The sequence below is a fragment of the Rhodococcus sp. ACS1 genome (assembly GCF_002300155.1).
In the GTDB taxonomy this organism is placed as follows: domain Bacteria; phylum Actinomycetota; class Actinomycetes; order Mycobacteriales; family Mycobacteriaceae; genus Rhodococcus_F; species Rhodococcus_F koreensis.
This window is the reverse complement of record NZ_NSDZ01000002.1, coordinates 57672-171257: the sequence shown is the minus strand read 5'-3', so window position 1 is coordinate 171257 and position 113586 is coordinate 57672. Positions and strand designations below refer to the sequence as shown.

At 68.6% G+C, this 113586-nt stretch carries 106 protein-coding genes and 1 pseudogene (2 of these 107 running past the window's edge); 65 read left to right on the top strand and 42 right to left on the bottom strand.

Translation table 11 applies throughout. The features are described from left to right. Positions 1-330, bottom strand: partial view of a Rieske 2Fe-2S domain-containing protein gene (locus CJ179_RS08085; protein WP_095861416.1) — the start only. The gene continues 834 nt to the left of window position 1, outside the view; only the first 330 of its 1164 coding nucleotides appear in the window; its start codon is at positions 328-330; its stop codon lies beyond the left edge, outside the window. A 166-nt stretch (positions 331-496) separates the two neighbouring features. Between CJ179_RS08085 and hsaA the strand changes: the two genes are divergently transcribed. Beyond that, on the top strand, positions 497-1663 hold the full coding sequence (gene hsaA, locus CJ179_RS08080; protein WP_095861143.1) for a 3-hydroxy-9,10-secoandrosta-1,3,5(10)-triene-9,17-dione monooxygenase oxygenase subunit: 1167 nt from the start codon (positions 497-499) through the stop codon (positions 1661-1663). Here hsaA and CJ179_RS08075 read toward each other — a convergent pair whose 3' ends face one another. Further along, positions 1664-3202, bottom strand: a complete 1539-nt coding sequence (locus tag CJ179_RS08075) for an FAD-dependent oxidoreductase (protein ID WP_095861142.1) — start codon at positions 3200-3202, stop codon at positions 1664-1666. Positions 3203-3386: 184 nt separating this feature from the next. Between CJ179_RS08075 and CJ179_RS08070 the strand changes: the two genes are divergently transcribed. The 6 genes from CJ179_RS08070 (at position 3387) to CJ179_RS08045 (ending at position 9976) form a co-directional block, all read left to right on the top strand. Continuing rightward, positions 3387-3998 carry a TetR family transcriptional regulator gene (locus CJ179_RS08070; RefSeq protein ID WP_072940808.1) on the top strand — a complete coding sequence of 204 codons (612 nt, stop codon included), beginning with the start codon at positions 3387-3389 and terminating at the stop codon, positions 3996-3998. Positions 3999-4199: 201 nt separating this feature from the next. Beyond that, the gene (locus CJ179_RS08065; RefSeq protein WP_095861141.1) at positions 4200-5363 is read left to right on the top strand and encodes a steroid 3-ketoacyl-CoA thiolase; all 1164 of its coding nucleotides are present in this window, start codon (positions 4200-4202) and stop codon (positions 5361-5363) included. Between the two features lie 22 nt (positions 5364-5385). Further along, positions 5386-7620 (top strand): acyl-CoA dehydrogenase, encoded by a 2235-nt coding sequence (locus tag CJ179_RS08060; RefSeq protein ID WP_095861140.1) that lies wholly within the window; start codon positions 5386-5388, stop codon positions 7618-7620. 1 nt (position 7621) lies between these two features. Next, positions 7622-8494 (top strand): MaoC/PaaZ C-terminal domain-containing protein, encoded by an 873-nt coding sequence (locus tag CJ179_RS08055; protein WP_095861139.1) that lies wholly within the window; start codon positions 7622-7624, stop codon positions 8492-8494. Further along, entirely contained in the window at positions 8491-9141 is a 651-nt protein-coding gene (locus tag CJ179_RS08050; protein ID WP_095861138.1) for a PaaI family thioesterase, read from the top strand. Before CJ179_RS08055 ends, CJ179_RS08050 begins: the two co-directional genes overlap by 4 nt. A 22-nt stretch (positions 9142-9163) precedes the next feature. After that, positions 9164-9976 (top strand): mycofactocin-coupled SDR family oxidoreductase, encoded by an 813-nt coding sequence (locus CJ179_RS08045; protein WP_179377555.1) that lies wholly within the window; start codon positions 9164-9166, stop codon positions 9974-9976. Between the two features lie 73 nt (positions 9977-10049). Here the strand turns inward: CJ179_RS08045 and CJ179_RS08040 are convergent, their stop codons facing one another. Further along, positions 10050-11711, bottom strand: coding sequence for a class I adenylate-forming enzyme family protein (locus CJ179_RS08040; protein WP_095861136.1), 1662 nt, complete (start codon positions 11709-11711; stop codon positions 10050-10052). 154 nt (positions 11712-11865) lie between these two features. On the opposite strand from CJ179_RS08040, the gene CJ179_RS08035 reads away from it, so the two are divergent. The 3 genes from CJ179_RS08035 to CJ179_RS08025 are packed head-to-tail and all read left to right on the top strand — an operon-like array spanning position 11866 to position 15654. Then, positions 11866-13059, top strand: coding sequence for an NADH:flavin oxidoreductase (locus tag CJ179_RS08035; RefSeq protein WP_072940787.1), 1194 nt, complete (start codon positions 11866-11868; stop codon positions 13057-13059). Positions 13060-13085: 26 nt separating this feature from the next. Then, positions 13086-14753: an AMP-binding protein gene (locus CJ179_RS08030; RefSeq protein WP_095861415.1), complete on the top strand. Its 1668-nt coding sequence runs from the start codon at positions 13086-13088 to the stop codon at positions 14751-14753. A 13-nt stretch (positions 14754-14766) separates the two neighbouring features. Continuing rightward, positions 14767-15654, top strand: coding sequence for an LLM class F420-dependent oxidoreductase (locus tag CJ179_RS08025; RefSeq protein WP_095861135.1), 888 nt, complete (start codon positions 14767-14769; stop codon positions 15652-15654). Here CJ179_RS08025 and CJ179_RS08020 read toward each other — a convergent pair. Next, positions 15638-16078, bottom strand: a complete 441-nt coding sequence (locus CJ179_RS08020) for a nuclear transport factor 2 family protein (protein WP_095861134.1) — start codon at positions 16076-16078, stop codon at positions 15638-15640. The genes CJ179_RS08025 and CJ179_RS08020 overlap by 17 nt on opposite strands. A 139-nt stretch (positions 16079-16217) precedes the next feature. Here CJ179_RS08020 and CJ179_RS08015 point away from each other — a divergent pair, with 139 nt between their 5' ends. Genes CJ179_RS08015 through CJ179_RS07990 form a run of 6 tightly spaced genes read left to right on the top strand, consistent with a single transcriptional unit; the run spans position 16218 to position 21849 of the window. Beyond that, complete coding sequence (locus CJ179_RS08015; RefSeq protein WP_095861133.1) at positions 16218-17384, top strand: acyl-CoA dehydrogenase family protein; 1167 nt, start codon at positions 16218-16220, stop codon at positions 17382-17384. Further along, positions 17381-18319, top strand: a complete 939-nt coding sequence (locus CJ179_RS08010) for a bifunctional MaoC family dehydratase N-terminal/OB-fold nucleic acid binding domain-containing protein (RefSeq protein WP_095861132.1) — start codon at positions 17381-17383, stop codon at positions 18317-18319. The genes CJ179_RS08015 and CJ179_RS08010 overlap by 4 nt, the downstream gene beginning before the upstream one ends. Beyond that, a complete protein-coding gene (locus CJ179_RS08005) occupies positions 18319-19431 on the top strand; it encodes an acyl-CoA dehydrogenase family protein (protein ID WP_072940772.1) in 1113 nt (370 codons plus the stop codon). The genes CJ179_RS08010 and CJ179_RS08005 overlap by 1 nt, the downstream gene beginning before the upstream one ends. Next, entirely contained in the window at positions 19428-19859 is a 432-nt protein-coding gene (locus CJ179_RS08000) for a MaoC family dehydratase (protein WP_072940769.1), read from the top strand. Before CJ179_RS08005 ends, CJ179_RS08000 begins: the two co-directional genes overlap by 4 nt. Continuing rightward, a complete protein-coding gene (locus CJ179_RS07995; RefSeq protein WP_095861131.1) occupies positions 19856-21034 on the top strand; it encodes a lipid-transfer protein in 1179 nt (392 codons plus the stop codon). The genes CJ179_RS08000 and CJ179_RS07995 overlap by 4 nt, the downstream gene beginning before the upstream one ends. A 2-nt stretch (positions 21035-21036) precedes the next feature. Beyond that, a complete protein-coding gene (locus CJ179_RS07990; protein ID WP_095861130.1) occupies positions 21037-21849 on the top strand; it encodes a MaoC/PaaZ C-terminal domain-containing protein in 813 nt (270 codons plus the stop codon). A gap of 76 nt (positions 21850-21925) precedes the next feature. Here the strand turns inward: CJ179_RS07990 and CJ179_RS07985 are convergent, their stop codons facing one another. After that, complete coding sequence (locus CJ179_RS07985; protein WP_072940761.1) at positions 21926-22699, bottom strand: SDR family oxidoreductase; 774 nt, start codon at positions 22697-22699, stop codon at positions 21926-21928. Positions 22700-22812: 113 nt separating this feature from the next. On the opposite strand from CJ179_RS07985, the gene CJ179_RS07980 reads away from it, so the two are divergent. Both CJ179_RS07980 and CJ179_RS07975 read left to right on the top strand, forming a co-directional pair. Next, entirely contained in the window at positions 22813-23574 is a 762-nt protein-coding gene (locus tag CJ179_RS07980) for an SDR family NAD(P)-dependent oxidoreductase (RefSeq protein WP_072940758.1), read from the top strand. Between the two features lie 207 nt (positions 23575-23781). Further along, positions 23782-24837, top strand: coding sequence for a ferredoxin--NADP reductase (locus tag CJ179_RS07975; protein ID WP_072940755.1), 1056 nt, complete (start codon positions 23782-23784; stop codon positions 24835-24837). A gap of 8 nt (positions 24838-24845) precedes the next feature. Here CJ179_RS07975 and CJ179_RS07970 read toward each other — a convergent pair whose 3' ends face one another. The 3 genes from CJ179_RS07970 to CJ179_RS07960 are packed head-to-tail and all read right to left on the bottom strand — an operon-like array spanning position 24846 to position 30015. Continuing rightward, complete coding sequence (locus CJ179_RS07970; RefSeq protein WP_072940752.1) at positions 24846-25715, bottom strand: class II glutamine amidotransferase; 870 nt, start codon at positions 25713-25715, stop codon at positions 24846-24848. A 24-nt stretch (positions 25716-25739) separates the two neighbouring features. Next, the gene (locus CJ179_RS07965; RefSeq protein WP_072940749.1) at positions 25740-26468 is read right to left on the bottom strand and encodes a flavodoxin family protein; all 729 of its coding nucleotides are present in this window, start codon (positions 26466-26468) and stop codon (positions 25740-25742) included. A gap of 58 nt (positions 26469-26526) precedes the next feature. Beyond that, entirely contained in the window at positions 26527-30015 is a 3489-nt protein-coding gene (locus CJ179_RS07960) for a serine/threonine-protein kinase (protein ID WP_095861414.1), read from the bottom strand. 103 nt (positions 30016-30118) lie between these two features. On the opposite strand from CJ179_RS07960, the gene CJ179_RS07955 reads away from it, so the two are divergent. The 3 genes from CJ179_RS07955 (at position 30119) to CJ179_RS07945 (ending at position 32988) form a co-directional block, all read left to right on the top strand. Next, positions 30119-30826: a nitroreductase gene (locus tag CJ179_RS07955; protein ID WP_095861129.1), complete on the top strand. Its 708-nt coding sequence runs from the start codon at positions 30119-30121 to the stop codon at positions 30824-30826. Between the two features lies 1 nt (position 30827). Beyond that, complete coding sequence (locus CJ179_RS07950; RefSeq protein WP_072940723.1) at positions 30828-31970, top strand: class I SAM-dependent methyltransferase; 1143 nt, start codon at positions 30828-30830, stop codon at positions 31968-31970. Positions 31971-32133: 163 nt separating this feature from the next. Further along, a complete protein-coding gene (locus CJ179_RS07945) occupies positions 32134-32988 on the top strand; it encodes a Bax inhibitor-1/YccA family protein (RefSeq protein ID WP_174705482.1) in 855 nt (284 codons plus the stop codon). Between the two features lie 118 nt (positions 32989-33106). Here the strand turns inward: CJ179_RS07945 and CJ179_RS07940 are convergent, their stop codons facing one another. Together CJ179_RS07940 and CJ179_RS07935 are read right to left on the bottom strand one after the other, a co-directional pair. After that, complete coding sequence (locus tag CJ179_RS07940) at positions 33107-34324, bottom strand: acetyl-CoA C-acetyltransferase (RefSeq protein WP_095861128.1); 1218 nt, start codon at positions 34322-34324, stop codon at positions 33107-33109. A 107-nt stretch (positions 34325-34431) separates the two neighbouring features. Further along, positions 34432-35454 carry an SGNH/GDSL hydrolase family protein gene (locus CJ179_RS07935; RefSeq protein WP_095861127.1) on the bottom strand — a complete coding sequence of 341 codons (1023 nt, stop codon included), beginning with the start codon at positions 35452-35454 and terminating at the stop codon, positions 34432-34434. Between the two features lie 135 nt (positions 35455-35589). On the opposite strand from CJ179_RS07935, the gene CJ179_RS07930 reads away from it, so the two are divergent. The 4 genes from CJ179_RS07930 to ilvA all read left to right on the top strand — a co-directional run bounded on the left by CJ179_RS07930 (position 35590) and on the right by ilvA (position 40112). After that, a complete protein-coding gene (locus CJ179_RS07930) occupies positions 35590-36975 on the top strand; it encodes a cystathionine beta-synthase (RefSeq protein ID WP_072940714.1) in 1386 nt (461 codons plus the stop codon). Between the two features lie 104 nt (positions 36976-37079). Further along, on the top strand, positions 37080-37613 hold the full coding sequence (locus CJ179_RS07925; RefSeq protein WP_072940711.1) for a hypothetical protein: 534 nt from the start codon (positions 37080-37082) through the stop codon (positions 37611-37613). A gap of 21 nt (positions 37614-37634) precedes the next feature. Further along, entirely contained in the window at positions 37635-38807 is a 1173-nt protein-coding gene (locus CJ179_RS07920) for a cystathionine gamma-synthase (protein WP_072940709.1), read from the top strand. A 72-nt stretch (positions 38808-38879) separates the two neighbouring features. Next, a complete protein-coding gene (gene ilvA / locus CJ179_RS07915) occupies positions 38880-40112 on the top strand; it encodes a threonine ammonia-lyase (RefSeq protein ID WP_072940706.1) in 1233 nt (410 codons plus the stop codon). 8 nt (positions 40113-40120) lie between these two features. On the opposite strand, the gene CJ179_RS07910 is transcribed toward ilvA, so the two are convergent. Continuing rightward, a complete protein-coding gene (locus CJ179_RS07910) occupies positions 40121-40891 on the bottom strand; it encodes an FAD:protein FMN transferase (RefSeq protein WP_095861126.1) in 771 nt (256 codons plus the stop codon). A gap of 25 nt (positions 40892-40916) precedes the next feature. Then, positions 40917-41108, bottom strand: a complete 192-nt coding sequence (locus tag CJ179_RS07905) for a hypothetical protein (RefSeq protein WP_009479096.1) — start codon at positions 41106-41108, stop codon at positions 40917-40919. A 120-nt stretch (positions 41109-41228) separates the two neighbouring features. On the opposite strand from CJ179_RS07905, the gene CJ179_RS07900 reads away from it, so the two are divergent. Continuing rightward, positions 41229-43121 carry a YecA family protein gene (locus CJ179_RS07900; protein WP_072940700.1) on the top strand — a complete coding sequence of 631 codons (1893 nt, stop codon included), beginning with the start codon at positions 41229-41231 and terminating at the stop codon, positions 43119-43121. 146 nt (positions 43122-43267) lie between these two features. Beyond that, positions 43268-44617, top strand: a complete 1350-nt coding sequence (locus CJ179_RS07895) for a bifunctional lytic transglycosylase/C40 family peptidase (RefSeq protein WP_072940698.1) — start codon at positions 43268-43270, stop codon at positions 44615-44617. An 80-nt stretch (positions 44618-44697) separates the two neighbouring features. Here the strand turns inward: CJ179_RS07895 and greA are convergent, their stop codons facing one another. After that, positions 44698-45192 (bottom strand): transcription elongation factor GreA, encoded by a 495-nt coding sequence (gene greA / locus CJ179_RS07890; RefSeq protein ID WP_005238978.1) that lies wholly within the window; start codon positions 45190-45192, stop codon positions 44698-44700. Between the two features lie 225 nt (positions 45193-45417). After that, positions 45418-45843: a DUF4307 domain-containing protein gene (locus tag CJ179_RS07885; RefSeq protein ID WP_072940696.1), complete on the bottom strand. Its 426-nt coding sequence runs from the start codon at positions 45841-45843 to the stop codon at positions 45418-45420. Positions 45844-46033: 190 nt separating this feature from the next. Here CJ179_RS07885 and mca point away from each other — a divergent pair, with 190 nt between their 5' ends. From mca to CJ179_RS07870, 3 genes are read left to right on the top strand one after another with little or no spacing between them, the layout of a single operon-like run. After that, complete coding sequence (mca, locus tag CJ179_RS07880) at positions 46034-46912, top strand: mycothiol conjugate amidase Mca (RefSeq protein ID WP_087555983.1); 879 nt, start codon at positions 46034-46036, stop codon at positions 46910-46912. Continuing rightward, positions 46909-47229 (top strand): hypothetical protein, encoded by a 321-nt coding sequence (locus CJ179_RS07875; protein WP_072940693.1) that lies wholly within the window; start codon positions 46909-46911, stop codon positions 47227-47229. Before mca ends, CJ179_RS07875 begins: the two co-directional genes overlap by 4 nt. 17 nt (positions 47230-47246) lie before the next feature. Continuing rightward, a complete protein-coding gene (locus CJ179_RS07870) occupies positions 47247-49262 on the top strand; it encodes a thioredoxin domain-containing protein (protein ID WP_095861125.1) in 2016 nt (671 codons plus the stop codon). A 6-nt stretch (positions 49263-49268) separates the two neighbouring features. Here the strand turns inward: CJ179_RS07870 and CJ179_RS07865 are convergent, their stop codons facing one another. Further along, the gene (locus CJ179_RS07865) at positions 49269-49937 is read right to left on the bottom strand and encodes a hemolysin III family protein (RefSeq protein WP_072940688.1); all 669 of its coding nucleotides are present in this window, start codon (positions 49935-49937) and stop codon (positions 49269-49271) included. A gap of 161 nt (positions 49938-50098) precedes the next feature. Between CJ179_RS07865 and CJ179_RS07860 the strand changes: the two genes are divergently transcribed. After that, positions 50099-50866, top strand: coding sequence for an isoprenyl transferase (locus CJ179_RS07860; RefSeq protein WP_072940685.1), 768 nt, complete (start codon positions 50099-50101; stop codon positions 50864-50866). A gap of 41 nt (positions 50867-50907) precedes the next feature. Here the strand turns inward: CJ179_RS07860 and coaA are convergent, their stop codons facing one another. Then, a complete protein-coding gene (gene coaA / locus CJ179_RS07855; protein ID WP_072940683.1) occupies positions 50908-51840 on the bottom strand; it encodes a type I pantothenate kinase in 933 nt (310 codons plus the stop codon). A 169-nt stretch (positions 51841-52009) separates the two neighbouring features. On the opposite strand from coaA, the gene CJ179_RS07850 reads away from it, so the two are divergent. The 3 genes from CJ179_RS07850 to CJ179_RS07840 all read left to right on the top strand — a co-directional run bounded on the left by CJ179_RS07850 (position 52010) and on the right by CJ179_RS07840 (position 56269). Next, positions 52010-53230, top strand: a complete 1221-nt coding sequence (locus CJ179_RS07850) for a DUF885 domain-containing protein (protein ID WP_072940680.1) — start codon at positions 52010-52012, stop codon at positions 53228-53230. 66 nt (positions 53231-53296) lie between these two features. After that, on the top strand, positions 53297-54592 hold the full coding sequence (gene glyA / locus CJ179_RS07845; RefSeq protein WP_095861124.1) for a serine hydroxymethyltransferase: 1296 nt from the start codon (positions 53297-53299) through the stop codon (positions 54590-54592). A 309-nt stretch (positions 54593-54901) separates the two neighbouring features. Next, positions 54902-56269, top strand: coding sequence for a PhoH family protein (locus CJ179_RS07840; protein WP_072940675.1), 1368 nt, complete (start codon positions 54902-54904; stop codon positions 56267-56269). A gap of 75 nt (positions 56270-56344) precedes the next feature. Here CJ179_RS07840 and CJ179_RS07835 read toward each other — a convergent pair whose 3' ends face one another. Next, on the bottom strand, positions 56345-56776 hold the full coding sequence (locus tag CJ179_RS07835) for a limonene-1,2-epoxide hydrolase family protein (RefSeq protein WP_095861123.1): 432 nt from the start codon (positions 56774-56776) through the stop codon (positions 56345-56347). Positions 56777-56803: 27 nt separating this feature from the next. Continuing rightward, on the bottom strand, positions 56804-58414 hold the full coding sequence (locus tag CJ179_RS07830; RefSeq protein ID WP_095861122.1) for a serine hydrolase: 1611 nt from the start codon (positions 58412-58414) through the stop codon (positions 56804-56806). Between the two features lie 156 nt (positions 58415-58570). Between CJ179_RS07830 and CJ179_RS07825 the strand changes: the two genes are divergently transcribed. After that, complete coding sequence (locus CJ179_RS07825; RefSeq protein WP_095861413.1) at positions 58571-59428, top strand: acyl-ACP desaturase; 858 nt, start codon at positions 58571-58573, stop codon at positions 59426-59428. 61 nt (positions 59429-59489) lie between these two features. On the opposite strand, the gene CJ179_RS07820 is transcribed toward CJ179_RS07825, so the two are convergent. Together CJ179_RS07820 and glpX are read right to left on the bottom strand one after the other, a co-directional pair. Continuing rightward, complete coding sequence (locus tag CJ179_RS07820; protein ID WP_072940668.1) at positions 59490-60893, bottom strand: class II fumarate hydratase; 1404 nt, start codon at positions 60891-60893, stop codon at positions 59490-59492. A gap of 97 nt (positions 60894-60990) precedes the next feature. Then, positions 60991-62031 carry a class II fructose-bisphosphatase gene (glpX, locus tag CJ179_RS07815; RefSeq protein ID WP_072940665.1) on the bottom strand — a complete coding sequence of 347 codons (1041 nt, stop codon included), beginning with the start codon at positions 62029-62031 and terminating at the stop codon, positions 60991-60993. Positions 62032-62220: 189 nt separating this feature from the next. On the opposite strand from glpX, the gene CJ179_RS07810 reads away from it, so the two are divergent. Continuing rightward, the gene (locus CJ179_RS07810; RefSeq protein WP_009479114.1) at positions 62221-62790 is read left to right on the top strand and encodes a DUF4245 domain-containing protein; all 570 of its coding nucleotides are present in this window, start codon (positions 62221-62223) and stop codon (positions 62788-62790) included. A 9-nt stretch (positions 62791-62799) separates the two neighbouring features. Here CJ179_RS07810 and CJ179_RS07805 read toward each other — a convergent pair whose 3' ends face one another. The 3 genes from CJ179_RS07805 to CJ179_RS07795 are packed head-to-tail and all read right to left on the bottom strand — an operon-like array spanning position 62800 to position 64920. Continuing rightward, positions 62800-63030 carry an exodeoxyribonuclease VII small subunit gene (locus CJ179_RS07805; protein WP_015889667.1) on the bottom strand — a complete coding sequence of 77 codons (231 nt, stop codon included), beginning with the start codon at positions 63028-63030 and terminating at the stop codon, positions 62800-62802. A gap of 4 nt (positions 63031-63034) precedes the next feature. Beyond that, the gene (xseA, locus tag CJ179_RS07800) at positions 63035-64291 is read right to left on the bottom strand and encodes an exodeoxyribonuclease VII large subunit (protein ID WP_095861121.1); all 1257 of its coding nucleotides are present in this window, start codon (positions 64289-64291) and stop codon (positions 63035-63037) included. Further along, the gene (locus CJ179_RS07795; RefSeq protein ID WP_072940660.1) at positions 64288-64920 is read right to left on the bottom strand and encodes a lipid droplet-associated protein; all 633 of its coding nucleotides are present in this window, start codon (positions 64918-64920) and stop codon (positions 64288-64290) included. Before CJ179_RS07795 ends, xseA begins: the two co-directional genes overlap by 4 nt. Before the next feature lie 142 nt (positions 64921-65062). Between CJ179_RS07795 and CJ179_RS07790 the strand changes: the two genes are divergently transcribed. Further along, a complete protein-coding gene (locus CJ179_RS07790; protein WP_072940657.1) occupies positions 65063-66073 on the top strand; it encodes a 4-hydroxy-3-methylbut-2-enyl diphosphate reductase in 1011 nt (336 codons plus the stop codon). Positions 66074-66092: 19 nt separating this feature from the next. On the opposite strand, the gene CJ179_RS07785 is transcribed toward CJ179_RS07790, so the two are convergent. Next, positions 66093-66953, bottom strand: coding sequence for a DUF6542 domain-containing protein (locus tag CJ179_RS07785; protein WP_179377542.1), 861 nt, complete (start codon positions 66951-66953; stop codon positions 66093-66095). 26 nt (positions 66954-66979) lie between these two features. Further along, a pseudogene (locus CJ179_RS53760) lies at positions 66980-67138 on the bottom strand (DNA recombination protein RmuC); the annotation flags it as partial. Between the two features lie 167 nt (positions 67139-67305). On the opposite strand from CJ179_RS53760, the gene CJ179_RS07775 reads away from it, so the two are divergent. Then, positions 67306-68490 carry an exonuclease SbcCD subunit D gene (locus CJ179_RS07775; RefSeq protein WP_095861119.1) on the top strand — a complete coding sequence of 395 codons (1185 nt, stop codon included), beginning with the start codon at positions 67306-67308 and terminating at the stop codon, positions 68488-68490. After that, entirely contained in the window at positions 68487-71468 is a 2982-nt protein-coding gene (locus CJ179_RS07770) for an AAA family ATPase (RefSeq protein WP_095861118.1), read from the top strand. Before CJ179_RS07775 ends, CJ179_RS07770 begins: the two co-directional genes overlap by 4 nt. A 7-nt stretch (positions 71469-71475) precedes the next feature. On the opposite strand, the gene CJ179_RS07765 is transcribed toward CJ179_RS07770, so the two are convergent. From CJ179_RS07765 to CJ179_RS07750, 4 genes are all read right to left on the bottom strand, one after another. Then, the gene (locus CJ179_RS07765) at positions 71476-72687 is read right to left on the bottom strand and encodes an AI-2E family transporter (RefSeq protein WP_072940647.1); all 1212 of its coding nucleotides are present in this window, start codon (positions 72685-72687) and stop codon (positions 71476-71478) included. Between the two features lie 77 nt (positions 72688-72764). After that, on the bottom strand, positions 72765-72956 hold the full coding sequence (locus CJ179_RS07760) for a YbdD/YjiX family protein (RefSeq protein WP_043826878.1): 192 nt from the start codon (positions 72954-72956) through the stop codon (positions 72765-72767). Continuing rightward, positions 72949-75252: a carbon starvation CstA family protein gene (locus CJ179_RS07755; protein ID WP_095861412.1), complete on the bottom strand. Its 2304-nt coding sequence runs from the start codon at positions 75250-75252 to the stop codon at positions 72949-72951. The genes CJ179_RS07760 and CJ179_RS07755 overlap by 8 nt, the downstream gene beginning before the upstream one ends. Positions 75253-75378: 126 nt before the next feature. Continuing rightward, entirely contained in the window at positions 75379-76956 is a 1578-nt protein-coding gene (locus CJ179_RS07750; RefSeq protein ID WP_095861117.1) for an FMN-binding glutamate synthase family protein, read from the bottom strand. A 118-nt stretch (positions 76957-77074) separates the two neighbouring features. Between CJ179_RS07750 and CJ179_RS07745 the strand changes: the two genes are divergently transcribed. Beyond that, entirely contained in the window at positions 77075-77485 is a 411-nt protein-coding gene (locus tag CJ179_RS07745) for a CD225/dispanin family protein (RefSeq protein WP_095861116.1), read from the top strand. A 46-nt stretch (positions 77486-77531) separates the two neighbouring features. Next, a complete protein-coding gene (gene ychF / locus CJ179_RS07740; RefSeq protein WP_072940641.1) occupies positions 77532-78611 on the top strand; it encodes a redox-regulated ATPase YchF in 1080 nt (359 codons plus the stop codon). Here ychF and CJ179_RS07735 read toward each other — a convergent pair. Further along, complete coding sequence (locus tag CJ179_RS07735; RefSeq protein WP_072940639.1) at positions 78601-80001, bottom strand: MFS transporter; 1401 nt, start codon at positions 79999-80001, stop codon at positions 78601-78603. The two genes, ychF and CJ179_RS07735, sit on opposite strands and share 11 nt — an antisense overlap. A 61-nt stretch (positions 80002-80062) precedes the next feature. Between CJ179_RS07735 and CJ179_RS07730 the strand changes: the two genes are divergently transcribed. Further along, positions 80063-80593, top strand: coding sequence for a helix-turn-helix domain-containing protein (locus CJ179_RS07730; protein ID WP_072940637.1), 531 nt, complete (start codon positions 80063-80065; stop codon positions 80591-80593). Positions 80594-80596: 3 nt separating this feature from the next. On the opposite strand, the gene CJ179_RS07725 is transcribed toward CJ179_RS07730, so the two are convergent. The 3 genes from CJ179_RS07725 to CJ179_RS07715 form a co-directional block, all read right to left on the bottom strand. Continuing rightward, complete coding sequence (locus CJ179_RS07725) at positions 80597-81466, bottom strand: PE-PPE domain-containing protein (protein ID WP_083395577.1); 870 nt, start codon at positions 81464-81466, stop codon at positions 80597-80599. A 68-nt stretch (positions 81467-81534) separates the two neighbouring features. Continuing rightward, entirely contained in the window at positions 81535-81939 is a 405-nt protein-coding gene (locus CJ179_RS07720) for a DUF1304 domain-containing protein (protein WP_072940634.1), read from the bottom strand. Then, positions 81936-82403, bottom strand: coding sequence for a hypothetical protein (locus CJ179_RS07715; RefSeq protein ID WP_072940632.1), 468 nt, complete (start codon positions 82401-82403; stop codon positions 81936-81938). Before CJ179_RS07715 ends, CJ179_RS07720 begins: the two co-directional genes overlap by 4 nt. An 86-nt stretch (positions 82404-82489) precedes the next feature. Between CJ179_RS07715 and CJ179_RS07710 the strand changes: the two genes are divergently transcribed. After that, positions 82490-83533 carry a LuxR C-terminal-related transcriptional regulator gene (locus CJ179_RS07710; RefSeq protein WP_072940735.1) on the top strand — a complete coding sequence of 348 codons (1044 nt, stop codon included), beginning with the start codon at positions 82490-82492 and terminating at the stop codon, positions 83531-83533. Positions 83534-83540: 7 nt separating this feature from the next. On the opposite strand, the gene CJ179_RS07705 is transcribed toward CJ179_RS07710, so the two are convergent. Together CJ179_RS07705 and fusA are read right to left on the bottom strand one after the other, a co-directional pair. Then, a complete protein-coding gene (locus tag CJ179_RS07705; RefSeq protein ID WP_257015381.1) occupies positions 83541-83972 on the bottom strand; it encodes a hypothetical protein in 432 nt (143 codons plus the stop codon). An 84-nt stretch (positions 83973-84056) separates the two neighbouring features. Then, positions 84057-86090 (bottom strand): elongation factor G, encoded by a 2034-nt coding sequence (fusA, locus tag CJ179_RS07700; RefSeq protein ID WP_179377541.1) that lies wholly within the window; start codon positions 86088-86090, stop codon positions 84057-84059. A gap of 132 nt (positions 86091-86222) precedes the next feature. Here fusA and CJ179_RS07695 point away from each other — a divergent pair, with 132 nt between their 5' ends. Beyond that, entirely contained in the window at positions 86223-86693 is a 471-nt protein-coding gene (locus tag CJ179_RS07695; RefSeq protein ID WP_072940624.1) for an SRPBCC family protein, read from the top strand. Here CJ179_RS07695 and CJ179_RS07690 read toward each other — a convergent pair. After that, the gene (locus CJ179_RS07690; RefSeq protein ID WP_072940621.1) at positions 86687-88342 is read right to left on the bottom strand and encodes an alkaline phosphatase D family protein; all 1656 of its coding nucleotides are present in this window, start codon (positions 88340-88342) and stop codon (positions 86687-86689) included. The two genes, CJ179_RS07695 and CJ179_RS07690, sit on opposite strands and share 7 nt — an antisense overlap. 119 nt (positions 88343-88461) lie before the next feature. After that, positions 88462-89112 (bottom strand): hypothetical protein, encoded by a 651-nt coding sequence (locus CJ179_RS50535; RefSeq protein WP_143051392.1) that lies wholly within the window; start codon positions 89110-89112, stop codon positions 88462-88464. Between the two features lie 177 nt (positions 89113-89289). On the opposite strand from CJ179_RS50535, the gene CJ179_RS07685 reads away from it, so the two are divergent. From CJ179_RS07685 to CJ179_RS07655, 7 genes are all read left to right on the top strand, one after another. Continuing rightward, positions 89290-89493, top strand: coding sequence for a CopG family transcriptional regulator (locus CJ179_RS07685; RefSeq protein WP_072940618.1), 204 nt, complete (start codon positions 89290-89292; stop codon positions 89491-89493). Further along, entirely contained in the window at positions 89490-89864 is a 375-nt protein-coding gene (locus CJ179_RS07680; RefSeq protein ID WP_072940616.1) for a type II toxin-antitoxin system death-on-curing family toxin, read from the top strand. The genes CJ179_RS07685 and CJ179_RS07680 overlap by 4 nt, the downstream gene beginning before the upstream one ends. A gap of 64 nt (positions 89865-89928) precedes the next feature. Further along, complete coding sequence (locus tag CJ179_RS07675) at positions 89929-90141, top strand: DUF4287 domain-containing protein (protein ID WP_072940613.1); 213 nt, start codon at positions 89929-89931, stop codon at positions 90139-90141. 103 nt (positions 90142-90244) lie between these two features. Continuing rightward, positions 90245-92173, top strand: coding sequence for a molecular chaperone HtpG (gene htpG / locus CJ179_RS07670; RefSeq protein WP_095861411.1), 1929 nt, complete (start codon positions 90245-90247; stop codon positions 92171-92173). Between the two features lie 6 nt (positions 92174-92179). Beyond that, a complete protein-coding gene (locus CJ179_RS07665; RefSeq protein ID WP_095861114.1) occupies positions 92180-93169 on the top strand; it encodes an SDR family NAD(P)-dependent oxidoreductase in 990 nt (329 codons plus the stop codon). Positions 93170-93234: 65 nt separating this feature from the next. Then, a complete protein-coding gene (locus CJ179_RS07660; protein WP_095861113.1) occupies positions 93235-93804 on the top strand; it encodes a mismatch-specific DNA-glycosylase in 570 nt (189 codons plus the stop codon). Between the two features lie 25 nt (positions 93805-93829). Then, positions 93830-94180 (top strand): hypothetical protein, encoded by a 351-nt coding sequence (locus tag CJ179_RS07655; protein WP_072940606.1) that lies wholly within the window; start codon positions 93830-93832, stop codon positions 94178-94180. Between the two features lie 12 nt (positions 94181-94192). Here CJ179_RS07655 and CJ179_RS07650 read toward each other — a convergent pair whose 3' ends face one another. Then, the gene (locus CJ179_RS07650) at positions 94193-95587 is read right to left on the bottom strand and encodes an acyl-CoA dehydrogenase family protein (RefSeq protein WP_095861112.1); all 1395 of its coding nucleotides are present in this window, start codon (positions 95585-95587) and stop codon (positions 94193-94195) included. A 130-nt stretch (positions 95588-95717) separates the two neighbouring features. Here CJ179_RS07650 and CJ179_RS07645 point away from each other — a divergent pair, with 130 nt between their 5' ends. After that, positions 95718-96527: a class I SAM-dependent methyltransferase gene (locus CJ179_RS07645; protein ID WP_095861111.1), complete on the top strand. Its 810-nt coding sequence runs from the start codon at positions 95718-95720 to the stop codon at positions 96525-96527. A 55-nt stretch (positions 96528-96582) separates the two neighbouring features. Continuing rightward, positions 96583-97260: a L,D-transpeptidase gene (locus tag CJ179_RS07640; protein ID WP_095861110.1), complete on the top strand. Its 678-nt coding sequence runs from the start codon at positions 96583-96585 to the stop codon at positions 97258-97260. 51 nt (positions 97261-97311) lie between these two features. Here CJ179_RS07640 and CJ179_RS07635 read toward each other — a convergent pair whose 3' ends face one another. Next, positions 97312-99009, bottom strand: coding sequence for a fumarate hydratase (locus CJ179_RS07635; protein ID WP_072940593.1), 1698 nt, complete (start codon positions 99007-99009; stop codon positions 97312-97314). 178 nt (positions 99010-99187) lie between these two features. Between CJ179_RS07635 and CJ179_RS07630 the strand changes: the two genes are divergently transcribed. Continuing rightward, positions 99188-99958, top strand: a complete 771-nt coding sequence (locus CJ179_RS07630; protein WP_095861109.1) for a CPBP family intramembrane glutamic endopeptidase — start codon at positions 99188-99190, stop codon at positions 99956-99958. A gap of 6 nt (positions 99959-99964) precedes the next feature. On the opposite strand, the gene CJ179_RS07625 is transcribed toward CJ179_RS07630, so the two are convergent. After that, a complete protein-coding gene (locus CJ179_RS07625; RefSeq protein ID WP_095861108.1) occupies positions 99965-101206 on the bottom strand; it encodes a triacylglycerol lipase in 1242 nt (413 codons plus the stop codon). Positions 101207-101531: 325 nt separating this feature from the next. Then, complete coding sequence (locus CJ179_RS51305; RefSeq protein WP_167372164.1) at positions 101532-101669, bottom strand: hypothetical protein; 138 nt, start codon at positions 101667-101669, stop codon at positions 101532-101534. A gap of 302 nt (positions 101670-101971) precedes the next feature. Between CJ179_RS51305 and CJ179_RS07620 the strand changes: the two genes are divergently transcribed. After that, positions 101972-102490: an OmpA family protein gene (locus tag CJ179_RS07620; protein ID WP_072940585.1), complete on the top strand. Its 519-nt coding sequence runs from the start codon at positions 101972-101974 to the stop codon at positions 102488-102490. Between the two features lie 9 nt (positions 102491-102499). On the opposite strand, the gene CJ179_RS07615 is transcribed toward CJ179_RS07620, so the two are convergent. After that, positions 102500-103630: an NADH:flavin oxidoreductase gene (locus tag CJ179_RS07615; RefSeq protein ID WP_072940583.1), complete on the bottom strand. Its 1131-nt coding sequence runs from the start codon at positions 103628-103630 to the stop codon at positions 102500-102502. A 138-nt stretch (positions 103631-103768) separates the two neighbouring features. On the opposite strand from CJ179_RS07615, the gene CJ179_RS07610 reads away from it, so the two are divergent. The 10 genes from CJ179_RS07610 to nuoE form a co-directional block, all read left to right on the top strand. Continuing rightward, positions 103769-105400, top strand: a complete 1632-nt coding sequence (locus CJ179_RS07610) for an amidohydrolase (RefSeq protein WP_072940580.1) — start codon at positions 103769-103771, stop codon at positions 105398-105400. After that, a complete protein-coding gene (locus CJ179_RS07605; protein WP_072940578.1) occupies positions 105397-106809 on the top strand; it encodes a chloride channel protein in 1413 nt (470 codons plus the stop codon). Before CJ179_RS07610 ends, CJ179_RS07605 begins: the two co-directional genes overlap by 4 nt. 72 nt (positions 106810-106881) lie before the next feature. Then, positions 106882-107781, top strand: a complete 900-nt coding sequence (locus CJ179_RS07600; protein ID WP_005253670.1) for a restriction endonuclease — start codon at positions 106882-106884, stop codon at positions 107779-107781. A 190-nt stretch (positions 107782-107971) separates the two neighbouring features. Beyond that, entirely contained in the window at positions 107972-109180 is a 1209-nt protein-coding gene (locus CJ179_RS07595; RefSeq protein WP_072940575.1) for a serine hydrolase domain-containing protein, read from the top strand. Positions 109181-109286: 106 nt separating this feature from the next. Further along, positions 109287-109709 (top strand): response regulator transcription factor, encoded by a 423-nt coding sequence (locus CJ179_RS07590; protein WP_072940574.1) that lies wholly within the window; start codon positions 109287-109289, stop codon positions 109707-109709. 218 nt (positions 109710-109927) lie between these two features. Then, positions 109928-110287, top strand: coding sequence for an NADH-quinone oxidoreductase subunit A (locus CJ179_RS07585; RefSeq protein ID WP_015889709.1), 360 nt, complete (start codon positions 109928-109930; stop codon positions 110285-110287). Positions 110288-110336: 49 nt separating this feature from the next. Next, entirely contained in the window at positions 110337-110891 is a 555-nt protein-coding gene (locus CJ179_RS07580; protein ID WP_005574811.1) for an NADH-quinone oxidoreductase subunit B family protein, read from the top strand. Between the two features lie 84 nt (positions 110892-110975). Next, entirely contained in the window at positions 110976-111698 is a 723-nt protein-coding gene (locus tag CJ179_RS07575) for an NADH-quinone oxidoreductase subunit C (protein ID WP_095861107.1), read from the top strand. After that, complete coding sequence (gene nuoD, locus CJ179_RS07570) at positions 111698-113014, top strand: NADH dehydrogenase (quinone) subunit D (RefSeq protein ID WP_072940570.1); 1317 nt, start codon at positions 111698-111700, stop codon at positions 113012-113014. Before CJ179_RS07575 ends, nuoD begins: the two co-directional genes overlap by 1 nt. Further along, positions 113011-113586: the 5' portion of an NADH-quinone oxidoreductase subunit NuoE gene (gene nuoE, locus CJ179_RS07565; RefSeq protein WP_072940567.1), read on the top strand. Its footprint extends 348 nt past the window's final position; the window shows 576 of its 924 coding nt (coding positions 1-576); it begins with the start codon at positions 113011-113013; its stop codon lies beyond the right edge, outside the window. Before nuoD ends, nuoE begins: the two co-directional genes overlap by 4 nt.

Genomic DNA, 113586 nt, shown 5'->3' with positions numbered 1-113586 from the left:
CGGCACCCGGCGCGCGTACGGAATCTTCTTGCACCGGCCGTTGCTTCCCCACCGCCAGTCGTGGAACGGGCACGCCACCTCGTCGCCCTTGACGGTGCCCTGGCTCAGATCGCCGCCCATGTGCCGGCAGTAGCCGTCGAGCACGGCGAGGTCGCCGGCACTGTCGGCGAAGACGACGAGTGTGGTGCCGAACGCCTCGACGGAGTGCGGCTTGCCGTCCCGGAATGCCTCGGACAATCCGATGCAGTGCCATCCACGGGCGAATCGGGTGGGCGCTGCGCCGGCGTCGATCTCGCGTACCTCGACTGTCTCGGACTGTTGGGTGGTCACGATGCGTCCCGTCCTCTCCTGGGCTTGTGCGGTGCCCTGCACGCTAAGTGAGCGTCGACGGCCCGCATCGCGTGGTCCCACTGGACGGGACCGCGCGGACGGCGGCGTTTCCCGTTGAGCGAGACGCATATCCACGCGCGGGTGCGATCGCCCTACCCTCCGACAGATGACGAACGAGGTCCTCAGATCGGTCCGCGGGCTGCTGCCGACGATCGCGGAGTACGCGGACAAGGTCGACGAGTCGCGGCGGGTGTCCGAGCAGGTGATCCGTGAACTCGGCGACACCGGATTGTTCAAGATGCTGCAGCCCCGGCGGTACGGCGGCACCGAGAGCGATCCGGTGCATTTCTACGAGGTGGTGCGCGCCGTGTCGGGGGTGTGCGGCTCGACGGGCTGGCTGGCGTCCGTGCTCGGTGTGCACCCGTGGCACCTGGCCCTGTTCGACGACCGGGCACAACGCGACGTGTGGGGCCACGACGATTCGGTGCTCGTGTCGTCCGCCTACGCGCCCGTGGGGCGGCTCGTCCCGGTCGAGGGCGGATACCGGTTGACGGGGGACTGGGGCTTCTCCTCGGGCTGCGAGCACGCGTCGTGGGCGCTGCTCGGCGCGATGCTCGTCGGAACCGAGGGTCGCCCGGTCGATTTCATGACCGCACTGGTGCCGCGGTCGGACTACCGCATCCACGACGTGTGGGACGTGGTGGGGATGCGGGGCACCGCAAGCAACGAGATCACCGCCCGGGACGTGTTCGTTCCCGACTACCGGATCAAGAGGAACTACGAGACGGCGCAACTGCGCGGTCCCGGGCAGAAGGTGAACCGGGGACCCCTGTACCGGCTGCCGTTCGCCACGCTCTTCACCACCGCCGTCGCGGCGCCCGGGGTCGGCATCGTCGCGGGATGTTACGAGCGCTATCTGACGGTCATGCGGGAACGGGTGCGACTCAGCCTCGGTGGCGGCAGATTCGTCGACGACCAGTTCGCCCAGGTCGCGGTCGCCCGGGCGGCGTCCGAGATCGATGCCGCAATCCTGCAGATGGATCGCAACGTGCGGGAACTGTGGGAGTTGGCCGAGGCCGGTGAGGAACTCCCCATGGGTCTGCGCCTGCGGGTGCGCCGCGATCAGGTCCGCGCCACCGAGCGGGCTCTCGAGGCGATCGACCTGCTGTTCAAGACCGCCGGCGGGAGTTCGCTGTTCCGCGGCAACGCGATCGAACGGTCGTGGCGCGACGCCCACGCGGGCAGTGCGCACGTGGCCAACGAGCCCGAACGCGCCCTCGCCTTGTTCGGCAGGGGTGCGTTCGGGCTCCCGGTGGAGGACAACCTCGTGTAATCAGCTCCGCATGTGCTGAACTGCCCGGTAGGAGAACACCATTGCGGTGCCGAGCGGCACGCCGGGGCCCGGGTAGAACCGGCCGCTGAGCGATGCGCTGGTGTTGCCCGCCGCATACAGTCCGTCGATGGGGGAGCCGTCGGCGCGCAGGACGCGGGCGTCGGCGTCGGTCCGGACGCCGCCCTTGGTGCCGAGGTCGCTGAGCACGATGCGGGCCGCATGGAACGGGCCCTGCGACACCGGGCTCAGCGCCGGGTTGGGCGGGGCGTCCGCACCCGTGCCGGGCGGGCAGAAGAAGTTGTCGTACGGATCCTCTCCCCGGTGGAACGCCTCGTCGACGCCGTGCTTGGCGAAGTCGTTGAACTGTTCGACGGTGCGGCGCAGAGCGTCCGCGGGGACGCCGATCTTCTCCGCGAGTTCCTCGATCGTGTCGGCCGACACCCAGGTGCCCGCCGCGTGGTGCTTCTCGGCGGAGATCTGCGGAATGGAGATGGCAGGCAACACGGGCCCGCCCTCCTTCGAGTCGAAGACGAGGTAGGACCCGGCGCCGCCGTGTTCGATCATCGCGCGGCCGAACTGGTCGTACGGCAGCGACTCGTTGAGGTACCGCTCTCCGGACGTGTCGACCAGAATCCCGCCGCGCACACCCACCATGAAAGCGCCGGAGCCGTCCGGAAGTTCGACGCCGGGGCACCACCACGCCTCGTCGAGCAGCGCGGTGTCCGCGCCGACCTCCACCGCCGCCTGCAGGAGGTCACCGGTGTTGGCGCCGCGCGGTCCCATGCTCCACTCGGCCCGGCCGGGCGTTCCGTTCTCGGTGCGCAGGGCCGCGCTGCCCTCGATGCCGCCCGCCGCGAGCAGCACGCCGCGGGTCGCCCGGATGCGGATCGTCTCACCGGCCGCATCCGTCGCCAGGGCGCCGACCACCCGGCCGTCCTCGACGATCAGCGCGCGGGCCGCGGTCCCGGTGCGCAGTTCCGCGTGCCCGGTGCCGTACAGGGCCATGAGGAGACGGCCGATCAGGGCACGGCCCCCGTTCAGCGTTCCCTCGGGATGCGGTTCGCCGGCCCGATCGACGTCGGCCTCCGGCCGGATGACCTCACGAAGTTCCCCGACCTCGTCGCCCGGCAGATCGAGCGGGTTGATCGCGCGACCGTAGTCCATGCGGCCGGGTGCCTTGTAGTAGTCGGGGAATGCGCGCCACTCGAACTCGATGTGGGGATCGCGTTCGAGAAGTTCGACGACCTCGGGGGCGGTGGTGACGTACGCCTCCTGGCGGTCGATCTCCTCGTCTCCCACCACCGCGCGCAGGTACGTGCGCGCCTTGTCCGTGGAGTCGCCGATCCCGGCACGCTCCTGCACGGCGGTGCCCGGCAGCCACACCGCGGCGCCCGAGTACGCGGACGTGCCGCCGAACAGTGGGGTCTTCTCGAGGACGAGGGTGCGCAAACCCTGCGAAGCGGCCGTGTACGCGCCGGTCAGGGCGCCGCCCCCCGAACCGACCACCAGCACGTCGCACTCGGTTGTCCAGTCCTGCATCGTCGTTTCCTCCGTTGATGGTCTGTGGTGACTGACGGTCCAGTCGTGGGGTTCACGCAATCGCATCCGGGCGGCGTGCGGCACGTGCGGTCCCACTCACCGGACGAAATTCGAAGCTTTGCCGATCCAGTGCGAGAATCGACACCGGATCCGGGGCTGTGTGCGGAGTGAAGGGGGATCGAGGGTGCCGAGAATCGCCGAAGTGCGGGACGCTGCCGAACCGAGTTCGGAGGAACAGCGGGCCCGCCACGTCCGCATGCTCGAGGCCGCCGTCGAACTGGCGACCGAGAAGGAACTCGCCCGCGTCCAGATGCACGAGGTGGCCAAACGCGCCGGTGTCGCGATCGGGACGCTGTACCGGTACTTTCCGTCGAAGACGCACCTGTTCGTCGCGGTGATGGTCGACCAGATCGACCGGATGGGTGCCGGTTTCAAGAAGAGTGCGCCGCCCGGGGAATCGCCGCAGGACGCGGTGTACAACGTGCTCGTACGGGCCACCCGCGGTCTGCTGCGCAGACCCGCGCTCTCCACGGCGATGATCCAGTCCACGAGCACCGCCAACGTGGCGTCCGTGCCGGACGCGGGGAAGGTCGACCGAGCGTTCCGGCAGATCATGCTGGACGCCGCCGGGATCGAACACCCGACGGAGGAAGACCTGACCGCGTTGCGCCTGCTGGTGCAGTTGTGGTTCGGCGTGATCCAGTCCTGCCTCAACGGCCGGGTCACCATTCCCGACGCCGAATCAGACATCCGCAAGGCGTGCGACCTGCTGCTGGTCGGTCTGTCGCACCGCTGACAGCTTGCCCGGCGGGGGCCGCCTCCCCGGCGCGCCCGAAATGAAATTCATTCCTGACTGCTGAGCCGGGTCGGAAACTGTCCTTCGCAAGACGAAGGGCATTGCTGTCTTCCAAGAAATAGAATAAATTCCAAAAATGAGCCGCGGACGTGTCCGCGAGCCAGAAGAACCCGAGCCAGAAGAACCCCAAGGGAGCGGAACATGGGCAACGCCGTCATCGTCGACGCGGCACGGACACCGATCGGGCGCCGGCGCGGAGTGCTGTCCGGACTGCACCCGGCCGAACTGCTCGGCGCCGCGCAGCGGGGCGTCCTCGAACGGGCCGGTGTCGCCCCGGAGGACGTCGGGCAGATCGTCGGCGGATGCGTCACCCAGGCCGGTGAGCAGTCCAACAACGTGACCCGGCAGGCGTGGCTGCACGCCGGCTTGCCGTACACGACGGCGGCCACGTCGATCGACTGCGCCTGCGGATCGTCCCAGCAGGCCGTGCACGTCGTGGCAGGTCTGATCGCGTCCGGCCAGATCTCCGCCGGAATCGGGTGCGGTGTCGAGGCGATGAGCCGGGTGTTCCTCGGCCAGGCCGCCACGCCGGAAACGGGCAACCCGTACCCCGGCGACTGGTCGATCGACATGGGCGACCAGTTCACGTCCGCCCAGCGGATCGCCGACCTGCGCGGGATCGAGCGTGGCGACGTCGACGCCCTCGGCCTCGAATCGCAACGACGCGCCGCACAGGGATGGGCGGAAGGACGATTCGACCGCGAGATCGTGCCGGTCACCGCCCCCATCGTGGACAAGGCGGGCACACCCACCGGCGAATCCGCGGTCGTCACCCGGGACGGCGGACTGCGGGAGACGACGGCCGACGCCCTGGCCGCACTGAAGCCGGTGATCGACGGCCACATCCACACCGCGGGCAATTCGTCCCAGATCAGCGACGGCGCCGCCGCCGTTCTGCTCATGGACGAGGACCGTGCCCGCGAACTCGGATTGCGGCCGCGCGCGCGGATCGTCGCGTCCGGCATGGTCGGCTCCGACCCCTACTACCACCTCGACGGACCGATCGATTCCACGCGGATGGTCCTCGATCGCGCCGGAATGTCGCTGGACGACATCGATCTCGTCGAGATCAACGAGGCGTTCGCGTCCGTTGTGCTGTCGTGGGCGCAGGTGCACGGCGCCGACCTGTCGAAGGTCAACGTCAACGGCGGCGCCATCGCCCTCGGACATCCGGTGGGCTCCACCGGGGCCCGGCTGATCACCACCGCCCTGCACGAACTGGAACGCTCCGACACCGCCACCGCACTCGTCACGATGTGCGCCGGTGGCGCGCTGTCCACCGCAACCATCATCGAACGCATCTGAACCCCGAACGATCGAGGCCGACATGACAATGGGATTGACCGAAGAAGAGCGCGACCTCCGCGACTCGGTGCGAGGCTGGGCCACGCGAACCGTGACCCCGGCCGTGTTCCGGGAGGCCGTCGAGGCCAAGACCGAGCAGCGACCGCTGTTCTGGAAGTCGTTGGCGGAACTGGGCGTACTGGGACTGCACCTGCCGGAGGACGCGGGCGGTGCGGGCTGCGGACTGGTGGAACTGGCCGTGGTCACCGAGGAACTCGGCCGGGTCCTGCTGCCCGGGCCGTTCCTGCCGACCGTGCTGCTCGGCGCCGTCCTGCACGAGTCCGGCCGCACGGGCGAACTGTCCGGACTGGCCGACGGTGCGACCCTCGGCGCCGTGGCGCTGCAGCCGGGTTCGCTGCGCCTCGTCCGGGACGGCGGAGCGGTGACGCTGGACGGCGAGTCCGGGTACGTCCTCGGCGGGCAGGTGGGCGACCTGTTCCTGCTCGCGGCCGCGGACGGCGACGACACCGTGTTCGTGGCGCTCGCCCGCGACCGGCTCGACGTGACCGACCTGCCCAGCCACGACGTGGTGCGCCGCAACGCGACCGCGACGGTGAACGGCCTCGAGATCGCCGAAGCCGATGTCCTGCAGATCGATGCGCAGCGCGTTCGTGATCTGGCCGCGACGTTGTTCGCCGCCGAGGCGTCGGGCGTCGCCGACTGGGCCGTGACCACCGCCGCCGACTACGCCAGGGTGCGTCGGCAGTTCGGTCGTCCCATCGGCCAGTTCCAGGGCGTGAAGCACCGGGTGGCGCGGATGCTCGGCCTCGCGGAGCAGGCCCGCGTCTGCGCGTGGGACGCCGCCCGCGCGATGAATTCCGGAAGCAGTGCCAGGGCCGCGACGGCTGCGCCGCGCTGCAGTACTGCGGAGGCGTCACTCGCCGCCGCGGTCGCCGGCGCCACCGCACCCGACGCGGCGTTCTCCGTCACCAAGGACTGCATCCAGGTGCTCGGCGGCATCGGCTACACCTGGGAACACGAGGCGCACCTGTACCTGCGCCGGGCGCAGTCGCTGCGGATCCTGCTGGGGTCCACCGCGTTCTGGCGGCGGCGCGTTGCCCGCGCGACGCTGGGCGGTGCCCGCCGGGTGCTCGGCATCGATCTGCCGCCGGAGGCCGCGGGCACCCGGGCCTGCGTCCGCGCGGAACTCGCGTCCGCCGCGTCGCTGGGCGAGACGGAACGCAGAACGTACCTCGCCGAAAAGGGGTACACCGCACCGCACCTGCCCGCACCGTGGGGCAGGGGAGCGGGTGCCGTGGAACAACTCGTGATCGCCGAGGAACTGCGCGCGGCCGCGCTGAAGCCGCACGACATGATCATCGGCAACTGGGTGGTGCCCACGCTCATCGCGCACGGCAGCGAAAACCAATTGCAGCGCTTCGTGCCGCCGTCGCTGCGCGGCGACCTCGTCTGGTGTCAGCTGTTCTCCGAACCCGGCGCCGGATCGGACCTCGCAGGCCTGACCACCAGGGCCACGAAGGTGGACGGCGGCTGGATGCTGCAGGGGCAGAAAGTGTGGACGTCGATGGCCCGGGAGGCGGACTGGGGGATCTGCCTCGCCCGCACCGACGCCTCGGTTCCCAAACACAAGGGATTGTCGTACTTCCTGATCGACATGAAGGCGGGCGAGGGCCTGGACGTCCGGCCGCTGCGCGAGATCACCGGCGAGGCCCTGTTCAACGAGGTGTTCCTCGACGACGTCTTCGTCCCCGACGAACTCCTCGTGGGCGAACCGGGCGACGGCTGGAAGCTGGCCCGCACCACCCTCGCCAACGAACGCGTGTCGCTGTCGCACGACTCCTCGCTGGGTTCCGGTGGTGAGGCGCTGCTGACCCTGGCCGGTGAACTGCCCGGCGGCCTCGACGACGAGCAGTTGACCGTGCTCGGCAAGGTCCTCTGCGACGCGCAGTCCGGCGGGCTGATGGCACTGCGCACCACCCTGCGCTCGATCGCGGGCGGGCAACCGGGAGCCGAGTCGTCGATCGCGAAACTGCTCGGCGTCGAACACATCCAGCAGGTGTGGGAGGTGGCGATGGACTGGGCGGGACCGCGGGCCCTGCTCGGCGACCGGCCCCGCACGTCGGACGCGCAGATGTTCCTGAACTCGCAGTGCATGTCGATCGCGGGTGGCACCACCAACGTCCAGCTCAACATCATCGGCGAACGGCTGCTGGGGTTGCCCCGCGACCCCGAGCCCGGACAGGGAGCGGTGGCCTGACATGGCGATCGACGTGAAGGCGGCGCTGGCCGCGGACCCGGCCGTCCGCGAACTGTCGTGGACCGAACGCGACGTGATGCTCTACCACCTCGGACTCGGCGTCGGCGAGAACACCCGGGACCCGGCGGAACTGCGCTGGGTGTACGAGAAGAACCTGCGCGTGCTGCCGACGTTCGCGCTCGTCGCGGGGCAGGGCATCTCGGCGGGCGACGTACCGCAGGCCGGGCTGAGCCTGCCCGGCATCGACATCGACCTGCGCACGATCCTGCACGGCGGCCAGTCGCTCACCGTGCACGCGCCGATCCCCGCCTCGGGTTGGGCCCGGGTGTCCTCGCGGGTGGCCGACGTGTGGGACAAGGGCAAGGCCGCCGTCATCGTGCTCGAACAGACGGCCACCGACTCGGGCGGGAACCCGTTGTGGACCACGGGGATGCAGATCTGGGCCCGTGATGAGGGCGGGTTCGGCGGCTCCCCGGGACCCGAGTCGGTGGCCACGATGCCGGACCGGGAGCCCGACAAGGTGCTCGTGTCCCGCACCGGGACTGCGCAGGCGCTGCTCTACCGGCTCAGCGGCGACCTCAACCCACTGCACGCGGACCCCGAGTTCGCCGCCGCGGCCGGGTTCGAAAGGCCGATCCTGCACGGGCTCGCGTCGTACGGTGTGGTGTGCAAGGCCGTCGTCGACGGAATGCTGGACGGCGATCCCACGCGACTGCGCCACTACGCGGTGCGGTTCGCGGGCTCGCTGTATCCCGGCGACACCGTCGAAACTGCGGTCTGGCAGGAGGGCGACCGGCTCACCCTCCGCGCGACGTGCCCCGACCGGGCCGGGCAACCGGTGCTGACCCAGGCGACGATGGAGGTGACCGGATGAGCGTCGGAACGCATCCCACGTTCGAGAACAGCCCGCCGGGAACGGTGCTGACGTCGCCACCCGACGGTTCCGCCGTCGACCGGGCGACCGGGGCCGCCCGGCGTGTGGTCGACGCGTTGCTGCGCACCGACCGCGGCAACGCCAACCTCGAGCGCGTCGCGGAGGAGTTGAACAGCATCGCCGAACACCTCGAGGAACACGCCCCCGCCGTCGCGGAGCGGCTGATCGACATGTGGAACGGCGAGGGCGTCACCCGGCACGATCCCGTCACCGGACCCGAGAACGCGCTCGCGCCGCCGCTGGTCCTCGAGGGCCTGCCGGACGGATCGGTCCGAGGCACCGTCACCCTGACCATCCCGTACCAGGGGCCGCCCGGGCACGTCCACGGCGGCGTGTCCGCGCTCCTGCTCGACCACGTCCTCGGCGTCGCCAACGCGTGGGGTGGAAAGGCGGGCATGACAGCGCAGTTGAGCACCCGCTACCACCGCCCGACGCCGCTGTTCGAACCGCTCACCCTGACCGGGAAGCTGATGTCGGTCGACGGCCGCAAGATCACCACCGCCGGCGACATCCGGACCGCGGACGGTCAGGTGTGCGTCTCCGTCGAGGGACTGTTCGTCGACAAGACCGTGCCCCGCCCACGATGACCCGGATCAGGAGCAGAACGTGATGTCACCGCAGCGTTTCGAGAACAAGGTCGTCTTCGTCACCGGCGCCGCCCGCGGGCAGGGCCGCGCCGAGGCCGTCCGGTTCGCGTCCGAGGGCGCCGACGTCATCGCGATCGACGTCTGCACCGAATTCGCGTCCACGCCCTATCCCGGCGCCACCCGGGACGACCTGGCAGAGACGGTCCGGCTGGTCGAGTCGACGGGGCGGAGGATCGTCGCGGCCACCGCCGACGTGCGCGACTTCGACGGCCTCTCGCGGGCACTGGCCGACGGCATCGACCGGCTGGGCCGCCTCGACGTCGTGATCGCGAACGCGGGCATCTGCTCGGGGGCGCTGTCGTGGGAGATCACCGCCGAGCAGTGGAAGGAGACGGTCGACGTCAACCTCACGGGAACATTCCACACCGCGAAGGCGGCGATTCCGTACCTGATCGAACAGGGTGAGGGCGGCGCCGTCGTCTTCACCAGTTCGGTGTCCGGGTTGAAGGGCACCCCGTTCACCGGGCACTACGTCGCCACCAAGCACGGCATCACCGGGCTGGCCAAGACGATGGCGAACGAACTCGGTGAGCACCGCATCCGCGTCAACACCGTGCACCCGGCGGGGGTCGATACCGGCATGAAGATGCGCGACCTGCACCCGCTCATCACGAAGTACGCGTCGACTCTCGGCTCGATCTACCAGAACACGCTGCCCTACACCATCACCCAGCCGGAAGACGTCGCCGCCGTCGTCGCGTGGGTGTGTTCCGACGAAGCGAAGTACATCACCGGGGCGCAGATCCCCGTCGATCTCGGCAACCTCATCCGCTGACGTTCGCCCGGTCTTCCCTCACCTGAATGCCTCGGGGGTGCAGTTCGACTGCACCCCCGCGGCATTCGGTGCGTCAGACGGTGATGTCGCGGCGGACCATCTTGCCGGTCGCGTTGCGGGGCAGCAGGTCCGTGGTGATCCGCCAGCGGGTCGGGACCTTGAAATACGACAGGCGATCGGCGGCGTAGTCCCGCAGTTCCGCTTCGGTGGTCGCGGCACCCGGTCGCAACACCACCACGGCGGCCACCTCCTGCCCCAGATCCTCGTGGGGCGTCCCGATCACGGCGCACTCGAGCACGTCGGGGTGCTCGTCGAGGCACTGCTCGATCTCGGTGGGGTACACGTTTTCGCCGCCGCGCAGGATCAGATCCGAGCGGCGTCCGGTCAGCCGGAGGCGGCCGTTCTCGACGATCCCGAAGTCGCCGGTCCGGAGCCACCGGCCCGGGGCGATCGCGGCGGCGGTGGCGGCCTCGTCCTCCCAGTAGCCGAGCATCACGAACGGGCTGCGCACACACACCTCACCCTCGACGCCGTCGGGCAGCCACTCCCCGAACGGGTCGCGGATCTCCATGCTCACCGTGATGATCGGCCGCCCCAGAGTGCCCGGGAACTGCTCGAGTTCGGGGGCGGTGGCCACGGCGATCGCGGTACTGCATTCGGTGAGCCCGTAGCTGTCGACGAGTGCGTTTCGCGCGAACGGCACTCTCTCGCGCAGACGTTCCTTGAACGCGACCGACGACGGCGCGGAGGCCAGCGAGAACGACGTGAGCGACGACAGGTCGTACCTGTCGAGGTTCTCGTGCTCCACCAGTCGGGACGCCATGGTGGGCACCGCACCCCAGTTGGTGACGCGTTCCCGCTCGACGAGACGGAGTACGGCGTCGACGTCGAATCCACCCTGGTGCATGACGACCGCCCCGCCCGTCGCCAGCCGCGGAATCACCAGATTGTGCAGGCTCGCGATGTGGAACAGGGGAGACGTCAGAAGGTAGCGGAGCGGACTCGGCGCGGCCGGATCGACGGGCCGTCCACTGAATTCGCCGACCACGGCGTCGCTGAAGCGGTGGTAGTCGACGACGGCCAGGATGTTGCGCTGCGAGTGCAGCGCTCCCTTGGGCCTGCCGCTCGTGCCGCTGGTGTAGAGGATGGCGGCGGGGTCGTCCTCGTCGACGTCGGTGTGCGGCAGGGGGGCGCCCGCGTAGCGCGCGAAGATTCCGGGCAGATCCTCCTCCATCGTGAGGACCGGGACCGCGGTGCCGACCGCGGCGAGCGTCTCGGCGCGCTTCGCGTCGGCGATCACCACGGTGGGACGGCTGTGCGTCAGCCCGTACTCGACCTCCCGCGGAACCCACCAGCCGTTCAATCCGACGCTGATGGCGCCGAGCACCTGCGCGGCCCAGAACGCGACCACCCACTCGGGGGTGTTCGCGGCCAGGATCGCCACCCGGTCACCTTTCCGGACGCCGTGGTCCTCGCGCAGCGCCGTCGCCAGGGCGGCGACCGCGGCGGCGTGCTCGGTGTAGGACATCCGGCGGTCGGCGGTCACCAGGTAGTCGCGGTCGCCCCACCTCAGTGACGTGGTGAGAAGTTCGCCGACCGAGCGTCCACGGTTCTTCATCACGGGCATCCGGGTGCCGAGCACCGGTTCCTCGACGAGTTCGAACCGGCCACCGGGTCCGGTGAGGCGGGACATCACCTGACCCAGGAGCAACTGTGGATCTGTAGGGGCAGTCATCGGGGCGACCTTTCGTCCTCGGGCACTCGTACCGACACAAGATGGCACGCCGTGACGGGCGCCCGGACGTGGTTACCACTCAGCGAGACTGCCACGATCCGTGACATCCCGGCGCCGTTACGTTCGACAGCGAATCGCAGCTGGAGGAACTCATATGACGATAGATCTCGACCCGCCCGCAGTGAAGGTCGATCCGCTCGCCCCGGCCCGGCTCGGGCCGATCACTTTGCGTAATCGCGTGATCAAGGCGGCGACGTACGAGGGGCTGACCCCGAAGGGTCTGGTCACCGACGAGCTCATCGAATTCCATCGGCAGCCCGCCGCCGGAGGCGTGGGCATGACGACGGTCGCGTACTGCGCGGTCGCCGCCGACGGCCGGACCTCGCCCGGCCAGATCCAATGGACCGACGAGACGATGCCGGGCCTGCGGAAGCTGACCGACGCCATCCACGGCGAGGGCGCGGCGGTGTCTGCGCAGATCGGTCACGCGGGACCGGTCGCGGCCGCGAAGTACATCGGGTACCCCGCGTTGGGCCCGTCCCGTGCCTTCCGGATGACCACGCAGAACTTTTCCAAGCCGGCTTCGACGGCCGATATCGCCCGGATCGTCGAGGCGCACGCGAACGCGGCCCGCCGCGCGGTGGAGGCGGGATTTGACGCCGTGGAGATCCATTTCGGCCACAACTACCTGATCAGCTCCTTCCTGAGCCCGAAGGTCAACAAGCGCACCGACGAGTACGGCGGATCCCTGGCGAACCGCGCCCGGTTCGCGCTCGAGACCGCCCGGGCCGTGCGGGACGCGGTGGGAGACCGGATCGCGATCCTCGCGAAGCTGAACATGGACGACGGTGTGCCCGGCGGCTTCTGGGTGGACGAGGCCATCCAGGTGGCGCAGTGGCTCGAACGGGACGGTTCACTCGACGCGCTCGAGCTCACCGCGGGCAGTTCGCTGCTGAATCCGATGTACCTGTTCAAGGGCGACGCGCCGCTCCGTGAGTTCGCCGCCGTCATGCCGCAGCCGACGAAACTGGGAATCCGGTTGGTCGGCAAGCATTTCCTGAAGGAATACCCCTACCGCGACGCCTACCTCCTCGAGGACGCCCGGCAGATCAGGGCCGCCGTGACGATGCCGCTCGTGCTGCTCGGCGGCATCACCGGCAAGGCGACCATGGACCTGGCGATGGAGGAGGGCTTCCAGTTCGTGGCGGTCGCACGGGCACTGCTGCGGGAACCCGACCTCGTCAACCGCATCACGGACGAGAACCACAACCCCGGATTGTGCATTCACTGCAACAAGTGCATGACGGCGATCTACGGTGGCACCCACTGCGTGCTCCGAGCGCAGTGAGCGTGCAGGCCGTGTCGACAGGAGAGATGGAGTTGGAACGCACCACGATCGCCCGGATGCTGCTCGACCGCCTGGGTGACGACAGGATGGGAGTCCGCACCCGGGAACAGGATTGGACCTGGGACGAGGTCGTGCACGAGAGTGCCGCGCGCGGGAGCGTCGCGTCCTCGCTGCGCCGCGACGGCCCGTTCCACGTGGGCGTCCTGCTGGAGAACACCCCCGAGTTCCTGTTCTGGCTGGGCGGCGCGGCCCTCGCCGGCGCCACCGTCGTCGGCATCAACCCGACCCGCCGCGGGGCGGAACTCGAGGCCGAGATCCGGTACGTCGACTGTCAGCTGATCGTGACGGACACCGCGGGGAAGGCGCAGCTCGCGGGTCTCGACCTCGGGCTGTCCGAGGACCGGTTCCTGCTGGTCGACGAACCGGCCTACACCGACCTCGTCGCGGCCCACGCCGTGGAGCACCCGGTCGAGGACCCCGCGCTCGACCCGTCGACGCTGTTCCTGCTGCTCTTCACGTCCGGCACCACCGGCACGTCGAAGGCGGTGCGGTGCAGTCAGGGCCGCCTCGCCCGGCTGGCGTACGCGAACATCGCCAAGTACGGGCACGTGCGCGAGGACGTCGACTACTGCTGCATGCCGCTGTTCCACGGCAACGCGCTGATGGCGCTGTGGGCGCCCGCCCTCGCCATCGGCGCCACCGTCTGCCTGCCGCGCAAGTTCTCCGCGTCCGGTTTCCTGCCCGACGTCCGGTTCTTCGGTGCCACGTTCTTCACCTACGTCGGCAAGGCGCTGGCGTACCTGATGGCCACCCCGGAACAACCCGACGACCGGGACAACACGCTGGTCCGCGGTTTCGGGACCGAGGCGTCCCCGGAGGACAAGGCCGAATTCGTCCGCCGGTTCGGCGCCGAACTGTACGAGGGATACGGCTCGAGTGAGGGCGCCGGCTCGGTGACGCTCGACCCCCACGCCCCCGAGGGCGCGCTCGGCAGGCCCGCGAACGAGAACATCGTCATCGTCGACCCCGACACGCTCGCGGAGAAGACCCGGGCTCGGATCGGAGAGCACGGCCGGGTGCTCAACCCGGACGAGGCGATCGGCGAGATGATCGACAGGGCGGGCGCGGCACGGTTCGAGGGCTACTACAAGAACGAGGACGCGATCGCCGACCGGATCAGGCACGGGTGGTACTGGACGGGCGACCTCGGGTACGTCGACGAGGCCGGCTTCATCTACTTCGCAGGCAGGAAGGGCGACTGGATCCGGGTGGACGGCGAGAACACCTCGGCGTTGATGGTGGAGCGGATTCTGCGCCGCCACCCGAAAGTGATCGCCACCGGCGTGTACGCCGTGCCCGACCCGAGGTCGGGTGATCAGGTGATGGCGGCCGTCGAGGTGTCGGACCCGACCGATTTCGATCCGGTCGAGTTCGCCGCGTTCCTCGCCGGCCAGGACGACCTGGGCACGAAGGCGGCCCCGCGATTCGTCCGGGTGTCGACGGACCTGCCGGTGACGGGATCGAACAAGGTGCTCAAACGGACCCTGCAGGAACAGCGCTGGCGGTGCGACGATCCGGTCTTCCGGTGGGTGGGACGCGGTGTTCCCGAGTACCACGCGATGACCGACAGTGAGAAGGCCGCGCTGGAGCAGGAGTTCCACACGCACGGCCGGCAACGATTCCTGCACGTGTGACGGTGAGGGTGACATGAAACTGGGTGTGGTGATTCCCGTCGAGCTGGGACGGGCCGGTGAGCCCGAGTGGATACTCGAATTCGCCAGGGCTGCCGAATCACTCGGATTCGACGAGATCTCCGCCGTCGAACACTCGGTCGTCATCGCGGACACGGCGAGCGAATACCCGTACTCGCCCACCGGCAAGTCACACTTGCCCGACGACTGCAGCCTCCCGGACCCCCTGGAACTGCTGTCGTTCGTCGCCGGCGCCACGACGACCCTGGGTCTCGCGACGGGAGTGCTGGTACTGCCCAACCATCACCCGGTGGTGCTGGCGAAACGCCTCGCCACCCTGGACCGGCTGTCGGCGGGACGCCTCCGCGTCTGCCTCGGTCTCGGCTGGATGCGGGAGGAGATCGAGGCGTGCGGCGGCGACTTCGACCGACGCGGCGCGGTGGCCGACGAGGCGATCGCGGTGATGCGGGCCCTGTGGTCGGGCACCGCCGCGGTCGACTTCGAGGGCGAATACTTCTCCTTCCGCGGCGCGCAGAGTTGGCCCAAACCGCAGCGGGATTCGGGCGTGCCGCTCTTCATCGGCGGTCACAGCCCGGCCGCCGCACGCCGCGCCGGGAGGCTCGGCGACGGGTTCCAGCCCCTCGGCCTCGCCGGCGACGACCTGAATCGGGCGATCGCCCGGATGCGGGCCGCCGCGGCAGGCGCGGGCCGCGACCCTGCCGACGTCGAACTCGTGCTGGGTGCCACGCTGCCCCGGCTGGACGAGGCGAAACTCGACCGGTCCCGGGACCTGGGCGCGAACCGGCTCGTCCTGTCGGCGTCCCGGCACGCGCAGTCCCTGGACCAGGTCGTCGACGAGATGGCCGCCTGCTCGGCCCGCCTGGGACTCAGTCCGGCACGGTGACCGGCACGTCCTCGCTGAAGTCGACGATCAGTTCGCGCCGGGCGAACCGCCAGCCGGAGTCGCCGAGCACGTAGCGGTCGTGGTAGCGCAGTGCGATCCGGTTGTCACGGAATCCGTTTCGGCCGGAGTAGACGTGATGGGCGGTGCAGTACGTCTCACCCGACGCCGTCGACCCGTCCACGTCGAGCACCTGCTGGTGGACGACGTGCCGCGTGGAATGCAGATGCGTGACGGCGTCCACGACGGCGGACGCGAGTGCGTCACTGCCGTGCAGTTCCGTCGCCGCGCCGGTGCCCGTCAACGCGGGCGGAAGGACGAACGTCGCGTCGGGGTCGAACAGCGTCGCGAGCGTCGCCGCCTCGCGCCGGTCGACGGCCCGCGCGTAGCGGGCGGTGAGTTCGGTGAGAGCGAATTCGGTGGCCATTCCACCATTCCAGCGGACGCCCGGCATCGGCGACAGCCGCCTCCCGGTGACCGAGACACCGGCACCGGGGCGGGGGAGTGCTGGTTAGCGTCCAGAACACACGTGGCGACAGCCACGCACAGGCATGAGGAGATCGCCGATGGATCTGAGGGAATCGCCCGCGCAGCGGGAACTCCGGCGGGAATTGCGCGCCTACTTCGCGGCATTGCTGCCGGAGGAGAAGCGGCGCGTCGCAGGTGAGGAGGGTGTCGGCGGCGAACACTTCCGCGACATCGTGCGCCTGCTGGGCAAGGACGGCTGGCTCGGTGTCGGCTGGCCGGTCGAGTACGGCGGCCAGGGTCGGTCGATCGAAGACCAGTTCGTGTTCTTCGACGAGGTGCAGCGGGCCGGGTTGCCGTTCCCGTTCGTCACCGTCAACACCGTCGGGCCCACGCTGATGAAGTACGGCACCGAGGAGCAGAAGGCGCGGTTCCTGCCCGGCATCCTCGCCGGCGACATCGTGTTCGCCATCGGCTACACCGAACCCGAGGCAGGCACCGACCTCGCCGCGCTGCAGACCCGGGCCGTGCGCGACGGGGACTCGTGGATCGTGGACGGCAACAAGATCTTCACCAGCGGCGCCAACACCGCCGACTACGTGTGGCTGGCGTGCCGCACCGATGCGGACGCGCCCAAACACAAGGGAATCTCGATCCTCATCGTGCCCACCGACGACCCCGGGTTCAGCTGGTCGCCCATCCACACCGTGGGAGGACTGACAGTCACGTCGACGTACTACAGCGGGATCCGGGTCGGCGATCAGGACGTCGTGGGCGACGTCCACGGCGGGTGGCAGTTGATTACCGCGCAACTCAACCACGAACGGATCGGGCTCGCGGCGCTCGGCGGCCGCACACTCGGCTTGTGGCACCAGGTTCTCGACTGGGCCCGGGAGAACGGCGCACTCGACATCCCCTGGGTACAGATGGACTTCGCCCGCACCCACGCCAAGCTCGAGGCGATGCGACTGCTGAACTGGAAGATGACCGCCGCGGTCGCGCGGGACGCGTTGTCGGGCGCCGACGCCGGCGCCACCAAGACGTACGGCACCGAAACCCACGTCGACGTCTACCGCACGCTGCTCGGGATCCTCGGCGCCGCGGGCCGGCTGCGCCCCGGCTCACCGGGAGCGGTCCTCGCCGGCCAGATCGAACAGATCTCACGGCAGAGCGTGGTGAACACGTTCGGCGGCGGCGTCAACGAGGTGCTCCGCGACATGGTCGGCACCCTTGGCCTCGGACTGGTGCGCGAGAAGAGGGTGAAATGAGCGAACTCCTCACCCGGCTTCGGGCGTTCGAGGGTCGGACGATCGTCCCTGCCACCTGGGGTCCCGACCCCGTGAACACACCCATGATCCGGCACTGGGCCGAGGCGATGGGTGACACGAACCCCGTCTACCTCGACGACGACGCCGCACGCGCCACCGGCCGTCCCGGTGCCGTCGCGCCGGCCCAGATGCTGCAGGTGTGGACGATGCGCACGTACGCAGACAAGATGTCCGGCGCCGACCCGTCACCCGTCTGGACGGAACTGGTCGACACCCTCGACGAGGCGGGATTCACGTCCGTCGTCGCCACGGATTCCGACCAGGAATTCTTCGCCGAACTGTGCCCCGGCGACCGGGTCAGCATGACCGAGGTGGTCGAGTCCGTGTCCGCGGAGAAGCTGACCGGGCTCGGCGCCGGACATTTCGTCACCACGCTCAAGACGTACCGCAACGGCGACGGTGAGATCGTCGGCACCCAGCGGTGGCGGACACTCCGCTTCCGGCCTGCCGAACGCCCGGTCCCGCGCGCCCTGCGCCCGCGTCCTGCCCTCAACGAGGACAACGCCTTCTGGTTCGCGGCCGCCCGCGAGCACCGCCTCGTCATCCAGCGGTGCACGGGTTGCGGTGTGCTTCGGCACCCGACCGGACCGATGTGTGGGGAGTGCCGCTCCACCGAGTGGGACACCGTCGACGCGTCGGGGCGGGGCACCGTCTACACGTTCGTCGTCAACCACCACCCGAAGATCGACGCCTTCGACTACCCCCTGATCGTCGCGGTGATCGAACTCGAGGAGGGCACCCGGCTGATCGCCAACATGACGGGCGTCGAACCGGGGGACGTGCACATCGGAATGCCGGTGGAACTGGACTGGATCGACGCCGACCCGGAACTCACGCTCCCCGCGTTCCGGCCCGCCACATGGGAGGAGAACTGATGGACTTCACATTCGGCGAGGAGCAGGAAGCGGTGCGCGGACTGGCCGCGGACGTATTCGCCGCCAAGTCGCGACCCGAACGGATCAAGGAAATCGAGTCGACCGCCGACCGCATCGACCGGGAACTGTGGCGCGAACTCGCCACCACCGGTCTGCTCGGCATCGCCCTGCCCGAGAACCTCGGGGGCGGCGGCGCGGGACTCGCGGAACTGTTCGTCCTGCTCGAGGAACAGGGCCGGACCGTGGCGCCGGTTCCGTTGTGGCCGCACGTGCTCGGCGCGCTCGCGATCACCGAGTTCGGGGCGCCCACCCAACGCGACGCCCTGGTCCCCGCGGCGGCGGACGGCAGCCTGATCCTCACCGTCGCACTCGAGGAGTTCGGACCCTATGTGGACGGTGAACCGGCGACGACTGCCCGCGAGGTGGACGGCCGGTGGCACGTGCACGGCGCCAAGGCCGCGGTGCCGGTGGCGCATGTCGCCGAACGCCTCGTCGTCTCCGCGGCGACAGTGAGCGGTCCGGCGCTGTTCCTGGTGCACCCGGAATCCGCGGGAGTGACCGCGCAGCAGGCGGAGTCGACCACCCGCGAGATCTGCGCGAACGTCACGTTCGACGGGGCGCCGGCAGAGCCACTCGGCCCCGCGGACGGTACCGCGGTGCGGTGGCTGCTCGACCGGGCGGAGCTCGCGGTCGCTGCCCTGCAGCTGGGCGTGGGCGAAGGTGCGGTCCGTCAGGCCGTCACCTATCTCAATGGACGCACCCAGTTCGGCCGCCCGCTCGCGACATTCCAGGCCGTCACCCACCAGCTCGCGGACTGCTACATCGACCTCGAGGCCATGCGTGTGACGCTCTGGCAGGCCGTCTGGCTCCTCGGGAGCGGGGAGGATCCGGGAACCGCCGTGCCGGTGGCGAAATGGTGGGCCACCGACGGCGGCCAGCGGGTCGTCCACCGCACGCAGCACGTGCACGGCGGGATCGGCGTCGACACCGACTACCCGGTGCACCGGCACCTGCTGTGGGGCAAACAGCTCGCCGCCACACTCGGCGGCGCCTCTTCCGACCTGGCGCGTCTGGGTGCGCAACTGGCGGCCGGCGTCGAGGTGGTCGCATGACCGCGACCGTCGGCGCCCCGGCCTACGAGACCGTGCAGATCGGCGACCGGCTGCCGGAGCTGGTGATTCCGCTGACCCGCACCCTGATCGTCGCCACCGCCCTCGCCACCCGCGACTTCCAGGACGTCCACCACGACCCGGCCCTCGCGGTGGAGCGGGGATCGAAGGACGTGTTCATGAACATCCTCACCACCAATGGACTGGTGGGGCGGTTCGTCACCGACTGGGCGGGCCCACACGCGTCGCTGCGCCGCATCGCGGTGCGGCTCGGCGTCCCCAACCACCCCGGCGACGAGATGACCCTGACCGGTGAGGTGGTCGCGAAGGACGACGGCCTCGCGACCGTGAAGATCCGCGGCACGAACAGCCTCGGCGACCACGCCACCGGCACCGTCGTCGTCGCCTTGCCTGCACGAGGAGACCTGTGACCAGCCCCCTGTCGGGCGCCGCCGCCATCGTCGGCATCGGCGCCACCGAATTCTCCAAGCACTCGGGACGCAGCGAACTGCAACTGGCGTGCGAGGCGATCGTCGCCGCGCTCGCCGATGCGGGCATCGACCCGTCCGAGGTGGACGGACTGTCCACGTACACCGCCGAAACCAACGGTGAGTTACTCGTCGCCCGCAACACGGGCATCGGTGAGCTGAAGTTCTTCTCCCGCATCGGCTACGGCGGCGGCGCCGCGTGCGCCACCGTCCAGCAGGCGGCCATGGCCGTGGCGACGGGCATCGCGGACGTCGTCGTCTGCTACCGCGCGTTCAACGAACGGTCCGGTGTGCGTTACGGACTCGGGCAGCACGACCGCCCGATGGACAGCACCGCGGACCGGGCCGCCTACGCCTGGCTGACCCCACAGGGACTGTCGACGCCCGCCCAGTGGGTGGCGATGTTCGCCCGCCGGTACATGCATCGGTACGGTGCCACGAGCGAGGACTTCGGCCGGGTCGCGGTCGTCGCCCGCAAGCACGCCGCCGTCAACCCCGCCGCCTGGTTCCACGGGAGGCCCATCACCCTCGACGACCATCAGCAGTCGCGGTGGATCGCCGAACCGCTGCGTCTACTGGACTGCTGCCAGGAAACCGACGGCGGCCAGGCGCTCGTCGTCGTCTCCGCCGAACGCGCCAAGGACCTCCGCAACACCCCGGCGATGATCAAGGCCGCCGCGCAGGGGTCCGGCAAGGACCAGCACATGATGGCAAGCTACTACCGGCCCGACATCACCGGAATACCCGAAATGGGCCTCGTCGGCAGGCAACTCTACGGGCAGAGCGGTCTCGCGCCGGACGACATCGCGGCGGCGATCCTCTACGACCACTTCACCCCGCTCGTCCTGCCGCAACTCGAGGAACTCGGGTTCTGCGACCCCGGCGAGGCGAAGGACTTCATCCGGGACGGCAACCTCGAGATCGGCGGCCGCCTCCCATCCAACACGCACGGCGGCCAGATCGGCGAGGCCTATCTGCACGGGGTCAACGGCATCGCCGAGGCGGTACGCCTGATCCGCGGAACGTCGACCACACAACCGGACGGCATCGGCAACGTGCTGGTGACCGCGGGCACCGCCGTGCCCACCAGCGGCCTGATCCTGGGCAGAGAGGACTGATCATGACGACAACCGAGCGCACGACGGCAGGAGCGTGGCGGGGTGAGGACCTCGGCACCCGGACCGTGAGGTACGACGAGCGCGATGCCATCCTGTACGCACTGTCGGTGGGTGCGAGGGCCACCGAACTGGACCTCGTCTTCGAGGAGCGTCTGCGGGTGCTGCCCACGTTCGCTCTGACGCTCGCCCAGTGGGCGCCCGACGAACTGGGGTCGCGGGGCGCTTTCGACACGAAGACGGCGCTGCACGGATCGCAGGAACTGACGGTGCTCGCGCCACTTCCGCGTCGCGGCGAGATCGCGTTGTCGGCGTCCGTCGGCGAGGTGTGGGACAAGGGTTCGGCGGCAGTGTTCGACGTGCGCGTCGAATCAGAGTTCTTCGTCGCCACCTGGTCGCTGTTCGCGCCGGGCGCGGGCGGGTTCGGCGGCGATCGCGGTCCCGCGAAACCGTCTCGGCCCGAGGGCGAACCGGTCGTGCAGCGCGTCCTGCACACCGCGGAGAACCAGGCGGCGCTGTACCGGCTGACCGGCGACCGGCACCACATCCACATCGATCCGGCGTCGGCGGAGCGGATCGGGCAGCCCCGGCCGATCATGCACGGCCTGTGCACCCTCGCCGCGAGCGCGCTGGAACTCGCGCGGGCGCTCGACGTGCACCCCGCCGACCTCGCCCGACTCGAGGGACGGTTCGCCGCACCGGTGTACCCGGGCGACGCGCCGTCGTTGCGGGCGTGGGGCGACGCGCACGATGCGTCGTTCGAACTCGTCCAGGGCGACCGGCCGGTGATCGCCGGCGCCCGCGCCGCGTTCGGCTGACCGCACGGTCGCCTTCCGTCGCCGAATGCCCCACCGGTGCAGGTGAACTGAACCGGTGCGGCGTTCGGTGTCGAGGTCAGGAGTGGGCCGCGAGGTACCGCGCCGGGTATTCGCCGCCGCCGTGGACGGCGAGATCGGCGCCGTTGACGTACGACGCCTGCGCGCTCGCCAGGAACAGGCAGGCGTCCGCGATGTCGGACGGCACCGCCATCCGCCCCATCGGAAGGGTCCGGGTGACGGCGGCGCCGCCGTCATCGCCGTAGACGGACGCCGCGCTCTCGGTGCGGATGAGGCCTGTGGTGATGTGGTTGATGCGGACCTTCGGAGCCCATTCGAGCGCAAGCGCTTTCGTCAGCACGAGCAGGCCCGCCTTCGCGGCGCTGTAGGCGGCGGTGCCCGGTTGCGGATCGTGGGCCGAGACGCTGCCGATGTTGACGATCGCGCCGCCGTCGGACTGCTGCTGCATCACCGCATTCGCGGCCTGGGCGACGGTGAAGGGTGCCAGCAGATTCAGCGCGACGATCTTCTCGACGAAGCGCGGCGAGACGGTGGCGGCGTCGGCGTCGGGCGACCCACCCGCGTTGTTGACGAGGACGTCGAGGCGGCCGAATCGGGCGACGGCATCGTCGATCAGTCCAGCGGCGTCGGCGTGGTCGCGAACGTCGGTGGCGCGGAACGCGGCGGTGCGATCACCGTGGGCGGGCAGGGTGTCCGGCGCGGACCGGCCGCACACGAGCACGTTCGCACCCGCGGCGAGAAACGCCTCGGCGACGACGAAACCGATGCCCTTGGTACCGCCGGTCACGACGACGGAGCGGCCACTGAAATCGAGAGGACGGGGATGTGTCACGGGGAGACCTTCGGAGTGGGGAGCGCGGGGGAGACCCGGCGCTCGGCGGTGATCAGTGAATATGTACGACCAAGCAATTGCTTGGTCTCGATAGTAGGGGAACGGGAGCGGACATGAACACACTCGACGGCAAGGTCGCACTGATCACGGGTGCCGGCCAGGGGATCGGGCAGGGAATCGCCCTCGCCCTCGCACGGGAAGGGGCGGCGATCGCGGTCGCCGGACGCACGGAATCGAAACTGCACGACACGTGCGAGCGACTGTCCACGATCGGCGCCCGTAGCGCACCCGTGGTGTGCGACGTCAGCAGGCGCAAGGACATCGCGTCCGCCGTCGAGCGGACCGTGGATGTGTTCGGCGGCGTCGACATCCTGGTCAACAACGCCAACGACTGCTCACCGGGACCGATCCTGTCGGTGATCGACGAGGAGTACGAGCGGTCGTTCGCGACGGGACCGCTCGCGACGCTGCGGATGATGCAGTCGTGCCACCCGCACATGGTCTCGCGCGGCGGCGGCGTGATCGTCAACCTCGTCACGTCGGCGGCCGTCCGCTGGGACGCGAGCAACTACGGCGCCTACGGTTCGATCAAGGAGGGCATGCGTTCGCTGACCAGGTCGGCGGCGTGCGAGTGGGGCCGGGACGGCATCCGGGTGCTGTCCGTCGCCCCGCACGCGAAGAGTCCGGCGCTCGCGCGGTGGATGGACCGGAACCCGGACGAGGCGGCGGAGTTCGTGGCGGGCATCCCCCTCGGACGGGTCGGTGACGCCGAGACCGACATCGGGCGCGCCGTCGTCTTCCTCGTGAGCGAGGACGCCGGCTACCTCACCGGGGCGACCATCCCCCTGGACGGCGGGCAGTCCCGTTGGGGCTGACGGCGGGCAGTCCCGTTGGGGCTGACGGCGGGCAGTCCCGTTGGGGCTGACGGCGGGCAGTCCCGTTGGGGCTGACGGCGGGCAGTCCCGTTGGGGCTGACGGCGAAAATCCGGGGTCCCGCCCAGCGGGAAAGGCTGAGGCCACCACTGTCGAACTGCACTAGTTTCGGCAGGATCGAATTACCGTAGCGAGAGGGCACCGTCGCGATGACGACCGTTGAAACACCACGCAGTTCGCGATCAGTAGTGGTCACCGTGGCCGCCGTCGTGGAGGAGACGTCCGACGCCCGGTCGCTGGTGTTCGACGTCCCCGACGAGCGCAGGCACGAATTCGCCTACAAGCCCGGGCAGTTCCTGACTCTGCGCATCCCGAGCGACCGGACGGGATCCGTCGCGCGGTGCTACTCGCTGGCCAGTTCGCCGTTCACCGACGACCTGCCGAAGGTGACGATCAAGCGCACCGCGGGCGGCTACGGTTCGCACTGGTTGTGCGACAACGTCGGCGTCGGTGACCGCATCGAGGTGCTGCCACCCGCCGGAGTGTTCACCCCGGCGAGCCTGGACGAAGACCTGATCTTGTTCGCCGCGGGCAGCGGAATCACCCCGGTGATGTCGATCCTCAAATCGGCGCTGAGCGAAGGGAACGGGAAAGTCGTTCTCGTGTATGCGAACCGGGACGAGAAGTCGGTGATCTTCGCCGACGAGTTGCGGGACCTCGCCGCCCGCCACGAACACCGGCTGACCGTCGTGCACTGGCTCGAGAGCGTGCAGGGCCTGCCGACACCACGCCAGCTTGCCAACCTGTCGGACCGGTTCCGGGACCACCGCGCCTACCTGTGCGGACCCCGCCCCTTCATGGACGCGATCCACGAGTCGCTCGCACTCGCCGGCGTCCCGCGCGACCGGGTGCACGCCGAAGTGTTCACCTCACTGTCCGGTGATCCGTTCGCGGACGTCGTGGTCGAGGACCTGCCGGACACGGAAGCGGGAGCGGCGTCGACGGTCGAGGTGCAACTCGACGGCGAGGCGCACAACCTCAGCTGGCCGCGCCGGGCGACGCTCGTCGACGTCATGCTCTCCACGGGACTCGACGTCCCCTACTCCTGCCGCGAAGGCGAATGCGGTTCCTGCGCATGCACGGTCGTCGAGGGTGAGGTGGACATGGACAACGCATCGATCCTCGACCCCGAGGACATCGCGAGCGGCTACATCCTCGCGTGCCAGGCCCGTCCCGTCAGCGAGCACGTGCGGGTCGAGTTCTGACCGGGTAGCTATTTCTCGGTCTGCGCCGCCGCCGCGCGGGCGTTCAGGTCGGCGAGGCGGATCGGGTACCGCGGCGGGCGATCGACGATCACCTCGCGGGTGACGCCGAGGTCGGCGCCGACGTGCAGCAGTTCGCCCGGCTGCAGCGGCGTCCAGCCGGGATCCTCGTCCATCTGCTCGCTGGCGACGACCACCGCGGGACGCTCGGCGAGATGTTCGGACCTGGCCCGGATCCGGCCGGGGGTACTCGCGTGCTGGAGGTGGCGTCCGCCGCTCGGACCGCCTGCCCGCCGTTCGAGGAAGAGCAGGTCGTGGGTGTCCGGATAGCGCAGCGCCCACAACTCGCCGGGGGTGGTCAGCAGGATGTTGAGCGCGTAGATCGGCACGTTGTCGGCCAGCCACCGCGCGGCCGACGTGATCCCTGCCGTGACGTCGCCGCCGTTCCTGCCGATGTGACTGGTCACGAGGGCGAAGACGCGTTCCGAATCGGTGTCGCCGTGAACGAGTGCGAGATCGGAGCCCAGTTCCGCCTCGAGCTTCGGCAGGTCCTCGACCACGCCGTTGTGAGCGAACACGCGACCGTCCTGGGCGAACGGATGAGTGTTCTGCGGAAGCAGTTCGCCCGTGGTCGCGAAACGGATGTGCGCGACGAACGTGGCCGAGTACCGGTGCTTCGCCTCCTGCGCGAACTCCGCGTCCTCGTAGGCGGCGAGTGGTTGCTTCTCCACCACCGGAGTTCCGTCCTCCGCGAACGTGCCGAGGCCGGTGCCGTCCGGCTCGCGGTGACTCTGCTGCGCCAGGCTGTCCGGGGCGTCCAGCAGCCAGAACGACGCGCGGACACGGTGCGGGGCGGCGGACAGCCCGAACAATCGGCACATGACTTCCCTCTCGGGTGGGACGGCTCAGCGGTAGTCCGGGTTGGCGAAGTCGGGGCGGCAACCGGCGTCCCACTCCGACCGTTGATTGCCGTACACGGGGAACCCGCCTGCCTTCTTCAGCATCGCGGCGACGTGCATCAGGTTGTACGTCATGAACGTGGTGTTGCGGTTGGTGAAATCGTTCTCCGGGCCGCCCGACCCCTCGTCGAGATACGACGGTCCGGGCCCGGCTTCACCGATCCATCCGGCGTCGGCCTGCGGCGGGATCACGTATCCGAGATGCTGGAGGCTGTAGAGGATGTTCATCGCGCAATGCTTGACCCCGTCCTCGTTGCCCGTGATCAGACACCCACCGGCCCGCCCGTAGTACGCGTACTGGCCGTGGTCGTTGAGCAGCGACGAGCATCCGTACAGCCGCTCGATCACCTGCTTCGTGACGGAACCGTTGTCGCCGAGCCAGATCGGGCCCGCCAGCACCAGGATGTCGGCGTCCAGCACACGCCGGAACAGTTGTGGCCACTCGTCGCTCGGCCACCCGTGCTCGGTCATGTCCGGGTAGACGCCGGTCGCGATGTCGTGGTCCACCGCCCGGAACTGGTCGACCGACACTCCTTCCTTCTCCATCAGGCCGACACTGCGGTCGATCAACCCCTGGGTGTTGCTCACATCGGGCGACCGCTTGAGGGTGCAGTTGACGAACAAGGCACGCAGACCACTGAACCGTGGCCCGTCCTGCGGCGATGGATCGGTCATCAGTCCACGATATGCCGCGGCGGTTCCTCTTCGTGGCGGAAGTGGCGAGAGGTCGCGGCTAGCTCTCGATCGGCGTCGCCGTCTCCAGTGTCGCGGCCAGGAACTCCGCCGGAACATCCGGCCAGTCGGACGGCCACCGGCCCGCTCGCCGGTCCTCGAGGAGCGCCGTCAGGGCGGGCACCATGCGCGGACCGCCGTCGATCAGGTAGCGCACGAAGCCGATTCGCACACACGTCGCGGCGATGGACGCAAGCACCGGCTTCGCCTCGTCGACCCGTCCCGCGGCGACCAGGCACGCGACGAGCAGTCGATTGGCCTGCATCGCTGCCCTCGGCCTGCGCTCCTGCTCGACCCGGCGCACCCACTCCTGCGCCCGGCGGCACGCGACGTCGGGCTCGACCGCCGACTGCTTCCGGATCTCGGTGGCGTCGTCGAGCTGCGCGATGATCTCGGCGAAACCGAAATCGGGTTCCCGGCTGGGTTTCCCGGCAGTGGGCGGCGGCTGCGGCGAGGCGGGCAGGCCGAGCCGGACCCGTTCGTTCTCGACCCGGGCCCGCAGCCGGGGCAGGCCCAGCGAGGCCGCCGCGGACGCCCCCTCGTCGAGGTGCCGGGCCGCGGACACGACGTCGCCGCGTGCCGCCTTCAGCCGGGCGCCCGTCACGAACCGGGCGATCATGAAATCGACTATGCCCGCCTCCGGTCCGAGTTCGTAGCTCTCGTCGAGAAGTCGCTCGGCCTCGTCGAGACGACCCAGCTCGTACATCAGCTCGCCCAGGAGCGCCCCCGCGAGACGTGCGGCGTGCGAGTGCGAGCCGATCGATTTCGTCGCGGTCTGCACGGCCAGCCGGAAGTTGTCCTCGGCTGCGGTGATGTCGAGTTGTTCCATCGCGGCGATACCGGCGAAGCAGTAGCCGTACATCTTGCTGAACGGTCCGATGGTCCGCTGGTGGTAGCCGGTGGCCCACTCCTGCAGGCGGCGCGCCTCCACGAAATCGAACTGGGCGATCGCGACCGCGGAGGCGAGATTGGACCCAGCCGAGACCACCCACGCGCGTAGGGTTTCCGGCCGGGCCAGACATTCCGCGATGAGGTCGGGCACTCCGGCGATGCGATCGGACGACACCGCGATCACGGCGCGGACGATGTCGGCCTCCACCCGGATGTCCGCCTGCTCGGATTCGCTCAGCGCCGACGACTCGAGACTCGACGCGACCAGCGACAGCGCCTTCAGCGCCGGCGACACCCGCTGCAGCAGGATGTTCGCCCACGCCACCGCGATCTGGATGCGCGGACTGGACTCGACCAGCGTCTGCGGCAGCTTGTCGACCAGGCCGAGCAGCGCGACCATCCGCGAATGCTCCACCAGGTACATGCCCTGTTCCTCGACCACCGCGACGGCCACGTCGCGATCGCCCGCCGCCAGTGCGTGATCCACTGCGTCGCTGACGTAGTGGTGATCGGCGAACCAGTGCGCGGCCGCACGGTGCAGATCCGCGACGCGCGACGGATGATCGCGCTCGAGCCGTCGGCGCAGGTATTCGGCGAACAGGTGGTGGTACTCGAACCACTCCCGGTCCTCGTCGAGGCTGCGCAGGAACAGGTCGCGCGATTCGACCTGCTCGAGCCGGGCCTGACCGCGGGTCACGTTCGCCAGCACGCCCGCGAGTTCGCCGCACACCCGCTCGGTGATCGACGTGGCCAGCATGAAGTCGAGCAGCGCAGGCTCGAGCGTGCTGAGCACGTTCTCCGCCAGGTACTCGCCGATCGCGTGGTGGCGGCCCGACATGTGCCGGATGAGGTCGCCGGGATCGGCGCGATCGCGCAGCGAGAGCGACGCCAGTTGCAGCGCCGCCACCCACCCGTCCGTGGTCTCCTCCAGCGCTTCCACGTCGGAGTCGTCGAGGTGCAGTCCGCCGAGGTCGACCAGGAACCGCTGCGACTCTGTGAGGTCGAAACGCAAAGCCACGGAGTCGATTTCGACGAGCTCGTCACGCACCCGCATCTTGGCGAGCGGAAGTCCCGCCTGGCTTCGGCTGCTCACCACCATCTGCAGGTGGTGGCAGCCGTTCTCCAGGATGAAGTCCATCGCCGCGATCGTGTCCGATGACGTGACACGGTGCCAGTCGTCGATCATCACCACCACGTGCCGCCTGCTGTCGTGGACCTGATTCACCAGCGACGTGAGCACGAACCGTTCCGCCTCGGCGCCGTTCTCGTCGAGCGCCTGGCCCAGTTCGTCGGCCAGCGTCGGCTCGGCCCGGCGGATCGCCTCGACGAGATGGGACAGGAACCACACGACGTTGTTGTCGTCGTTGTCCACCGTCAACCAGGCGACGGCGGCGCCGTCCTCGATGAGGACGTCGCGCCACTGGGCTGCAACGGTGCTCTTCCCGAAACCGGCGGGGGCGTGGATGAGCGTCAACCGCCGCCGCTGGCCCAGCCGGAGCAGATCCAGGAGGCGGGTGCGCTCCACCAGGGAACGCATCGGGGTCGGCGGCCGGAACCGGGCGGCGGCGCTCGGCGGGGTGGCACCGGACCGCCGCCGGTAGCTGCGACTGCGCCCGGACTGCGTGGTCGGCGTCGAACTGTGCTCGGTGCGCGGGAACTCGTCCGCCGCGGCGGGGAGCGCCATCTCGTCGACGTCGAGTCCGTGCCTGCGTTCGATGTCGCGGAGTTCCTGCCCGAATTCCGCTGCAGATTCCGGTCGGTCGGTCGGTTCCTCGGACATGGCCCGCTCGATGGCAGTGCACACGTCGTCGGGAATGTCCTCGCCCCGCAGATCCGGAACGGGTTGCGTGGCGATGCGGAGGAACTGCGCGACGAGCCGCTCGCCGCTCCGCCGCTCGAACGCGGCATGTCCGGTCAGAAGACAGAACAGTGCGGCGCCCAGGCTGTACACGTCGGAGGACGCGGACGGCGCGTCACCGCGCAGGACCTCCGGGGCCGTGAACGCCGGCGAACCGGTGATCATGCTCGACGTCGTCTCGAAACCCCCCGAGACGCGCGCGATGCCGAAGTCGGTGAGCTGTGGTTCCCCGTATCCGGTGAGCAGGATGTTCGCGGGCTTCACGTCGCGGTGCAGGGTGCCGAGGCGGTGCGCCGTTTCCAGAGCGCCCGCCAGTTTCACGCCGATGCGCAGCGTTTCACTCCACGGCAGCGGCCCTTCGCGGCGAATCCAGGCGTCCAGCGAGTTGCGCTGGTGGTACGGCATCACGATGTACGGCCTGCCGCTGCGTGTCACCCCGGACTGCAGGATGTCGACCACGTGCGGATGCCCCGACAATTTTCCCATCGCGCGCTGCTCGCGCAGGAAGCGTTCCCGGTCCTCGCCGTCCAGATCGGAGGACAGCACCTTGATCGCGACCGTGCGGTCGAGGGCCGTCTGCAGGCAGCGGTACACGACCCCGAACCCTCCCCGGCCGATCTCGCGGGCGTCGTCGAATCCTTCCGAAGACAGCTCCGCGACGATGTCGGTCACGACGATCCGCTTGGTAGCCTGCGGATCCGAGTCGGTCGGCCCGGAACTGCTTTCCGGGTGTCGTGGCACACTCAATGAAATCACCTTCTCGGTGCACTGACGCCAGCATATCGCGGTCGTGCGACACGGAGAGCGGTGTTCGAGAACGAGTAGACCCGAGGAGAATTCGACGGTGACGGATACCGGCATTGCGACAGCGCGCACGACCCCGGCCGAGCGCACCCTGGCCCAGCTCCTCGACGCGCGAATCAGTTGCAGGGCATACCTGCCGGAGCAGGTGCCGCGCGACGTGATCGAGAGGATCCTCGAGCTCGCGCAGCAGACGCCGTCGTGGTGCAACACGCAGCCGTGGCAGGTCGCGATCACCGAGGGGGAGGGCACCGAGCGGTTCCGCGCCGGGCTGGCGGAGTACGTCCGCACTCACCCGCAGGAGTCCGACTTCGACTGGCCACGCGAATACGTGGGCGAACACAAACTGCGCCGCCGCGAGTGCGCCATGCAGCTGTACGCCAGCGTCGGGATCGCCCCCGGCGACCGGGCCGCGTCCGCCGAGCAGACGATGAAGAATTTCGACCTGTTCGGGGCGCCGCACGTCGCGATCGTGACCACTCACGAAGCACTCGGCACCTACGGCGCCGTGGACTGCGGCCTGTACGTCGAGACGTTCCTGCTCGCCGCGCAGAGCCTCGGAGTGGCGACCATCCCGCAGGCCGCCGTCGCGGGAAGCTCGCGGTTCATCCACGACTTCTTCGCGCTCGAGGAGGACCGCAGGGTGGTCTGCGCGATCTCGTTCGGGTACCCCGACACCGAGAACCCCGTCAACGGATTCCGCACCCACCGGGAACCCGTCGCCCACGTCGCGCAGTGGGTGTCCCGGTAACGTGCTCGACTCCGAAGTGTTCGACCGGGACGACCTGTTCTCCCGGCTGCGTCGACGCCCCGACGTCGAGGCCCCCAACCTGACGGCCGTCGACGCCGCCGACCGGCTGATCCTCGACGAGGGCGCGGCCGCCCTGTCCGCCGCGTCTCCCGGGACGCTCACCGTGATCGGCGACCACTACGGTGCCCTCACCCTCGGCGCCGCGGTGACGCACGGTGCCACCGGAATCCGCGTGCACCAGGACCCGCTGACCGGCGAACTGGCGCTGGCCGCCAACGCCGCGACCGTCGGGCTCGCCGACCGGTACCGGGCTTGCGCGCTCGGCGAGGAACTGCTCGCGGGGGCGACGGTCGTGCTGATGCAGCTGCCGCGGAGCCTCGGCGAGCTCACCGAGGTCGCCGAGACGATCGCCCGCCACGCCGACCCGTCCGTCGTCGTCTACGCGGGCGGACGCAACAAGCACATCTCCACCGCCATGAACGACGTGCTCGGGCGGTCGTTCTCCGACGTCCGCGCCACCCTCGGCAGACAGAAGTCGCGGGTGCTGATCGCGCGCGGACCGCGGGACTCGGCGCAGCAGACGTACCCCGTCACCGATCACCTCGCCGAGATCGGGCTGGACGTCGTCTCCTACGGGGCGGCGTTCGCCGGCCCCAAACTGGACATCGGGACCCGGTACCTCCTCGACTTCCTGCCCCGGGTGAACCCCCGGGCCCGTGCGGCCGTGGACCTCGGCTGCGGAACCGGCATCCTCGCCGTCAGCCTGGCCCGCCTCCTCCCGGAGGTGTCGGTGATCGCGACGGACCAGTCGTCGGCGGCGGTGGCGTCTGCTGCCGCGACCGCCCGCGCCAACGGGCTCGACGGGCGGGTGTCCACCCTGCGCGACGACGCCATGTCCAGCCTCGCGACCGACAGTCAGGATGTCGTCCTGTGCAACCCGCCGTTCCACGTGGGCGCGGCCGTCCACACCGGTGGGGCGTCGAAGATGTTCGCCGAGGCCGGCCGCGTGCTCCGGCCCGGCGGCGAGTTGTGGACCGTGTACAACTCCCACCTCGGATACCGGGGCCGGTTGCAGCGGCTCGTCGGCAGAACCGACGTGGTCGGGCGGAATCCCAAGTTCACGGTCACCCGGTCGGTGGCCTGACCGCCACGCCGACCGGCCTCGTCTGGCGAGTGTCCCCGCGGCACCGGTAGAGTCCGAATTGTCCGACCCGAAAGCGACGAACGGGAACTTGCGGTGGGTGCGGGACGTTCAACGTACAAGACACCCGGATCCACCCGGCGAGCCACGAGAAGGGATGTGCACGGTGCGCACCACCAGTAACCCGGTGTTCCGCAACCTGCCCAAACAAGAGGGCAGCGGCGGATACGCCTCGTTCGGATCTACGACGGCCGGCGCCGCGCAGGTCACGCAGCAGTTCGGTCAGCCGCAGTACACGCAGGCCGAGCCCTACCGGACGGGTCCCGACCACCGTTCGATGACCATCGACGACGTCGTCACCAAGACGGGCGTCACGCTCGGCGTGCTCACGGTGTCGGCGATCATCTCCTACTTCCTGGTGAGCAACGACGCGAACCTGGCGACCCCGCTCGTCATCGGCGGCGGCCTCGTCGGTCTCGTACTGGTCCTCGTGGCCACGTTCGGCCGCAAGATGGACAACCCGGGCATCGTCCTCGCCTACGCGGTCGCGGAGGGCCTGTTCCTCGGCGCGCTGTCGTTCATGTTCACCGACGTCACGTTCGGTGGAGTCGGCGGTGCGGCGCTTATCGGGCAGGCCGTGCTCGGCACGTTCGGCGTGTTCTTCGGCATGCTCGTCGTCTACAAGACCGGCGCCATCCGGGTCACACCCCGCCTGACGCGGATGATCATCGGCGCCCTCATCGGTGTCGTCGTCCTCGCCCTCGGCAACCTGATCGCCAGCTTCTTCACCGAAGGCGGCCTCGGCCTCCGCGACGGCGGTCCCGTGGCGATCATCTTCAGCCTCGTCTGCATCGGCATCGCCGCGTTCAGCTTCCTGCTGGACTTCGACGCCGCCGACCAGCTGATCCGCGCCCAGGCGCCGGAGAAGGCAGCGTGGGGCGTCGCCTTCGGACTCACCGTCACCCTGGTGTGGCTGTACGTCGAGATCCTGCGACTGCTGAGCTACTTCAACAGCGACTAGGCGCGAAAGCGCGAAAAAGGCCCCGAGAGCAGAAGCTCTCGGGGCCTTTCGCGCTTCGCGCCCGTGAGTGGTTAGCGAGTCTCTGCACTCGTCAACCACGCACGGGCGGCGGAGCCGCCTAGCTCAGGCGCTCGAGGACCATCGCCATGCCCTGCCCGCCGCCGACGCACATCGTTTCGACGCCGAACGTCTTGTCCTGCTCGCGGAGGTTGTTCAGCAGGGTGTTGGTGATGCGGGCGCCGGTCATGCCGAACGGGTGGCCGAGGGCGATGGCGCCGCCGGAGATGTTCAGCTTGTCCTCGTCGATGTTCAGTTCGCGGGCGGAACCGAGAACTTGGACCGCGAACGCCTCGTTGATCTCGAACAGGTCGATGTCGGAGATGGACTTGCCCGCGATGGCGAGTGCCTTCTTGACGGCCTCGATCGGGCCGAGACCCATGATCTCGGGCGACAGGCCGGACACCCCGGTGGACACGATACGGGCCAGCGGGGTCAGGCCGAGGGCCTTCGCCTTCGTGTCGGACATGATCACGAGCGCTGCGGCACCGTCGTTGAGCGGGCACGCGTTACCGGCGGTGACGGTGCCGTCCGGCCGGAACACCGGCTTCAGCTGGCTGATGCCCTCATACGTGGTGCCGGCGCGGGGGCCGTCGTCGGTGCTGACGACGGTGCCGTCGGGGAGGGTGACCGGGGTGATCTCCCGCTCGAAGAAGCCGTTCTTGATCGCTTCCTCCGCGCGGTTCTGCGAGCGGACGCCCCAGCGGTCCTGCTCCTCGCGGGTGATGCCGGTGGCCGAAGCGACGTTCTCGGCGGTCTGGCCCATGGCGATGTAGACGTCGGGGATCTGGTCGTTCTCGCGGGGGTCGGTCCAGGCGACACCGCCCTCGGCGAGCTTCGCGGTGCGCGCCTCGGCGTCGGCGAACCTCGCGTTCTTGGTGTTCGGCAGGCCGTCGGCGTTGCCGGTGACAAAGCTGGACACCGACTCGACACCGGCGGAGATGAAGACGTCGCCCTCGCAGGCCTTGATCGCGTGCAGCGCCATCCGGGTGGTCTGCAGCGAGGACGAACAGTAGCGGTTGACGGTGACGCCGGGCAGGAAGTCGTAACCCAGTTCCACTGCGACGACGCGGGCGATGTTGAAGCCCGACTGTCCGGCGGGCTGGCCGCAGCCGAGGAGCAGGTCGTCGATCTCGGTGGGGTCGAGTTCGGGGATCTTCGCCAGCGCCGCGGCCACCATCTGCGTCGTCAGATCATCCGGGCGGATGGTCTTGAGCGAGCCCTTCATGGCTCGGCCGATCGGTGAGCGTACTGCGGAGACGATGACTGCCTCGGGCATGAAAACTCCTTTGTCAACTGCGGGGGTCTGCACTGTGTTTCGGACCACCCGTTCTGTGGCCTTCCCGACAACTTACGTTGCCGGAGCCCGCCGGGGTCGCCGCCATCTCACTCAGCGACCCGTCGCGTCCCGGGCGCGGACGCCTCCTCGATCGCGAGGAGTTCGTCGAGGCGGGCGGGTGCGCGTCGCCGGACGTCGCGTCGCCACAGAAAACGGTTGAGCGAGGCCGTCATCCGGGTCGACAGCTTGCGTGATTCCGCGGCCTCCGACACCTCCGGCAGATCGGGCAGAGGTCCGCCGTGCCACATGCCCAGCGCCGTCGCGAGAACGGGCACGATCTGAATGGCCGCCAATTCGTAGCCGGCCGCCGACGGGTGGAAGTGGTCGGAGGAGAACATCCGGTCGGGCGCCGCCAGGAACTCGGGGGCCAGCAGGTCGGCGAGCGCCACCGGGTGGCCGCCCGCCGCGCTGGTCGCGGCCGCCTGCGCCCGGGCCAGTCGTAGTCCCCAGGTCCGGACGACGGTCCGCAGGGGCTGCGGAATCGCCGTCACCACCCCCAGGTCGGGGCAGGTTCCGACGACGACGGCGCAGTCGTGGGCGCGGAGCCGTTCGACGGCCTCCCCGAGCCTGCGCGCCGACGCCCGGATGGAGTTCTTGCTCGTGACGTCGTTGGCGCCGACGAGGATCACCGCGGCGTCCGGCGGTGGCCCGGCGACGAACATCGCGTCCACCTGACCGCTGAGCCCGCGGGACGTGGCACCGCCGATGGCCTTGGTGCTCAGCCGGATCCGCTTCCCCGTCTCGTCGGCGAGGCGCCGCGCGATCTGCACGCCGGGCACCTCCTCCGCCGACAAGCAGCCCACCCCGGCGGCGGTGGAGTCGCCGAAGATCATCAGGTGGACGTCGTAGGGGGTGGTCCGCAGCCAGCGTTCGGGCACCGCCGCGCCGGGTGAGTAGACGCCGTCGGCCTCCGGCGGCTTGGCGACGTTGTGGCCGATCACCCCGCGGGCCGCCGTCGCCTGCGACATCAGATACGAGTACGCCGCCCACGACAGCGTGCCTGCGCTCGAACCTGCCACGACAGCCGCGGCGCCGGCCTTCACTCCGGACTGCCAGGTCCTCTTGGGCACTGGTCTCACCTTTCCGCTACCTGGTGCTCATCTCACGGGTTCCAGCGGACTGCGTCGGCACCAATCTAGTCGGATCGGGGCCCCCGTGCCGGACGTCTGTGAGCATCGGATCAGGGCATCTGGGAGCATGGAGCCATGCGCATCGCGGAACACGTCGTCGACCTGATCGGCAACACCCCTCTCGTCAAGCTCTCTTCCGTCATCGGTGAGAACCACGGGACCGTTGCAGCCAAGATCGAATACCTCAACCCGGGGGGAAGCTCGAAGGACCGCATCGCGGTCAAGATGATCGACGCCGCGGAGGCGTCGGGCGAGCTGAAGCCGGGTGGGACCATCGTCGAGCCCACGTCCGGCAACACCGGCATCGGCCTCGCGCTGGTCGCCCAGAAGCGCGGATACAAGTGCGTGTTCGTGTGCCCCGACAAGGTCAGCGAAGACAAGCGGAACGTCCTCAAGGCGTACGGCGCCGAGGTCGTGGTGTGCCCCACCGCGGTCGCGCCCGAGCACCCGGACAGCTACTACACCGTCTCCGACCGGCTCGCCCGCGAACTCCCCGGCGGCTGGAAGCCGAACCAGTACTCCAACCCGGGCGGCCCGCAGAGCCACTACGAGACCACCGGCCCCGAGATCTGGGCCGACACCGACGGCAAGATCACCCACTTCGTCGCGGGCGTCGGCACCGGCGGCACCATCACCGGCACCGGTCGCTACCTCAAGGAGGTGTCCGGCGGCAAGGTCAAGGTCATCGGCGCCGACCCCGAGGGTTCCGTGTACTCGGGTGGCACCGGCCGTCCGTACCTGGTCGAGGGAGTGGGCGAGGACTTCTGGCCCAGCGCCTACGACCCGTCCATCCCCGACGAGATCATCGCTGTGTCCGACGCAGACTCCTTCGAGATGACCCGTCGTCTCGCCCGCGAGGAGGGCCTGCTGGTCGGTGGTTCCTGCGGCATGGCCGTCGTCGCCGCGCTCGAGGTCGCCAAGCGTGAGGGCCCCGACGCCGTCATCGTCGTCCTGCTGCCCGACGGCGGCCGCGGATACCTGTCGAAGATCTTCAACGACAAGTGGATGGCGTCCTACGGATTCCTCCGCACCCCGCTCGACGGCAAGCCCGACGAGAAGACCGTCGGCGACGTGCTGCGCGGCAAGTCCGGCGAACTCCCGGACCTCGTCCACACCCACCCGTCCGAGACGCTGCGCGACGCCATCGAGATCCTCCGCGAGTACGGGGTTTCCCAGATGCCGGTCGTCGGCGCCGAGCCGCCCGTCATGGCCGGTGAGGTGGCGGGCAGCGTCACCGAGCGCGACCTGCTCAGCGCCGTGTTCGAGGGACGCGCACACCTGGCCGACCCGGTCGAGAAGCACATGAGTAAGCCGTTCCCGCTCATCGGTTCGGGCGAACCGGTGTCGGCCGCCACCAAGGCGCTCGGCGACACCGACGCGCTGATGGTCGTCGACGACGGAAAGCCCGCGGGCGTCATCACCCGTCACGACCTTCTCGGTTTCCTCAGCGCCGGCTCCTAGACGACACGTCGAGGGCAAGACGAGAGAAGGCCAGTCCCCGCTGCGCACGGAACGTACGGTGCACAGTGGGGTGCCGGTCCGCTGTTCGTGAGGGGGAGTTCACAGTGAGTGCTCGTCTGCGTCGTGTCCTGGTGGTTCCGGTCGCCCTGCTCGGGTTCGCCGCCGCCGGATGCGGGAACAGCATCGAGGGTGCCGCCGTCGCACAGCCGGGATCGTCCGACGTCGGATCGGTGTCTTCGGGCACGTCGCCGTCGGGAGCGTCCGCCGACTGCGTCGCGCTGACGAAGGCGCTCGGCCGGCTCGTCTCGGACCGGCCGCATCTCACCGAGGCCGTCCTCCCCGGGTCGACCGATCCGACCTGCTCGTGGTCCAAGGGACCGACCAACGTGATGAGTACCATCACCGCATCGGTCAGGCCGCAGGTCACCGATCCTGCCGTCATCGTCGAGATGCGGAACGGGACGAACGTCGTCGCAGACCCCCGGTCCGCCGAGTTCGGCGGGGTGGTCCTCGACGTCGTGGCCATGGCACTGCTCACACCCGAGCACAGCATCATCGTCAACGCGCTCGACCCGTCCGTCAGCGACGCGACCAAGCTCGACGTCGCCTTCGCCATCGCGGAGTATCTGGAGAATTAGGTCCCCACTAGGCTGGGGGCCATGAGTGAGCAGCGCAGCAAAGCGGACAACATCAGCTGGCAGGGGTTCTCCACCAAGGCCGTGCACGCAGGATTCGACCCCGACCCGCAGACGGGCGCCGTCAACGTCCCCATCTACGCGAGTTCGACGTTCGCACAGGACGGCGTCGGCGGCATGCGGAACGGATTCGAGTACGCCCGCACCGGCAACCCCACCCGACGACCGCTCGAGGCCAACCTCGCCGCCCTGGAGTCGGGCACGTACGGTCGCGCCTTCGGCTCGGGCATGGCCGCCACCGACTGCCTGCTCCGCGCCGCGCTCCGCCCCGGCGACCACCTCGTCATTCCCAACGACGCCTACGGCGGAACGTTCCGCCTGATCGACAAGGTCTTCACCCAGTGGGGCATCGAGTACACGCCCGCCGCGGTGTCCGACGTGGACGCGGTCCGGGCGGCCATCCGGCCCAACACCAAGCTCGTGTGGGTCGAGACCCCCACCAACCCGCTCCTCAACATCGGTGACATCGAGGCACTGTCCGACATCGCACACGAGGCCGGCGCGAAGATCGTCGTCGACAACACGTTCGCCTCGCCGTACCTGCAGCAGCCGCTGCAACTCGGCGCCGACGTCGCGCTGCACTCGACCACCAAGTACATCGGCGGGCACTCCGACGTCGTCGGCGGCGCACTCGTCACCAACGACGAAGAACTCGACACGGCGTTCGCGTTCCTGCAGAACGGTGCCGGCGCGGTCCCCGGACCGTTCGACGCGTTCCTCACGCTCCGCGGCATCAAGACCCTCTCGCTGCGCATGGAGCGGCACAGCGACAACGCCGAGAAGGTCGTCGAACTGCTCAGCGGGCACCCCGCGGTGTCGCAGGTGATCTACCCCGGGCTCGAGTCGCACCCCGGCCACAAGGTCGCGGAGAAGCAGATGCGCCGCTTCGGCGGCATGATCTCGGTCCGCCTCGCCGGCGGAAAGCAGGCTGCGCTGGACTTCTGCTCGCGCACCGAGATCTTCACGCTGGCCGAGTCGCTCGGCGGCGTCGAATCGCTGATCGAGCACCCGGGCGCCATGACCCACGCCTCGACCGCCGGTTCGCTCCTCGAGGTGCCGGACGACCTGGTGCGCCTGTCCGTCGGCATCGAGGACGCCGCCGATCTGGTGGGCGACATCGAGCAGGCTCTGAAGTAGGCGCCTTCGCCGCCCGTGCGCCTTTTTGGTAGCCCCCACTACCAAAAAGGCGCACGGGGCGCGGAGCGCCTTATGCTGGCCCGCGTGGAGCCTGTCACGCTGGATCAGATCAGAACAGCCCGTAAGCTGCTGGACCCCGTCATGCGCCGGACGCCGGTGATCGCGTCCCGGGCGCTGTCGGAACGATGTGGGCACGTCGTGTCGCTGAAGTGCGAAAATCTGCAGCGCACAGGATCTTTCAAACCTCGTGGTGCGTACAACCGGATCGCGAATCTCTCGGTCGCGGAACGGGCCTGCGGGGTCGTGGCGGCCAGTGCGGGCAATCACGCGCAGGGTGTGGCCTGGGCGGCCACCGAACTGGGCATCCCGTCCACCGTCTTCATGCCCACCGGCGCACCCCTGCCGAAACTCGTTGCCACCAAGGCGTACGGCGCGACCGTCCACCTCACCGGCGACACGGTGGACGACGCGCTCGTCGCCGCGAAGGCGTACGCGGACGAGACCGGCGCCGTCCTCATCCATCCCTTCGACCACGTCGACATCGTCGCCGGGCAGGGGACCGTCGGGCTCGAGATCCTCGAGCAGGAACCCGACGTCGGCACGATCGTCGTCCCGACCGGCGGGGGCGGCCTGATCGCGGGTATCGCCGCCGCGGTGAAGGCCACGCGGCCCGACGTACGGATCGTCGGCGTCCAGGCCGAGCAGGCGGCGGCCTGGCCGCGTTCGCTGGCCGAGGGTCGCCCGATACCGCTGGAGACCATGTCGACCATGGCCGACGGCATCGCGGTCGGCCGCCCCGGAGACGTGCCGTTCGCCCACGTCGGCTCCCAGGTCGACGCGATCGTCACGGTCAGCGAGGACGCCCTGTCCCGGGCGCTGCTCCTGTGCCTCGAACGCGCGAAGCTCATCGTGGAGCCCGCGGGCGCGGCGGCGGTGGCCGCGTTGATCAGCTGCTCCACGGAAGAGCTGGGACTCACCGGGAAGGTGTGCGCGGTGCTGTCCGGCGGCAACATCGACCCGTTGCTGCTCACCCACGTCGTCAATCACGGTCTCCGGGCCGCGGGACGGTATCTCGGTGTGCACGTGACCATTCCGGACCGACCGGGTGGTCTGGTCAGCCTGCTCGGCGTGGTCAGCGGCAACGGTGCGAGCGTGGTCGACGTCGTCCACTCCCGCACCGGCGGCGCACTCGCACTCGACGAGGTGGAGGTGTTCCTCACCGTCGAGACCCGCGGTCCCGGACACCGGCAGGATCTCCTCGAGGCCCTGCGCGACGCCCGGTACGCCGTCCGCCTGCAGGAGTAGGCCGGTACCTAGCTCGGCCAGCCGCCCAGGGTGATCACCCGGAACTCCTGATCGACCAGCCGGGCCGGCAACTCCAGGTTGGTGAGCCAGTCGATCGCGCCGCCGCCCATCCCGACCGCCGCCGTGCTCGACGCGTGCGCGGTGGTACAGGACGCGGCGACCACCGACACGGTCCGCCACAACGAGATGGAGTCGGGGTGCAGGGGCTTGACGGTGCTGGCGGTCGCGACGGCCGCACCGGACGGGATCGACACCTGGCAGGTGGGATCGCCCGGCAGATCCTGGACCTGGACCTGCCAGCCGCCCGGCGGTGTGTTCCCGGCTGTGGCGATGTCGCCGCCGAGCGCGACCAGGACGGCGCACCCGAGCAACTCCGCCGTCGTCGACGCACAGTGGTCGGCGGAACTCGCCCGCGCGGTGGCCGTGAGGTCGAGTTCCACCCCGGCGGGGAGCGTGACCTCGGTGCCGTCGACGGTGATCGACCGCCACGAGTGGGGTGCGGGCGCCGACACCGTGGGGTCGAGGGCTCCGTCCGTGGTGCGCGCTGCGGCGAGGGCGTCGGTGAGGAACCGCGCGAACATCGGGGTCACCGTGTTCGGGCCCTCGTCGAGCGCGCGGATCTCGGCGTCGGCGCGGTCCCGGTTGACGGCGGCATCGGCGGCCGCGAGGTAACCGCGGATCAGGTTCGACGCCGAGCTCAGGGCGTCGGGGTCGGTGACGACGATCCGTGCGTGCACACCCCAGGTGGACCATTCGGTTGCGCTGCGGGCGCTGGTCATGTGGTGGTTCTCCGGTGGCGGGATCTCAGGAACCGCTGGACACGGCGTCCGGTGCGCCGAATCCGGCCGAGACGAGGGGCGCTGCCACCGTCGAATCGGGGGTCGCGGGATCAGCGGCCGCCGCCATACCGCCACCGGCGACCAGTCCGGCGATTCCGGCTGCCGCCAACACGCGGCGAACGGGAAGCAGGCGGGAAATCCGTCGGTCTTCACTCATGCCGACCAGCTTCCCCGACGAACCTTAGAACAACCTGGGAAGAATCTGACTCTCCGCGCCGTGTGCGCAGTCGTGCCCGTCAGCCACCGCTGTGACGGAGTCGTCACTACGATCGGATCCGTGATCGCGGACCATGACGAACTGCTCGATGCCGCTCTGGCTGTGCTGCGGGAGCGCGGCCCCCTGTCCGACCGGGAGCTGACAGTCGCGCTTGCGGATTCGGGTTGGGGAGGTGTCGACGACCTGATCGAATACGTGGAGGAGTTCGACGCGCCGCTTCTCGGAACTCTCCCGGACGACCGATGGGTGGCGCTCGACGTTCTGCTCGCGGGACGTGTCCTCACCCACCGCCTCACCGCGGAGGAGATCTCGGCCGATGTCGTGGCGCCAGACGATTTCGGCTCACTTCTGCGCCTCGCATCCGGGGACCCCGGCGTCGACGGCTTCGAGGTCGTGTTCTTCGAGGACGAGGCCGACGAACTCGCCGCGAGAGGGGGCCTCGGCGCGAACTGGTCGGACGAGGAAGTGCTCATGCTTCCCCGGGGCGCACTCACGCAGTGTTCTCCCGGGGATCTTCTGGCGGTGATCGCCACGGACGGCGGAGTGCGCCTCGACTTCGTCGGCGAGCCGGTCGCGGACGCACCCGAGCTTGCGCTGCGGCTCACTCGGCGGCTGAGCGAGAGTTCGGTGATCGATCTCGAGGAGGAGGTCTGGCACCTTCTGGTCGACGATCCGGCGGCGTTCACCGTGCCGGCGCTGCCGTTGGCGGAAATAGTCGAGGGCGCCGACCTCGACAGGTCCGGGCAACTCGTCGCCCGTCGCGGATTCGATTTCGAGTCGTACGGCCGAGACCTGATGATCGGCGTGTACGCCGACGAGCTCGGGGTGCCCATGGACGGGGCGGTGGCCGTCGCCACGCTGGTATCGCTGGTCACAGCTCTCGAGGAAGACGAGGACCAGGACATCCAGGCGAGGTTCTTCGAAAGGCCGGAGCTCTACGCGGCCCTCGCCGATCCGGCTGTCATGGAAGTCGCCGCTCAGGAGTTGTTCGACGTGGACGTCGACCCCGAGGTGCTCCTGATCGCAGCGCAGCGGCTGCTCCTGTCGGGACCGCGCGAAGTGAAAGCCGCAGCGTCGTGGATCGCCGGCCGGGCCACCGAGATGCAGGGCTTCCCGAAGCAGGCCGAAGACCACTACGAACACGCGCTCGTCCTGGATGGAGCATTCGATCTCGCTCTCTTCGACCTTGCCCGTTTCGCCTCGGACCGCGGCGATGCCGTCCGCGGGCTGTCGTTACTGAACCGGATGGCCGCCGGGGATGCGGAGCCGCTGCACGCGGTGCTCGAATACTTTCAGCCGACGCCGCGGCCGGGGCTGGGCCGCAACCATCCCTGCTGGTGCGGGTCGGGAAGGAAGTACAAGACGTGCCACCTCGGCAAGGGCGACCACGCCTTGTCCGAGCGGGCCGGGTGGCTGTACCAGAAGGCGAAGTTGCACGCGCAGGAACTCGGCTGGCGCGATCAGATCGTCGAGTACGCCGAAATCCGTTCCGAGAACTGGCCCGGCGACGCGGCGCTGTTCCAGGCGCTGGAGGACCCTCTGGTCACCGACGTCGCACTTTTCGAGGGCGGTGCGTTCGCCGACTTCGTCGAGTGTCGCGGCGACTTGCTGCCCCCGGACGAGTTCGCACTCGCACGACAGTGGCAGGAAGTCGAACGATCCCTGCACGAGGTGGAGGAGGTCCGGCCGGGTGCGGGTCTGACACTGCGGGACCTGCGCACCGGCGACCGGCGCGACATCAGGGAAGTCACCGCAAGCCACCAGATGCATCTCGGGAGTCTGATCTGTGCCCGCGTCGTCCCGGCGGGGGACACGTGGCAGATCTTCGGGGGAATCGAACCGATCTCGCAGGATCGGCGCGCGTCACTCCTCGCGGCGTTGGACGACGAGACCACGGATCCGGCCGACCTGGTCGAGATCCTCAGCGAACGATTCGTGCCGGTGAGCGGGTGATCGGGGCGGCGGGATTCGCCGGGTGCCGCTCTCCCGCAGGTCACGGTAGGAAACGGATCAATCCCGCAGAATCGCCTCGCATCTGCTGTGCCCCGTCGTAACGTGAACTCACTCGGTTAGGTGCACCGAGGAGGAGGAGCGCACGTATGTCAGTTGATGCAGCGGCGATCATCGTGGCGATCACCACCGCAGCGGGGGCCATCGTTCAGGGAGCGGACATACCGCAGCCGGTCAAAGATCAAGCAGCAGAAGCAATTCAGGTGGTCGAGCAGGCCTCACCCGACGTTCAGAAACAGGTAAACGACGCAATATCGACCCTCCCGGAACCGGCCCGCGTGCAGGCCGAGCAGATGGTGGCCCAGGCCTCGGATGTCGTGAAGCAGGCAACCGACCCCTACATTCCGCCGCCGCCCGCCGTCGAGGCGGCGCCGCCGCCTGCCCCGATACCGCCACTGGCCCTGCCGGACACCCCGCTCGACCAGCCCCCCGTGATGAGTGCCCCCGACGTCGGAACCGCGATCGGGGGCCTCGCCGCTCTGCCGGGGGTACCAGCCCTCATCAGCGGACTCGGATCGCTGATCCCGTCCGTGCCCGCAGGGTTTCCCGGTGTCTCGCTCGCGCCCGTCGGCGCCATCGCCGTCTTCGCGCCGTGGATCCGCAAGGCCGGATCGCTGTGCGAGGGCATCAAGCCGCCGACACTGGCGGCCCTGTACTCGGTCGAGAACGGGTTCCGCTACGGCGCGACGTCACCGGTGTCCCGGGCGGGTGCCCGCGGCCCCGGCCAGTTCATGCCCGAAGCCTGGGCCAGGTACGGCAAGGACGCGGACGGCGACGGCAAGGTCGACATCAACGGCGTCGCCGACCCGATGATGGCGTCCGGTCAGATGCTGTGCGACCTGTTCGGTCAGATCGACGGGTGGAAGAAGGAGGGCGTGGTCAAGGGCGACACCCTCGACCTCACGATCGCCGCCTACAACGCCGGTGCGGGTGCGGTCCGGACCGCCGGGGGCATGCCCGCCGGCAAGTTCGACTACGAGCACGAAACGCAGCCGTACGTCGCACGCATCCGATCGCTCGAGGAGTCGTTCGCGCGGATGCTGTCGCCGTTCTTCTACGGTGCGGCCGCCGGTGACACGAGCCGCGTCGTGGAGGCGGCCATGCGGTTCATCGGCCTGCCGTACGTGTGGGGCGGCGGCAACATCAACGGACCGTCCGGCGGCGGGTTCGACTGCTCGGGGCTGACCTCGTTCGCCGTGTACGCCGCCACCGGCATCAGACTGCCCCGCACGTCGGAAACGCAGTGGAATGTCGGTGTGGAGGTGCCGCTGTCGGAGGCCAGGCCCGGAGACCTGCTGTTCGGCAACTGGCAGTCGGGTGGGCCGGGTCACGTGGCGATCTACGTCGGAAACGGCCAGATGCTGCACGCCCCGACGACGGGCGACGTGGTGCGCATCGGACCGGTGTTCGCCGACATGAAGGCCCGCCGGGTCTTCTGATCACATCCGCAGGGCTCGACGCAGAAAACTCCGGCCCGGGCACTGGGCCCGGACCGGAGTTTTCGGCGGTTGATCCGAGATCAGCTGTGGTAAGGCTCCGCGCTGACGAGCGTCACCTTCATGCTGCTGCCGTTGGGCAGCGTGTATTCGCGGGTCTCGCCGACCTTCGCCTCGAGCAGTGCGCCACCCAGCGGAGAGTTGGGCGAGTACACCTCGAGCTTGTTGTCGCGTGCACCCTCTTCGCGGGTCGCGATCAGGAACGTCTCGGTGTCCTTCTCGTCGCCGTCGTAGTAGACCTTCACCACGGAACCGGGCAGTGCGACACCGGACTGGGTGGGGGCCTCGCCGACCTTCGCGCTGTTCAGCAGCTCCTGGAGCTGACGGATGCGCGCCTCCTGCTGACCCTGCTCTTCGCGGGCCGCGTGATAGCCACCGTTCTCCTTCAGATCGCCCTCTTCGCGACGCTCGTTGATCTCGGCGGCGATGACCGGACGATTGGCAATGAGCTGGTCGAGTTCGCTCTTGAGCCTGTCATGTGACTCCTGGGTCAGCCAGGTCACCTGGGTCTCGGTCATCTCGATCACTCCCTCGTAGTTGGAGCCGCCGGGCTCCCTCGACAGACCACTGCAACAGCAGTGATCAACGGCTCGGCGGAATCGACGGCCGGGGCCGTTCATCTTCCGCCTTGCCGCCAATGCAGCAATACACGGTTCCAAACGGAACCGTGTACCAGGCGATTCTAGCACGATCGGGGAGCGCAAACCCCGAATAACCCGAACGGTCGCTCGGCTGCGCGGGTGTCAGCCGCCGGTCAGATAGGCAGGAACGTCCAGGCTGCAGCCGTAGATGTCGCCCATCGCAGGGGGGCGCGACGTGTAGACGGGAGCGGTGACTTTCACCGTCTGGCTGTCGCCGCCGGCGATGTACACCTCGCGCCTGCCGGTCTCGGAACCGTCCTTGGAGCGGGAGCGGACGATGCACACCGCGGCCCGGGACGGATCCTCCCGTGTGACGGTGAACGTGATGTCGAGCTGCGAATCACTCACCAGATCGAACGACGTGGCTTCACTGTCGATCTCGGAGACGGCGAACTTGTCGTATGCGACGAGTGCCACAACCACGCCGACGACGACTACCGCCGCGGAGAGTGCCCACACGAGCCAGCGCTTCGGGCGCGCAGGCTTTGCCGCGGCTGTGTATCGGCCCGGGGGAAGCGTTCTCGTCATCTCTCAACTCTCGTACCGCTCCGGTTCCACGTAACTCACAGCACTCGAGCGGGGGCACGGCTGCAAGCGGAACTCTCGGGTGGAACTATAGAGGACGTGCGTCGGTGCGCCGTCAGCGATGGCGGAGGCGAGAGCGCGCGACACGGACAAGCCGGCAACGGCTACTGGCGAAGTTGAGGTGAACGAATACGTGAGCGGATTCCGGCTCATGGCCGTCCATGCGCATCCCGACGACGAGTCGAGCAAGGGTGCCGCGACAACGGCCCGTTACGCCGCAGAGGGCAACGAAGTGAAGGTCGTGACGTTGACCGGTGGTGAACGTGGCGACATCCTCAACCCCGCGATGGACGTGCCCGGGGTGCGTGACCGCATCCACGAGGTGCGCATCGAGGAAATGGCCGAGGCCGCGCGGATCCTGGGAGTCCAGCACCAGTGGCTGGGATTCGTGGACTCCGGCCTGCCGGAGGGAGACCCGAAGCCGCCACTGCCGGAGGGCTGCTTCGCGCTCGTTCCGCTCGAGGAATCGACCGAGGCGCTGGTGCGCGTCATCCGCGAGTTCCGTCCGCACGTCATGACCACGTACGACGAGAACGGCGGGTACCCGCACCCCGATCACATTCGCTGCCACGAGGTGTCGATGGCCGCCTACGAGGCCGCCGCCGATCCGGAGCAGTTCCCCGACGCCGGGGAGCCGTGGAAGGTGCAGAAGGTCTACTACTCGCACGGCTTCATCCGGAAGCGCCTCCTGCAGTTCCAGGAGGAGTACGACCGCCGCGGCGAAGAATTCCCGATGGCCGAGTGGCTCAAGAAGTGGAAGACCGAGCAGGGTGACCTGATGGCGCGCGTCACCACCCAGATCACGTGTGGCGACTATTTCCCGCAGCGTGACGACGCGTTGCGCGCCCACGCGACGCAGATCGACCCGAACGGCTCGTTCTTCGCGGTTCCGCTCGAGATCCAGCAGAAGATCTGGCCGACCGAGGAATTCGAGCTCGCCAAGACGCGGGTCACCACCTCCATCCCGGAGAGCGATCTGTTCGCGGGCATCCACGAGGACGGACAGCAGTGAATGCGTTGACGGTGAACATCGTGGCCGGCGCTGCGGACATCCTGGCGCAGACGCCGAGCACCCCGTCCGGTCCCGAATTCGGCAAGGCGTCGCCCATCGGCCTCGTCGTCATTCTTGCGCTGCTCGCGGGCGTGGTGCTGCTGGTGCGTTCGATGAACAAGAAGCTCAAGAACCTGCCCGAGACGTTCGAGCCGGAGCACCCCGAACCGGACCAGGAAGTGGACGAGGGCACCGACCGCGGCGCGATCCACGGCGGCGGCGCGGGCAAGACCGAACCGCCGAAGCCCACGGACACCCCGCCGAACCTGCAGAAGTAGTCGAACAGGAGCTGGACATGGACCCACGCGAACACAACACGCTCGCTGGGTCCACCAGCCCCTATCTGCGACAGCACGCCGACAACCCCGTGCACTGGCAGCAATGGGGTCCCGAGGCGACGGAGTGGGCGCGGGAACGGGACGTCCCGATCCTGCTGTCGATCGGATACTCGGCGTGCCACTGGTGCCATGTGATGGCCCACGAGTCCTTCGAGGACGAGGCGGTGGCGTCGCTGATGAACGAGCATTTCGTGTGCGTCAAGGTCGACCGCGAGGAGCGTCCCGACCTCGATGCCGTGTACATGAACGCCACGGTCGCGATGACCGGCCAGGGCGGATGGCCGATGACGTGTTTCCTCACCCCGGACGGGGCCCCGTTCTACTGCGGCACCTACTACCCGGCCGAGCCGCGTGGCGGGATGCCGTCGTTCACCCAGGTGCTGGGGGCCATCGCCGACACGTGGCGGGACCGCCGCGGCGACGTCGACGACGCGGCCGCCTCGGTGGTCGCGGAACTGCGGCGCGGGGCCGGCGGCATCCCCGAGGGTGATGTCCGGGTGACCGCCGACCTGCTGGACGCGGCCGCCGGGACCGTGCTGCGGGACGAGGACGCCGAACGCGGCGGGTTCGGGGGAGCCCCCAAGTTCCCGCCGTCCGCGCTGATGGAAGGCCTGCTGCGCACGTACGAGCGGTCCGGTGACGCGGACGTGCTCGGCGTCGTGACTCGGACGGCGTCGGCGATGGCGCGGGGCGGCATCTACGACCAGCTCGGCGGCGGCTTCGCCCGCTATTCGGTCGACGCCGCCTGGGTGGTGCCGCACTTCGAGAAGATGCTCTACGACAACGCCCAGCTGCTGCGCGCCTACGCGCACCTGGGCAGGCGGACGGGTTCGGACCTGGCCGTCCGCGTCACCGAGGAGACGGTCGGGTTCCTGCTGCGCGATCTGCGCACCGGGAACGGATCGTTCGCGTCCGCCCTCGACGCCGACACCGAGGGCGTCGAGGGACTCACGTACGTATGGACCCCGGAGCAGCTCGTCGAGGTGCTCGGACCGGACGACGGGGAGTGGGCGGCCCGGGTGTTCGCGGTGACCGCGGACGGGACGTTCGAGGCGGGCGCGTCGGTGCTGCAGCTCCCGCGCGACCCGGACGACTGGGACCGTTGGCGCCGGATCCGGGACACCCTGCTCGCCCGTCGTGCGATGCGGCCGCAGCCGGGCCGCGACGACAAGGTGGTCACCGCCTGGAACGGCCTCGCGATCACCGCACTGGCCGAGGCGGGCGCTGGACTCGGTAGATCGGAATGGGTGGACGCCGCCGCCGAGTGCGCGCGTGTGGTGCTGGACTTGCACGTCGTGGACGGTCGGCTGCGGCGGGCGTCCCTGGGAACGTCGGTGGGCGAGCCGGCCGGGGTGCTCGAGGACTACGCATGCCTGGCGACGGGGCTGCTCGCCTTGTATCAGGCGACCGGCGGCACCGAATGGCTGGCGCACGCGCAGTCGTTGCTCGATCGCGCTCTGATCCATTTCGCCGACGACGAGCGGCCGGGCAGCTGGTTCGACACCGCGGACGACGCCGAAACCCTCGTGACCCGTCCCCGCGACCCGGTCGACGGAGCGACGCCGTCCGGGGCGTCGTGCCTGGCCGAGGCGCTGCTCACCGCGGCCGCGGTGGCCGACGCGGACGCCTCGGGCCGGTACGCGACCGCGGCCGCCGCATCGCTCGACCGCGTCGCGCTGCTCCTGGAGCGCGCACCGCGATCGGCCGGGCACTGGCTCGCGGTGGCCGAGGCCTCGGTGCGCGGCCCGATCCAGGTGGCGGTGGCCACCGACGGCGATTCCGCGCTGCTGCGGGAGGCGCGCAGGCTCGCACCCGGCGGTGCCGTCGTGGTCGGCGGCGAACCGGATTCGTCCCCGCTGCTCGCCGACAGGCCGCTGGTCGGCGGCACGTCGGCGGCGTACGTGTGCCGCGGGTTCGTGTGCGACCGCCCGGTGTCGACGGCCGAGGACCTCGCCGCCGCGTTGAGCCGGTAGTCCGGCCTACCGGAACACCACCAGCCACACGGCGATGTAGTGGCACAGCGCCGCGATGACGGTGGCGGCGTGGAAGAACTCGTGATGCCCGAACGTGGTGGGCCACGGGTTGGGCCACTTGGTGGCGTAGAGGATCGCCCCGACCGAGTACAGGATGCCGCCGATCAGCAGCAGCAGCATCGGGAGGACGCCGACCTCGTGCGTCAGTTCGGGTGCCACCGGGACGATGGCCCAGCCGAGCAGCAGGTACAGCGGCACCCCGACCCAACGCGGTGCCGTCGGCCACAGCATCTTCAGCGCGACCCCCGCGAGTGCCCCCGCCCACACGACGATCAGCAGCGTCCGGCCCGTGTCGGGCGGCAGACCCAGCACCGCGAACGGGGTGTAGCTGCCTGCGATGAACAGGAAGATCATCGAATGGTCCGCGCGCTTCATCCACGTGCGGGCCGCGACCGTGTTCCAGTGGATGCGGTGGTAGGTGGCGCTGACCCCGAACACGCCGCACACCGTGAGGCTGTAGACCGCGGTGGCGAGCGCTGCTTCCGCGGACACCTGCGTGCCCGACAGCGTGACGAGGACGAGGCCGGCGATCACGGAGACGCCGAACGCCCACAGGTGGATCCACCCTCGCAGTCGGGGCTTGACGGGCAATTCGTCGAGGCCGAAAGCGGTCACCGAACACCTCTTCTCGCTGTGCGTGGCGCTAACCTACGCAACCGTAGGTTAGCTTGTGGTGAGAGCGTACCCGTCGGTAGCAGGATGTCGTGCGCTGTGTGACGGCCGTCGCGGATCGCCTACGGCTGCGGCGTAGTCTTGCGTGTCATGGTGATCTCCAGGTGAGTGCGCGAGGACTGCTGTACAGCATCTACGAGCGTCGGCTACTGAAGCGGCTCGACGGTCTACAGCACCCCCGGCACATAGCCGTGATGTGCGACGGCAACCGGCGGTGGGCCCGGGAGAACGGCTTCGAGGACGTCAGCCACGGCCACCGCATGGGCGCCCTGAAGATCTCCGAGATGCTCGGCTGGTGCGACGCCGCGGGCATCGAGATGGCCACCATCTACCTGCTGTCCACCGAGAACCTGCGCCGCGACCCCGAGGAACTCGACACCCTGCTCGAGATCATCACCGACGTCGTCGAAGAGATCTCCGGACCGGACAAGAACTGGAGCGTCAAGATCGTCGGCGCCCTCGACCTCCTGCCCGCCGAACAGTCCCGCCGCCTGCGGGACGCGGCCGCCGGAACCGAGGGTCGCACCGGCACCCACGTCAACGTCGCGATCGGCTACGGCGGGCGCCAGGAGATCGCCGACGCCGTGCAGTCGCTGCTCAGCGAGAAACTCCTCGCCGGACTGTCGGGCGACGAACTCGTGAAATCGATCACCATCGACGGCATCGACGGCCACCTCTACACCTCCGGCCAGCCCGACCCCGACCTCGTGATCCGCACGTCGGGGGAACAGCGGCTGTCGGGGTTCCTGCTGTGGCAGAGCGCGTACTCCGAGATCTGGTTCACGGAGGCGTACTGGCCGGAGTTCCGCCGCGTCGACTTCCTCCGGGCGCTGCGTGACTACGCCGCCCGGCACCGTCGCTTCGGCGTCTGACGTGAGCGGCGAAGCGTGCCGGAACACACTTCGCCACTCACCTACAGCTTGCGCAGGCGCAGCCGGTTGATCGAATGATTGGCATCCTTGCGGAGCACGAGCGTCGCGCGCGGACGCGTCGGCAGGATGTTCTCCACCAGATTCGGCCGGTTGATGTTGTGCCAGATCTCCTGCGCGGCAGACGTCGCGTCCCGGTCGGACAGTCCGGCGTAGTGGTGGAAATGCGCGTCGGGGTCGGAGAACGACGTCTTCCGCAGCGCGAGAAATCGCTGGATGTACCAGTTCTCGATGTCCTCGATCCGGGCGTCGACGTAGATCGAGAAGTCGAACAGGTCCGACACCATCAGCCGCGGACCGGTCTGCAGCACGTTGAGACCCTCGATGATGAGGATGTCCGGCTGCCGGATCAGGTGGTACTGGCCGGGGATGATGTCGTACGAGATGTGCGAATAGACCGGTGCGGCCACTTCTTCGGCCCCCGACTTCACCTCGGTGACGAACCGCAGCAGCTTGCGGCGGTCGTAACTCTCGGGAAAGCCCTTGCGGTGCATGATCCCGCGGCGGTTCAATTCGGCCGTCTGGTACAGGAAGCCGTCCGTCGTCACCAGGTCGACACGGGGATGGTGCTCCCAGCGCGCGAGGAGCGCCTGCAGGACACGCGCCGTGGTGGACTTGCCGACCGCCACGCTGCCCGCGACGCCGATCACGAACGGCACCTGCTGGTCGGGATGCTTTTCGCCGAGGAACGTCGCGGTCGCGGCGAACAGTCGCTGCCGGGCCGCCACCTGTAGGTGGATGAGACGCGACAGCGGCAGGTAGACCTCCGCGACCTCCTCGAGGTCGATCTGCTCGCCGAGGCCCCGCAGTCCGTACAGCTCTTCCTCGGTGAGGACGAGCGGCGTCGACTTACGCAGTGTGCGCCACTGCTTCCGGTCGAATTCGACGTACGGACTGGACTCGCTCGTCCGCGCCATCAGTTCCGCTCACACTCGGGTACACGGGGGAGTGAGCGGTCCATGCCCAGAATCTCTGCCGTCGTCGTCGCGCTGGCGAGTAGCGGTTGCATAGTCGGATTGTGCTTGGTGCCACAGGCTGCGCTGTCGGCGGGTCAGGCAGACGCGTCTGCGACTAAGGTCGGACGGCATGGAATCCGATTCGTTCGTTCGCGAATACTTGCTGCTCGGGCTGGGTTTCGACCGGCTGGAGGAAGGATTCGTCGACGCGTACACCGGCGATCCCGCGCTGCGCAGGCAGGTAGAGAACGCGCCGAAGCCCGATCCGAGGGACCTCGCCCGGACGGCGGCGAACCTCCGCGCGGAGTTGCCCTCGGCGGGACTGTCCGAGGAGCGGACCCGGTTCCTCGACGTCCACCTGCGCGCGCTCGAATGCTCGGGGCGCAAATTCGCGGGTGACGACGTCGGCTTCGTCGACGAGGTCGACGCGTACTTCGACGTCCGCATCGAACGCGGCGACGAGGAGCAGTACCGGGAGGCACACCGGAAGATGGACGCCGTGCTGCCCGGACCGGGACCGCTGGCCGAACGCATCCGGGTGCACCGGGCGAAGGACGCGATTCCCGCCGACCGGTTGCAGGAATGCGTCGACGCCTTCTCGAGCGCCCTTCGCGACCTCGTGCGGCAGCACTACGCGCTGCCCGACTCGGAGGTGGTGGAGTACGAGGTCGTGGGCGACAAGCCGTGGTCCGGGTTCAACTACTACCTCGGCGACTACCGCTCGAAGGTCGCGATCAACTCCGACCTCGAACAGCACATGGCGAACCTGCCGCGGCTGATCGCGCACGAGTCGTACCCCGGCCACCACACCGAGCACTGCCGGAAGGAAGCCGGGCTCGTCGGCGCCGGACAACTCGAGCAGACGTTGTTCGTCGTCAACACCCCGCAGTGCCTGATGGCCGAGGGCCTCGCCGACCTCGCGCTCGAATCGATCGTCGGGTCCGACTGGGGGCTGTGGGCGCAGGAAATCTACGCCGACCTCGGTCTGCGATTCGACGGTGAGCAGGCGCAACGCCTGTCCGGTGCGTCCGGACAGCTGCTCGGGGTGCGGCAGGACGCGGCGATGATGCTGCACGACGAAGGCCGCAGCCACGACGACGTCGCGGCGTTCCTGCAGCGGTGGAGCCTGTCGACCCCCGAGCGGGCCCGGCAGTCGCTGCGCTTCCTGTCCTCGCCGCTGTGGCGGGCATACACCAGCACGTACGTGGAGGGATACCGCCTGCTCGGGGGCTGGCTGGCCGAGGTGCCGGTCGGCGCGGAACGGTCGGAACGGTTCCGCCGACTGCTCGACGAGCCGCTCGTTCCCAGCGTCCTGCGTGCCGGTGAGGGGTACCTCACCGCGGGCGGTTAGGAAGTCCTCACGGATAGTTCGTAGACTGGGAGCATTCGTTTCCGCATCCAGCTTGGAGATTCCTCGATGACCGCTGTGCCCGGTACCGACGTCAACACGGCCCCCCTCGCCGAACTCGACCCCGAAGTCGCCCAGGCCATGGCAGGTGAGCTGGCCCGTCAGCGCGACACGCTGGAGATGATCGCCTCGGAGAACTTCGTTCCCCGTGCCGTCCTCCAGGCGCAGGGCAGCGTCCTCACCAACAAGTACGCCGAAGGGTACCCGGGACGCCGCTACTACGGCGGCTGCGAGCACGTCGACGTCGTCGAGGACCTCGCCCGCACCCGGGCGAAGGAGCTGTTCGGCGCCGACTTCGCGAACGTCCAGCCGCACTCCGGCGCGCAGGCCAACGCGGCGGTCCTGATGGCCCTGATGAACCCGGGCGAGAAGCTCCTCGGCCTCGACCTGGCGCACGGCGGCCACCTCACGCACGGCATGAAGCTGAACTTCTCCGGCAAGCTCTACGACGTCGAGTCGTACGGTGTCAGCAAGGAAGACCACCGCATCGACATGGACGAGGTCCGCAAGATCGCCGTCGCCGCGCAGCCGAAGGTCATCGTCGCCGGCTGGTCCGCGTACCCGCGGCACGAGGACTTCGCCGCGTTCCGGTCGATCGCCGACGAGGTCGGCGCGTACCTGTGGGTCGACATGGCGCACTTCGCGGGCCTGGTCGCGGCCGGGCTGCACCCGTCGCCCGTGCCCTACGCCGACGTCGTGTCCAGCACCGTCCACAAGACGCTCGGCGGGCCCCGCTCCGGTCTGATCCTGGCCAAGCAGGAGTGGGCGAAGAAGCTCAACTCCGCCGTGTTCCCCGGTCAGCAGGGTGGGCCGCTGATGCACGCCATCGCCGCCAAGGCCGTCTCCCTGAAGATCGCAGGCACCGACGAGTTCAAGGACCGTCAGCAGCGCACCCTCACCGGTGCGAAGATCCTCGCCGAGCGCCTGACCGGCTCGGATGTCGTGGACAAGGGCGTCAGCGTCCTCACCGGCGGTACCGACGTGCACCTCGTGCTCGTCGACCTGCGCAACTCGCAGCTCGACGGCCAGCAGGGTGAGGACCTCCTCCACGAGGTCGGCATCACCGTCAACCGCAACGCCGTGCCGTTCGACCCGCGCCCGCCGATGGTCACGTCCGGTCTCCGGATCGGCACCGCCGCGCTCGCGTCCCGCGGATTCGGCGACGAGCAGTTCACCGAGGTCGCCGACATCATCGGCACCGCGCTCGCCGGTGCGTCCGACGTCGAGACGCTGAAGGCCCGCGTGTCGAAGCTCGCCGCCGACTTCCCGCTGTACGAGGGTCTCGAGGACTGGCGCCTGATCTAGGCGGCTCCGCCGCCCGTGCGCCTTTTTGGTAGCTGGAGCAACCAGAAAGGCGCACGGGCGCGAAGCGCCTTCTCCGTGTAACCAGTTGTTCACCGACACGCCCGCCGCTCGGTCAGCCGATCGGCGTGTTTGGCAGTACCGTCGGGGGTAACAGGCAGCGGGGAAGTTGCTTGTACGGGAGGTCCTGATCGTGGCTGACACACTCAGTGCGAGGGGGCCGGCGCCCGGCCCTCGTGTGGTGACACACCAGGGACGGACCGGTCCAGCGAACCGAGTTTGCGCGGGTGCCGCGCAGACCTAGGAGCCAACGTGACTGCTTCACGCTCCGTCTCAGCCCGCGCCGGACAGTCGTCCGTCGCCCCCAGGAAATCTTCGGATTCTGCAGTGCGTACGTTCGTACTCGACACCTCCGTACTGCTGTCCGACCCCTGGGCCGTCACCAGGTTCGCCGAGCACCGCGTGGTGCTTCCCCTCGTCGTGATCAGCGAGCTCGAAGGGAAGCGGCATCACCACGAGTTGGGATGGTTCGCAAGAGAATCGCTGCGCATGCTCGACGACCTCCGTCTCGAGTACGGTCGACTCGACCAGCCCGTGCCGATCGGCACGGACGGCGGCACCCTGCAGGTCGAGCTGAATCACACCGACCCGTCGGTTCTGCCGGTCGGATTCCGCACGGACAGCAACGATTCGAGGATCCTGGCCTGCGCATTGAACCTCGAGGCCGAGGGCGGTGACGTCGTCCTGGTCAGCAAGGACATCCCGCTGCGGGTGAAGGCCGGTGCGGTGGGCCTCCCGGCCGACGAGTACCACGCCCACGACGTCGTTCCGTCGGGTTGGACGGGGATGACCGAGTTGGATGTGGCGTCGTCATCGATCGACGAGCTGTTCTCCGAAGGCGTCGTCGATCTGGAGGAGGCCCGGGAGCTTCCGTGCCACACGGGTATTCGGCTGCTGGGTGGTTCGTCGAGTGCACTGGGCCGCGTGAACGCCGACAAGCGGGTGCAGCTGGTGCGGGGGGAGCGGGAGGCGTTCGGCCTGCACGGACGTTCGGCCGAGCAGCGGATCGCCCTCGACATCCTGCTGGACGACAGTGTGGGCATCGTGTCGCTCGGCGGCAAGGCGGGCACCGGAAAGTCGGCGCTGGCGTTGACGGCGGGACTAGAGGCGGTGCTCGAGCGTCGCACTCAGCGGAAAGTCGTTGTCTTCCGGCCGCTCTACGCGGTGGGCGGCCAGGAACTCGGCTATCTGCCGGGCAGTGAGAGCGAGAAGATGGGTCCCTGGGCCCAGGCGGTCTTCGACACTCTCGACGGCCTGGCCAGCACCGAGGTGATGGACGAGGTGATCAGCCGCGGCATGCTGGAAGTGCTGCCGCTCACGCACATTCGCGGACGGTCGCTGCACGATTCGTTCGTGATCGTGGACGAGGCGCAGTCGCTCGAACGCAACGTGCTGCTCACGGTGCTGTCCCGGCTGGGTACCGGGTCCCGGGTGATCCTCACCCACGACGTCGCCCAGCGCGACAACCTGAGGGTCGGACGTCACGACGGTGTGGCCGCGGTGATCGAGAAGCTCAAGGGGCATCCGCTGTTCGCGCACATCACGTTGACCCGCAGTGAGCGTTCGCCGATCGCGGCGCTCGTGACGGAGATGCTGGAGGAGTTCGGGCCGACGCCGTAGGCGACTGCCCTGCAGCGTGATCCGCCCGATGTCGCCACGGTCCGAAACGAACCGAGGTGACATCGGGCGGATATGTCAGAACGCGCGCACGATGCCTTTGAGGGTGCCCCAGAGGACATCCCGGTTGCTGAAGTAGTCGCGCCAGACGGCGATCTTGCCATCCCTCATCTCGAACGTGCCGCACACCCAGAATTCGCTGCGCAGCCGCTTGTAGATGAGGACGTCGGTGCGTTCGGTCAGCACGGCCGTTCCGTCGCCGGCGATGTGGTGCAGGCGCACGTCGAATCCGAAACCGGGACGGCTCATTCCGCGGAAGATCCGCATGACGGCGCCGATGCCGCGGATCTTCGGCAGCGACACGTTGTGCCAGATGATGTCGTCGTGGAGATACTGCTGCGCGGTGTCCGGATCGCCGGCGACGAGGGCGTCCAGGAATGCCCGGACCACTTGGATATCCGCCGTCTCCGTGCGATCGGTTCCCGTCGGTGCATGCGAGTTCGTGTTCATGATCTTCTCCCCGTCGGTTGTGTCGGCTCAGCGGACGAACATCCCCGTGCCTTCGGTGTCGTAGTACTCGAGTGTGACGTCGTTGCCGGCGAACGTGGCCTTCGAGATGGTTCCGGGCGGGGCGTTCTCCCCGCTGAGCGTGAAGGTGAAGGTGTCGCCTTCCCAGTGGGTCAGGGGGTACGTCTGCCCGGCGGGCCCGAGCCCGAGCGTCAGCGCGCCGTTGCTCTCGGTGACGACCGCGGGCCCCCAGTACGGGTTGTTGTACGTGCCCGCGTAGGTCGGCAGCGGCTGCGGTGGCGCCGGATTCGCGGGGGCCGTCTGGCCGACGAGACTGCCCTCGGGCTCGGACATCGGCGAGATGGCCTGCCGATACAACGATCTCCAGTCCTCGCGGATCTCCCCGAACTGGACGAGGTCGGCGAACTCGGCGGTGAGGGTCTCGGGAATTCCGATGGGCGACCCGTTGGTCAGCGCGACGATCGCGACGTCGGCGGACGGTATCGCGACGAAGTTCGTCGCCACCCCGAGCTGGAACCCGCCGGAGTGGCTCAGGGAGACCCGGCCGGCCGGGGTGGTCGAGACGTTGAACCCGTAACCGTACGATCCCGGACGGCTGTCCATCGAACGCGGTGGGCTGGACACGATCTGAGGACTGACCGCCGGTTGCAGCGCCTCGGGGGAGACGATCTCCTTGCCCTCGAACGTTCCGTCGGCCAGCAGCATTGCCAGCCATTTGCCCATGTCGTTGACGGACGAGCTCACCCCGCCTGCGGGGGACTGCGCGTCGGGGTTGCGTACCGCATCGGCGACGTACTTGCCGTCGACGAGTTGGTGCGCGACGGCGCGGTCGCTGCGGGCCTCGTAGTCGGCGAACCGCGAACTCGTGGACGACATTCCCAGCGGCCCGTAGATCGCCTGTTCGGAGAGCGTCGCCCAATCCGTCCCCGATGCCGCCGCGACGGCCTCGGCCGCCGCAGTGAGACCGAAGTTGGTGTACTCGTAAGTGATCCGAAACGGGTTCAGCGGGTCGAGCCGGAGTTTGTCGAGCACCTGCTGCTGGTCGTACCCCAGGTCCTCGAGGTGGTCGCCGGCATGATCGGGCAAGCCCGACCGGTGTGAGTACAGATCGCCCACCGTGACGTGCTCGGTGACCCACGGGTCGGCGAGGGCGAAACCGGGCAGCTTGGACACCACGGGAGTGTCCCAGCCGATGACGCCGGCATCGACCTGATGGGCCACCACCGTCGACCCCACCGACTTCGACATCGACGCCAGTTGGAACACGGTGTCCGCGTCCACCTTCTGATCGGTACCCGCCTCGCGCACCCCGAATCCCTTCGCGTAGACGGTCTGCCCGCCGTGGACGACGGCGACCGCCATGCCCGGCAGTCCGGAGCTCTCCATCAACTCGTTCGCCAGGTCGTCGAGGCGGCCCACGGCATCGTCGATCTGGCCGTCGGGAATGTCGACGCCCGCGACGGCGGCCGGGTTGGGCGGGCCGGAGGACTCCGAGGTTGGATTGGCGCCGGACGCGTCGGCGGATCCTGCGTCGTCCGCGTCGGAGCCGCATCCGGTCACGAGTGACCCGCCGAGAGCGACAGCCGAGAGAAGTATCGTCAGGTTCCGAAGTCTGCGCATTGGTGATCCTCCGCTCGGGCCCGGGGAAGCCGTCAGCTGTCAGCCTAACGATCGCAGGACCATGACCTGGATGTTTTCGTCACAACGCCGGCGTTGTTCACGTCGAATCCACCGGTGGTCGACCCGGCTCCGGGCCGCGGACGCTACGGTGTGCGGATGCCGATTGAAAAAAACGACTCGCAGCTGCTCAGTGAGCTGGCCCCGGTGGTGGACGAAAACCTCACACGTCACATCGCCGAGGCGGACGGCTGGCAGCCGCACGATCTGGTTCCGTGGGACCAGGGCAAGAACTTCGCGTTCATGGGTGGAACGGATTGGTCGGCAGATCAGTCGACCCTGAGCGACGTCGAGGCACTCGCGCTGACGGTGGGCGTGCTGGTGGCCGACAACGTGCCCGCATACCACCGTGAGATCGCCAAGCACCTGGCCCTGGTGGGCCCGTGGTGGCGCTGGGTCGGCCGCTGGACCGCGGAGGAGAACCGGCACTCCATCGTGCTCCGGAACTACCTGATGGTGACGCGCGCCGTCGATCCCGTCGCCCTCGAGCGCGCCCGGATGGACGAGATGGTCCGCGGTTACGCGATGCCGCCGATGCATCTGATCGAGATGCTCGCGAACTCTGCATTCGAGGAGAAGGCCGCGGCCGTGCGTCATCACAACACGGCCGCGCTCGGTGAGGACCCGCTGGTAGCCGTGATTGCCGAGCGGCTGGCCTCGGACGACGAACTGCAGTCGCTGTTCTACCGGAACGTCGTCGAGGCGGCGTTCGAGCTGGTGCCCGACCAGACGATGCGCGCCATCGCCTCGCGGATCGTCGCGTTCGACGTGCCGAGCGTGGCATTGCCCGGCGGAACCGACAGCACCGCGGTGCTCGCGGAGGCCGGCATCTACGACCCCGCCCAGCAGGGGGAGAAGGTGTTCGCCCCGCTGCTCCGCTCGTGGAACATCGCCGGACGCACCGACCTCGGCACCGAGGGCGAGAAGGCCCGCGACGAGCTGTCCGCGCTGCTGTAGGACTTCGACGCGAGAGGGCCCGCACTCGGTTCGAGTGCGGGCCCTCTCGCGTCGGCCGGGGTCAGTCCTTCACCTTTGCCATCGCCAGCACGTCGAGACGCTTGTCGAGTTCTTCCTCGGTCAGCTTGTCGCCGATCAGACCGCGGTCGACGACGGTCTCGCGGATGGTCTTCTTCTCCTTCAGCGCCTGTTTGGCGACGGCCGCGGCCTCCTCGTACCCGATCGCGGAATTCAGCGGCGTCACGATGGACGGCGACGACTCCGCGAGGGTCTTGAGGTGCTCGGTGTTCGCGACGAGCCCCACGACGCACCGGTCGGCGAACAGTCGCGACACGTTGGACAGCAACGTCAGCGATTCGAGCAGGTTCCGCGCCATCATCGGGATGTACACGTTGAGTTCGAAGGCGCCCGCCGCACCGCCCCAGGCGACCGCGGCGTCGTTGCCGACCACCTGTGCGGCAACCTGGGTGGCGGCCTCCGGGAGAACCGGGTTGACCTTGCCGGGCATGATCGAACTGCCGGGCTGCAGGTCGGGGAGACGGATCTCGCCGAGACCGGTGAGCGGACCCGACCCCATCCAGCGGATGTCGTTGGCGATCTTGGTCAGGGACACCGCGATCGTGCGCAGCGCGCCGGAAGCCTCCACCAGTCCGTCACGCGCGGCCTGCGCCTCGAAGCTGTTCTTCGCCGGGGTGAGGGCGTCGACGCCCGTCGCCTTGACCAGTTCGGCGACGACCTTCGGTCCGAATCCGTCGGGGGCGTTGAGTCCCGTCCCGACTGCGGTGCCGCCGATGGGCAGCTCACCGAGCCGCGGAAGGCAGGCCACCACCCGCTCCATCCCGGCCTCCATCTGACGGGCGTACCCGCCGAACTCCTGACCGAGGGTCACCGGGACGGCGTCCATGAGGTGGGTGCGGCCCGACTTCACGACGGTCTTCCACTCGGTGGACTTGTCAAGCAGGGCGAGGCGCAGGTGGTCGAGGGCGGGCAGCAGGTCCTTCACCGCCGACTCGGTTGCCGCGACGTGCGTCGCGGTGGGGAAGGTGTCGTTGGACGACTGCGACATGTTGACGTCGTCGTTGGGGTGGACGACCACACCGTTCGCCGCGGCGATCGACGCGATCACCTCGTTGGCGTTCATGTTGGAACTGGTGCCCGAACCGGTCTGGAAGACGTCGATGGGGAACTGGTCGTCGTGCTTGCCCTCGGCGATCTCGCCTGCCGCGGCGATGATGGCATCCGCCTTCTCGGCGTCGAGGAGCCCGAGATCCTTGTTGACCTGCGCACAGGCTGCCTTCAGCAGACCCATCGCGCGTATCTGGGTGCGCTCGAGACCTCGACCGCTGATCGGGAAGTTCTCGACGGCGCGCTGAGTTTGCGCGCGCCACAGCGCATCCACGGGCACCCGCACCTCGCCCATGGTGTCGTGTTCGATCCGGTACTGCTGCTCGTTGCTCTCGGTCATGCGTCAAACATGCCACTTTCGAGCGCGTCGTGGGGGTGCTCCCCGTGCGCCTTTCCGGTTGCTGCTGCTACCGGAAAGGCGCACGAGGCCGAAGGTCCTAGAACGTCGGCGGGATGGCGCCGTCCTCGCCCGTGAAGTCCACGGACGAGTACTCGCGCAGCTTCTCCAGACGGTGGTACGCGTCGATCATGCGGACGGTGCCCGACTTCGACCGCATCACGATCGACTGCGTCGAAGCGCCGCCACCGTAGTAGCGGACACCGCGGAGAAGGTCGCCGTCCGTGACGCCGGTGGCGCAGAAGAAGACGTTCTCACCGGACACGAGATCTTCGGTGGTCAGCACGCGATCCAGGTCGTGGCCTGCGTCGATGGCCTTCTGCCGCTCGGCGTCGTCCGTCGGGGCCAGCCGGCCCTGCAGCGAACCACCCATACAGCGCATGGCGGCGGCGGCGATGATGCCCTCCGGGGTTCCACCGGTGCCGATCAGGATGTCGGTGCCCGAGTCCGGACGCGCGGCGGCGATCGCACCCGCGACGTCACCGTCGGAGATGAGGCGAATGCGGGCGCCGGTGTCCCGGACCTCCTGGATGAGTCCGGCGTGCCGGGGACGGTCGAGGATGCAGACCGTCACGTCGGAGGTGGACGCCTTGCGGACCTTCGCGACACGCTTGATGTTCTCGGCGACGGGCGCAGTGATGTCGATGACATCGGCGGCGTCGGGACCGACGGCGATCTTCTCCATGTAGAACACCGCGGACGGGTCGAACATCGCGCCGCGCTCGGCGACCGCGAGGACGGCGATCGCGTTGGGCATGCCCTTCGCCATCAGGGTGGTGCCGTCGACCGGGTCGACGGCGAAGTCGCACTCGGGTCCGTCGCCGTTGCCGACTTCCTCGCCGTTGAACAGCATCGGGGCTTCGTCCTTCTCGCCCTCGCCGATGACGACGACGCCGCGCATCGAGACCGAGCTCACGAGCTGGCGCATGGCGTCGACGGCGGCGCCGTCGCCACCCTCCTTGTCGCCACGGCCGACCCAGCGACCGGCAGCCATCGCACCAGCCTCGGTGACTCGGACCAATTCCAGAGCAAGATTTCGGTCCGGGGCCTCGCGGCGACTCGAAGTGGTGCTAGCCGTCATGGGCAGTGCCTCCTGGTGCAGTCACGGTCGACGTTGTACGTCGACGCTGTGTCGGTGGCCGTCGGCCGCCGAGTGTCGGGTGGATCTCGCTGCTGATTCTCCCAGAAAGATGTGTGACGTGCGCTGCTGGGGCGCGAATCAGGGGACCGAGAATCGTTGTTCCGGGACCGACCCTGGATACTGGTGGGCGTGGCATCTGATAAACCCCGCATCCTGCACAACAACCGCGACATGGTGTGGTCGCTCGTACCCCTTGTCCTGTTCTGTGTGCTGATCGCGGGTATCGCCAGCCAGTGCACGTTCAGCCCGGGCGGACCCACGAGCGGCCCGATTCCCAGCTTCGACGTGGACGCGGCGCTGAAGTACGACGCGCAGGACCTGCCGTTCCCGGTCCGCAAGCCGGAGACGCCGGAGGGCTGGACGCCCAACTCGGGCAGCCGCAGCATCGTCAGCGGTGACGGCGGCGGCGATTCGAGCACCGTCGGATTCATCACCGAGGCCGGCCGCTACATCCAGCTGACGCAGAGCAACGCCGTCGAGACGGTGCTCGTGCCGTTCGTCGCGGGTGGTCCGCGGACGGCGACGGGCACCGAGGACGTCGCCGGTCACAGCTGGATCGTGTACGGCGGGGAGGGTGTCGAACCGATCTGGGTGTCCGATTTCGGCGACGTCCGGCTCCTCGTCACGGGCAGTGCGTCACCCGAGGCGTTCGAGCAGCTCACCACCGCGGCGGCCGACGCCCCGATCCTCGCCGCCTGACGACGAGTGTCAGCCCTCGTCCTCGGCGTGGGCGAGGGCAGTCTCGACGCGCTTGCGGGCGCCCGCGAGGTGCTCCTCGCAGCGTTTGGCCAGCGCCTCGCCGCGCTCCCACAGCGCGAGTGACGCGTCGAGGTCGAGGCCGCCCTGTTCGAGCACCTTGACCACGTCGACGAGCTCGTCGCGCGCCGCCTCGTAACCGAGCTCCGCGATGTCGGTGTCGTTTCCGGTGGGGTTGCTCATGTTCCTACTTGTCCTTTCCCATCACCGCGGCGCGGACTGCGCCGTCGGCGACTCGAACGCGAATCTGGGTTCCCGGCGGGGCGTCGTCGACCGAACGCAGGACCTCCGGGTCGCCGTCCGGCACGATCCGCTGGACCACGGAGTAGCCGCGGGCCAGGGTCGCGGCGGGCCCGAGGGTCGTCAGCCTTGCCCGGAGGTGCTCGATCGTGGTGCTCTCCGCGGCGATCGCCCGGCTGATGTCGCGTCGCCCGGCCTCCCGCAGCCGCTCGACCTCGTCCGACCGGTGGTCGAGTGCGCGCAACGGGTCCGCGAGGACCGGCCTGCTGCGCAGCTGGGAGATCAGATGCGACTCGCGCTGCACCCAGTTGCGCAGGGCGGCCGCGCTCCGCGACCGCAGTTCGCCGACGAGTGCCTGCTCGGCGACGGCGTCCGGCACCACCCGCTTGGCGGCGTCCGTCGGTGTCGCGGCCCGCAGGTCGGCGACGTGGTCGCTGAGCGGACTGTCCGGTTCGTGGCCGATGGCACTGACCACCGGGGTGCGGCACGCGACGATCGCCCGGCACAGCGTCTCGTCGGAGAACGGCAGCAGATCCTCCACGCTGCCGCCGCCGCGCGCGAGGATGATGACGTCGACGTGCGGGTCGGCGTCCAATTCCTTCAACGCGTCGAGGATCTGCGGCACCGCGGTCGCGCCCTGCACCGGAGTGTTGCGCACCTCGAAGCGCACGGCGGGCCAGCGGCGTTCCGCCACGCTGAGGACGTCGTGCTCGGCGGCGCTCGCACGACCGGTGATCAACCCGATGGTGCCGGGCAGGAACGGCAGCGGACGCTTCAGCCGAGGGTCGAACAGGCCCTCGGCGGCCAGCAGCGCGCGCAACCGCTCGATCCGGGCCAGGAGTTCACCGATCCCGATCGCGCGGATCTCCGTGACCCGCAACGAGACCGATCCGCGGCCCGTGTAGAACGACAACTTGCCGAACATCACCACCCGGCTGCCCTCGGTGAGCGGGACGGGGGAGTTCTGCAGCAACTGCGGGGAGCAGGTCACCGACAGCGACATGTCGACGGACGGGTCGCGCAGCACCAGAAACGCCGTCCGGGTGCCCGGACGGGCGTTGATCTGGGTGATCTGTCCCTCAACCCAGACACTCCCGAGCCGGTCGATCCACTGTGCGACCTTGGCCGACACGGTGCGGACCGGCCACGGCTGTTCGGCGGTACTCGGTCCGGTACTGGTTGCGCGGGGCTGTGCGGAGGTCACTTGGCCTTGGCGGTGGTGATGCGGTTGGTCAGCATGGTCTGGAACGGCGCGCGGGCCAGGGTCGCGTTCTCGTAGTCCAGCAGCGCGGTGAGGTCCTCGACGGACAGGTTGCGCAGACGTGCCCGCAACTGGGCCAGGGTCAGGGTGCCGTAGTCGAGGACCACGGCGATCTCGGGTTCGGCCACGGCAGGCCGGGCGGCGGCGGGCTTCTTGCTCGCCGTCTTCGTGGTGGCGGCGCCGTTGGTGGCGGCGGGTGCCGCCCTCGGGGCCGAGACCTTCTCGGGTGCGCTCTCGTCCTGCGGGCTCAGCGAGTACAGCGCGAACCGGCCCGGTCCGGCAGACCGCTCCTCGGCGGCGCCGTCGACGCCGGGCGCCGGATCGGTGTCCTCGTCGAAGACGGCCCAGGCGGGCTGCTCGTCGTCGTGGGTCCAGTTGATGAGTGCGAAGGCCTGGTCGCCCTTGATGGCCAGTGCCGTCATGGACTGCTGAACGCGCATCGTGGTCTGCAGCACCTGACTGACCGCGGTCATGGGCAGGGTCGCCGCGGTGGTCGGCAGTTTCCTGGCCTCTTCGACGGCCGTCACGGCGATTCCGGCGGCGACACGCGCCACGAACGGGGGACGAATCATTCCCACAGCCTGCCTGACAACGGCACGTTTGGGTAGCCGACGTGCCCACAGCGTCGACGACTTCGGTGCGACGATGCGCACACTACCCCGCCGAGGCCCCGCGAAAGTGTCGTCCGTCCGGGGTGACCCGTAGTCTGGAACCATGTCTTCGGCTGTTCCACTCAATGTGGGTATCACACGTTCGGCAGATTCGGGAGCGTCGCGTGCCGACGGCGGGAAGCGCGTACTGCTCGCGGAGCCCCGCGGCTACTGCGCCGGCGTGGACCGCGCCGTCGAAACGGTGGAGAAGGCGCTCGAGAAGCACGGCGCCCCCATCTACGTGCGCAAGGAGATCGTCCACAACCGCCACGTCGTCGAGACGCTGAGCGACCAGGGGGTGGTCTTCGTCGACGAGACCGACGAGGTTCCCGAAGGTGCGCTGCTCGTGTTCTCCGCGCACGGCGTGTCTCCCGCGGTCCACGAATCGGCCGCCGCACGCAATCTGCGCACCATCGACGCCACGTGCCCGCTGGTCACGAAGGTCCACCAGGAAGCCAAGCGTTTCGCCCGCGACGACTTCGACATCCTCCTCATCGGCCACGAGGGCCACGAGGAAGTGGAGGGCACGGCCGGCGAGGCCCCCGATCACGTGCAACTCGTGGACGGCCCCGATTCCGTCGACGCCGTGACGGTCCGCGACGAATCGAAGGTCATCTGGTTGTCGCAGACCACGTTGAGCGTCGACGAGACGATGCAGACGGTCGCCCGACTGCGGGAGCGTTTCCCGAGTCTGCAGGACCCGCCGAGCGACGACATCTGCTACGCCACCCAGAACCGTCAGGTGGCGGTCAAGGCGATGGCCCCCGAATGTGATCTCGTCATCGTCGTCGGATCCCGCAACTCCTCCAACTCGGTTCGCCTCGTCGAGGTCGCGCTGGGTGCGGGCGCGAAGGCGTCGTACCTGGTCGACTACGCCCGCGAAGTGGATCCGGCCTGGCTCGACGGTGTCCGGACGGTGGGGATCACGTCGGGCGCGTCCGTGCCGGAAATCCTGGTGCGGGGTGTGATCGATCTGCTCGACGAGCACGGATTCCACGACGTCCAGCCGGTCACCACGGCCAACGAGACGCTGGTCTTCGCACTGCCGCGCGAGCTTCGCGCCGCGCGGACCTGATCGGCCCGCTGTCGCCGCTCTAGCGGGGCTGCTCCGACTCGAACGGCGGCTCGTACCGGTCGCGGTAGCGCACCTGCGGAATGGGGTGGGCAGGCACGTCATTGTCGGGCCGCGGCCGCGGTGTGGTCCGCGGCGGGACCGATCGCGGTGCCTGCGTGGTCCGCGGCGGTGCCGACCGGGGCGCCTGCGCTGCCCGGTCGACCATCGGTGGTGGAGGCGCTGTGCGCCCGCCCGACGAGGACGAGCGGCGGGGCGGCGGTGTGGCTGCCCGTCGCGACGACCGTGGGTGCTCCCGTGCGGCGTCCCTCGAGGTGTCCCTGTCCCTGTCCCGCGCCCGACGCGGCGGCGGGGACTGCTCCGACCCTTCGGCTGCGCGCCGGGGACGGGCGGTGCGGGGCGCCCGCTGCGCACGGCGCCGCTCCGAGGTCCGCGCAGGACCGGTCGTGCGCTGCTGCAGCAGGAAGAGGCGGAGCCCACCGATCAGCAGCGTCACCACGGTGGCGGCGAGCATCACCGGAAATCGGTTGACCAACGGATACGCGACGTTGATCGCCAGGTCTTTCAGTGCGGTGCTGTTCTCCTCCGCGATCAGGCTCTGCCCGAGCGGCACCGCGACGAACAGGATCAGCGGCGGCTGGACGATCGCGGTGAACAGGGCCCGGTTGCCGGCAGCCGCCACGGCGAGGACACAGCCGAGGAAGTAGAAGGTGGAGAACGCCGCCGTGAGTTCGGTGCCACGAGCCGCATCGACAGCGAATCCGACAAAGCTGACTCCGACGGCCAGGAGAATGACACCCCACCAGGGGAGACCGGGGACCGTAGGGACAATCGACCGCCTGTCGAGCGGCACCCCAGAGCGAGCACGTTGGGTTGCAGACACACAACGACAGTAGCGGCAACTTGTTGACTAGCTCCGTTGGCGTGACCGGTGGAGCCCGAGAGATCCCCGAGATTTGTGCGTCGCGGCCACGAATCGACGGCGCTGACCTCGGTGACGTCGCCGTCGAACACGTCGAGGTCGTGGAGCTTGCGGGCGGTGACTGTGACCCGGGACTCCATCCACGCCCGGGCGGCGGCGCGCCGAACCGCGGCCGGCGCCGGCAGCATTCCGAGTGCAGCGAGTGCATTCGTGTGGCTCATGGTGCACCCGCCCACCGACACGTCGAATCGCTCGGACGCCACGCGGCCGAGGTGTTCGAGGTTGTCGGCACCGTGCTCTACGGTCTCGGGACATGAGGATCCTGCACACTTCGGACTGGCACATCGGACGCACGTTCCACGGGGTGGACCTGCTCACCGACCAGGCCCGTGTGCTCGACGCGATCGCCGCTCTCGTCGCCGAGCACGGTGTGGACGTCGTCGTCGTTCCCGGAGACGTGTACGACCGGTCGATCCCCAGCGCGGACGCCGTCACCGTGTGCAATCGCGGATTCGAAGCCATCCGGGACGCGGGCGCGGTCATCGTCGCCACGTCCGGCAACCACGATTCCGCAGCACGGCTCGGCGCGGGTGCCGCGTTCTCCCGGGCGGGCGGGCTGCACCTCATGACGACGGTCGCCGGGATCGGCGCGCCCGTCGTGCTCGAGGACGCGCACGGACCCGTCGCGTTCTACGGCATTCCCTATCTCGAGCCCGAGATCACCCGCGCCCAACTCGACGTGCCGTCCGCCCGGTCACACGCCGAGATCCTCGACGCCGCGATGGGCCGTGTCCACACCGACCTCGATGCGCGCCGCGAGAACGCACCGCGTACCCGATCGGTGGTGCTGGCCCACGCGTTCGTGGTGGGGGCGGAGGCCACCGGGTCGGAACGGTCCATTTCCGTCGGCGGCGTCGAAACGGTGTCGGCTTCGGCTTTCGGCGGGGTCGACTACGTCGCGCTCGGCCACCTCCACTCGCCGCAGACCCTCACCGAGAACATCCGCTACTCGGGTTCGCCGCTGCCGTACTCGTTCGGTGAACGCACCCACGGCAAGGCCGTCTTCCTGGTGGACCTCGACGCCGACGGACTGCACTCCGTCGAGCGGGTCGATCTGCCGGTGGTCCGCGGTCTGAAGCAGCTGACCGGGACGGTGCAGCAGTTGCTCGAGGACGACGCGTTCCGCGACGCCGAGGACTGCTACGTGTCGGCGGTGCTCACCGACCCGGAACGTCCGGTCGACGCCATGCGCTCACTCCAGACCCGGTTCCCGTTCGCCGTCCACCTCGAGTGGCAACGCCCGGACGGCGCCGACGATCTGCGGTACCGCGACAAGGTGCACGGGCGCAGTGATCTGCAGATCACCCGCAGCTTCCTCACCGATTTGCGCAGCGAACCGACGACGGGCGAGATCCGGCTCGTGGAGGCCGCTCTCGGTTACGCCGACCGGACCGGCGAGGACACCGCCGAGGTCGTCGCGCTGGAACAGACGGCATGAGGCTGCATCGACTCGAGGTCGAAGCCTTCGGGCCGTTCGCCGGATCTGTGGAAGTCGACTTCGATCGGCTCGGTGCGGACGGGCTGTTTCTGCTGCACGGTCATACCGGGGCCGGCAAGACGACGGTCCTCGACGCGGTGGCGTTCGCGCTCTACGGCACCGTGCCCGGGGCGCGGAAGGACGGCAAGCGCCTCCTGTCCGACCACGCGCCCGCCGGATCCGTTCCGACGGTGACGCTCGAGGCGACGATCGCCGGCCGGCATCTGCGGCTCGTCCGCAGCCCGGAGTTCGAGCGGCCCAAGCGTCGCGGGTCGGGGACGATCAAGGAAAACGCGAAGGCCACGCTGACGTGGCTCGACGGTCACGGCGAGAACCTGTCCCGGATCCCCGACATCGCCGACGAGGTCGGGCGGCTGATGGGGATGAGCGCCGACCAGTTCTTCCAGGTGGTGCTGCTGCCGCAGGGCGAGTTCGCGAAGTTCCTGCGCGCCGACACCGAGGAGCGCGGTCAGCTGCTGGAGCGGCTGTTCGACACCACCCGATTCGAGACGGTGGAGGAGTGGTTCCTCGACCGCAGGCGCACCAGCGCCCACGAACTCGACGAGCACCAGCGGGCCGTCGACGTGCTGCTCGCGAGGGTCGCGACCGCTGCCGGGATCGAGGGCGGCGCCGACGCCGATCCGGTGACCTGGGCCCACAAGCTCGAGGACGAGGCGCGCGAAACCCGCGACCTGGCAGCGGACGACCTGCAGAAGGCCAAGAGCCGGGCGAAGGTTGCCCGTGACGCGCTCACCGAGGCGCGCCGTGTCCTCGAACTGCAGAACCGCCGGCGGCGAGCCGAGACGGAACTCGACACCCACGCAGCGGGTGCCGACCAGCGGGCCGAACTCGTCGCCGAACTGGCGGATGCGCGCCGGGCAGAACCGGTCGCGACGGTGGCGCGAGACGCCGACGCCGCCCGGGCCAAGGCCGCGGCCGCAGCGCGGAACGTCGGGGCGATCACCGACGGACTGCGCGCGACGGTGGGCGGCGCCGACCTCGTTGCGGAGTTGTCCTGGCCGCCGACCGCAGACGAACGCGAACACATCCGGGCCGGTATCCGCACCTGGCGTGACGAGATCGTGCGCCTCGACGGGGCACTCGCCGAATCCGTTGCCGCCGAACGCCTCGCCGTCGAGGTGGAGCAATTGCGCGCCCGGCAGGCCGAACTCACCGAGACCGGTGCCGCGCTGTCGCGGGAGCGGGACCAACTGCCACTCGCCCTGCGGGAAGCAGAGAAGGCTCTCGACTCGGCGGAGAAGGCCCGCGCCGCGCTGCCCGGCCTGGTCGACACCCGGGACCGGGCAGCCGACGCAGCCTCCGCGGCGGCGGATCTCCGCACCCGCCGCGTCGAGCGGGATCGCCTCGAGGGCGCGGCGCTCGAGGCCCGGGAGCAGCACCAGGACGCGCGCGAACACTGGCTCGACCTGCTGCAACGCCGGATCGCGGGCATGGCCGCCGAACTGGCGGGCACGCTCGAAGACGGTGTCGCGTGCCAGGTGTGCGGTTCACCCGAGCATCCGCAGCCCGCCGAACCGTCCGAGCTGTCGGTCACGAAGGCCGACGAGGACAAGGCACGCGCGGCGGAGCAGAAGGCCGCGGCGGCGTTGACGACCGCGACCGAGAAACTGGGCGCCGCCGAACGCGCGATCGACGTGCTCGTGCAGCGCGGCGGCGACGGCGACGCGGACGAACTCGCGCAAGCACTCTCGGCCGCGGAGACGGCGGTGGGGGAGGCGACTGCGCTCGGCAACCAGGTGGCGCACCGGTCCGCGTCTCTCGCCGAACTGCGGGACCGCGAGAGCCGGCTGCAGGAACGGTCGCGGGACGTCGGAGCCGACGCCGCCACGGTGGCCGAGCGGATCGCCGCGAGCAGGACCCAGCTCGGGGAGATCCGGGCCCGGGTGAGTCAGGCGGCGGGCGACGACCCGAGCGTCGAGGACCGGCGCGCCCGACTCGACGCCCTCGCCGATGCGGCATCGGAACTGCTGGACGCGCGGGACGCCGGCGCCGGAGCAGAGTCCGCGGCCCGTGAACTCGCGGCCAAGGCCGGCGCGTTCGCCGGGGACGCCGGTTTCGGCAGTATCGACGACGCCGTGGCCGCGGTCCGGCCGGCCGCCCGCTGGGGTGAGATCGAGGCCGCCCTGACGGCGGCGCGGGATGCCGAGGTCGGGGCGCGCCGCGTCCTCGACGACCCCGAGGTCGCCGCTGTCGCCGACGCGGAACCCGTGGAATTGGCGGCCGTCCAGCAGGCTCACGACGCGGCGGCGGAGGTCGTGGACGTCGCCGTCGCTGCGGCGTCCGACGCCGAGCGCCGACTGCTCGATCTGGAACGGTACGTCGCTCAGCTCGACAAGACCGCCGAGACGATTGCCCCGATGCAGGCCGCGCACGAGGAACTCGCCGCGCTCGCCGAGGTGATCGCGGGCCGTGGCCAGAACGCCAGGAAGATGTCGCTGCGGTCGTATGTGCTGGCGGCCCGGCTGGAAGAGGTCGCGGTGTCGGCGTCCGCGCGACTCGGCCGGATGTCGGCCGGGCGCTACGAATTCGTCCACAGCGACGAGGCCGGTCCGCGAGGCCGTCGCGGCGGCCTGGGACTGGACATCCGCGACGACTACACCGGGGTGGTGCGGTCGGCCAAGACCCTGTCCGGCGGTGAGTCGTTCCTGGCGTCGCTGTCGCTGGCGCTCGGTCTCGCCGATGTGGTGGCGGCCGAGTCGGGTGGCGTCGTGCTCGACACGATGTTCATCGACGAGGGATTCGGCACCCTCGACGCTGACACCCTCGACTCGGTGATGGGCGTCCTCGACGAGCTGCGTGACGGCGGCCGGGTGGTGGGCATCGTCAGTCACGTCGACGAGCTGCGTCAGCGAATCCCGAGCAGGCTGCACGTGATCCGCGGACGCACCGGCTCCGCCGTGGAGATGGTGGCTGGCTAACCGCCGGTCAGTCCGGCTTGGACGCGACGGCGGTCTCGTCGACGGTGACGCCCTCCCGTTCGGCGTCGTCGAGGTCTTCGTTCGCGGCGACGGCGTCGGGGATGTTGCTTTCGGCGCTGTGCTCGTCGATCTGCTCACCGATGTAGCGCACCACCACGGCGGCGACGGCGGCGGCGGGCACCGCGAGGAAGGCTCCGACGATCCCGAACACGGAACCACCGGCGGTGACGGCGAGCAGCACCACGACGGCGTGCAGTTTCATGCTCTTGCTCTGGAGTACCGGCTGCAGCACGTTGCCCTCGATCTGCTGCACCACGAGAATGATGATCAGCACGATCACGGCGGTGGTGAGACCGTTGGCGACCAGCGCGACCAACACGGCGAGTGCGCCGGCGACGAACGCACCGACGATCGGGATGAAGCCACCGATGAACGTCAGGATCGCGAGGACCGGTGCCAGCGGCACGCCGAGGATCACCAGTCCGGCGCCGATGAAGACGGCGTCGATGAGGCTGACCAGTGCCTGGGTGCGGATGAACCCGCCGAGGGTGTCCCACATGCGGCCCAGCACCTCTTCGAGGTGACGGCCCGCGCGGCCGCCGCTGACGGAATGCAGCCACGGGATGAACCGGGGGCCGTCCTTGATGAAGAAGAACGACAGCACCAGCACCAGGCCCAGCGTGATCAGCAGCGAGCTGGCGGTGCTGACACCGGTGAACACACCGGACGCGATGACCGTTCCACTCTCCTGGACCTTCACGATGATCGTGTGGATGCCCTGGTCGATCTGATCGTCCTGCAGGTTGATCGGTGGACCCTTCAACCAGTCCTGCACCTGGTTGATGCCCTGGGTGGCTTTGTTGGCCAGCTCGGGGGCCTGCCTGACGACGGACGGCACGATGCCGGCGATGATCCCGGCGACGACGGCGATGAACACGACGAGCGTCGTCGCGGCGGCCGCCGCCGGGGGGATGCGTCGCTTCGTCATCGCGCGCGTCGGCGGCCACAGCACCGTGCACACCACCACCGCCAGCAGCACGGGGAGGACGATCACCCACAGCTTCTCGATGATCCATCCGAACAGCAACGCGCCCAGCGCGATTGCCGCGAGGACCAGCGACCACTTGGCCAGCCACATCGCACCCACCCCGATGAGGTGCCCGCGGTCCGGTTTCGTGACCGCGCTCCCGGACGGTGCCGGGGCTTCCTTCTCCGTCACAGATGGTCCTCCCTGCCGTGTCTGCTCAGCCGATCAGTACTGACAGTACTGGGGAACGCCGGGCCGGCACGGTGAGGTCAGCAGCAGCGGGCGCCCGGGTTGGCGTCGGCGTCCGCGTAGCGCGCTCGCCAGTACTCCCGCTCGCTCGGCACCTCGGCGTCCGGATGGTGGCGGCGAAGGTGCTCGACGTACCTGCTGTAGTCGTGGTCGCCCATCAGCGCCCCCGTCCACCACCAGGCGGTCCGGACGGCCCCCACGACCCTATTCATCATGATGATGTGCCCTGTCCGTGTGGGTGTGTGCCGCGCCCGGTGCGCGAACCGCGCCGGAGGCGATGAGTTCGTTCCATTCCTTGTCGAGTTCCTTCTCGGCGGCGGTGGTGACGAACCCGGCCGGTGCGAAGATCTTCGACGGTTTCTCGGGTGCCTCGGTGGTCGGCAGTCCACCGGCCCGGAACGCCTTGAGGCACACGAGCGCTCCGGCCACCACGACGACGAGGACGAGGCCGGCGAATACGATCGACAGGGTGCCCTGGATGAACGTGTTGCGGATGACGGCGTCGATGGCCTCGGGGGTCTTGGCGGATCCGAAGCTGGTCTTGCCCGCTTCCTTCGCCTCCTTGAACGCGGCGTGCTGGGACCAGTAGCCGACGGAGGTGTTGCCGGAGAAGATCTTCTGCCACGACGCGGTCATGGTGACGATCAGGTCCCAGACGAGGGGAACACCGGGAATCCAGGCCCACTTGAACAGGCCCTTCTTCATGACTATGGCGAGGACCACCGTCAGCGCGATCGCGGCGAGCAACTGGTTCGCGATGCCGAACAGCGGGAACAGGGTGTTGATGCCGCCGAGCGGGTCGGTGACGCCCATCAGGAGGATGGCACCCCACAGTCCGACGACGGCGAGCGAGCACACCCACGCGCCGATGCGCCACGACGGATCCTTGAACTTGCGGGCGGGTCCGCCGAAGTTGCCGAGCGAGTCCGACAGCATGAATCGGGCGACCCGGGTGCCGGCGTCGACGGTGGTGAGGATGAACAGCGCCTCGAACATGATCGCGAAGTGATACCAGAACGACTTGAGGGCAGCGCCGCCGAGGAACTGGCTGAGCACTTCGGACATGCCGAACGCGAGCGTCGGGGCACCGCCGGTGCGCGAGATGATCGACTCCTCGTCGACGCCCGCCGCGGCCTGCGCGAGGGTGTCCGCGGAGATGTTCGGGCTGGAGAGTCCGAGGCTGTTCACATACGTCGCGGCCGTCTCGGGGGTTCCGCCGGTGAGGGTGGCCGGCGCGTTCAGCGCGAAGTACAGGTGCTGGTCGATGATGCACGCGGTGACGAGCGCCATGATCGCGACGAACGACTCGGTGAGCATGCCGCCGTAGCCGATCAGCCGCATCTGCTTTTCCTTCGCCAGCAGTTTGGGCGTCGTGCCGGAGGAGATGAGGGCGTGGAAGCCGGACAGCGCGCCGCACGCGATCGTGATGAACAGGAACGGGAACAGCGAACCCGCAAAGGCGGGGCCGTTGCCCTGGATGGCGAACGTCGTGACGTCGGGCATCTTGATGGCGGGCTGCGCGACCAGGATGCCGATGGCCAGCAGGATGATCGTGCCGATCTTCATGAACGTCGACAGGTAGTCGCGCGGGGCGAGGAGCAGCCACACGGGCAGGACGGAGGCGGCGAAACCGTAGGCGATCATCAGCCAGGCGATGGTCACCTTGGACAGCGTGAACCAGTCGGCGCCCCATCCGGTGTCGGCCACCCAGCCGCCGGAGACGATGGCGAGGAGCAGCAGCACGACGCCGATCAGCGACACCTCCGCGACCTTGCCCGGGCGCAGGTACCGCAGGTAGACGCCCATGAAGAGGGCGATCGGGATGGTCATGGCGATGGAGAAGACACCCCACGGGCTTTCCGCGAGCGCGTTGACGACGACGAGGGCGAGCACCGCGATGAGGATGATCATGATGACGAAGACGCCGATCATGGCGGCGACACCGCCGACGACGCCGAGTTCGTCGCGCGCCATCTGGCCGAGGCTGCGGCCGCGGCGCTTCGTCGAGATCCACAGGACGAGGAAGTCCTGGACGGCTCCGGCGAAGACGACGCCGATGATGATCCACAGCGTGCCGGGCAGGTAACCCATCTGGGCGGCGAGGACGGGGCCGACGAGGGGGCCTGCGCCGGCGATGGCGGCGAAGTGGTGCCCGAACAGCACCCGCCGATCCGTCGGCATGTAGTCCTTGCCGTTCTCGAGGATCTCGGCGGGCGTGGCCCGGTCGTCACGGGGTTGGACGAGTTTGCGCTCGATGAACCGCGCGTAGAAGCGGTAGGCGATGAGGTAGGTGCAGACGGCGGCCACGACGAACCAGACGGCGTTGATGTTCTCGCCGCGAACGAACGCGATCATCACCCAGGCGATGCCGCCGAGAAGGCCGAGGACCGCGAACGTGATCCGCGCCGCCGGTGAGATCGGGGTGCGGTCCACGACGCCGACCGGCGGCAGATCCGGATCCGTTTTCAGGTACTCGACCTCGGATTCGGGGGCGGCTCTCAGGGCCATCGCGAACTCCTTCCCGGCGTCCCCGTCGTCATTGTGTGCCAGGGGCGACGCCGTCGACAGGTGCCACATCTTTTGTGGCCCCCGTCACCCTATTGCGCCGACGTTCAGTTCGACGAAAAAACGACGTCAGAAGCGAGTCGAGTCGGCATCGATCCAGTCGGTCAGCCAATCCGACGGCGGGTCCTCGAGTAATTCGCCGGGCATCAGCCACTCGTACAGTTCCGCGTAGGTGCGGGTGGTGACGCCGTCGATCCGGCGGTTGAGCATCGCCGGTGTCAGTTGGTCGAAGCTGTCGAGGCCCATCGACGCCACCATCTGCCGGGCGCCTGCCACCGTCGACTTCTGGAACCGGAACACCCTGGCCGCCTTGTCGGGGACGTCGAGTGCGCGGGTCCGCGCCGGGTCCTGGGTGGTCACCCCGACGGGGCAGCGGTTGGTGTGGCACATCTGCGCCTGGATGCACCCGACGGCGAACATCATCGCGCGGGCGGCCAGGGTGAAGTCGGCGCCCTGGATGATCCGTTTGACGATGTCGGATGCGCTGGCGACCTTCCCGGACGCGCCGATCTTGACGCGGTCCCGCAGGCCGGTGCCGGTGAGCGCGTTGTGCACCAGCATCAGCCCCTCAGTGAGGGGCATGCCCATGTTGTCCTCGAATTCCACTGGACCCGCACCGGTTCCGCCCTCGGAGCCGTCGACGATGACGAAGTCCGGGGTGACGTCGCGTTCGAGCATCGCCTTGCAGATGCCGAGGAACTCGATGCGCGATCCGACGCACAGTTTGAACCCGACGGGTTTGCCGCCGGAGAGCTTCCGCAGGGTGACGATGAAGTCGATGAGCCCGTTCGGGGTGGAGAACGCGGTGTGCGAAGGCGGGGAGATCACCGTTTTCCCGACCGGCACGCCGCGCGTCTCGGCGATCTCCCGCGACACCTTCGCGCCGGGCAGAACCCCGCCGAGTCCGGGCTTCGCGCCCTGCGACAGTTTGATCGAGATCGCCTTCACCTGGTCGAGTGCCGCGTGTTCGGCGAACTTGGCGGGGTCGAACCGGCCGTCCTCCGCCCGGCAGCCGAAGTAGCCGGACGCGATCTCCCAGATCAGGTCGCCGCCGTGCTTGCGGTGGTAGGGGCTGATCGCACCCTCGCCGGTGTCGTGCGCGAACCCGCCCCGCGCGGCCCCGGCGTTGAGGGCTTCGATGGCGTTGGCCGAGAGCGAGCCGAAGCTCATCGCCGACACGTTGAGAAGCGCGATGTCGTAGGGCTGTTCGCAGTCCGGGCCGCCGAGGCGGACGGTCGGCGGTTCGGGCGGGGCCATCCGTGCGCGCAGCGAATGGACCATGAACTCGTAGCCGACGGCGTGGACGTCCCGCTCGGTGCCGAACGGCTCCTCGGCGAGCGTGCCCTTGGCGCGCTCGTAGACGAGGTCGCGGGTGTCGCGGTCGAAGGGCGTTCCATCCGTGGACGATTCGATGAAGTACTGCTGGATCTCGGGGCGGATCTTCTCCAGCAGGAACCGCGCGTGCCCCAGCACCGGGTAGTTCCGCAGAACGCTGTGCCGCCGTTGCAGCAGGTCCCACGTGCCCAGAGCGGCAGTCGCGAGCAGGAGGAGGGCGGCGAACCACCATCCCGTGGCCACAGCGACGGTCAGGGCGAGAGCGCCCAGTCCGAGGATCCATATCGCGAGGACGATCAACCATCGGGTCACGTGCTGAGACTAGAACCTCACGTGAGTGCCGATGCGTACTCCGGTGCTCTTTCCCACTCACGTGGCGAGGGATGGGATAGTGGAGGCACGAGGTCAGCTGCCACGACAGGGGGGCGTCATGTCGGAGTCACCGACCAATCCGGAATCGTCGAGCAATCCGGTGCCGCCGAAGCCGGGCGACACGGGTGCCTATGGCTACCAGTACCCGACGCAGCAGCAACAGCCGCAGGCGCAGCCCTACCCGGGACAGTACGGCCCGCCGCCGCTGCCGCCGTCGAACGCCGGGTGGGCGGTGGCCGCCGTCCTCTTCTTCTGGCCGCTCGCGTTCGCCGCGTTCAACCACGTCCACGACGTCTACCCGAAGTGGGCGATGGGCGACTACCAGGGTGCCCAGTACGCGTCCGACCGCGCCAAGGGGCTCGGCAAGATCGCTCTGTGGATCTGGGTGGCGCTGATCGTCGTCTTCGTCATCGGGTACGCCATCCTGATCATCGCCCTCGTCGCGAACAGCAATACCAACAGCTGGTGAGGGCGTGGTCGTTGATCCGGCGCCGACGCCGTAGAATCCAACGACCGTGAGCCTTACCCTCGGAATCGTCGGACTGCCCAACGTCGGCAAGTCCACCTTGTTCAACGCGCTGACCAACAACGACGTGCTGGCCGCGAACTACCCGTTCGCGACCATCGAACCCAACGTCGGCCTGGTCGAACTGCCCGACCCGCGGCTGTCCGAGCTCGCCCGGATCTTCGGTTCCGAGCGCATCCTGCCCGCCACGGTGTCGTTCGTCGACATCGCCGGCATCGTCAAGGGCGCCTCCGAGGGCGCCGGCCTCGGCAACAAGTTCCTCGCCAACATCCGCGAGGCCGATGCTATCTGCCAGGTGGTTCGCGTCTTCCACGACGACGACGTCGTGCACGTCGACGGCCGCGTCGACCCGGCATCCGACATCGAGGTGATCGAGACCGAGCTCGTCATCGCCGACATGCAGACGCTGGAGAAGGCCCTGCCGCGCCTGGAGAAGGAAGCGAAGAAGAACAAGGAGCTCAAGCCCATCCACGAGGAGGCGCTGAAGGCGCAGGAAGTCCTCGACTCGGGCACGACCCTGTTCAGCGCGAAGGACAAGCTGGACTTCGCGCTGCTGCGCGAGCTGAGCCTGCTCACCACCAAACCGTTCCTGTACGTGTTCAACGCCGACGAGGCCGTGCTCACCGACGAAGCGAAGGTCGCAGAACTGCGCGCCTCCGTCGCCCCCGCCGACGCCGTGTTCCTCGACGCCAAGGTCGAGCAGGAACTCCTCGAACTGGACGAAGAGGACCGGCAGGAAATGCTCGACTCGATCGGACAGTCCGAGCCCGGCCTGCACGCCCTCGCCCGGACCGGCTTCCACACCCTCGGCCTGCAGACCTACCTCACCGCAGGTCCCAAGGAATCCCGCGCCTGGACCATCCACAAAGGCGACACCGCCCCGCAGGCCGCCGGCGTCATCCACACCGACTTCGAGCGCGGCTTCATCAAGGCCGAGATCGTCTCCTTCGACGACCTCGTCGCCGCCGGATCCATGGCCGCCGCCAAGGCCGCGGGCAAGGTCCGCATGGAGGGCAAGGACTACACCATGGCCGACGGCGATGTGGTGGAGTTCCGCTTCAACGTCTGACGGCGGTTCTTCGCACCAGCACCCCGACGACTCCTGCGCCGACGAGTGAGATCAGCCCGGTGGTGACGGCGGCGTGGTTCCAGCCCGTCACCATGCCGTCGATGGTGCCTGCGGGGTCGAGGGCGATGATGCTGACGACGGTGACGCCGATGGAGGAGCCGAGGTAGCGGGCGGTGTTGTTGGCGCCGCTGCCGAGTCCGCCCTGGTCGGCGGGGACACTGGCGACGGCTTGCCGGCCGAGGCCGGCGTTGAGCAACCCGCTGGCGATGCCGGCGAGCAGCAGGCCCGGGACGAGGCGCAGCAGCGACGAGTCGGGGGACAGGCCCGTCATCGTGAGCATGGCGACGCCGACGCCGGCGAGTCCGATGACGAGTTGCGGGGTCCCGGCGAGCCGCGCTGGGAGTGTCCGCGCCAGCAGTGACGCCACGACGCTCGTGCCGGACCACAGCGCGATCACCCCGGCTGCGGCGAGCGTGCTGACGTGCATCGTCTTGACGAGGAACGTGCACGCGAACGACATCAGACCGATGATGCCCGCCCCGGTGGCGAGGGCCGCGAGGGTGGCGGCGAGGAAGTCGCGTCGGCGGAACAAGGCGAGGTCGAGCATCGGGAACGGGCGCCGCCGCTCGACGCCGACGAACGCGAGGGTGAACACGGCGGCGCCGATACCGCAGAGGGCGGTGGCGGGAGTGTTGCCCTGCCTGCCCTCGACCAGTGCGACGAGGACCAGCACCATCGCGGCGCAGAGCGTGACCGCACCGGGGACGTCGATCCGCTTCGGGACGGCGGACCGTGACTCCGCCAGTGCGCGCGTCGCGACCTGTCCGATCGCGAGCGATGCGACCGCGAGTGCCCAGTACAGGCCGCGCCACCATCCGGCGAGGTCGAGGAGTCCTGCGAGCACGGGACCGACCGCGATGCCTGCGCCGACGCTCGCGCCCCAGATCCCGCTCGCCGTCGCGCGTGCCGCCGGAGTGGCGAAGGCGTGGGCGACGGCGCCGAGGCTGGCCGCGATGAGCGCTGCGCCTGCCACCCCTTGGATCAGTCGCCCGACGATGAACAGGACGGGTTCCTGGCTGACCGCGCCGACCACGGCTCCCAGTGCGAGAAGCCAGGCGCCCCAATGGAACACCCGGCGCCGGCCGTAGTCGTCGGCGAGCGCGCCCGCGGTCAGCAGGACCGCGGCGAGGCCCACGCTCATCGAACTGAGAATCCACGTCTGCGCCGCGGGGCCGGCCGACAGCGCCGCGGCGACGGTGGGCATGTTGCCGAGCGGGGCGCAGAACGCGATCAGGGCGACGAACGTGCCGAGCGACGCGACGGACAGTGTGGTTCCCGGGCGGGGTGCGTGGGCTCGGACGGGTGGGGCAACCGCGGTTGGTCTGTTCACGAGACTGAACTTAGAACTATTTTGGTCTGGTGACAAGACCGAGTTGGGCTAGCATGGGGAAATGGCACTGGGAACCGGGTACTCGCAGCAGAACTGCAACCTCGCTCGCGCGCTCGAAGTAGTAGGCGAGCGGTGGACGATGCTCGTGCTGCGCGACTGCTTCTACGGCGTCCGCCGCTTCAGCGATCTCCTCGCACACCTCGACATCTCCCGCGCCGTCCTGACGGATCGGCTGGGCGCACTCGTCGACGCCGGTGTCCTCGTCCGCGTCGCCGACGGCGGTCATCCCGAGTACGAACTCACCGAGGCGGGAAAGGCGCTGTGGCCGAGCATCTATGCGCTCTCCCAATGGGGTGAGCAGTACGTGTCGCCCGGCAGTTATCCCGGCCGGGTGTTCTCGCACGCCGAATGCGGGACGCAACTCGACCGTTTCGGGCGGTGCCCCCACTGCGGCACGATCCCGGGACCGGAAGACCTCGTGGTCGCCCCCGGGCCGGGCGAGGCCGCCCACCCTCGCAGCGACGCCGTCGCCGTGGCCCTGCGCGAACCCCGCCGGATGCTCACCCCGCTGCGGTCACGCGGCGATGCCTGACCGTCACGCCGCGACGCGCAGGGGCGGTTCGAACGTCGCCCGTACCTGCAGCCACTGGGCGAGAATCTGACATCCGGTGAGCCCGCTCGCGTCGAGTGGTTCGCTGGCGTACGCGATGTGCCGCCCGCCCCGCGTGTTGACGACACGCACACCGCGCCAGGCGAGGTGCGGCGGAAGGTAGCCGAGCACCTCGATCATCGCGGTCCGCAGGCGACGGGCGTCGGTGCGCCACTGCCGAGGGCTGAATCGTGTCTTGCCCGCATTCTGGAAGCTGTTGCTGCGGATCAGTTCCCACGTCTGCGTGAGCCACGTCCGAACTGCGCGGAATGACATCCACCGCGTGAGGTCGGCGATGTCGCGGACATAGCTGTCTTCGCTGGCATTGCAGATCATGTCGTCCGGGTGCGCGATCCACTGGACCGGTATCGACTCGGGGATCGGCGCGCCGACACCCGCGACACCGCGCCCGAAGCACCCCGGGGCCACTCCCGCCGGTTGCTCGGGATCGGAGACGAGACCCACGGCGGCGAGGTTGCCGGAGCGCAGGGTGCCGGTGGCGATCTGTCCGAGCACCTCACGGATCACGGTGCATCCCTGCGAGTACCCGATCAGCATGACAGGTCCGGGAGCGTCGTCGATGGCGTCGATCAACCGGCGGACGCCGACCTCGGTGCTCTGCCGATAGCTGAGCCCGCCCGCGGCGACCGGCCCGTACGACGCCGGATAGCCGACCCACCGAGACTCGAATCGGTCGTCGAGGGCGTCGGTGACGTCACACAACAGTCCGGAGACGTGGCGCCGGTGGTCATCGGGGTGGGACTCTCCGGTACCACCGATGGCGAGAACGGTCACCTGGGGCATGGCGTCCATCATGCCGACGGACGATAAGGATTCGATCGGTCGACCCTGAGAAGTTTCTGGCAATCGACTGCGAAGGGTTGTCACCCGATCGCCAGCGAGATCAGAGCCACCAGTGGCGGCGCGCTCTGTGACAGTGCGCCAACGACGCCGTCGCCACGCTGCCGGCTCAGCGCCATGCGATCCGACGCGGCCAGGGCGATGCCCGCGAGGAACATGAAGAGGCAGGTGTAGACGACGAGTGTGCGACCAGGCGTGTCCTGACCGGCCCACCACAGGATGACGCCGGCGATGGCGCCGGAGGCGAGGAACAGATTGTAGAAGCCGACGTTGAACGCCCACAGATGGGCGGCGGGCACGTCGCCCCCCGGGATACGGAAGATGCCCTCGTGCACCGACCGTCTGCGGAACAGCAGCGATTCCCACACGAATGCCAGCAGATGCACGCCGGCGGCGACCAGGGTGGCGATCTGCGCGACGACGGTCATGACGCACCCGCCCCGGTCGCGAGTTCGACGCCATAGCGGTCGGTGACCTCGTGCAGCAGTCGGGCCACTACCTCCGGCGAGTGCCCGCCACGGCCGACCATGTCGAGATCACCGAAGAAGCGGCCGTGGGACGCCCCGGCGGCGACGAGGAGGAAGTCGGCGGACTCGGAGAGGACCGTGAACGTATTCATCGTTCCCGCCTCGATGGCGACCGTTTCCCCCGCCGCGAGTTCGTGCCCGGTGTCCCCGGCCTGGACGAGTATCCGGCCGCGCAGCACGTGGTAGGACTTCGACCACGGCTCGGCGTGCAGTGGACCGTCCGGTGCGGTCCGGGACGCTTCGACGAGGAAGACTTCGTACGTTCCGCCGGTGTGATCGCCGCCGACCAGGACCGTGATGTCGGCGTCCGGCGCGGTGAGCCGCCTGCCGTCGCCTGCTCTGATTACGTGAACGTGGGTGGACATACTGCGACGGTAGGACCGGCTCACCGCTCTACCCATCCCCGGAATCTGGGATGGTGGTGTGCCTGTGACCAGCGCATACTGTGGTCATGCTGGAGGTCCGGGCGGAAAAGCTGCGGCGGGAGGTGCTCGCGTTCGCAGGAGCGGGAGCCGGCGTCACGCAGCTGCACGAGCGCGCCATCGAACTGGTTGGGGAGACGGTGCGCACCGACCTGACGTGCTGGGCGATGCTCGACCCGGAGACACTCGCGATCAGTTCGATGACCAGCGGGCGCAGCCGGATACCGCAGCAATACGAACCGCTGCTCGCCGAATCCGAGTACAAGGGCGAAGATCCGGGCACGTTCGCCGAACTCGCCCGCAGTGGCCGGACCGTCGCGCGGGCCTCGGACCTACCCGCGGACGCGGTCGCGCACAGCCTCCGCCACGGCGCGGTGTGGGCGCCGCTGGGGCTCCGCAGCGAGGTCCGAATCGTGTTCAGCGTCGACGGGGTGTGCTGGGGCGCAGCCGGATTCGTGCGGTCCGGGCCGGATTTCACCGACCGTGAGCTCGAGTTCCTCACACTCGTGGCTCCCGGCCTGGCGGTCGCGACGCGGGCCGCGTCCGTGCACGCCCCGGCAATCTCCGGTCGCGGCGACCAGGGTCCGGCGGTGGTGGTCACCGACGCCGCCGGCGATCCGATTGCACTCACGGCCGCTGCCCGCGGCTGGCAGGACCGCTTCGACGAGGTCGCCCCGGGCAGGTTGACCGTGGTGTTGCGGGCCGCGACGTTCGGGGCGCGGTCGAGCGGTTCGGGGATCTTCAAGGCGCGTGTGCGCGACGCGGAGGGCGGCTGGATTCTGGTGCGCGCCACGGCCTTGATCGGCGGCGACGAACCGCAGACGGTGGTCACCCTCGAACCCGCCGCCGGCGGTGAGCTCACCGGGTTGTTACTTGCAGCGTATGCGGTGACCGCACGCGAGCGTGACGTGTGCGCCGACGTGTTGGCCGGCTACGCGACGTCCGAGATCGCACGACGTCGCGGCATCACCGCGAACACAGTCCAGGACCACCTGAAATCGGTGTACGCGAAGGCCGGGGTCCGCAGCCGCGCGGAACTCGCCGCGCGGCTGAGGGCCGGTCGCGAGATCTAACGACCGCTCACGATCCCGTGGTGCCCGTCGCCAGCGAGGAACAGGCCTCCTGCGCCGCCGCCCACGTCGAACTGTCGATCCCGGGAGGAGCGCTCGACGCGTCCGGCGCGCCGCCCTGGGGTGGGGCCGAACCGTCGCCCTCCGGCGGTGCCATGTCGCCGCTGGGCGGCGCCACCCCGCCCGGTGCCCCGCCGCCGGCCTGGTCGGGCGGTGCTGGCACGCCGTTTTCCTCGAGGCAGGCCTGCAGTTCGTCGCTCATCGCCGCGGGGGCGGAGCCGCCCTGCACAGCGCTGTCGCCGGAGCCGCCCTGCACAGCGCTGCCGGTGGTGCCGGTCGACGAAGTGCCGGACGAATCGCCCGAACTACACGCGACGACGGAACATGCGAGACCTACTGCCATCGCCGCTCCACCGATGCCGCGAACCAATTGTGAACGCATGATCGATGCCCTTCCTCTGTGAGTGAGACACCACTACACCGCGGGAAGCTGGGAGAACGCTGCGTGCACGCTGGAAGGGCACTGTCAGCGCGGTTCGGGCCGCTCCTGGTAGCACTTGAAGCTCAGTGCGAGACGGCCACGCCCGTGCGTCATCGAGCGCAGGGCGACCGGGTAGTCGGTGACCTCGCTCGTGGGCACCGAGGCGATGACAGTGACCTCGCCGTCCCCTGCCGGTTCGGTGCCCTCGATCTGGCCGCGTCGCCGGCCGAGATCCGCCATCACGTCACCCTGCAGCGTCGAGGGCACGGTGACCTCGACGTGGTCGACGGGTTCGAGGACGAGAGTGCCCACCTTGTCGATGGCCGCACGGAGGGCGAGCGCCCCTGCCATCCGGAAGCTGAAATCGTCGGAGTCGACCGAATGATGCTTGCCGTCGAGGACGGTGGCGCGCAGGTCGACGAGCGGAAACCCGTGCCTGCCTCCGCGTCCCATCGATTCGGCGATCCCCTTTCCGACCGCGGGAATGAGGGATTTGGGTATCACACCGCCACGGGTCTCGTCGACGAACTCGTAGCCCTTGTCGCGGGGGAGCGGCTCGAAGCGGACCGTCGCCACCCCGAACTGGCCGTGGCCGCCGCTCTGCTTCTTGTGGCGGCCCTCCGTCTCCACGGTGCCGAGCAGTGTCTCGCGGTACGCGATCTTGACCGGTTCGGTCAGAAGGGTGATGCCGTACCGCCGCTTCAACCGGGTCAGCGCCACCTGCACGTGCACGTCGCCGGCGCCCCGGACCACCGTCTGGTGGGTCTCGCTGTCGCGCGTGACCTCCAGCGTCGGGTCGTCGCTGACGAGTTCGGCCAGGGCTGTCGCGAGTTTGTCCTCGTCGCCGGCGCTCTCGGCGGCCACCGCGAGTCCGTAGACGGGACGGCGGTGCACGATCGGGGGGACGGTGAGCGGTGAGCCGATCGGCGCGAGGGTGTCGCCCGTCGAGACATCGGTGAGTTTGATGGCGCCGACGATGTCGCCGGCCTCCGCGCTGTCGATCGGGGTGTGTTTGCTGCCGAGGACGCGAAGGAGATTGTGCAGGCGCTCCTTCGCGCCGGTGCGCTGGTTGATTAAGACATCGTCCGCGTGCACGCTGCCGGAGAGGATCTTCAGCAACGCCACCTGCCCGACGTATTCGTCGGTCTGCGTCTTGAAGACGTACGCGAGCGGGTCGCCGGACGGATCGCACCGCACCTCGGCGACCCGGTCCCCGTCACCGCGGACCTCGATGCCCGGGACCTCCGACGGTGCCGGCGCGATCCGGCACACGAAGTCGAGCAACCGGTCGACGGCGATCGCATCGACGGCCGACCCGCACAGCACCGGCCACAGCGAGCCCGCGGCGAAACCCGCGCGGAGCGCGTGCTCGAGTTCGGGCACGGAGATGTCCTCGCCGTCGAGGTACTTCGAGAGCAGGTCGTCCTCGATCTCGACGACGTCCTCCACGAGATGCTCGTGCTGTTCGTGTTCGCGGTCGGCGATGTCGGCGGGCAGTTCGTCGCTCGTGTTCGCGGACCCGCTGTCGTAGAGGATGACGTGCTCGGTGAGGAGGTCGGCGACGCCGGTGAACGCGGACGCCTCGCCGACGGGCAGGTCGACCGGTTCGACTCCGGACCCGAAATGGTCGCGGATCCCGGCCAGGACGGCGTCGAACGACGCCCGTTCCTTGTCCATCTTGTTCACGAACAGGATGCGCGGGATGGCTCGCTCGGTGGCCGCCTGCCACAGCAGTTCGTCGTTCACCTGCAGACCGCTGACCCCGTCGATCACGAACACGGCGACGTCGGCGACCCGGAGCGCCGTCATCGCGTCGCCGGCGAAATCGGCGTAGCCCGGCGGGTCGAGAAGATTGATCCGGTAGTCGTTCCAGGAGAACGAAGCCAGGCCGAGCGTCAGCGACTGGGTGTGGTCGTGTTCCTCCGGTTGGGTGTCGAGCACGGTGTTGCCGCTCTCGACACGTCCGGGTCGCGTGACGACACCGGCGCGGAAGAGCATCGCCTCCGCGAGCGTCGTCTTCCCGTTGCCCTGATGCCCCACCAGGGCGATATTGCGGATCAGATCCGTCTCGGTCGTCACTGCTACCCCCACCATGTCGTACGGGTCGCTCCCGACGATACCGCGCGCGCGACCGGTGGCGAGGCGTTATCTTCCACGTGAAGAGGTGGTCGCGACCTCGGTCCGCCACACCCGACACCGAATGGAGACCGCATGGCTTCGGCCGAGTTCCTCGTCGAACGTTCCACCGTCATCGATGCGAGCCCCGACGTTGTTCAGCCCCTCCTCGACGACTTCCGGAAGTGGCAGGCGTGGTCGCCGTGGGAGGACGTCGATCCCGATCTGAAGCGCACGTACTCCGGCCCGGATTCGGGAGTGGGCGCGTCCTACGCCTGGGAGGGCAATCGCAAGGCGGGTTCGGGACAGATGGTGATCACCGAGTCGGTGCCCGGCTCGAAGGTCGTGCTCGACCTGACCTTCCTCAAACCGTTCAAGGCGGAGAACGTCACAACGTTCCTCCTCGAACCGAACGGCGCGGGCACGACCGTCCGCTGGCAGATGACCGGCAAGAACAACCTTTTCTTCAGGATCGTGGGAGTCGTCTTCCCGATGGACAAGATGGTGGGTAAGGACTTCGAGAAGGGGCTCGCGCAGCTGAAGGCGGCGGCCGAGCAGCGTCAGTAGTCCTTTCCCGTTGCCAGTTCGAGGTCGGTCATGGTCTTGAACCGGGGTGTGCCGTCGCTGTCGTTGCGGGCCTGTTCCATCACGAGGCGGGCCGACCTTCCCTTCAGGTGGAGGGTCGCCACCTGATCACCGAAGAACGGTCCGGCGACCTTGGACCAGTCGAGGGGAACGGGCGGCACCCGCGACACCCGGCCCAGGATGAAACGCACGGTCCGCTCGGTGGCGCGCCGCCACGAGATCCGGAACGTCACGTTCATGGCGGCCGGTACGTAGTTGTGCAGGGGCGAGCACGTCAGCTGATAGACCAGTGACTGCAGCGGTTCGGGGTAGTGCGCCTGCGCGGCGTAGGCGTGGTGGACGTCGCCGGACAGCACCGAGATGGTGGACGGCGCGCGCCCACCCGGCCCGGCCCGGTGACCTCTGCCGACGTCGGCGAGGAGCCGGGCGAGCCGGTCGAACGAGTCACGAAACGCAGCCCAGTGCTCCAGGTCCGCCGCGCGCCGGATCTTCTCGGCCCAGGCCGCCACCCGCGGGCCGCGGGATCCGGCGGCGAGGCGTTCGTCCCAGGACTCCAGGTCGTGGAGGGCGCGGGGCAGCAGCCACGGCAGCGACGTCCCGACGAGCAGGTGGTCGTAGTCGCCCTCGGTCTGACGCTCGATCCAGGAGAATTCGGGGTCGGACACCATCTCGCGGCGACCACCGCAGAGGATGCGCCCGCACCGCGAGTCGATGACGAGCAGCCTCGCGACTCCGAGGTCGCGGCGATACGACCACTGCGTGCCCTTCGCGCCGTCCGCCTCCTCGTCGGCGGCGGACGCGAACTCCCGGAGCATCGGTTCGACGTCGCCGCCGTGCTTCCGAACACGTTGGTACAGATCGTTTTCGGCGAGGAGGCTCGGCGACAGGTTCCCGAGGTGCTGATAGACCCAGTACGACGACAACGCGCCGACGATACGCTCCTCCCACCACGACGTCGCCTCGACGTCGTCGCGCCAGGACTCGGAGGTGTTCCAGTCGTCCCGCACGTCGTGGTCGTCGAAGATCATCGACGTGGGCACCGTGGACATCAGCCAGCGCACCTGAGGGTCCGACCATGATTCGGCGTACAGCCAGGTGTATTCCTCGAAGTTGCGCACCTGCGGGCCGGGTGGCTCCTTCACGTCGTGGATCTCGGCGACGCGCGCCTCGGTCTCGGGGGAGAGTTCGTCGGCATACACCTGGTCCCCGAGCAGCAGCAGGGCGTCGGGCCACCGGTCCGGGGACTGTCCGGCCATCCGCACCGCGTAGGCGTCGAGGGCGTCGGCGCCGAGGTGCCGGTTGTCCTCCGTCGTGGACATCGTGGCGAACCGGCACGATCCGAACGTCAGGACGAGGGTGTCGTCGTCCTCGCGGAGCGTGCGGATCACCGACGGGACGGCATTCGGCAGCGGCCACACCGGACGGCCGTCGAGGGTCACGTCGTACGGAGTGGTCGATCCCGGTCCCAGATCGTCCACGACGACGAGCGCGTAGTGGTGACCCGAGACGTTCCACGTGCGTTCCTCGTGGCCGAGGACCCGGACGGTGCACGGCTCCGACGTCTCGACCCACACCGTCGCGTCAGATGTGCCGACATGTCTGAGCAGCGGTCCCAGAATCAGCTCCGCCACTTTCGTCACCCTGCCGGATTCTTCGCGCGTGACCGGTACATGCGATAAGCCTACGGATCCCCGCGCGACCGCGAGGAAGCTTCTGCCCGAAGGTGACGTTCGGCGGAATATTTGTTTCACTAGGCGGAGTCGAGGCTCGGTAGCTGGGGGAAGTCAAAGCCGATCTGATGTTGCACAGGGTTCGCCGGGCAGACCCATTTCAGCTCAGATAGACCTTCCACGGGTTGGAGACGCATGTAACGCTCGGTCGGGCACCAAAGGCAGCGTGCCCTCGGAACTGTGAGAAAGGTCTGTCCTTCGGTGTCCCTCTCGAGGGCATAGCCTGGTAACCCGAACCGAAATGGTCGAAATCTTGTTGCGCTCAATGTGAGATTTATCGTCAGGGCAAATCCGCTCAACGCGACAATTGCACAGGCCACGATGGTCGCAATGTAGTTGCTTTGATTCGACTTCAGATTCACGATGGCAACTAGAATTCCTAGTGACACACCGACGACTGACAACCAATTATCCGGTAACCACACGCGGCGTTTCACTTGACGGTGCATCTCAGTTCGGTGTTCGAACGGATCGTTTGGAGTCTTGCCGACGATGAAGTTGCCGCCGACAGTGATGTCGTTACCTGCCTGTATTCCGTCGTTGTTGGATCCGAAGTGGAGCGTCGGTGGCAGCACCTCAGTGGCGGAGGAAAATCCTAGATTTGGTGAACCGCAACCGCAGTATTCGTAGTCCGCCGGTGGTGTACGTCCGCATTCGCATTCGATCGACATTCTTCCCCCAAGTTTCCAAAGATCTGATGTAAGTAATCGGCGATATGTTGACAGACGTGACCGACAAGTACGGTCGCGAGGCCGGTCCCGCGCGAGGACGAAACGCTGCTGTTGGTTAAGTCCTGATCGAAGGTCGGGTTACAGGGCCAGCTGCTACCACTTTGGTATCATCGGCATATGGCCATGACATTGCGACTGACGGAGGAGCAGGAGCGTGCGCTGACGCTTCTCGCCGACGCTCAAGGCGTCAGTAAGCAGGAAGCGACGGTTCGCGCGATCCTGGAGGCTGCCGCTCGGCACACCCATGACGAGCGGGTTCGCGCTCTGTCCCGCCGCGGCCGCGACCGGTACGCCACCTTGCTGGACCGCCTCTCGCGGTGACGATCGACTATCTGACTCTCGAGGACTTGCTCTCGCTGGCTGAGGATCTCGGCGTTGCGTCGGTCCGGGATCTCGGGCTGCTCGACTCGGCGGCCCACCGTCCGCAGGCGTCGTTGCTCGGCCAAGAGGTGTATCCGTCGATTCACGACAAGGCGGCCGTCCTGCTCGAGTCCTTGACGAGGAATCATGCCCTCGTTGACGGGAACAAGCGGCTGTCCTGGTTGGCGGTTCACGTGTTCTACGGATTGAACGGCTATGACCTGGATGCTCCCGAAGGTCCGGCATACGACTTGGTCATCGCTGTTTCGAGCGGGGAGTGGGGGTACCGGGAGGTGTCGCCCCAGCTCGCCGAATGGGCACATTCCGTCTGAGTGTCGCTTCCTGAAGATGCTTGTCGGACAGGATGTGTCGGCGGGTTCCGCTAGCGTGTCGCGCATGGCTGAACCAGTGAAGGGTCCCGCGTCCTATTTCCCGTCGATCGAGAAGAAGTACGGTCGGCCGATCAGTGAATGGCAGACGCTCATCCGGTCGTCCGAGCTGACCAAGCACATGGAGTTGGTGAGTTGGCTGAAGTCCGAGCACGGCCTCGGTCACGGCCACGCCAACGCGCTGGTCGCGCACACCCTGAAGGAGGACGCCGCCGGCTGACGGGCCACCGGCGGAAGCTCGCCGCGATGAATCCGGAATTTTGCCGCGGGATATCATTCCGACGAATCTGGTGTCGAGGGTTCTGCGTTCGAAGGGAATCGAAGTGAGCACGAAAATCGAACAACTGGAGTTCCAGGCGGAGACCCGCCAGCTCCTGGACCTCATGATCCACTCGGTGTACTCCAACAAGGACTCGTTCCTGCGGGAGCTCATCTCCAACGCCTCGGACGCGCTGGACAAGTTGCGTCTCGAAGCGTTCCGCAACAAGGACCTCGACGTCGACACGTCGGATCTGCACATCGAGATCGAGGTGGACGCGGAGAAGCGCACGCTCACGGTCCGCGACAACGGCATCGGCATGTCCCACGAGGAGGTCGTCGACCTCATCGGCACGCTGGCCAAGTCCGGCACCGCGGACCTGCGCCGCAAGTTGCGGGAAGCGAAGGACGCCGCTGCCTCCGAGGAACTGATCGGACAGTTCGGCATCGGTTTCTACTCGACGTTCATGGTCGCAGACAAGGTCACCCTGCTGACGCGGAAGGCCGGCGAGAGTGAGGCCACGCGCTGGGAGTCGAGCGGCGAGGCCACGTACACGATCGAGGCCGTCGACGACGCCCCGCAGGGCAGCTCCGTCACCCTGCACCTCAAGCCCGAGGACACCGAGGATCACCTGCACGACTACACGTCGGTACGGAAGATCAAGGAACTCGTCAAGCGTTACTCCGACTTCATCGCGTGGCCGATCCGGATGGACGTCGAACGCACGGTCCCCGCGGAGGGCGACGGCGGGGACGAGGTCACCACGACGTCCGAGACGATCAACTCGATGAAGGCGCTGTGGGCGCGCTCGAAGGACGACGTCTCCGAGGACGAGTACAAGGAGTTCTACAAGCACATCGCCCACGCCTGGGACGAACCGCTCGAGGTCATCCCGATGAAGGCCGAGGGCACGTTCGAGTTCCAGGCCCTGCTGTTCATTCCGTCTCACGCGCCGTTCGACCTGTTCATGCGGGACGGGAAGACGGGTGTGCAGCTGTACGTCAAGCGCGTCTTCATCATGGACGACTGCGACCAGTTGATGCCGGAATACCTTCGCTTCGTCAAGGGTGTGGTCGACGCTCAGGACCTCTCCCTCAACGTCTCCCGTGAAATCCTGCAGCAGGACCGGCAGATCCGTGCCATCCGCCGCAGGCTCACCAAGAAGGTCCTCACCACGATCAAGGACCTGAAGGCCGAGCGGCCCGACGACTACCGCACGTTCTGGGCAGAGTTCGGCCGCGCGGTCAAGGAAGGCCTGATGTCGGACAGCGACAATCGGGATGTGCTGCTGGGTATCTCGTCGTTCGCGTCCACCCACAGCGAGGAGGAGCTGACCTCGCTGGAAGACTACGTGTCGCGGATGAAGGACGGTCAGGAGCAGATCTTCTACGCGACCGGCGAATCCCGGCAGCTGCTCGAGAGTTCCCCGCACATGGAGGCCTTCCGTGCGAAAGGCTTCGAGGTGCTGCTGCTCACCGACCCTGTGGACGAGATGTGGGTCGGTGCGGTTCCGGAATTCGAGGGCAAGTCGTTCCAGTCGATCGCCAAGGGTGAGGTCGATCTCGACACCGAGGAAGACAAGAAGGCACACGAGTCGGAGCGGGAGGAGCAGGAGAAGGACTTCGCGGGCCTGCTCTCCTGGATGGCCGACGCGCTCACCGAGCAGGTCAAGGAGGTGCGGCTGTCGACGCGACTGACCACGTCACCGGCCTGCATCGTCGGCGACGCGTTCAGCATGTCCCCGGCACTCGAGCGGATGTACCGGGCGTCCGGGCAGCCGGTTCCCACCACGAAGCGCATCCTCGAGCTGAACCCTGCCCACCCTCTCGTCACCGGGCTGCGGGAAGCACACGGCGAGCGCAACGAGGATCCCGCGCTGGGGGAGACCGCGGAGCTTCTCTACGGGATGGCGTTGCTGGCCGAGGGCGGCGAACTCGACGATCCCGCCCGGTTCACCACGATGCTCGCCAACCGTCTCGCCAGGACGGTGTAATTCCCCTTGCTGGTATTGGTCACGGGGGGAACAGGTTTCGTCGGGGCGTGGAGCGCGAAGGCGGCGGTGGACGCCGGTCACCGGGTGCGCTTCCTCGTGCGGGATCCTGCTCGCCTCGTGACCAGCGCGGCGGCGCTCGGGCTCGACACGTCCGATCACGTGGTCGGTGACATCACGGACGCCGCGTCCGTGCGGCGTGCCCTGGACGGCTGCGATGCCGTCATCCACGCCGCGGCCGTCGTCGCGGTCGACCCGCGTCGCGCGGAGGAGATGCTGCAGACCAACCTTGCCGGCGCGCAGAACGTGCTGGGAACGGCAGTCGAACTCGGCCTCGATCCGATCGTCTACGTCTCGAGCATCGCCGCGTTGTTCCAGCCGGGGGCCCGGCTGCTCACCCCCGACCTCCCGGTGTGCGGGCCCCCCGACGCCTACGGCCGCAGCAAGGCGCGCGTGGAGCAGTACGCGCGTGACCTGCAGGCCGACGGCGCACCCATCGCGATCACCTACCCGGGCATGATCGTCGGCCCGCCCGCGGGAAAGCAGTTCGGCGAGGCCGCCCAGGCAGTCGAGGCCGCCGTCCACCTGCGGGGTCTGCCCGGGCGGGGCGCCGCATGGACGATGGTCGACGTGCGTGAGGTGGCCACAGCGCACGCCGCCCTCCTCCAGTCGGGGAGCGGCGCCCGCCGGTTCATGCTCGGAGGTCCCCGGATCCCGATCGCCGGGATCGCCGACATGCTGGCCACGATCACCGGCAGACGGATGGGCGTGTACCCGGTGCCGGACGTCGCGTTGCGTCTGGTGGGCAGACTCGTGGACGCGATCGACCGGTTCGTCCCCTTCGGCACTCCGATCTCTGAGGCCGCGATGGAGTACTACACGCGGATGCCCGACACGGACGACCGGCCGAGCGAAACCGAACTCGGGGTGAAGTACCGCGATTCGGCGGAGACCCTGGCCGACACCGTCGCCGGGCTGACGGAGGCGGGCCGACTGTGAGTGCGGAGGCGGGCCGACTGTGAGTGCGGAGGCGGGCCGGCTGTGAGTGCGGAGGCGGGCCGGCTGTGAGCTTCACCCGCGCGGAGTTGGAGTCGTTCCGGGACGCCGAGGTTCCGGACCTCATCGGACCGGGCTGCCGCCTGCTGTTCGTCGGTATCAACCCGGGACTGTGGACGGCCGCGACCGGGGCGCATTTCGCACGTCCGGGCAACCGCTTCTATCCGGCTCTGCTGGGCGCCGGGATCATCGAGCGACCTATCGATCCGACGGCAGGCATGTCGGACGCGGATCGCGACCACCTGATCGAGCGGGGCGTCGGCATCACCAATCTGGCCCCGCGTGCCACGGCGAAAGCCGACGAACTGACCGGCGAGGAACTGGCCGTCGGCGCCGAGCGCCTGCGCTCCTTCGTCCGCGACACCGCTCCCAGGGTGGTCGCCGTAGCCGGAATCACCGCCTATCGCACGGCATTCGGTGAGCGTGCAGCGAAGAAGGGCAAACAGCCGAGCACCCTCGAGGGTGCAGAGTTGTGGCTGGTGCCCAATCCCAGCGGGCTCAACGCCCACGAAACCGTCGCCACCCTCGCCGCGTCGTACCGGGAGGCGGCGATCGAGGCCGGAATCGTCTCGAGCTGACCGTGCAGGTCGCTAGGCTGCGGAGATGACCGTCGTCTACAACCTCCTCTTCGTCTGCCACCTGCTCGGCATGGCCGCCCTCGTCGGCGGCTATTTCGCGGTGCTCGCAGCGCCGCGGATCTCCGAGGTGATGGTGTGGGGTGCGCGGCTCCAGTTCGTGACGGGACTGATCCTCGTCGGGCTGGGGGAGGCCGCACTGGACAAGGACTACAACCACATCAAGATCGGCGTGAAGCTTCTGCTCTCCCTCGTGGTGGTCGCGCTCGCCGAGATCGTCCGGGGCAAGCAGAAGCGAGGGCAGGAGCGCCCGAACCTCGTGCACGTGGTCGGTGGGCTCGGCATCGTCACCGTGCTCGTGGCGGCCCTCTGGACCTGATCCCGCGCCCGTTCACTTCTTCGGTGGGGCAAGGAACTTCATCGCCAACCGCTGCGCGGACTCGGGCATCCGGTCCTTCACGGACATCGCGAACTCGCCGGCCTTCGTGCGCACCGACGTGCCCCTCCCGAACAGCCGGTTGAACGCGGATCCTTCGGTCGGCTGATCGAAGTGCAGCGGCGGGGCGCCGTCCGCGGCGCCGAGTGCACGCCCGATCACCATCCGCTGAATCTCGCTGGTGCCCTCGAAGATGGTGTACAGCTTGGCGTCCCGATACCACTTCTCGACGGGATGGTCACTGATGTACCCCCACCCGCCCATCGTCTGCAGCGCACGTTCGGTGGTTCTCACCGCGACCTCCGACGCCGCGAGCTTCGCCATGGAGCCCTCGCCGTGACGGAACTCCACGCCCGCCGCCGCCATCCACGACGCCCGCCACGTCAGTAGTCGTGCGGCGTCGATCTGGGTCGCGAGGTCGGCCAGCGGAAACGCGATGCCCTGGTTGTCGATGATCGGACCGCCGAACGCCTCCCTCCGGTTCGCGTACTCGGTGGCGTACTCGAGCGCGGCGCGGGCGATGCCCAGCGCCTGAGCCGCGACCATCGGACGTGTCTGCTCGAACGTGCCGAGGGTGGCCGATTTCCGCCGCGGCGCGCCGGTGGCCACCTCCTCCTGCACCTCACGGGCCTTCCGCATGCGGTGCTGCAGTTTGTCGTCGCCCCCGAGCAGGTGGTCGGCGGGCACCCGCACCCGGTGGAACTTCAGCTCCGCCGTGTGCGACGCACGGCAGCCCAGCTTGTCGAGCTTGCGGACGAGTTCGATCCCCGGGCTTCCGCCGGGAACCACGAACAGGGCCTGCCCCCGATGCCCCAGCTCCGGGTCGACGGTGGCGTTCACGACGTGCACGTCGGCGATGCCGCCGTTGCCGATCCACATCTTGTGGCCCTCGATCACCCAGTCGTCGCCGTCGCGCGTCGCGGTGGTCCGCAGATTGCGGACGTCGCTGCCGCCCTCGGGTTCGGAGATGCACAGTGCGGCGAGTTTCAGGTCGCCGGGCTCGCCGAAGCATTCGGGTGCCCAGCGCAGCATCTGCTCCGGCGTCGCGGCCTGTCCGATCGACGACAGCGCCAGCGCGGGCATCACGATGGCGAGGCCGATTCCGGCGCATCCCCAGAACAGCTCCTCCATGAACAGGGGGAGGGACAGGCTGGTCGGGTCGCCGATCAGGTCGCGATAGAACAGCGGACTGTAGAAGCCCTCTTCCGCGGCCTTCTCGAGGACGTCCCACGGGAACTCCTGCGCGCGGTCGTGCTCGGCGGCCACCGGCCGGATCACGTTCTCCGCGAAAGCGTGCGTCCGCTCGACGAGGTTCTTCTGCGCGGGGGTGAGCGCGAGGCTGAAAGTCATGGCAGTCCCTCGGTTGCCGTGTTGGTGTGCACCAACGTAACACTCACGGTCTTCGAGAACCGTGGATCACAAAATCCTGAGGAGTAGGACAGCAATCCCATTATCTGATCGGAGTTGCTAGCGTCGAGGGATGGACGGCGACGAGACGGTCTACACCCACGGCCACGACGAGTCGGTGCTGCGGAACCATCGATGGCGCACCGCCGAGAACTCCGCCGGCTACCTGCTTCCGCATCTGCGCGGAGGCCTGACGCTGCTCGACGTCGGGTGCGGGCCGGGCACGATCACCGCCGACCTCGCGGGACTCGTCGCGCCCGGAGCAGTCACCGCCGTCGAGATGAACGACGAGGCGCTCTCGCTCGCGCGCAACGAGTTCACCGAGCGGGGAATCGCGAACGTCCAGACCGTCGTATCGGATGTCCACGCACTCGACTTCCCCGACGACAGCTTCGACGTCGTGCACGCGCATCAGGTCCTGCAGCACGTCGGCGATCCGGTGCAGGCGCTGCGCGAGATGAAGCGGGTGTGCCGACCCGGTGGAATCGTTGCCGCCCGCGACGCGGACTACGGCACCTTCACGTGGTATCCGCCGACACCCGAACTCGACGAATGGCTGACGCTCTACAAGGCCGTCGCCCGGGCGAACGGCGGTGAACCCGACGCGGGCCGTCGCCTGCGGGCGTGGGCGCACGAGGCTGGTCTCGGCGACGTCGCGAACACGGCGAGCACGTGGTGTTTCTCCTCCGACGAGGATCGCGAGTGGTGGGGTGGGTCCTGGGCCGACCGCTCGCTGCGGTCGGCCTACGCGGACCGGGCGCTCGCGCTCGGGCTCGCCACCGAGGCAGACCTCGACCGCATCGCGGCCGGCTGGCGTGCGTGGGTGTGCGAGAACGACGGCTGGTTCGCGCTCCTGCACAGCGAGATCCTCTGCCGGGTGTAATGCACCGCGAAGCGAAATTCTCGCGACCGGCGCCCGGGAATGGAACACTCGCCCCATGACGACGTTGCGCGTGGGTCGACTGTGGTTGCCGGGGCTGATGGTGATTCTGATCGGGCTGGTGTTCACGCCCGGCGCCTCCGCGGCCCCGGATCGAGCGGTCTTCTCCGGAGACTCGGACCAGGTGATCACCGTCTACGCCCCGTCGGCGGGGTCGGTGAGCGCCGAACTGACCGCCTGGGAGCGGGGCTCGGACGGCACGTGGCAGGTGTTCGCGGGTCCCGTCGCCGCCGACGTCGGCGCGGAAGGAATCGGTGCGGCGAACGAATTCTCCACCCGCACCCCCGCCGGTGTCTTCCCGCTGTCGCAGGCGTTCGGCCGGCAGCCCGCTCCGGCGACGGCGATGCCGTACTTCCAGTCGGATCGGCGTGACTGGTGGGATTCGAATCCGCTCTCGCCGACGTACAACACGCACGTCCGGCAGGACGCGAGCCCCGGCGGTAACAGCGAGAACCTCTACTCGGCCGGACCGCTCTACGACTACGCGCTCGCGATCGGGTACAACGCCGCCCGCATCCCCGGCCTCGGTTCGGCGATGTTCCTGCACGTCACGGACGGCACCACCACCGAAGGGTGCGTCGCCGTCGACCGCGGCACGCTGACGACCCTCCTCGGCCGGCTCGACCCGGCAAAGAATCCGGTGATCGAGATCGCCGTAGGCGCTTCGCACCCGTGAGTGGTTGACGAGTGTCTGGACTCGTCAACCACTCACGGGCGGCGGAGCCGCCTACAGGCCGGGGCGCTTGCCGATGGTGAGGGTGGGGGTGGAGACGCCGGCGAAGAAGTCCTCGCCCTTGTCGTCGACCACGATGAACGCGGGGAAGTCCTCGACCTCGATCTTCCAGACCGCTTCCATGCCGAGCTCTTCGTACTCGACGATCTCGACCTTCTTGATGCAGTCGAGGGCGAGACGCGCCGCGGGACCGCCGATGGACCCCAGGTAGAAGCCGCCGTAGGACTTGCATGCGTCGGTGACCTGCTTGGACCGGTTGCCCTTCGCGAGCATCACCATGGAGCCGCCCGCGGCCTGGAACTGATCCACATAGGAGTCCATTCGACCGGCGGTGGTGGGGCCGAAGGAACCGGACGCCATGCCGTCGGGGGTCTTGGCCGGACCGGCGTAGTACACCGGGTGGTCCTTGAGGTACTGCGGCATCTCCTCGCCGGCGTCGAGCCGTTCCTTGATCTTGGCGTGGGCGATGTCGCGGGCGACGACGAGCGGGCCGGTGAGCGACAGCCGTGTCTTCACCGGGTGCTTGGACAGCTCGGCGAGGATCTCGGGCATCGGCTTGGTGAGGTCGATCTTGACGGCGGCGCCCTTGCCGGTGCCGGAGATGCCGTCGGTCTCGGCATCGAGCTGGGCGTCGGTGACCTCGGGGAGGAACCGGCCCGGGTTGAACTCCAGCTGCTCGAGGAAGACGCCCTCGGGGGTGATCTTCGCTTTGGCCTGGCGGTCCGCCGAGCAGGACACGGCGAGAGCGACGGGCAGCGAAGCGCCGTGGCGGGGGAGGCGGATGACGCGGACGTCGTGGCAGAAGTACTTGCCGCCGAACTGTGCGCCGATGCCGATCTGACGGGTCAGCTCGAGCACCTTCTCCTCGAGTTCGAGGTCGCGGAAGCCGCGACCGGTGATCGCGCCCTCGTTGGGGAGTTCGTCGAGGTAGTGCGCGGACGCGTACTTGGCCGTCTTCAGCGCGAACTCCGCGGACGTGCCGCCGACGACGATCGCGAGGTGGTACGGCGGGCAGGCTGCGGTGCCGAGGGCGCGGATCTTCTCCTCGAGGAACCGCATCATGCCGTCCGGGTTGAGGATCGCCTTGGTCTCCTGGAACAGGTAGGACTTGTTGGCGCTGCCGCCGCCCTTGGCCATGTACAGGAACTTGTACGTGTTCTCGTGGCCGGTCGCCGTGTCGGCGTAGAGCTCGATCTGGGCGGGGAGGTTGCTGCCGGTGTTCTTCTCGTCCCACATCGTGATCGGCGCGTTCTGCGAGTACCGCAGGTTGAGCCGGGTGTAGGCGTCGTAGACGCCGCGCGCGACGGCCTTCTCGTCGTCGCCGGGGGTGAGGACGTGCTGGCCGCGCTTGCCCATGACGATCGCGGTGCCGGTGTCCTGGCACATCGGCAGCACGCCTGCGGCGGAGATGTTGGCGTTCTTCAGCAGGTCGAGCGCCACGAACTTGTCGTTGCCCGACGCCTCGGGATCGTCGAGGATGCTCGCGAGCTGCGTCAGATGGTCGCTGCGCAGGTAGTGCGAGATGTCGTGGAGTGCGGTCTCGGTGAGCAGGCGCAGCGCCTCGGGCTCGACGGACAGGAAGGTGCGGCCGCCGGGTCCTTCGACAGTCGACACCCCCTCGGTGGTCAGCAGCCGATATTCGGTGGGGTCCTCACCGATCGGCAGCAAGTCCTCGTAGAGGAAGTCGGCCATTCTATCTCCTGGACAGCTGGTTGTGTGAAGTTCGTCTTCAGGCTAGACGCGGGCTCCGGCGGCCCTGTGACGCGGGGGCATGCTTTCACCTGCACAGTGGTGTGGCTCACAGAGTTCTCACAAGTAAATCCGTACACTTGACTGGATGCTTGAACACGGAACGAGATCGGCCGGCCGAATGACCCTTGCAGTCCAGGACGCCGGAGCCGCTGACGACGAGACGTCCGGTGCACGTGCCAAGCGGCCCGTACTGCACGCCTACCTCGACATCGCGATCGTGGTGGTCGTCCTCGCGGCCACGAATCTGATCGCGCACTTCACCACCGCGTGGGCCAGCATCGCGACCGTTCCCATCGCCGCCGTCGTGCTGCTCATGCTCACCCGGCGCCGCGGACTCGGCTGGGCAGAACTGGGGCTCTCGCCTCGGCACTGGCGCAAGGGGTCGCTGTACGCCCTCGCGGCGATGGGCCTCGTGATCGGCGTCGTCGCGATCGGTGCCGCCCTGCCGATCACCCGGCCGTTCTTCATGGCCGACCGGTACGCCACGATCTCCGGCGCCCTGATCGCGTCGATGATCGTCATCCCGCTGCAGACCGTCATCCCCGAGGAGCTCGCGTTCCGCGGCGTGCTGCACGGCACCCTCGACCGCGTGTACGGCGCCCGCGGCGTCTTCGCGGCGGGATCGCTGATGTTCGGTCTCTGGCACATCGCGTCCTCGCTGGGACTGACGTCGGGCAACAAGGGATTGTCGAGCTTTCTCGGCGGCGGCGTCCTCGGGCAGGTGCTCGGGATCCTCGCCGCGGTGGTCGCCACCGCGGCCGCGGGCATCGTGTTCACCTGGCTCCGCCGCCGCAGCGGCAGTCTGATCGCGCCCATCGCGCTGCACTGGTCGTTGAACGGCGCGGGTGCGCTCGCGGCCGCCGTCGTGTGGCACACGACCATGGCCTGAGCAGGGTCAGGTCTTCGGGGCGCCAAGCCACTCGAGCAGCTTCTCGTACACCGACTCGTGGTTGAGCATCGTGAAATGATTCGCGGGTGCGAGGTGCATGCCGTCCTCGTCGCGGAAGCCGATCATCCGCGTCCGGTTCCGTCCGGACGCGCTCGGCACGAGCACCATGCCGTCGCCGAGCAGGCGGCCCAGCGGATGCCGCGGGCTGCGGGTGATGGTCGCGGAGACGAAGCAGTACGTCACGCCGTCGAGGAGGGGGACCTCGCTGGTGGCCGCGGCACGGAGGGCGTCCGGGTCGCGACCGCGCCAGTCCTCGTCGACGAGCGAACCCTGATTCAGATCCCGGATGCCGGCGCTCCTCCGGCGCAGGAGTCCGGAGATCGCCCGCGTCTCGGGCAGTGCGGCCAGGCCGGCGCTCGCAAAGTGGACAGCCTGCTCCAGCGGGGCGCCGAGGTGAGGTGAGCCGAGGCTCACGACCTGCCGCACCCGCCGCACCCACGGGCGGTCGTCGAGGAAGGCGATTCGACAGGCGCTGCGGGCGACGAGGCCGCCCATGGAATGCCCCACGAGTGCGATCGACTCGACGTCCACCGGCCAGTGCTCGGTGACCGCGTCCAGAAGGTCGGACAGGCTCCTGCCGTTGTCGGAGATGTGCCGGCCGGAGTTGTAGCGGATCTGCAGCGCCGTGTATCCCAGGTCGGTCTCGAGTCGTTCACCGTAGGTCGGGCGGCCGCCCAGCGACCACGCGTCCTCGGTCTCGACGAGTCCGTGCAGGAAGACGACGATGCGGCCGCGGGCGTGGGGGAAGGCATCGGCGAGCGTGGACTCGGCCGCCGTGAGTGCGACGCCGCCTACCCGTATCGCCAGGGGTTCGGCGAGCACGGACCCCTCCGATTCCAGTACGTCGCCGATCAGCCCCTGGATCGCGGCGATGGCCCGGGCTCCGCGGCGCGTCTGGGACGGCGGGACGTTCTCCGCCGACGGGAAGTCGAGGAACTGTCCCGCGAGGGAACCCCCGAGTCGGGCGGTGTCGGCGACGAGCGCATACACGGCGGCGGTGATCTCGTCGTGGAGCGCCTTTGCGGGGACGGCATGGGTGCCGACGCCGAGCCGTACTCCGGCGAAGACCCGGTCCGCGACGGCGCGGTGGATGCTGCCGAGGCCGCCGGCGGCGGCCCCGATTTCGTCGAGGGCCAGCCGGGCGAGTGCCCGCACCTCGGAGCGGCGTCTGATCTGCGGGTCGGTCACGAGATTTGAGTGTACGCATGTGCACTGAGATGTGCGCGTGCTGCGAAACCGCCGAAATGTGCAGCGCGCGCGATTATTTCGCGAATAAACCAACGGTGAAACGGAAATGTTGATCGTGCGAATGGCGAATCAATTGGTCGACCGACCAATTCCGGGGAAAATGCTGGTAACGCGGATAATGAACATGTTCACGTCGCGAATTATTCATCGTAATAGATACGTGATCGACACGATCGTGACGCTGCCGGCAACGCCGCGACGGGGCCCGCGCGCCTGAGCGCACGAACCCCGTCGCGGGTGTTCAAGTCTTGTGCCAGCGGAAATGCTAGCCAAGCGTGGCTGCGGCCGCCGTTGCGGCGTCTGCGCCACCGCCCAATGCGTCGGCGGAACCCGAGAAGAAGTCCAGGGCACCGGCGAGGTCGGAGAAGGCGGAGAAGAATTCGGACAGGAAGGCGAGATCCATGCGTGTAACTCCTTGCTCGGTTGTGGGCATTTATGTTGGCGCTGAGCGGGCGCCGGATTCATTTCTACCGTTATTGAAATGAGATCGCAATCCGTGGAATTAACCGAATTGAAACGGAAGGCGAATCAACGGTTTTTGGGCAGGTGAGAAGCCTGTGTCCGGATTCACATCCGTCCGAGAAATCTCACGATGTGGGAGCTTGGGCCGTGTTCGAATCCCACCTTCGAGGGTGCGGGCGGGGCTATCCTCGTCCCACGACGTGTAGCGCTTTCCGGACATACGGACGTATAGGGGAAACCATCATGCGCAAGACCATCGTCACCGGCATCGCGGTCGCGGCCCTCGCGCTGCTCGGCGTGGCCGGCTGTTCCAACGACTCGAACGAGGCTCCGATCGCGACCACGACGACGGCCTCCGCGTCCGATCGGGTGGAAGGCGCGATCAGCAGTGTGCAGGCCACGGCGTCGTCCGCCGTGAACACCGCGCGCGAGGCCACCCAGAACGCGATCAACTCGGCCATCGCGGCGGTCCCGATCGGATTCGAGTCGGGAACCGCCGAACTCAACGCCCTCTCGGACGTGACCGTCAAGGCGGTGGCCGCCGCGATGAAGGCGGGCGACGCCAAGATCGCGATCGAGGCGTACGCCAGCAACACGGACGAGGCGGCCGCCGAACTCCTCGCCGACCAGCGCGCTCAGGCCGTCGCGAACGCCCTCGAGGCGCAGGGGGTCGACAAGAGCCGCATCTCGACCGAGGGCACGGCGAACCCACCCGAAGGCGTGAACGTCGATCAGGTGGAGATCACCGTCGAGGACAGCTGACCGGCGCGGTCAGTGCAGGACCGCCCGGTGCTCGTTGCTGTACGGGATGTGCTCGGCGGTCCTGCCGTCGCGGAGTTTGAGCACCCACTCCGGATCGGACAGCAGTGCGCGGCCGACGGCCACGAGATCGAACTCGCCGTTCTCGTACTGCCGGAGCAGGCGGTCGACACCGGCGGTGTTCGAGGCGCCGTCCGACGTGAAGGCCGTCGTGAACACGTCGTCGAGACCCACCGAACCGACCGTGATCGTGGGCAGTCCCGTCAGCCGCTTGGTCCATCCGGCCAGGCCGAGTTCGCCGTCCTCACCGGACAGCTCGGCGAAGGCCGGGTCCCAGTGCCTGCGGGTGGACGGGTGCAGCACGTCGACACCGGCGGCGACGAGGGGCGTCAGCACGGCCGCGAGTTCGTCGGGGGTCTGCGCGATGCGCGAATCGTAGTGGTTCGACTTCCACTGGGAGAAGCGGTAGACGATCGCGAAGTCGTCCCCGACGGCCTCGCGGATCGCTGCGACCACCTCGACCGGGAACCGGGTGCGGGCCTCGAGAGATCCGCCGTAACCGTCGGAGCGGACGTTCGTGCGGTCCCACAGGAACTGGTCGAGCAGATAGCCGTGGGCGCCGTGCAGTTCGATGCCGTCGAAGCCCACGTCACGCGCGTTGACGGCGGCCGCCACCCAGGCCTCGCGCAGCGCGTCGAGATCGGACCCGGTGAATTCGCGTCCCAGCCGGGTTCCGTCCAGCGCGATTCCGGACGGGCTGGCCGTCGTCACCTCGGGGTTCATACGCGGCTGCGGGCCGCGTTCGACGCCCAGATGCCACAGCTGCGGGATGATCTGCCCGCCCTCCTCGTGGACCGCGTCCACCACGGACTTCCAGCCCGCGAGGCTGTCCTGTCCGTAGAGGAGCGGCACCCGGGTGTGGGATCCGGCTACGGGGTCCGGAATGTACGTCCCCTCGGTGATGACGAGACCGACCCCGCCCGCCGCACGCCGGCGGTAGTACGCCGCCACGTCCTCCCCGGGAATGCCGTCAGGGGAGAAAGCCCTGGTCATGGGTGCCATCGCGAAGCGATTCCGGGGCTGGAGGGATTTGACGGCGAACGGCTCGAAGAGGCCGTCCACGGGCAGAGGTGTTTCGGTCATGCCTGTCTGTAACCGATCGCGGTTACGCACTATTCCTGCATATGACCTGCTGCGTAGTTGTAATCTGAAGTCACAGTCGACACTCGCTGCCGGCGCATGGGCACTCGCCCGCGCCCGGTCTGACGGGAGGGTGCACTGATGGGCACGAACGACGGAAAACCTGCCGATCTGGTGCTGTTCGGTGACGTGGTCACCATGAACGACGCCGCGCCGCGCGCTCGGGCGGTCGCGGTGCGGGACGGGCGGATCGCCGCCGTCGGCAACGACGCCGCGGTGTTTCCGCTGATCGGACCGGCAACGATCGCGGTCGACGTGCACCGCGCCTGCATCCTCCCCGGGTTCGTCGAGGCGCACGGTCACCCGCTGAACTCGGCGGTGCTGCTCGGCGAACCGGTGGTGGACATCAGACCGGTGACCATCGCCGACGCCGGCGAGGTGGTCGACGCCGTCCGCCGCGCCGTGGACGAGCACCCCGACGGCGCCGTGCTCAACGGCTGGGACCCTCTGCTCCAGAAGGGGCTGCCGGAACCGTCCCGGGAATGGCTCAATTCCGTCGCTCCCGACACCTCCCTGGTGATCCTGCACAACACCGGTCACGTGGCGTATTTCAACGACGTCGCCGCCCGGGAAGCCGGATTGTCCAAGAAGACACCGGACCCGGAGGGCGGCAGCTTCGGTCGCGACAAGTCGGGCGACCTGAACGGTTCGGCGTTCGAGGCGCCCGCGGTGATGGCGGTGGCAGCCTCGATCCTCGACGGTGCGTCCACCCGGCTGCCGGAACTCCTCGCCGCGGAATGCGCGCGGATGAACGCGGCAGGCATCACCACCGCGAGCGAGATGGCATTCGACCCACGCTTCCGGAGCGCCCTGACCGCGATCGCCCGGTCCGGTGCTCTCACCACCCGGCTGCGGCTGTACGAGATGTCGAACCCGGAGCGCTCCACGGACGTGTCACCCGGAGTGGGCGACGACCTGCTGCGCCAGGTGGGTATCAAGATCTGGTCGGACGGCTCGCCGTGGGTGGGCAACGCGGCCACGAGTTTCCCGTATCTCGACACGGACGTCACCCGGTCGCTCGGCCTCGCCGGATCGCGCGGCAAGGCCAATTACACCGCGGACGAGATACTCGAGATCAGCAAGCCGTACTTCGAGAACGGCTGGCAGATCTCCTGCCACGCCAACGGTGACGCCGCGGTCACCCTGGCCCTCGACGCGTGGGAGCGGATGCTCGCCGAGTCGCCGCGCGACGATCACCGACTGCGACTCGAGCACGTGGGGGCGATGACCCCGGAGCAGTTCCGCCGTGCGACCGAACTCGGCGTCACGTGCAGCCTTTTCGTCGACCACCTCTACTACTGGGGCGACGTGCTCGTCGACGACCTGTTCGGTCCCGAACGCGGAGCATGTTGGGCCGCTGCAGCTTCCGCGATCGCGGCGGGTCAGCGGATCTCGTTCCACAACGACGGTCCCGTGACCCCGACCAACCCGTTGCGCAACATCGCCGACGCCGTCACCCGCCGCACCCGGTCGGGACGGGTGCTCGCCCCCGAGGAGCGGATCTCGGTCCCGGACGCCTTGCGTGCGGAGACGATCAACTCGGCGTGGCACCTCCGGAGCGAGGACGCGATCGGGGCGATCGTCCCCGGGCTGCACGCCGATCTCGTCGTGCTGTCGGCCAACCCGCTTCTGGTGGATCCCGACGACATCGCGGACCTCGAAGTGCTCGCCACGATCCTGGAGGGTCGAACGGTCTTCGGAAAGCTGGAGTGATCCGGGTGGCGTCCTGGTCGCGGGCTCTGCGGTCGATCGGGGCGCCGGCCGGAGCCTGGATCCGCACCGCGGGCTACACCCGCAAATGGCTGGTCCTCGGTGTCGTCATCGGCATCGTCGCCGGGCTCGGCGCGGTCGTGTTCTACGTCGCGCTGTCGGAGGCGACGCAACTGCTGATCGTCGACATCGGCGGGTACCACCCGCCGACCGCGGCCGGTGACGGCGGCGCGGGCGGCAGCAGGGAGTTCACCAGACCGTGGGCGATTCCGCTCGTGGTGTGCCTGGGCGGTCTCGTGTCGGGCATCCTCGTGTTCACCCTGGCCCCCGAGGCCGAGGGGCACGGCACCGACGCGGCGATCGAGGCCGTGCACCGGGACCCCCGCATGATCCGCGTCCGCGTCGTGCTGGTGAAGCTGGTCGCGTCGGCGATCACGATCGGGTCCGGCGGGTCCGGCGGTCGAGAGGGGCCGACCGCGCAGATCTCGGCGGGTTTCGGATCGCTCCTCGCCCGCAGGCTGGACCTGTCCCCGCGGGACGGCCGCATCGCCGTGGCGATCGGCATCGGCTCCGGCATCGGCGCCATCTTCGGCGCCCCGCTCGGCGGTGCGGTGCTGTGCTGCACCATCCCGTACAAGGAGGACTTCGATTTCGAGGTGCTCGTGCCTGCGCTGGTCACGTCGATCGTCAGTTACACCGTGTTCGGCAGCTTCCTCGGCTTCGGGCCGCTGTTCGGGTACGCCGCCCAGGACTACGTCTTCGACACCCCGGCCCAGTTGGTGTGGTTCGCGCTCATCGGTGTGCTCGGCGGCCTCATCGGATTGCTGTACAGCGGGACGTTCTACACCGCCGTCGACCTCACCCACCGCCTGCCGGGCAGCCGGATCGTCAAGCCGGCGGTCGGCGGGCTGCTCGTCGGACTGATGGCACTGGTGCTGCCGGAGGTGCTGGGCAGCGGATACGGCTGGATCCAGCAATCGATGGCCCGCGACGACCTCGCGGCCATCCCGCTGTGGGTGGTGCTGTTGTTGCCGTTCGCGAAGATCCTCGCGACGTCGCTGTCCATCGGATCCGGTGGATCGGGCGGCATCTTCGGTCCGGGCATGGTGATCGGGGCGTTCACCGGCGCCGCGGTGTGGCGACTGCTCGAGCCGATCGCCCCGGGCGTCCCCGACAATCCGGCGCCCTTCGTCATCGTCGGCATGATGGCGTGTTTCGGGAGCATCGCCCGCGCGCCGCTCGCGGTGATGCTGATGGTTGCGGAGATGACGGGAAGCATCGGCGTGCTCGTGCCGGGGATGATCGCGGTCGGACTCGCCTACCTCATCGTGCGCCGATCGGGGAAGACGATCTACCGGGCGCAGCTCGAGAACCGGGCGGAGGCTCGGCTTGCCCAGGGTTCGCCGGGGTGATCGGGTCGGAGTCCGTGTGCGGAGTGCCCGGAGGATCCGGGTCCGTGTGCAGAGTGCGCGGAGGATTCGGGCATGCTTGTGGCCATGACTGTTCACGTTCCTCAGTACGTCGACCTCCTCTGGCCAGCGCTTCAGGCTGCCATTGCTCTCGGTGGTTCGGCGTCCAACGAGGAGCTCGACAGCGCAGTCGTTGAGCGAGAAGGTCTTTCGTCCGACGTGCAGGGCGTGCTGCACGGTGACGGTCCGAGCACCGAGATCGAGTACCGGCTCGCGTGGGCCCGCACCTACCTCAAGGGGATGGGTCTGCTCACCAACAGCCGTCGCGGGGTGTGGAGTGTGACGGAGAAGGGCCGCGAGGTCGCCGAGAGCGAGATCCGCCCGTTGCACGCCGAGTTCTCCGCCGAGAACCGCAAGAAGAATGCCGCCCGCAAATCGGCGAAGGCCGCATCCCGGAGGAACGACGAACCGGACGCCAACATCGCCGAGGCCGAGAACGACGCGGACTGGAAGGACCTGCTGCTCGACACGGTACTGAAGATGTCGCCGCCTGCGTTCGAGCGGCTGACCCAGCGGTTGCTGCGGGAGGCCGGATTCTCGAGCGCGTCCGTCACCGGTCGCGGCGGCGACGGCGACATCGAGGGCCTCGGCGTGTACCAGTTGTCGTTGCTCAGTTTCCCCGTGTTCTTCCAGTGCAAGCGCTACAGCGGCAGTGTCGGCGCCGGGGCGGTGCGCGATTTCCGTGGCGCGATGGCGGGTCGCGGCGAGAAGGGTCTGCTCATCACGACCGGAACCTTCACCGGTGACGCCCGCACGGAGTCCAAGAGGGACGGTGCCCCGCCCATCGACCTCATCGACGGCGACCGGCTGTGCGACCTGTTGAAGGAGCATTCACTGGGGGTGCAGACCACGACGCGTCTCGTCGAGGACGTCGAGGTCAGGTCCGATTACTTCCACTCGCTCGAGCCGAAATGATCATGGTCGGGTCACCTCTCCGGATCATGGTCGGGTCACCTCTCCGGGCCCCGGACACTCTTTCCCGTTGCGGTATGGCCACGAAGCGATCACGCAGGCTCTGAAGCGGTGCCGACGGCGTTCTCCCGTGTGTAAAGAGGAAGTTAAATGCACATGTCACTGACGTGAAGAGCGACCGAGGGAAGTCGACATGACGACCACATCGCCGTGGCCGTTGAGGCGCCGCACCGTACGGCCACCGGCGGGGATGCTGGCGGACCGGCGATTCGGGGTGCTCGTCGACCAGTTCTTCCGGCTCTTCCACGACGTCGGCCAGGGCGGCGGTGCGCTGGCCGTCTACCTCCACGGTGAGCCGGTCGTCGACGTGTGGGCCGGGTGGGCGAGCCGCGACACGTTCTGGCAGGAGGACACGGTCACCCTCACGTTCTCCACGGGCAAGGGCGTCGCGTCGACCGTGCTGCACCGTCTCGCGGGACGCGGGATCATCGACTACGACGCCCCGGTGGCGCAGTACTGGCCCGAGTTCGCCACCGCGGGCAAGGACGAGATCACGGTGCGCGAACTGCTGTCGCACCGCGCCGGACTGCACCGCGTTCGCGGACTCGTTCCGGGCCCTCTGAGTCTGATGGACCATGGCCTGGTCAGTGCCGCCCTGGCCGCGGCGACCCCGGATCGGCGGCGGCTGAAGACCCCCGGCTATCACGCCGTGACATTCGGCTCGCTGGTCGCCGAACTGACGTCCCGTGCGGCCGGAACACCGTTCACCGAACTGGTGCGCACCGAGGTCGCCGAACCGCTCGGGGTGAAGGAATTCTGGTACGAGGTGCCGCCCGCCGAGCGGTCCCGCATCGCGAGGACCTTCCCGCACATCAACCCGTTCGGTGTTCCGTGGGGTGCGACGTCGTTCGCGATGGCGCGGCTGCCCGGTCTCCGCAACGTCGCCGACGCCGGCATGCCCGCCGGTTTCGACGCCCTCGTCCGCAACCCTGCGATCCACGACAGCGTGATGCCGGGATGGAACGGCGTGTTCAGTGCCCGCGCCCTGGCGCGCATGTACGGGGCGCTGGCCAACGGCGGAACCGTCGGCGGTGTCGAATTCCTCCCGCCGGAGGTCGTGGCGCAGCTGAGCCAGGTGCAGACCACGGCCCGCGACTACGTACTGGGCATACCGATGAACTGGCGGCTCGGCTACCACGCGGGAATGGTCGCGCGCCGCAAGCAGCCGTCGAATACGTTCGGGCACTACGGGTTGGGTGGGTCTGGCGCGTTCGCCGACGCCGACACGGGTCTGTCGATCGCCTTCGTCACCAACCGGCTCGGCAACATGCTGACCCCCATCGCGGATCTCCGCCTGCCGAAGCTCGGTTCCACGGCGCTCGCCATCGCGGAGAGACTGTAGCCGGGCAGCTGCGGCCGCCGGCCAAACCAATTCGATTTCGACGCGCCGTTTTTCGATCGACGCGAGCCGCCGGTCTGGAAGGCGGGGGACCGGTAGCATCGTCTCCGTGACCGACGCGACCGCCCACACCAGCCGTTCTGATCGGTTGCGTGTCCTCGTCTACAGCGACGACGCGAGCACCCGCCAGAAGGTCGTGCTGGCGTTGGGGAAGCGTCCGCACCCCGACCTTCCGGAGCTGGAGTACGTCGAGGTGGCGACGGCGCCCGTGGTGATCCGGGAGATGGATGCCGGCGGCATCGACCTGGCCGTCCTGGACGGCGAGGCGGTGCCCGCGGGCGGGATGGGGATCGCCAAGCAGTTGAAGGACGAGATCGACGAGTGCCCGCCGATCCTGGTCCTGACCGGACGTCCCGACGACGCCTGGCTGGCCAGCTGGTCGCGCGCGGAGGCCGCGGTGCCGCACCCGCTCGACCCGATCCGGTTGTCCGAAGCGGTCATAGCGCTGCTCCGCACCCGACTCTCTGCTTAGGGTCTCCTGACTTCCGATTCCGCCGTCCGAAGGCGCATCGAGCGCCTGTCCCGCAGCGGTTTTCCGCAGTTCCAGATCGCCTTGAACTCGCTCGGTCAAATCGGCCGGGCCCGACGACTTCCCTTGTACGCTGTGGCATAACTCACAAGAGCGTAGCTTCGGAAACGACTGCCCGGGAATCGGGCGGACAGGCTCGGGAAGAGGGGAGCTGAGACGGCGTGAATGTCTACGTGCCGATCCTCGTGCTCGGGGCGATTGCGGTCGCGTTCGCGGTGTTCTCCGTGATCGTGGCGAGGATCGTAGGTCCGAGACGCTACAACCGTGCCAAGCTCGACGCCTACGAGTGCGGGATCGAGCCGACGTCCTCGCCGCTGGGCGCGGGCCGCATCCCGGTGAAGTACTACCTGACGGCCATGCTGTTCATCATCTTCGACATCGAGATCGTGTTCCTCTATCCGTGGGCTGTTCATTTCGACGCCCTCGGCTTCTTTGGTCTCGGGGCCATGGCCCTGTTCATCTTCAATGTCTCCGTCGCCTACGCGTACGAGTGGCGGCGTGGCGGTCTCAGTTGGGACTGATCGGTCCCGTCAGCGATCGAAAAGCTAAGTCGGAAGGGAAGAGTCGGATATGGGCATCGAGGAGAAGCTGCCGAGCGGCTTCCTGCTGACCACGGTGGAGGGGCTTGCGGGCTACGTCCGGAAGGGCTCGCTGTGGCCCGCCAGTTTCGGGCTCGCGTGCTGCGCGATCGAGATGATGGCCACCGCAGGCGGACGCTTCGACATCGCCCGCTTCGGCATGGAGGCGTTCCGTGCCTCACCCCGGCAGGCCGATCTGATGATCGTCGCCGGCCGGGTGAGCCAGAAGATGGCGCCGGTGCTGCGGCAGATCTACGACCAGATGGTGGAGCCGAAGTGGGTGCTGGCGATGGGCGTGTGCGCGTCGTCGGGTGGGATGTTCAACAATTACGCGATCGTGCAGGGTGTCGACCACATCGTCCCTGTCGACATCTACTTGCCGGGGTGCCCGCCGAGGCCCGAGATGCTGCTGAACGCGATCCTCGCGCTGCACGAGAAGATCCAGCAGATGCCGCTCGGTGTTCACCGGGAGGAGGTGGCGCGTGCGGCTGAGCAGGCCGCGCTGGCCGCCACCCCCACCATCCAGATGAAGGGCCTGCTCCGGTGACGGCGCGCGCAGCGAGGGAGCGGAGCAACCCGAGCAAGTGCCGGAGCCGTGCGGTCTGGACTGAGGAACGAGGGAGCGTAGCGAGTGAGTGACGAGGGAAGACCGCACGACCAAGCTCCGGCACCCGCGAGCGCAGCGAGCCATGTCCCAGAGCAGATCGGTGTGCGTAAGGGTTTGTTCGGGGTGCGGGGTAGTGGGGATACGTCGGGGTATGGGCGGTTGGTGCGTCCGGTGTTGTTGCCGGGGAGTACGCCGCGGCCGTTCGGCGGGTATTTCGACGAGGTGGCGGATGGGTTGGGGGCGGCGCTGGCGGAGTCGGGGGTGGGCTTCGAGGTGGCGGTGGAGTCGGTGGTGGTGTTTCGGGGTGAGGTGACGTTCGGTGTGCGGCGCGAGTTCTTGGTGCCGGTGGCGCGTGCGTTGCGGGATGAGCCGGATCTGCGGTTCGAGATGTGTCTGGGTGTGAATGGTGTGCATTTCCCGCAGGATGCGGGCCGGGAGTTGCATGCGGTGTATCCGTTGTTGTCGATTACGCACAATCGGCGGATCCGTCTGGAGGTGGCGGTGCCGGATGGGGATCCGCATATTCCGTCGTTGTACGACGTGTATCCGACGAATGATTGGCACGAGCGGGAGACGTACGACTTTTTCGGGATCGTGTTCGACGGTCATCCGTCGTTGACGCGGATCGAGATGCCGGATGACTGGCCGGGTCATCCGCAGCGGAAGGACTATCCGCTCGGCGGTATTCCCGTCGAGTACAAGGGCGCGGAGATCGCGCCGCCGGACGAGCGGCGGGGGTACAGCTGATGAGCGAGGACACGGTTTTCACGGTTGCCGGTCAGGACTGGGACGAGGTTGTCGATGCGGTGAAGGCGGCGTCGGAGGACGCGGGTTCGGGGAGCGGCGAGGAGCGCATCGTCGTGAACATGGGTCCGCAGCATCCGTCGACGCACGGGGTGCTGCGGCTGATCTTGGAGATCGAGGGTGAGACGGTCACGGAGGCCCGGTGCGGGATCGGCTATCTGCATACGGGGATCGAGAAGAATCTCGAGTATCGGACGTGGACGCAGGGCGTGACGTTTGTGACGCGGATGGATTACCTGTCGCCGTTCTTCAATGAGACGGCGTATTGCCTCGGTGTGGAGAAGTTGCTCGACATCACGGATCAGGTGCCGGAGCGGGCGAGTGTCATCCGGGTGATGTTGATGGAGCTCAACCGCATCTCCTCGCATCTGGTGGCGCTGGCCACGGGCGGGATGGAGTTGGGCGCGGTGACGGCGATGCTGTTCGGTTTCCGGGAACGTGAGTTGGTCCTGGATGTGTTCGAGTTCATCACGGGGTTGCGCATGAACCATGCGTATATCCGGCCGGGTGGGTTGTCGCAGGATCTGCCGGAAGGGGCGGTGGAGAAGGTCCGCGAGTTGCTCACGTTGATGCCGGAGCGGTTGCGGGACATGGAGAATCTGCTGAACGACAACCGCATCTGGAAAGGCCGGACCAAGGGCATCGGGTATCTCGACCTCACGGGGTGCATGGCGCTCGGCATTACGGGTCCGATGCTGCGTGCGACGGGTCTGCCGCACGATCTGCGGAAGTCGCAGCCGTATTGCGGGTACGAGAATTACGAGTTCGAGGTCAGCACCGACACCGGGTGCGACGCGTACGGCCGCTACCTGATCCGGGTCGACGAGATGAAGGAGTCGCTGAAGATCGTCGAGCAGTGTCTCGACAAGTTGCGGCCGGGGCCGATCATGGCGGAAGACAAGAAGATCGCGTGGCCTGCGGATCTGACGTTGGGCCCGGATGGTCTGGGTAATTCGCCGGAGCATGTCCGCGAGATCATGGATTCGTCGATGGAGTCGCTGATCCATCATTTCAAGTTGGTGACAGAGGGTTTCCGGGTGCCGCCGGGCCAGGTGTATGTGGCGGTGGAGTCGCCGCGGGGTGAGCTCGGGGTGCACATGGTGAGCGACGGCGGCACGCGCCCGTTCCGGGTGCATTTCCGGGATCCGTCGTTCACGAATCTGCAGTCGGTGGCGGCCACGTGTGAGGGCGGCATGGTGGCGGATGTGATTGCCGCGGTCGCGAGTATCGATCCCGTCATGGGGGGAGTGGATCGATGACCGAGCGAACCGCACCGGCGCAACCACCTGTTTTCATCGAGTTCGGGCCTCGGCCGGAGGAGAACGGCCGGCTGGTGCGGCCGGGTGCGCGGGAGGAGTATCCGCCGGAGATACGGGCGCGGCTCGACGCCGACGCCGATGTCGTCGTCGCGCGTTATCCGAATTCGCGTTCCGCGCTGCTGCCGCTGTTGCATCTGGTTCAGGCGGAGGACGGGTGCATCACGCCGGCGGGGGTCGAATTCTGTGCCGGCCGGCTCGGGTTGACCGGAGCCGAGGTGGCCGCGGTGGCGACGTTCTATTCGATGTACCGGCGCGAGCCGACGGGCGACTATTACGTGGGGGTGTGCACCAACACGTTGTGCGCGGTCATGGGCGGCGACGCGATCCTCGCCGCGCTGGAGGAGCATCTCGATCTGCCGCACGGTGGCACGTCCGCGGACGGCAAGGTCACGTTGGAGCACATCGAGTGCAACGCGGCGTGCGATTACGCCCCGGTGGTGATGGTGAACTGGGAGTTCTTCGACAATCAGACCCCGGAGTCGGCCCGCTCGCTCGTCGATTCCCTGCGGTCG

What these genes read in the sequence shown, in the direction of transcription:
- CJ179_RS08060 (WP_095861140.1), top strand. Translation starts at nt 5,386, where the DNA reads ATGACAATGGGATTGACCGAAGAAGAGCGCGACCTCCGCGACTCGGTG.
- CJ179_RS07705 (WP_257015381.1), bottom strand. Translation starts at nt 83,972, where the DNA reads ATGCGTTCACAATTGGTTCGCGGCATCGGTGGAGCGGCGATGGCAGTA.
- CJ179_RS08015 (WP_095861133.1), top strand. Translation starts at nt 16,218, where the DNA reads ATGGATCTGAGGGAATCGCCCGCGCAGCGGGAACTCCGGCGGGAATTG.
- CJ179_RS07790 (WP_072940657.1), top strand. Translation starts at nt 65,063, where the DNA reads ATGTCTTCGGCTGTTCCACTCAATGTGGGTATCACACGTTCGGCAGAT.
- CJ179_RS07895 (WP_072940698.1), top strand. Translation starts at nt 43,268, where the DNA reads ATGTCAGTTGATGCAGCGGCGATCATCGTGGCGATCACCACCGCAGCG.
- CJ179_RS07685 (WP_072940618.1), top strand. Translation starts at nt 89,290, where the DNA reads ATGGCCATGACATTGCGACTGACGGAGGAGCAGGAGCGTGCGCTGACG.
- CJ179_RS07885 (WP_072940696.1), bottom strand. Translation starts at nt 45,843, where the DNA reads ATGACGAGAACGCTTCCCCCGGGCCGATACACAGCCGCGGCAAAGCCT.
- greA (WP_005238978.1), bottom strand. Translation starts at nt 45,192, where the DNA reads ATGACCGAGACCCAGGTGACCTGGCTGACCCAGGAGTCACATGACAGG.
- CJ179_RS07745 (WP_095861116.1), top strand. Translation starts at nt 77,075, where the DNA reads ATGTCGGAGTCACCGACCAATCCGGAATCGTCGAGCAATCCGGTGCCG.
- CJ179_RS07650 (WP_095861112.1), bottom strand. Translation starts at nt 95,587, where the DNA reads ATGACTTTCAGCCTCGCGCTCACCCCCGCGCAGAAGAACCTCGTCGAG.
- CJ179_RS07720 (WP_072940634.1), bottom strand. Translation starts at nt 81,939, where the DNA reads ATGACCGTCGTCGCGCAGATCGCCACCCTGGTCGCCGCCGGCGTGCAT.
- CJ179_RS08020 (WP_095861134.1), bottom strand. Translation starts at nt 16,078, where the DNA reads ATGGCCACCGAATTCGCTCTCACCGAACTCACCGCCCGCTACGCGCGG.
- CJ179_RS07775 (WP_095861119.1), top strand. Translation starts at nt 67,306, where the DNA reads ATGAGGATCCTGCACACTTCGGACTGGCACATCGGACGCACGTTCCAC.
- CJ179_RS07655 (WP_072940606.1), top strand. Translation starts at nt 93,830, where the DNA reads ATGACCGTCGTCTACAACCTCCTCTTCGTCTGCCACCTGCTCGGCATG.
- CJ179_RS07990 (WP_095861130.1), top strand. Translation starts at nt 21,037, where the DNA reads ATGACGACAACCGAGCGCACGACGGCAGGAGCGTGGCGGGGTGAGGAC.
- CJ179_RS07710 (WP_072940735.1), top strand. Translation starts at nt 82,490, where the DNA reads ATGCTGGAGGTCCGGGCGGAAAAGCTGCGGCGGGAGGTGCTCGCGTTC.
- CJ179_RS07970 (WP_072940752.1), bottom strand. Translation starts at nt 25,715, where the DNA reads ATGTGCCGATTGTTCGGGCTGTCCGCCGCCCCGCACCGTGTCCGCGCG.
- CJ179_RS08005 (WP_072940772.1), top strand. Translation starts at nt 18,319, where the DNA reads ATGGACTTCACATTCGGCGAGGAGCAGGAAGCGGTGCGCGGACTGGCC.
- glyA (WP_095861124.1), top strand. Translation starts at nt 53,297, where the DNA reads ATGACCGCTGTGCCCGGTACCGACGTCAACACGGCCCCCCTCGCCGAA.
- CJ179_RS07755 (WP_095861412.1), bottom strand. Translation starts at nt 75,252, where the DNA reads ATGGCCCTGAGAGCCGCCCCCGAATCCGAGGTCGAGTACCTGAAAACG.
- CJ179_RS07600 (WP_005253670.1), top strand. Translation starts at nt 106,882, where the DNA reads ATGCTTGTGGCCATGACTGTTCACGTTCCTCAGTACGTCGACCTCCTC.
- CJ179_RS08035 (WP_072940787.1), top strand. Translation starts at nt 11,866, where the DNA reads ATGACGATAGATCTCGACCCGCCCGCAGTGAAGGTCGATCCGCTCGCC.
- CJ179_RS07835 (WP_095861123.1), bottom strand. Translation starts at nt 56,776, where the DNA reads ATGAACACGAACTCGCATGCACCGACGGGAACCGATCGCACGGAGACG.
- CJ179_RS07635 (WP_072940593.1), bottom strand. Translation starts at nt 99,009, where the DNA reads ATGGCCGACTTCCTCTACGAGGACTTGCTGCCGATCGGTGAGGACCCC.
- CJ179_RS07910 (WP_095861126.1), bottom strand. Translation starts at nt 40,891, where the DNA reads ATGACCAGCGCCCGCAGCGCAACCGAATGGTCCACCTGGGGTGTGCAC.
- CJ179_RS07580 (WP_005574811.1), top strand. Translation starts at nt 110,337, where the DNA reads ATGGGCATCGAGGAGAAGCTGCCGAGCGGCTTCCTGCTGACCACGGTG.
- CJ179_RS07675 (WP_072940613.1), top strand. Translation starts at nt 89,929, where the DNA reads ATGGCTGAACCAGTGAAGGGTCCCGCGTCCTATTTCCCGTCGATCGAG.
- CJ179_RS08075 (WP_095861142.1), bottom strand. Translation starts at nt 3,202, where the DNA reads ATGCAGGACTGGACAACCGAGTGCGACGTGCTGGTGGTCGGTTCGGGG.
- CJ179_RS07830 (WP_095861122.1), bottom strand. Translation starts at nt 58,414, where the DNA reads ATGCGCAGACTTCGGAACCTGACGATACTTCTCTCGGCTGTCGCTCTC.
- CJ179_RS07805 (WP_015889667.1), bottom strand. Translation starts at nt 63,030, where the DNA reads ATGAGCAACCCCACCGGAAACGACACCGACATCGCGGAGCTCGGTTAC.
- CJ179_RS07730 (WP_072940637.1), top strand. Translation starts at nt 80,063, where the DNA reads ATGGCACTGGGAACCGGGTACTCGCAGCAGAACTGCAACCTCGCTCGC.
- CJ179_RS07965 (WP_072940749.1), bottom strand. Translation starts at nt 26,468, where the DNA reads ATGACCGATCCATCGCCGCAGGACGGGCCACGGTTCAGTGGTCTGCGT.
- CJ179_RS07980 (WP_072940758.1), top strand. Translation starts at nt 22,813, where the DNA reads ATGAACACACTCGACGGCAAGGTCGCACTGATCACGGGTGCCGGCCAG.
- CJ179_RS08000 (WP_072940769.1), top strand. Translation starts at nt 19,428, where the DNA reads ATGACCGCGACCGTCGGCGCCCCGGCCTACGAGACCGTGCAGATCGGC.
- CJ179_RS07850 (WP_072940680.1), top strand. Translation starts at nt 52,010, where the DNA reads ATGGAATCCGATTCGTTCGTTCGCGAATACTTGCTGCTCGGGCTGGGT.
- CJ179_RS07715 (WP_072940632.1), bottom strand. Translation starts at nt 82,403, where the DNA reads ATGTCCACCCACGTTCACGTAATCAGAGCAGGCGACGGCAGGCGGCTC.
- CJ179_RS07615 (WP_072940583.1), bottom strand. Translation starts at nt 103,630, where the DNA reads ATGACCGAAACACCTCTGCCCGTGGACGGCCTCTTCGAGCCGTTCGCC.
- CJ179_RS07725 (WP_083395577.1), bottom strand. Translation starts at nt 81,466, where the DNA reads ATGATGGACGCCATGCCCCAGGTGACCGTTCTCGCCATCGGTGGTACC.
- CJ179_RS07820 (WP_072940668.1), bottom strand. Translation starts at nt 60,893, where the DNA reads ATGACCGAGAGCAACGAGCAGCAGTACCGGATCGAACACGACACCATG.
- hsaA (WP_095861143.1), top strand. Translation starts at nt 497, where the DNA reads ATGACGAACGAGGTCCTCAGATCGGTCCGCGGGCTGCTGCCGACGATC.
- CJ179_RS07870 (WP_095861125.1), top strand. Translation starts at nt 47,247, where the DNA reads ATGGACCCACGCGAACACAACACGCTCGCTGGGTCCACCAGCCCCTAT.
- CJ179_RS08055 (WP_095861139.1), top strand. Translation starts at nt 7,622, where the DNA reads ATGGCGATCGACGTGAAGGCGGCGCTGGCCGCGGACCCGGCCGTCCGC.
- CJ179_RS07975 (WP_072940755.1), top strand. Translation starts at nt 23,782, where the DNA reads ATGACGACCGTTGAAACACCACGCAGTTCGCGATCAGTAGTGGTCACC.
- CJ179_RS08025 (WP_095861135.1), top strand. Translation starts at nt 14,767, where the DNA reads ATGAAACTGGGTGTGGTGATTCCCGTCGAGCTGGGACGGGCCGGTGAG.
- CJ179_RS50535 (WP_143051392.1), bottom strand. Translation starts at nt 89,112, where the DNA reads ATGTCGATCGAATGCGAATGCGGACGTACACCACCGGCGGACTACGAA.
- CJ179_RS07940 (WP_095861128.1), bottom strand. Translation starts at nt 34,324, where the DNA reads ATGCCCGAGGCAGTCATCGTCTCCGCAGTACGCTCACCGATCGGCCGA.
- CJ179_RS07595 (WP_072940575.1), top strand. Translation starts at nt 107,972, where the DNA reads ATGACGACCACATCGCCGTGGCCGTTGAGGCGCCGCACCGTACGGCCA.
- CJ179_RS07760 (WP_043826878.1), bottom strand. Translation starts at nt 72,956, where the DNA reads ATGAATAGGGTCGTGGGGGCCGTCCGGACCGCCTGGTGGTGGACGGGG.
- coaA (WP_072940683.1), bottom strand. Translation starts at nt 51,840, where the DNA reads ATGGCGCGGACGAGCGAGTCCAGTCCGTACGTCGAATTCGACCGGAAG.
- CJ179_RS07770 (WP_095861118.1), top strand. Translation starts at nt 68,487, where the DNA reads ATGAGGCTGCATCGACTCGAGGTCGAAGCCTTCGGGCCGTTCGCCGGA.
- CJ179_RS08040 (WP_095861136.1), bottom strand. Translation starts at nt 11,711, where the DNA reads ATGACTGCCCCTACAGATCCACAGTTGCTCCTGGGTCAGGTGATGTCC.
- CJ179_RS07620 (WP_072940585.1), top strand. Translation starts at nt 101,972, where the DNA reads ATGCGCAAGACCATCGTCACCGGCATCGCGGTCGCGGCCCTCGCGCTG.
- CJ179_RS51305 (WP_167372164.1), bottom strand. Translation starts at nt 101,669, where the DNA reads ATGGATCTCGCCTTCCTGTCCGAATTCTTCTCCGCCTTCTCCGACCTC.
- ilvA (WP_072940706.1), top strand. Translation starts at nt 38,880, where the DNA reads ATGCTGGCCCGCGTGGAGCCTGTCACGCTGGATCAGATCAGAACAGCC.
- CJ179_RS07645 (WP_095861111.1), top strand. Translation starts at nt 95,718, where the DNA reads ATGGACGGCGACGAGACGGTCTACACCCACGGCCACGACGAGTCGGTG.
- CJ179_RS07795 (WP_072940660.1), bottom strand. Translation starts at nt 64,920, where the DNA reads ATGATTCGTCCCCCGTTCGTGGCGCGTGTCGCCGCCGGAATCGCCGTG.
- CJ179_RS07640 (WP_095861110.1), top strand. Translation starts at nt 96,583, where the DNA reads ATGACGACGTTGCGCGTGGGTCGACTGTGGTTGCCGGGGCTGATGGTG.
- CJ179_RS08050 (WP_095861138.1), top strand. Translation starts at nt 8,491, where the DNA reads ATGAGCGTCGGAACGCATCCCACGTTCGAGAACAGCCCGCCGGGAACG.
- nuoD (WP_072940570.1), top strand. Translation starts at nt 111,698, where the DNA reads ATGAGCGAGGACACGGTTTTCACGGTTGCCGGTCAGGACTGGGACGAG.
- glpX (WP_072940665.1), bottom strand. Translation starts at nt 62,031, where the DNA reads ATGACGGCTAGCACCACTTCGAGTCGCCGCGAGGCCCCGGACCGAAAT.
- CJ179_RS07695 (WP_072940624.1), top strand. Translation starts at nt 86,223, where the DNA reads ATGGCTTCGGCCGAGTTCCTCGTCGAACGTTCCACCGTCATCGATGCG.
- CJ179_RS08065 (WP_095861141.1), top strand. Translation starts at nt 4,200, where the DNA reads ATGGGCAACGCCGTCATCGTCGACGCGGCACGGACACCGATCGGGCGC.
- CJ179_RS08010 (WP_095861132.1), top strand. Translation starts at nt 17,381, where the DNA reads ATGAGCGAACTCCTCACCCGGCTTCGGGCGTTCGAGGGTCGGACGATC.
- CJ179_RS07930 (WP_072940714.1), top strand. Translation starts at nt 35,590, where the DNA reads ATGCGCATCGCGGAACACGTCGTCGACCTGATCGGCAACACCCCTCTC.
- CJ179_RS07610 (WP_072940580.1), top strand. Translation starts at nt 103,769, where the DNA reads ATGGGCACGAACGACGGAAAACCTGCCGATCTGGTGCTGTTCGGTGAC.
- CJ179_RS07630 (WP_095861109.1), top strand. Translation starts at nt 99,188, where the DNA reads ATGACCCTTGCAGTCCAGGACGCCGGAGCCGCTGACGACGAGACGTCC.
- CJ179_RS07905 (WP_009479096.1), bottom strand. Translation starts at nt 41,108, where the DNA reads ATGAGTGAAGACCGACGGATTTCCCGCCTGCTTCCCGTTCGCCGCGTG.
- CJ179_RS08045 (WP_179377555.1), top strand. Translation starts at nt 9,164, where the DNA reads ATGTCACCGCAGCGTTTCGAGAACAAGGTCGTCTTCGTCACCGGCGCC.
- CJ179_RS08030 (WP_095861415.1), top strand. Translation starts at nt 13,086, where the DNA reads ATGGAGTTGGAACGCACCACGATCGCCCGGATGCTGCTCGACCGCCTG.
- CJ179_RS07825 (WP_095861413.1), top strand. Translation starts at nt 58,571, where the DNA reads ATGCCGATTGAAAAAAACGACTCGCAGCTGCTCAGTGAGCTGGCCCCG.
- CJ179_RS07920 (WP_072940709.1), top strand. Translation starts at nt 37,635, where the DNA reads ATGAGTGAGCAGCGCAGCAAAGCGGACAACATCAGCTGGCAGGGGTTC.